The following is a 114,981-nucleotide window of genomic DNA, read 5'->3' as shown; positions in this document are numbered from 1 at the left end:
AAGAACCGGCGCCAGCTCGGCCAGAACGGCTGGAAGGTGGTGCTGCCCTCGGCGCAGCTCACGCTCGTGCAGATCCTGATCGGAGTGGTCGACCTCGGCTTCTGCGCGCTGGCGATGTACCTCCTCGTCCCCGCCGCTCCGCCGATCGATTTCCTGTCGCTGTCGGTGGTGTTCATCCTCGCCACCCTGCTCGGCTTCGCCAGCCACGCGCCCGGCAGCATCGGCGTGTTCGATGCCGCGATGCTCGTGGCGCTGCCGCAGTTCGGGCGCGAGCAGTTGCTGGCCACCCTGCTCGTTTTCCGCGTGCTGTATTTCGTGATCCCGTTCGCGACGGCGATCTCCATCATGGGCATCAGGGAACTCTGGCTGAACGTCGTGAAGCCGTGGCAGGAGCGGCGCCGGCTGAACTCAGCCTGCGAGGACGAGGTCGCCGCCAAGCGCGCCGCGGCCACGGCGCCCGCCGCGGTTCCCCAGCGCATCAAGCGCCACTCCCAGCGCTGAGCAGCAATCGTCTCGCGGATGACGCGACGGTTCGACCCTCGACCGGTTGAACTCGCGTGCGATCCTCTTATTTCCGCCCCATCCCTGACGTGAATCCTTGCGCATGACCCGAATGCCCCTTCGTCCGCTGCTCGCCGCCTGCGTCCTGGCCGGCCTGCTCGCCCCTCTCGCCGCCACCGAGGCGGCCGCGCAGTTCGGCGCAGCGCCGCTGCAGATCAGCTGGGAGGTGCGCAACCGCTTCCGCCTCTTCCGGGAGGAGCGCGACTTCCTGCTGCATACCGACAGCACGCGCGACCGCTCCATCCTCGCCGCCGAGCAGGCGTTGGCGGTGCAGAGCGACGGCCGCGGCTGGGCCCGGAACGTCGTCAACCGGCTCTGCATCGACCTCGCCGGCCGCATCAACGAGCCGTGCACGCGCGACAACGTCAAGGAAAGCTATCTCACGCCGATCGACCATCCGGTCACCGTGCGCCTGACCGGCCCGGTCCCGGTCGGCGCCACCTGCGCGTGGTCGTTCGACGACGGCGACGGGCCGCAGACCTCGACATTCGACTGCGCCGAACCGGTCAATTTGCGCGTCCGCTACGGCCGCCAGACCGTCGCATCCGTCGATGTCGCCAGCCCGGAAGGCACGCAGCAGGTGTCGACCGGAATCCAGGTCCGCGACGTCCTGATCGCCGGCCTCGGCGACAGCATCGCCTCCGGCGAGGGCAACCCGGACCGCCCGATCGCGCTCGCCGACGACGGCTTCTGCTTCCGCTCCTATCTCGGCGGTCCGACGGCGCAATATTATCGGCCGAGCCGGGCCGGCTTCAAAGGCGGCCGCGCCTGCGAGGCGCCGGACACGCTGCAGAACTGGCAGAAGCACAGCGCGGTCTGGCTCAACGCGGCCTGCCACCGCTCGCTCTACAGCTACCAGACCCGCACGGCGCTGGCGCTCGCGGTGCGCTATCCGCACGTCGCGGTCACCTACCTGCCGCTCGCCTGCACCGGCGCCACCATCGCCGACGGCCTGTTCGGCAGCCAGCGCGCGCGCGAATGCACGCCGGGCCGCGCCGCGACCACCTGCGCCGGCAGCGTCAACGGCCAGCTCGGCGAGCTGCGCGAGGCGCTGACCGCGGCCAAGCGTCGCCAGCCGGACCGCAAGCTCGATCTGATTCTGCTGTCGATCGGCGCCAACGACATCAACTTCTCCGGTCTCGTCGCCGACGTCATCGTCGATACGCCGACCGAACGCACGCTGTTCAAGCGCTCAGGCGTGATCGGCTCGGTGGAGGAATCGCGCAGCGAGCTGGCACGCGACCTGCCGCAGGGTTTTGCCAAGCTGCGCGAGGCGCTGAAGCCGCTGGTCGGCGACCTCTCGCACGTCATCTACACCTCCTACGGCAACCCGGCGCTGAGCGGCCCCGGCACGCCCTGCCCGGGTGGTCCGGCCGGTTTCGAGGTCCACCCATCGTTCAATGCCAATCCGCAGCGGCTCGCCAAGGTCGCGGGCTTCGTCGAGAACGAGTTCCTGCCGTCACTGCGCGGGCTGGCGCAATGTACCGCGGGAGTCCTGTGCCGCGATCCGCAGGCCGACCGCATGACCTTCGTTGACGCGCATCAGGCCGCGTTTGCCGATCACGGCTTCTGCGCCCGCTCGACGCAGGATCCGCCGTTCGACCGCGAATGTTTTTCGGCCGACGGCGCCAGCTTCGATCCGAACATCGTCAGCGCCGCCAACGAGCCGCTGCTGTGCGGCCGCGGCGCCAGCGAGTATCGTCCCTATCTGCCGCGCGCGCGCTGGATCCGCGATGCCAACGACAGCTACTTCTCGGCGATGACCTATCCGCAAGGGCTGCCGGCGGCGATGCAGCCCTCCGACATCCACGATGCGAGCTGGGGCGTGCTGTCCGCGGTCTATGGCGGCGCCGTGCATCCGACGGCGGAGGGCCATGCCGCGATGGCCGACGCCGCCTTTCCGGCCGCGGCGCAAGTGCTCAACCTCGATGCGGCCGAGCCCAACGTCACCAGCCAGCCGCTGCCGCCGGCGGGCATGGTGAGGCAGTAGTCGGCCATTCGGGTAGGGATCGCAGAGGAAGAACAGCCTGAAGCGCTCCGCTCCGCACACCGTCTTTCGGGACGCCCTCCGTGAGCGGGCGCTCAGGAACAAAGGCTGTGGAGCGGCGAGATTGCAGAGCCTCATGGGGAGTTGGGAGCGGATGGAGAGCCGGGCCGCCTCGAAAGAACGTGTCGGCCTCGACGTCCCAACGCTCAGCGCGCAAATCGACGGCGACCACCGCCAAGCGATCCTGATTGTCCTTGTGCCCAATATGGGTTGTTCACGCACATGGCCGCGAGGCCCCGGCCTGCCCTTCGACACTGATCCCAGGACGTATAGGTGCATTCGACATAGGTGCTACCACCCCATTCCCACCTTTGTAGGCAGACAGGATAATTGGACTCATAGGTCTGAGCAGCGGCGATCGGGATCATGGAGATGGCCGCGCTCCCCGCGATTATCCAACGCAGCATCAGCATCGCTCCCTCGTCGAATTCCGACCGCTGCGGCCAATGGCCTGCACGATCACCGGCAAGCAACGCTCGAATGATCATGGAGACCTTGTCCTCGACCACGCGGTTGGTGCGGTTGGTCTGGATCAAGCTCTTCGCCGACGCGGTGTCCGAGATCGCGATCCCTTGTCGGCCAGGAGCGAGGACGGTCGCAGTTCGGAAGCAGTCTACTTGACTGCAGCCGGCTTCTTCATCATCGGAGGCGCCTGCTTGGTGGCGGGGCCGGTTGCCGTCGTCGCCTGCGAGGGCAGATATTTGGCGAGGATCGCAGGATCGATCTGCGCCATGTTGCTATCCGGCAGGCGGGTCCAGGTCTCGTCCTTGCCAAACAGCGAGATGCCGAGATAGCCGTGCAGGATCAGCGTCTGCCCGTCCGGACTGACCCGCATATTGGCCTTCCAGATGTTGCCGTCGCGCGGATTGAGCACGTTGCCGCCTTCGTATTTCAGGCCCTCGCGCTTCATGTCGCGCACGAAGGAGATGCCGAGCACAGGCGCATTCTTGCGGTCATCGCTGCACTTCGAACAGACCTCGTTCGGATTGTCGCCGGGACGCGGAAACGTCTTGGCGATCACGCCCTCGAACACGCCGTCGTGGTCGATGAAGAGAAACCAGCCGACGGGCCTGCCATCCTCGACCTTCTGCCACAGACCGGCCGCGGTCGGCTCAGCCGCGAGCGCAGGCCGCGTCAGCAGAGCACCGGCAACGACGAGCGCGCCGATCGCGAGCTTCGTCACACCAGGCACCAGCCGAAGTCGGGGAAACGCATTGCGCATCATCATCTCACCTTGACCAAGTCACAAAATGAATGGCCGCACAGTACGGCCGTTTCATGCATCGTTCCAGCCCCATAACAGGTCTGGCGCGCCGGTGAAACCGGCACGCGCAGGAAACATTTCTTCACATTTGAGTTGGTCCGGCGGCGGAAGGTTCCATACCGCCGACAAATTAGTTGACGCCGAGCTTCTTCTGCAGGCTCGACGACGACGTCGTGTACTGGAACACCAGCCGCTTCTCCGGATACACGTAGCGGTGCGCCTTCTGCGCCATCAGCGCGCCCTCGTGGAAGCCGCACAGGATCAGCTTGATCTTGCCGGGATAGGTGTTGATGTCGCCGATCGCGAAGATGCCGGGCACGGAGGTCTCGAAGGCAGAGGTCTCGACCGGAATGAGATTGTGCTCGAGCGCGAGGCCCCACTCGGCAACCGGACCGAGTTTCATCGTCAGTCCGAAGAATGGCAGCATCATCTCGCAGGGGACGGTCTCGACCGCGTTGTCGTTGCCCTTGATCGTCGCAGCCGACAGCTGGCCATTGGCGCCTTCGAGCGCCGTCACCTGGCCGATGCGCAGATCCATCTTGCCGCCGGCGACGAGCGCGCGCATCTGCTCGACGCTGTGGGGCGCGGCACGGAAGTCGTCGCGGCGATGAACGAGCGTGATGCGCTTCGCGATGGGGTGCAGGTTGAGCGTCCAGTCGAGCGCGGAGTCGCCGCCGCCGACGATGACGACATTCTTGTCGCGGAACAGCTCCATCTTGCGCACGGCATAGAATACCGAGGTGCCTTCATAGGCCTCGATGCCCGGCACCGGCGGGCGCTTGGGCTGGAACGAGCCGCCCCCGGCCGCGATCACCACGACCTTGCACTCGAACACCTTGCCGGCATCGGTGGTGACGCGAAAACCGGGATCGCCGATCTTTTCGACCTTCTCGACCATCTCGCCGAGATGGAAGGTCGGACTGAACGGCTTGATCTGCTCCATCAATTGATCGGTGAGGCCCTGCCCCGTCACCATCGGCACGCCGGGAATGTCGTAGATCGGCTTCTCCGGATACAGCTCGGCGCATTGGCCGCCGACCTTGTCGAGGATGTCGATCAGATGCGCCTTGATGTCGAGCAGCCCCAGTTCAAAAACGGCAAACAGTCCGCAAGGGCCCGCGCCAATGATCAGCACATCGGTCTTGATCGCTTCGCTCATGTCGCTCTTCTCGTTGGAGGCGCCGCTCGACGGATGGCGGCAGATGGCGGTTCCGAATTTGTAGCCATTGGTGTGGTCGCAGGGAAGGTACAAAAGCCGCCCCTGGCTCGCGCGCGGCTTGCAGCGGTGGCCTTAGCCGGGTTTGAAGGGGACATGAATGATGGAGATCAATCGGTGACAGAGACGGCCCGCCGCGACCACGCGCCACGCCTGGAGGACTTTCCCTACCGCCTCGCGGACAATGTCCGCTTCGGCGACCTCGATCCCAACCAGCACGTCAACAATGCGGTCTACGCGACCTACTTCGAGACCGGCCGGGTGACCTTGATGAAAGACCCGCGCCATGGCCTGACCCAGGACGGGCTGGCCTGGATCATGGTGCGGCTGGACATGCATTTCCGGGCCGAGCTGCGCTGGCCGGGCACGATCGAACTGGGACTGGGGGTCGTGAGGCTGGGGCGCACGTCGGTGACCTGCGAGCAGGTCGTGTTCTCGGACGGGCGCTGCGTGGCGTCGGCCACCGCGGTCATGGTCCTGATCGACGAGGTGACGCGCAAACCGGCGCCGCTGACGCCGAATCTCGTTGCTGCGCTACAGCCCTGGGTCCGCCGCGGCATGGCGATCGCGCCGCCGGCATAGGCCTGGCGGCGATCAGCCGAAGCGCGGCGATGAGGGCGCGAGGCGAACGGTCAGGCCTGACGCTCGGGGGTGGCGACGACGAGGCCGTCGAGTTCGTCGGAGACCTTGATCTGGCAGGAAAGACGGGAATTCGGCCGGACATCGTAGCCGAAATCGAGCATGTCCTCTTCCATCGGGGTCGGCGGGCCGACCTTCTCGCGCCAGGCTTCGTCGACATAGACATGGCAAGTCGCGCAGGCGCACGCGCCGCCACATTCGGCCTCGATGCCGGGAATGGCGTTGCGGATCGCCGCTTCCATCACGGTCGCGCCGTTTTCGATGTCAACGGTTCGGGATTCGCCGGTATGGTCGACAAAGGTGATCTTGGCCATGTGTGCTCGTGCTGCGCAGGAAATGAGGTCGGGCTGTCCTATAACGGACCGCTCCGCTCCGCGCTAGTGCTGCCGCCGGCCGCTCAGGCCGCGCCGAGCATCTCCGAAATCGCCGCGCGGGCCTGCGCGATCGCCGTGCCGAGCCAGGCCAGCGCATCGGCCGGATCGCCCGCCCGCAGCGCCGCTTCGAGCCCTTCCGCCGCGTCGGCGACGTCGAGCGCGCCGACGGCGCGGGCCGAGCCCTTCAGCGTGTGGGCGACGGTGGCGGCATCCTCGGGCATCACCTGCAACCGCTCCAGCAGGCGGACGGCCTGGCTGGAGAACATGGCGAGCACCTCGCGCTCGAGCGCGCTGTCGCCGAGCGTCATCCGGCGCAGCAGGTCCAGGCTGATCGGCCCGTCATCGGGAACCAGCGGGGGCGAGGGCATCCATTCGATCCGTGAAAGGTCGGGAATCATGGCGGCAATCCGGTCCGGGCGCGCCGCGCGCGCCTGTGGTAAGCCAAGCACGACAATGGTTAATGCATTGTTACCGGCCCAATTGCCGCGGGTTTGCCGCGATTTGGGCCCGGCTCTGCCCCAATCACGGCAGAAACGGGAATTCGCAGAACTTCTAGAGTGTTAACGGCGGCTGCTGTTAACGATGATTAAGAATCTCTTAACCACGGCCATTTCTTTCAACAGGCACAGCCAATAGGATGATGCCCGGATGGAGTGGGTCACCTGGCGGAATTTGCCACCCCTGGTGCCTGCGAGGGATGACGTCCGGTTCGAGCGTTGCGAGAGGGCACTCGTACGCGGCTCGCCGGATCGAAATTAAGACGAGGGCTCGGACTCAACATGGCGAACACTCCGAAAAAGGTCAAAGACCCGACTGAAGTTGCGCTGTCCGCCATTCAGGAGGCTTTGAACATCAGCGATTCGTCCGCGCCCACGGACTCGCAGGGCTCGGTCCACGCTGACGGGGCTCCGCCCGTCATGCCGAACGGCGTGTCCAGTCTGGATTCGTTCGACTCGCGTCCGGGCATCGACCGCAGCAGCCTTGACGAGATCGAGCCGCCGCCGCTCGCCGCGCGCCGCCCGGCCAATGACGACCGCGAGACTATCGGCCAATTGCTGCAGGCGATCCAGAAGGGCCGCCCGTCACGCGGCGTCTACACGCTGGCAACCGCCTTTGCAGGCATCTGGATCGTCGGCTGCGTCCTGCTGACCATCGGCTTCCTGCCCGCTTTGCAGACCTTGATCGGCCAGAGCGGCGGCGTGCTGGTCATGGCAGGCCTCGCCGCAGTGTTCTTTGCCCCGGTTCTGCTGTTCTATTTCCTCGCGAGCCTCGCTTGGCGCGGCCAGGAGCTGCGCATGATCGCGCAGTCGATGGCGCAGGTCGCGATCCGCTTCTCCGAGCCGGAAGGCGCCGTCAGCGATTCGATCGTGACCGTCGGCCAGGCCATCCGCCGCGAGGTCGCGGCGATGGGCGACGGCGTCGAGCGCGCGATCGCGCGCGCAGGCGAGCTCGAGATGCTGGTCGCCAACGAGGTTGCGGCGCTCGAGCGCGCCTACAGCGACAACGAGGTCCGCATCCGCGCCCTGCTCCAGGACATCGCCCATCAGCGCGACAACCTCGTGGGCCAGGCCGAGCAGGTCCGCAGCGCCATCTCGGGCGTCCAGATCGACCTTCGCCACGACATCGCGCTGATCTCGGACGCGATCGCCTCGCGGGTCGACGAGGTCGCCAAGAGCATCACCGGCGCGCTGGAAGAGCGCGGCGCCCACATCACGGCCGCGCTCGGCAACGCCGGCGACAACATGATCCTCGCGCTCGGCGAGCGCGGCGGCGATCTGCTCGACCGGCTCGAAGAGGCCAGCGCCGAGACCACCCGCGCCGTGCTCGACGCCTCGGAGCGGCTCACCACCAGCCTCAATTTCAAGACCGGCCACGTCCACGACGAGTTCGCCGACCTGTCGGACCGAGTCCACGAGATGCTCAACGAGCGCATCGACCGCATCACCAGCGAGTTCGAGCAGCGCACGGCGGCCATCGTCGACGGCATCTCGGTGCGAACCGAGCAGGTTCACGACCAGCTCAAGGCGTCCGGCGAGTCCCTCCTGCTGGAGCTCGAGCTGCGCAGCGGCGATCTCGTCACCAAGATCGACGAGGCGAGCCAGCGCATGTCCGGCCACATCGTCACGTCAGGCGAGAAGGCGAGCGAGTCGCTCGATGCGACCGTCAATTCACTGGTCGCCAAGGTCGTGAGCCAGACCGAGAGCACCCACGACACGCTGTCGATCCAGATCAGCGCCTTCGACGAGCTGGTGAAGAACCAGGGCACCGAGCTCGCCGAGCGCTTCGCACGCGACAGCTCGACGCTGGGCGCGCTGATCACCCGGCACATCACCGAATTCGACCGCACGGTGAAGACCTATGGCGGCGAGATCGTCGAGCGCATGGGCCAGCGGACCCAGGAAATCTCCGACAATCTCAAGTCCTATGTCGATACGTTCGATACGCGGCTGTCGTCCAACAGCGGTGAGATCACGGCGACGCTGGATCAGCGGCTGAACCAGTTCGAGACCAATCTGCAGGCCCGCATCACCACCCTCGACACCTCGCTCGATGCGAAGATCAAGACCTTCGACGACAGCGTCGAGGGCCGCCTCAAGTCGCTCGAGGAGAACTTCGACAACCGCGCGACCTCGGTCACCTCGACGATCGAAGGCCGCCTCGGCACTCTGTCCAACTCGCTGACCGACGGCGCTGCCCAGGTGCTGCACGCGATCGACTCGCGGCTGACCGTGCTGACCTCCTCGCTGACCGATGGCTCGGCGCAGGCGATCCAGTCGATCGATTCCCGCCTCAACATACTGACCTCCTCGCTGACTGACGGCACCGACAAGGCGCTCGAAGCGATCGATCAGCGCATCCACAGCCTGTCGAACATCATCGACGGCCGCAGCTACGAGCTGACCGAAGCCGTCACCGCGCGCTTCCAGGACATCCATCAGGGCATCGAGACCCGCGTCGGCTCGATCGCCAAGGACATCGACCATCGCGTGTCGCAGTTCGAGGACCTGCTCGGCTCGCGCGTCGAGGCCGTGGCCGGCCGCATCGAGAGCAGCGGCCGCCAGGCGAGCGACGAACTGATGACCCGCGCCGAGCTGCTGTCCGCCAGCATCAAGTCGCATGTGGAAGATGCGGAGCGGGCGCTGACCAACCTCGTGGTCAACACCAGCGAGACCATCCAGACCGGGGCCCGCTCGGCACAGCAGGCGCTGCTCAACGTCTCGACCGACGTCGGATCGCAGTTGAAGAACACCTCCGCCGAGGTCGAGCGTGCCCTGTCGAACGCAGGCAGCAGCGCGGCCGAGGCCGTGCTGACCAGTGCACGCGAGGCCCAGGCCACGCTGGTCGCGGCCTCCGGCGAGACCGCCGACCAGATCAAGTCGCTGTCGGCCGACGTCGAGCGCACGCTCACGGCGGCAGGCTCGACCACCGCAGCCTCGATCCTCGCCGGTGCGCGCGAGGCCCAGAACACGCTGGTGTCCGCCTCCTCCGATGCCGCCACCCACGTCAAGTCGCTCGCCGTTGACGTCGAGCAGGCGCTGACGGCCGCCGGCTCGGCCACGGCAGCCTCGATCCTCGCCGGTGCACGCGAGGTCCAGAACACGCTGGTGTCCGCCTCCTCCAACGCGGCCGAGCACGTGAAGTCGCTCGCAGCCGACGTGCAGCGCTCGCTGACCAGTGCCGGGACCGAAACCGCCGAAGCCATCACGGCGGGCGCCCGTGATGCCCAGCATGCCCTGCTCGCGGCATCGAGCGAAGCGGCCGAACAGGTCAAGGCGCTGACCGTCGACGTCCAGCGCTCGCTGTCGATCGCGGGGACGACCACCGCGGAAACGATCACCGGCGGCGCCCGGGAAGCGCAGAGCACGCTGATCAGCGCTTCGTCCGAAGCGGCCAATCACGTCAAGTCGCTGGCGGCCGACGTCGAGCGCACGCTCGCCGCGGTCGGAACCAGCACGGCCGCAGCGATCGTCGACAGCGCCCGCGACGTCCAGTCGAAGCTCGTCACCGCCTCGACGGAAGCAACCGAGCACGTCAAGTCGCTGGCCGTCGACGTCGAGCGGACGCTGTCGTCCGTCGGCGCCGATACCGCGACCTCGATCCTCAACAGCGCGCGCCAGGCGCAGATGTCGCTGACCGCCACGTCGGCCGACACCGCGGCCACCCTGGTCGGCAGCGCACGCGAAGCCCAGGCGGTGCTGACGACGACCACGACCGAGACGGTCGCGGTGATCGTCGGCGGCGCGCGCGAGGCGCAGAACCTGCTGACCGCCACCTCCACCGACACCGCGGGCCAGCTCAAGGCGATGTCGTCGGAGATCGAGCGCGTCATCAATTCCGTCGCGGCGAACACCACCGATGCGATCCAGAGCAGCGCGCTCAATGCACAGAGCGCGCTCGTTGCCGCCTCCAACGAGGTCTCCACGCGGGTCAAGTCGACCTCGACCGAGATCGAGCGCTCGGTGCTCGCCGCCGGCAACTCGTTCGGCTCGGCCATGACCGGCAAGACCGACGAGATCGTCACCTATGTGCAGCAGCAGAGCGAGCGGCTGTCGCAGATGCTCGACGGCAAGCGCGGCACCCTTGTGGAGGCACTCAACTCGAAGACCAACCAGCTCACGATCGAGATCGATCGCGTCACCACCGACGCGCTGAAGGCGATCGAGGTCCGCGGCCAGAACTTCGCCCAGAGCGTCAATGGCAACGGCTCCGAGGTCGCCCGCACCATCACCTCGGCGGGAGAGCTCGCGACCACCGCGATCACCAAGTCGCTCAAGGAGCTGGAGCAGGCCTCGCGCGCGGCGATCGAGCAGTCGCGCCAGGTCTCGGTGGCTGCGGTCACCGAGATGCAGGAGACGAGCAAGATCCTGCGCACCGATACGGTCGCCCTGTTCGAACGTCTGCGCGAGGGCAACATCCTGCTGCAGGAGGTTCTGACCGGCGCCCACGACAACCTCAACTCGCTGGAGCGGGCGCTGGTCACCCGGGTGGCCGACTTCGTCACCGCGATGAACGACGTCACCGCACGCAACGGCACCGCGACGCAGACGCTCGAGGACCAGCTCAACGTGTTCAACTCCAAGACGTCGCGGGCGCTGGAGGATCTCAACTCGCTGTCCGGCCAGTTCGACGCGCATGGCAAGGCGCTGATCGAGGCGGCGGCCATCGTCGAGCAGAGCAACCGCGATGCGACCGTCTCGATCTCGGATCGCAAGACGACGCTGGAATCGCTGGTCACCACCATCGATCTGCGCACCGCCGATCTCGACCAGCGTCTGACGCGCTTCACCACCCTGCTCGACGAGTCCTTGGCGGCCGCCGAGGAGCGCGCCCGCGACATCGCCCGGGTCGTGGCGGAAACGGCGGGGGCCGGCTCGACCGCGCTCAGCCGCCAGTTCGAGGCCATCCGCGCCAACGCGGAGGAGGAACGCCGCCTCACCACGTCGCAGATGCAGGAGATCTACCAGCAGAGCACGCAGGAAGCCGATGCGATGTTCAAGCAGTCGGCGGAGAAGTTCGCCACGCTGGTGTCGAGCATGAAGCAGATGACCGCCGAGATGCATCGCGAGCTCGAGGCGACGCGCAACGAGCTGCGCCGCGGCGTGCTGGAGATGCCGCAGGAGGCCGCCGAGAGCACGGCGCAGATGCGCAAGGTCATCGTCGACCAGATCGAGGCGCTGGCCGAACTCAACCGGATCGTCGCGCATCACGGCCGCGGTCTCGACGTGGTCAGCGCGTCGCGTCCCGCCGCGGTCGCGGCGCCAGCGGCCGTGATCCGTCAGGAAGAGCCGATCGTCGCCGCAGCCGTCGGCGGCCGGCCGGACATGCGCCTGCGCGAGCCGGCTGCGACGAGCGTCGCCAACCTGCCGCCGCCGGATCTCGGCATGCAGCCGCCGGCCCCGCCGCCGCAGCCACGCCGGGTCGAGGCGCCGCCGATGGGTCCGGTCGCCGATCAGCGCAGCGACAACTGGCTGTCCGACCTGCTCAACCGGGCCGACAACAGCACCGCCGGCCAGCCCCAGCCGCCGCGTGGCCGCGGTCCGGCGCAGCAGTCGGGCAATCCGCTGGAGTCGCTGTCGCTCGACATCGCACGGCTGATGGACCGCAATCTCGCGGCCGAGATGTGGGACCGCTACCAGCGGGGCGAGACCAAGGCGTTCTCCAAGCGTCTCTACACCCCGGCCGGCCAGAAGGCGTTCGACGAGGTCGCCCGCAAGTACCGCGCCGACCGCACCTTCAAGCAGACGGTGGACCGCTACATCACCGAGTTCGAGCGGCTGCTCGACGAGGTCGCACGCGACGACCGCAATCCGCAGGCGCTGCGTGCCCAGCTCACCTCGGAGACCGGGCTGGTCTACACCTTGCTCGCCCACGCCGCCGGAAGGCTGGCGTGACGGGAGCAGCGAACAGCGACTAGCGGATGGCGAGGAGCCGACCGCGATGAGAATAGACAACGGAGGCCGCGAGGCCTCCGTTTCGCTTATCGGGGTCCAGTGAAGCGTTTTCGGATTTGCCCGTCGCCGGCCCGACCGGCACGGCAGCCGTCGTTGCAGGCGCCCGGGATGCCAGTCAGCATGAGACGGGACAATGCCAAGCCGAGCGTGGAGCAATCGGTGCATCGCCGCGGAGGGCACCGAGGCGCTGCCTCTCGCTACGCCCTGCGCCCGCCCGCCTCCCTCACCGCCGCCCGCTGGTGGGCGCCGCGGGCGCGGGCTGCGAGGCCTGGGCGTTGCTCGGGCTGGCGTTGCTGGCCCCGAATAGGACCCGGGTCGGATTGCGGTCGAAATTGTTCACGGCGCGGCTGATGTCGGACAGCGTGCGCCGTCCATCGGCCATCAGCGCGCCGGAGCGTTTGTCCAGATCCTCGGCGAGCTCCCGGATCGATTTCACCGTCAGGAACAGCTCGCCGCCATCCTTGCCGCCGGCCAGCGTGTTGAGACCGAGCATCAGGGTATCGGCCTTGCCCATGATGCCGTCGACACGGCTCATGACGCCATCGATGCGCTCGGAATTGCGGGCCAGCGACTGGGTGAACACCTCGAGATTCTTGATCGAGTTCTTCACGGCGTCCTGGTTGTCCGCGACCACCTTGTTGATGTTCTGCAAGGTGGCTCGGATCGCTTCGGTCACGTCCTGCAGCCGGGTCGGATCGGCACGCAGCACCGGCACGCCATCCTCGTCGAGCGGCGGCGGCGGCGCAGCCTCCTCGCCGCCCTTCAGCGAGATCGCGGCGACGCCGGTCAGGCCCTGGAACTCGAGCCCGACCAGGGTGTCCTTGCGGATCGGTGCGTTGTTCTCGACCATCGCCAGCGCGACGACGCGGCGCGGATTGTCGAGCTTGACCGAGATGACCTCACCGACCCGGATACCATTGAAGTTGACGCTGCCGCCGTTGCGCAGACCCGCGGCCGGCCCCTCGAACACGACCCGCAGCGGGCTGCGCTGCTTGGTCGTGTGCAGGCTCTGAAACCAGAGGACAAACCCGATCGCCGCGGCAATCACTGCCAGCGTGAACGACCCGATCAGGACGTAATTCGCCCGCGTTTCCATTACCAACTCCGGTACCGGCACGTCGCGGCGGTCATCCGGCCCCCGCTTCCGTGCACTGTCGGTTGGCGCCGGACAGCGGCACCCACCCCATCAACTTTGTCGCGGCAGTCCCCACTCCCGCTCACAAAAATCGTCCCTGGGGCGCGTCGCGCTACCCCATCACGGCTCGGGCACGCTTGCCGTGGAAATACTGTCGGAGCCACGGATGTTCCGAGGCCTGCATGTCGGCCATCGATCCCGCGGCGATAATCTTGCCGTCGCCCAGCACGGCGATGCGGTCGCACGCCGTATACAGGCTGTCGAGATCATGGGTTACCATGAAAACCGTCAGTCCCAAAGTGCGCTGCAGGGTCCGGACGAGCTCGTCGAAATCGCCGGCGCCGATCGGGTCGAGCCCCGAGGTCGGCTCATCGAGGAACACCAGCTCCGGATCGAGCGCGAGCGCGCGTGCCAGCGCCACGCGCTTGATCATGCCCCCCGACAGCTCGCTCGGGAAACGATCAGCAACATCGGGCCGCAATCCGACCATCACCAGCTTTGCGATCATGATCTCGTCGAGCAGACGCTGCGAGACCTTGAGATACTCCCGGACCGGGAACTGGATGTTCTGCCGCACGGTGAGCGAGGAGAACAACGCGCCCTGCTGGAACAGCACGCCCCAGCGCCGCTCGACAGCGCGGCGGCCGGCACGATCGGCGGCGTCGAGATCGACGCCGAACACCTCGATGTTGCCCGACAGCTTCGGCACGAGGCCGATGATGGTGCGCGTCAGCACCGACTTGCCGGCGCCGGATGGACCGACGAAGCCCAGGATCTCGCCGCGCTTGACGTCGAGGTCGAGCCCGTCGAGCACGCGCGTCTTGCCGAACTGCACGGTGACGTCACGCACGCGGATGATCGGATCGGAGACCTCCTGCATCATCTCAGTTCACATCCCGACCGCGGCGAAGAAGATCGCGAACACGCCGTCCATCACGATGACGAAGAAGATGCCCTTCACCACCGACGAAGTGGTGTGGCGCCCCAGCGACTCGGCACTGCCCTGCACTGCCAGTCCTTCGACGCAGGCGACGATCCCGATCACCGCCGCCATCACCGGCGCCTTGAGCAGCCCGACCTTGAAATGATCGATCGAGATCGCATCGCGCAGGCGCAGCAGGAAGGCCTCGGGATCGACGCCGCCATAGAACCAGGCCACCAGCCCACCGCCATAGAGCGCGGCGATGTCGCCGAGGAAGGCCAGGATCGGCAGTGCGATCACCAGCGCGAGCATGCGCGGCAGGATCAGGACCTCGATCGGATCGAAGCCCATTGTGCGCAGCGCGTCGATCTCCTCGCGCATCTTCATCGAGCCGAGCTCGGCCGTGTAGGCGCTACCCGACCGGCCCGCGATCATGATCGCCACCAGCAGCACGCCGATCTCGCGCAGCACCAGCACGCCGAGCATGTCGACGACGAAGATGTCGGCGCCGAACCTTCGGAAATGGAAGATGCCCTGCTGAGCGATGATGCAGCCGATCAGGAAGGTGATCAGCACGATGATCGGCACCGCGCGCCAGCACACCTGCTCGAGATGATGGATGGTCGAGGTCAATCGGAAGCTGCGGGGATGAATGAGGACCCGGCCGCTGGCGACGATCACGGCGCCGAGCATGTCGATCAGAGCGGCGATCGTGCCGAAGATGCCGGCGACACTGAGGCCGATCTGGCCGAGCATGCCGGTGATGGTCACCATCGTCGCGTCGCCATTGGGCGCGGTGCTGACGCGTCGAACCTCGTCGACCAGGCTGGCGTAGTTCGCAGAGAGCCCATCGATCCGGACCTCGACGGTTCCGGTCGTGAAGCTGCGGCGCAGCCGCTCGATCAGCCAGGCGCCGAACGTGTCGAGCTTGGAGACTTGGGAGACGTCGATCGAAACATCGATCTTCTTGCCGGCGAGTTTTTCGGCATCGGCGACGAGCCGTTCGAGCGACGGCGCAAAGGGCGCAGTCCAGGCGCCGGTCGCGCGCAGCGACAGCGCGTTGCCATCGCCACTGCGCTGCAAATCAGGGCCGCCCTTCACGACGGCCATCCTCGGAGCCTTGGACGTCCGCTCCTTGACGAGAAAAATCCCACCGCGTCGCTACCACCTTGCCGGAGACCGCTATCAACAGCCATAGTCGGTCAGATCGCGCAAGTCCCAAGCGCCTCATTCCGGTTCACAAAGCGCCAGACTTTCAAATGACTTCCAACGGTTTTCCAATACTGGACGCCCGGATCGGCCACTGGCCGATCGCCGGCAGCTTCACGATCAGCCGCGGCGCCAAGACCGAAGCCGTGACAGTGATCGCGGAGCTGCGACACGGGACGATGGTTGGCCGCGGCGAATGCGTGCCCTATCCGCGTTATGGCGAAACGCCCGATGCGGCGCTGAGCGCCCTGCTCGCGATGCGCGATGCGGTCGCCTCTGGTCTCGACCGCAACGCCCTGCAGACGGCGTTGCCGCCGGGCGCGGCGCGCAATGCGCTCGACTGCGCGCTGCTCGACCTCGAAGCCAAGCGGAGCGGCCGGCGCATCTGGGACCTGCTCGGACGTCGCGCACCGGCACCGTGCGTCACGGCCTACACGATTTCGCTCGGGAGCCCCGATGTGATGGCCAAAGCTGCGGCCAAGGCCGCGCATCGCCCGCTGCTCAAGATCAAGCTCGGCGGCGACGGCGATCCTGCGCGGATTGCAGCCGTGCGAGCGGCGGCGCCGCAGTCACAACTGATCGTCGACGCCAACGAGGCCTGGACCGAAGCGAATTTGGAATCCAATCTCGCAGCCTGCGCCATCGCCGGCGTCACGCTGGTCGAGCAGCCGCTGCCCGCAGGGAAAGACGAAGCGCTCGGAAAGATCGCGCGCCCGCTCACCGTCTGCGCCGACGAGAGCGTGCATGACCGCGACTCGCTCGAAGCGCTGCGCGGACGCTATGACGCCGTCAACATCAAGCTCGACAAGACCGGAGGACTGACCGAGGCGCTTGCGATGGCCGAAGCCGCGCGCGCGCTCGGCTTCGACATCATGGTCGGCTGCATGGTGGCGACATCGCTGTCGATGGCACCGGCCATGCTGCTGACGCCTTTCGCCCGTTTCGTCGATCTGGACGGTCCGCTGCTGCTCGCCGAGGATTGCGAGCACGGCCTGCACTACGAGGACAGCCTGGTCTATCCGCCCGATCAGGCGTTGTGGGGCTGAAACGACAGGCTTCGGTGCGCGATCCACATCAGGACGCCGCCCGCTCCGGCCATCGCGGCCATCACGTAGTAGACACCGGGTCCATAGGCCGCATAGACCGGCCCAGAGAGGGCCGATGCCGCCGAGCCGACCACGCCGCTCGCAGCCGCATAATAGCCCTGCCCGCGCGCCGTCAGCTGCGCCGGCACTTGGCGGACCAACAGCCCCATGGTTCCAACCAGGGTCAGCCCGAAGGTGAAGCCGTGACTGATCTGGACCGCGGCGAGCCCACCCGCATGGGGCTCCTGGGCCGTGAGGCTCCAGCGCAGCACGGCCGCCATCGCGCCGATCATGACCAGGCTCGCGGGCGCCAGCGTGAACCGGGGCGACAGGGCGAACACGACGATCTCGGCCAGCACGCCCATGGTCCAGAGCCAAGCGATGGTCAGCCCGCTGAAGCCCTGCGCCTTCCACTCGATGGCGGAGAACGTGTAGTAGGCCGCATGGCTTGCCTGGATCAGCGCCGAAGCGGCGATGATGCAGAGGAAGCTCGGATTGCCCAGCAGACTGCGCCCGTCCCGGGCCAGGCCGGCGCCATGCGGCAGCGGCGGCAGCGCCTGCAGCAGCAGGCTGCTTGCCGCACCGCACAGCGCGACCGAGACGATGATCCAGATCAGCTCGGACGACGGCGCGAAGTCGACCAGCCCGCCGCACAGCAGCGTTCCGGCGATGAATGCGGCCGATCCCCACAGCCGCAGGCGACCGTAGTTCAGGCCATAGCTCATCACGCCACGGAGCGCATAAGCGTCCGTCAGCGGGACAACGGGTGTCCAGAGACAGCAGGTTGCCACGTAGACCAGGAATACCAGCCAGGGTTCGCGCTGGAAGGCAAGAGCCACAAAGCCCGATGCCGTTGCGAAGGTGGTCAGCCGCATCGCGGCGCGCAGGGCCTGCCGGCGCTCGGCAACCGCGGTGATCAGCGGCAGGACGGTGAAGCGGGTTACGGCGGGAACCGCAACGATGACCCCAATCCATGCGGCATCCAGGCCGATCGCCCGTAGCCATACGGGAAAGAACGGCAGATGCGTGCCCGAGAGCACGAACACAGCGCCATAGAACAGCCCCAACCTGTCCGCGAATCGGCGCGACAATACCGGCGATGTGGTGGAGATTTGTCGGGACAGTGGCATCAATTCAATTGCGATTCGATCAATATCATGGTGATCGTTATGCCAACGCGCAGCAATGTGCGCGATAGGTTTGCCATGGTCGATGAAGTCTTCGCCCTCTCGCCGATATCCGCCCGTGCGGCTCAGCCGAACGAGGCCGATTACGAGGCGATCCGCGACGCCTTCATGGAGACGTCCCGAGGCCGCTGGTTCCTTGGCGAATACGCCAAGCGCAACCGCAATGCCGACACCAGCATGGTGCTCGACGCGGTGGCCCGCATCGAGCATGCGCTGGCCTCACAGCGTCAGCAGCAGCAGGAGTTCGAGCAGGCCGACAGCAAGGCACTGCCCGAAGCGCTGGCCGCGATCCGCGCCACGGTCGAAGACGCCGCACTCGCCGCCGCCACTGCGGTCGACAGCATGGCCCTCGAGCAGAACCTGGCGCCGGTGCGCAAGGGCATCCGAATCATCAAGGAAATTTCCTGGCGCTGGCGCGAGATCGGTGCGGACTCGCGGATCTGCGACCTGATCGATTCACAGGTCACGTCGATCGAGGCCGCCTGCGACCAGCTTGCGTGCGCCGACCCCAAGGTCGCGCTGCTTGCGGCCTTCGAGATCATCAAGACGCGGCTGAAGGAGTTCGACGCGGAGAAAGCAAGCATTCCGCCCGCGGCTGACGAGATCGAACCGGCGACCGAAGCTGCGGCCCCGCCGACACCCGATGTCGCATCGGGTCCGACTGCGGCGGCGACGGTCTCGGCTGAGCCACAGGTGGCTCCGGAGCCGCAGCCCGTGCCGGAACAGATGGAGGCGGCCCAAGCCGGGCTTGAGATGACCATTCCGCTCGTTGCCGCAGTGGCCGCGATCGAATCGGTCGAGACATCCTCCGGCGCTGATGCTGTGATCATGGCGGCTGCAGCGGTTGAGGCCAGGATGGTCGACACCGCCGCTTCGGCGGTGGTGCAGCCCCCGGAAGCTGCGACCGAGCCGTCGGTGGACGAAGCCCTGCTCGAGATCGAGCAGCACGCCGCGGCGGCCCTGGATGACGCCGTCGCCGCAGAAGCCCACGACGAAGCCATCCTGGAATTGGTCGCGGCGGAGATGGGTGCCCCCGATCCGATCGACGATGAGGAGTTCAGCCGGGCCAGGACGCTCGGCTTCGACATTGAGGAGCCGACCTCGGTCGACGACGACATCGTCGCGAGCTTCAGCGAGACAGCGCCGTCGGAGCCGGATCTCGTGCTGACCACGGCAGAAGCCCCGGTTGCCAGCGCGGCGCCGGCTCCCGCTGCGCCCACGATGTCGGCTCCGCCGATGCCGGCCCCGCCCGCGGCGGCCCCGCGCATGGCCTCGCCTGCAGCCCCGGCGCCGGTCCCCAGCGTGCCCGTATCGCCACCGCTTCCGGAGGCGATCACCATCGAGACCCTGGCCGCCGTGGCGGCTGCGGTCGCAGCTCAATCTCCCGCAGCGGCCCCGAAGGCTGACGTTGCGCCGATCCAGCAGGTCCGCCCGACCGCCGCCGCGGCTCACAGCACCAGCGCGTCCGCGATGCCCAAGCCTGCCTACGAGCCGTCGCTGGGATCGACGCTGCTGTCGAACGGCCTTCTGCAGCGGCCGCAGGCACCCGCCAACGACTCGTTGGCGCCGATCCGTCGCATGACCCAGCCTGAGAAGATCGCATTCTTCTCGTAGGGCGAGTGCATCTCGGCCGCCTCCTGTTGAACCTCGATCGCTGAGCACCGAAAGGTGCCGCGTTGATGGGTGACGCGGATCACGTACGCTGCTGCGTGATCTGCGTAGCCTGATCCTCAAGCCATTCGCTTTGCGCATGCTCGAGGAGAACGCCGTGTCCGTTCCGAAATTTCGCGCTGTAACATCCGCCTGGAAATCCCTGCTCATGTCCGCGCTGCTGGGCCTGATGGCCTGGGTCGGCCCGGACTCGGCGTTCGCCGCCGGCAGTGAGCTCGACAACCTTCACACACCACCGCGCGCGCTGGCAGCTCCCTCACCGGCCAAGGAGAGCAACACGCCCGCCGCGATCCCTCAAGGAGCCGAGCCACGCGTCGCGCTCGTGATCGGCAATGCGAGCTATCAGAACGCGCCGCCGCTGGAGAACCCGGACAACGACGCCCATGCTGTTGCCAAGCTGTTGAACTCGGCCGGCTTCGAGGTGATCACGGCGACCGACCTGACGCAGAACGAGATGCTCAAGGTCGTCGAGGATTTCTCGAGCCGGGTGGCAGCACACGGCCCGAACACCGTGGCAATGGTCTACTACGCCGGCCACGGGGTTCAGCTCGCGGGCGAGAACTATCTGATCCCGATCGATGCCCGTATCTCAGCGCCCTCCGACCTGACGACGGGGACCATCCGTCTGGTGGACCTGATGGCAACGCTCGACGCCATCCCGAGCCGCATGCGGATCGTCGTGCTGGACGCCTGCCGCAACAATCCATTCCCTGCCATCAACGATGCCGGACGCGGACTTGCCATCGTCGACGCGCCGAACGGCTCCATCCTCGGATACTCGACCTCGCCCGGCGCCGAGGCGCTCGACGGGCGTGGCGAGCACAGCCCGTACGCGCAGGCGTTCCTGAACCTGGCGCGGCAGCCGAACCTGCCGATCGAGCAATTGTTCAAGCGCATTCGCCTACAGGTGAACCAGAGCACCGACGGACGACAGACGCCATGGGAAAGCTCCTCGTTGACCAGTGATTTCACCTTCTTCGGGGATACGCTGGTCGCGGCGGCGCGCCCTGCCGAGAATACGCCGGTGATCCAGATGGCGGCCAACCTGCCGAGCCGTTCCGTGCGGCAGGCCTATGACTACGTGCTGTCGGAGAACCGTCCGCAATATTATCGCGAGTTCATCGAGCTGTATCCGCGCGATCCGCTCGCCGACCGCATCCGCGCACTGCTCGCCGGCCTCGTGCAGGCCACGGCCTGGCACCAGGCCGTGCTGGCGAATTCGCCGGCCGCCTATCAGAGCTTCCGTGAATCCTATGCCGACAGCCCATATGCGCCGGTCGCACTGCGGCTGCAGGGACAGCCTCGGCCCATCCCCGTGCTGCAACCGAGCCGTCTCATGATGCCACCGCAACTGGCACCGATCGCGCGACCGTTCAATCCTGGTCCGCAGATCCAGAGCCATCCAGCCCCGCAACCGACGCTGCCGGCCGCCACCGTGCCGCACGGACCGCTGCCGCCAACGGTGGTCACGAAAGGCAATGCCATCAACAACGCGGGTCCCAACAAGGTCGTCGATCCCAGGCCTATCGCTCAGAGCAGGTTGCGCGACAGGATCGTGCCGCCGACAAATGCGCCCGTGGCTACGAAAATCCAGCTCGATCCACTGAAGCGCAGTCCTGGGCGGCCATTCGACACCCGCGAGGTGCGGCGTCCCTTCCCCGGCAATTCCGGACCGTTCAAGCCGAACATCAACGCGTCGCATCCGTCGATGGCGCGTGGCCAAGGCGGGATGCAGGGCGGCCCGGCGCGGAGCACGCCGCACGTCGCGCAGTCCGGACTGCGGATGGGGGGCGGGGGATTTGCAAAAGGCGGCCTCAGCTTTCACTGAGGCTTGATCGTCAGGCAATCAGCCTGGCGTAGAGCTCAGCATCGACATTGCCGCCGGACAAAACGATCACCACCGTCTTGCCCGCCACATCCAGCCGGCCGGCCAGCAATGCCGCAAGCCCGACCGAACCACCGGGCTCGACGACGAGCTTCAGCTCCCGGAAGGCAAAGCCGACCGCGCGCCCCACCTCCTCGTCCGAGGCCTCGACCGCGGCCGACAGCAGTTGGCTGTTGATGGCGAAGGTGATCTCGCCTGGAATCGCCGCCATCAGCGCGTCACAGATGGTCCGGCCCTTTGCATCGTGCGCCTCGCGGTGGCCGGCCCGTAGCGAGCGCGCATGGTCGTCAAAGCCCTTTGGCTCGGCCACGACCATCCGGGTGCTGGGAAAGCGCGCCTTGACCGCGGTCGAGACGCCGGCAAGCAGTCCACCGCCCGAAGCCGGGACGATCACCAGATCCGGCGACAGGCCGAGCGCCGCAAGGTCCTCGGCGATTTCACGACCGACGGTGCCCTGCCCTGCGATGACGTAGGGATCGTCATAGGGCGGCACCACCGTCGAGCCGCGCTTTGCTGCGATGTCGCGCGCGATCGCTTCGCGGTCCTCGCGATCGCGATCATAGAGCACGACGTCGGCACCGAACGCCTTGGTGCGCTCGCGCTTGGCCGCTGGCGCATCCGAGGGCATCACGATCGTGGCGTCCATGCCCAGCAATGTGGCGGCATGGGCGACGCCCTGCGCATGATTGCCGGAGGAGAATGCGACGACGCCGTTGCCGCGCGCTGCTTGGGGGATCGACGCCAGCTTGTTGTAGGCACCGCGGAACTTGAACGAGCCGGTCCGCTGCAGCACCTCCGGCTTCACGAAGACGTTCGCTTTGAACCGCTCGTTGAGCACGGGAGCCGGCAGCAGCGGAGTCCGCACGGCCACGGGCGCGAGGACGCGCGCCGCCGCATCGATGTCGGCGGCGGTCACGGGCAGGATCGGGGAATGAGCTGTCATACCCCTATTTTACCGCGCCCGATTGCCGAGAGGCAAGGGAGCCGGTGTCAGGCGGCGCGGGCGGCCAGCTGCGGAACCGGCGCGGGTTGCCGCTGCGGATCGGTCCAGGTCAGGATCTCGAAACGGCCGTCCTCGTGCTCGACCAGCGCCGTGCAACTCTCGACCCAGTCGCCGCAATTCATGTAGCGAATGCCGTCCTGGTCGCGGATGACGGCGCAATGGATGTGGCCGCAGATCACGCCATCAGCGCCATGCCGCCGCGCCTCCGAGGCCAGCGCCGTCTCGAACGCGCCGATATAGTTGACGGCGTTCTTGACCTTCTGCTTGGCCCATTGCGACAGCGACCAATAGGGAACGCCGAACATGCGACGGAAGAAGTTGACCAGACGGTTCATCTGGATGGCGAAGTCATAGGCCTTGTCGCCGAGATGGGCGAGCCAGCGCGCATTCTGCACGACCAGATCGAAGATGTCGCCGTGGATCACCAGATAGCGTTTGCCGTCGGTGCCGGTGTGCAAGATGTTCTCGACGACGTCGATGCCGCCGAAATGCGTGCCGTAATAACCGCGCAGGAACTCGTCGTGATTGCCGGGGACATAGACGATCTTGGCGCCCTTGCGCGCCTTGCGCAGCATCTTCTGCACCAGGTCGTTATGCGACTGCGGCCAATGCCAGCTCGATTTGAGCGCCCAGCCGTCGATGATGTCGCCGACCAGATAGATCGTGTCGGCATCATGGTGACGCAGGAAATCGACGAGGAGATTGGCCTGCGAGCCGCGGGCTCCGAGATGAACGTCCGAGATGAACAACGTCCGAAAGCGCCGAGCCGGGCTTTCTTCACCAGCAGTCTCAAGTCCCATGCGCGCCCACCTAACAGTCCCTGATGACACCGCGATGACGAAACGCCGCACCGGCAGAACCCATCCTGCCGGACCGCGACCGGACACCGCTCGTTTGACGACTCGCGATGTCCCTCGTCACTGCCCCGCGATACCAGCGGGGTGCGACAATCAGGCGACAGGCGGGCAGCGCGAACAGGGAAAATCAGCCTCCTATCTCGGCACGGTGACGACGCGCAGATTGTTGGTGGTGCCGGTCTGCGCGAACGGAATGCCGGCGACGACGACGAGCAGGTCGCCGGCTTCAGCGAACTCCTCCTGCACGGCGAAGAAGGTCGCGCGCTCGACCATCTCCTCGTAGCTCTTCACGTCCTGCGACAACACGCTGTGCGCGCCCCACAACAGGCACATGCGCCGCGAGGTGTCCTCATTCGGCGTGATCGCCAGAATCGGCAGGCTCGGCCGCTTGCGCGCAACGCGCGAGGCCGAGGTGCCGCTCGACGTATAGGCCACGATCGCCTTGGCGTGGATCGCCGAGGCGAGATCGGCCGCCGCGGTCGCCACCGCATGCGGCGCCGTCTGCTCCTCGCCCGGCTGCGTCGCCTCGACGATGGAGCGATACATCTTGTGGCCTTCGGTGGCCTTGATGATGCTGTCCATCATCGCCACGGCCTCGCGCGGATATTGCCCGCTGGCCGATTCCGCCGACAGCATCACCGCGTCGGCGCCGTCATAGATCGCGGTCGCGACGTCGGAGACCTCGGCGCGCGTCGGCGTCGGCGTCGCCACCATCGAATCCAGCATCTGCGTCGCGACGATCACCGGCTTCACAGCGAGCCGGCAGGCGCGGACCAGTTCCTTCTGCTTGCCCGGCACGTCCTCGTTGGGAATCTCGACGCCGAGATCGCCGCGCGCGACCATGATCGCGTCCGACAGCTGGATGATGTCGTCGATGCGCTCCAGCGCCGCCGGCTTCTCGATTTTGGACATGATGCCGGCGCGGCCATCGATCAGGCCCCTCGCCTCCAGCACGTCGGACGGCTTCTGCACGAAGGACAGCGCCACCCAGTCGACGCCGAGATCGAGCCCGAAGGCGAGATCGGAGCGGTCCTTGGCCGTCAGCGGCGACAGCTCCAGAATTGTGCCGGGCAGATTGACGCCCTTGTGATTGGAGATCGCGCCGCTGACGATCACCTTGGCTTCGATCCAGTCGTCGCCGAGGCCTGTCACACGAACGCGGACGCGGCCATCATCGATCAGAAGATCGTGACCGGGCGTGACCGCCGCAAAGATCTCCGGATGCGGCAGCGGAATCGACGTCTTGTCGCCCTCGGTGCCGTTGAGGACGAACCGAATCGTCTCGCCGGCTTCGACCTGGATCTTCTTATCGCGCAGAGTGCCGACGCGAATCTTAGGTCCCTGCAGATCCATCAAGATGCCGATCGGCCGCCGCACTTCCTTCTCGAGCGCGCGGATCGCGGCATGGACCTTGGCGTGATCGGCCTGCGTCCCGTGACTGAAATTGAGACGAAAGGTGTCCACACCGGCGAGGAACAGCGCTTTCAGCATCTCCGGAGAATTGCTCGCGGGACCGACAGTCGCGACGATCTTGGCTCGACGGTGACGACGCATGATGTGTCCTTTCTCCTTAAGCCGTGTCTCGCGTCTCTATGACACGCATGTGATTGGCATGCGCGGACGCAGCGGAAGCGCTGATATACGCCCCGCAGCGTCCATTGCAAGCGCGACACGGAACACGCCAGAATTGTGCAAGAGAACAGCACGCCTCAGGCGTTGGAGCCGTGGATCGCGTCGATGACGGCGTCGGTCACCTGCTTGGTCGTCGCCGTGCCGCCAACATCGGGGGTCAGGATGCCGGCTGCACAGACTTTCTCGACCGCAGCCATCAGCCGCGCGGCCGCGTCCGTCTCGCCGAGATGCTCGAGCATCTGCGCGCCGGTCCAGAACGTCGCAACCGGGTTGGCGATGCCCTTTCCGGTGATATCGAACGCCGAACCATGGATCGGCTCGAACATCGACGGGAAGCGCCGCTCCGGATCGATGTTGCCAGTCGGCGCCACGCCGAGGCTGCCGGCCAGCGCGCCGGCGAGATCGGACAGAATGTCGGCATGCAGATTGGTCGCGACGATGGTGTCGAGGCTCTTCGGCTGCAGCGTCATGCGCACGGTCATCGCATCGACCAGCATCTTGTCCCAGGTCACGTCGGGGAATTCCCGCGCCACCTCGGCGGCGATCTCGTCCCACATCACCATGCCATGGCGCTGCGCATTCGACTTGGTGACGACGGTGAGGAACTTGCGCGGGCGCGACTGCGCCAGCTTGAACGCGTAGCGCATGATGCGGGTGACGCCGACGCGGGTGAAGACCGCGACCTCGGTGCCGACCTCCTCCGGCAGGCCGCGATGCGCCCGGCCGCCCATGCCGGCATATTCGCCCTCGGAATTCTCGCGCACGATCACCCAGTCGAGATCGCCGACGCCGACATTGCGCAAGGGCGAGGCCACACCGGGCAGGATCTTGGTCGGACGGACGTTGGCGTACTGATCAAATCCCTGGCAGATCGGCAGCCGCAGGCCCCACAGCGTGATGTGGTCGGGCACGTCGGGAGCGCCGACCGCGCCGAAATAGATCGCGTCGAACTTTTTCAGCTCCGCGAGTCCATCGGCCGGCATCATCACGCCGTGCTTCTTGTAGTAGTCCGAGCCCCAGTCGAAGGTCTTGACGTTGAAGCTGATGTCGCCCGCGCGCTTGGCGAGCGCCTCCAGCACGCGGACGCCTTCGGAGATGACCTCGGGGCCGATGCCGTCGGCGGGAATGGCGGCGATGGAATGGGTGCGCATGAAAGAGCTCCGTTGATGAGGTCAGGATGGCGTGGCTGCTTGGGCCTTCGCACTTTGTGAACGTGACAGCAACAGGGTCAGCACCGCCGATACCACCAGCAGGCCGGCGACAAAATAGAGCCCGCCATTGAAGCTGCCGGTCTGGTCCTTGATCCAGCCGATCATCGCGGGACCGACGAAGCCGCCGAGATTGCCGATCGAGTTGATGGTTGCAATGCCCGCCGCGGCGGCCGAGCCGGACAGGAACATGGTCGGCATGCTCCACAGCGGCGGCTTCGAGGAGGAGATGCCGACATTGACGAGCGTGAGCGCAGCGAGGACGGCGGCGACACTGGTCGACAGCCCGGCCAACCAGAGCCCGACGGCTGCGGCCACGCAGGCCAGCACGACGTGCCAGGTGCGCTCGGCGGTACGGTCGGAATGGCGCGCCCACAGGATCATGACGACCACGGCCACGGTCGGTGGCACCGCGTTGAGGAAGCCGACGGTGAAGGACGACAGGCCGAACTGCTTGATGATCTGCGGCGCCCAGACGCCGAGCGTGTAGAGGCCGGCCGAGGTGCCGAAATAGACCAGCGCGAGCGCCAGCACGCGGATGTCGGCCAGCCCGCGCCAGATGCTGTGGCTCGCGGTGGCGGCCTTGCTCGCCACCTCTGCATTCATGGTGCGCACCAGCCAGTCGCGCTCGTCGTCGGCGAGCCAGCGCGCCTGCTCCGGACGATCGGTCATGTAGGCGAGCACGACGAAGCCGAGCAGGACCGCCGGCAGCGCCTCGATCAGGAACAGCCACTGCCAGCCCTTGAAGCCGAGAATGCCGTCCATCTCCAGCAGCGCGCCGGAAACCGGAGAGCCGAGAACCGTGGAGAGCGGCGCGGCGGCCATGAACAGCGCGGTGACGGCTGCGCGCTGGCGCGCCGGGAACCAGTAGGAGAGATAGAGGATGATGCCGGGGAAGAAGCCTGCTTCCGCAGCACCAAGCAGGAAGCGCAGCACATAGAAGCTCGTCGGTCCCTGCACGAACGCCATCGCGCCGGAGACGATGCCCCAGGTGATCATGACCCGCGCGATCCAGATGCGCGCGCCGAACTTGTCCAGCGCGAGGTTGGAGGGGACCTCGAACAGGAAATAGCCCCAGAAGAAGATGCCGGCGCCGAACCCATAGGCCGAGGCTGACAGCCCGATGTCCTTGTTCATGGTCAGCGCTGCGAAGCCGACGTTGACGCGGTCGATGAAGGCTACGAAATAGAGCAGCATGATGAAGGGCACGATGCGCAACGTGATCCTGCGCAGCACGCGCGTTTCCAGCTCTCCGGCCATCGTCACCTCCCTGTCCCGTCTTGTCGTTGATCTGACAAGCGTAGGCGTCGAACCAGGCCGGCTTCAATGCTCGCATCATTATACAAAAAAATGATATAATCCGGCCCATCACCTCTTCAGGACCCCACCATGGAATTGCACCAGCTCCGCTGCTTCGTGGCCGCCGCCGAGGAACTGCATTTCGGCAAGGCGGCGCAGCGGCTGCAGATGCTGCCCTCGGCGCTCGGACGCCAGATCAAGCTGCTGGAGGAGGATCTCGCGACCCCGCTGTTCGCGAGGACCACGCGCGCGGTGTCGCTGACCGAGCACGGCACGACCTTGCTGCGCGATGCCCGGGCGATCCTGGCCCGTGTCGAGGCGGTCGAAACCGGCTTCCGCCGCCGTACCCGAAGCACGAAGGCGCAGCGGCTGCGCGTCGGCGCCATCGACAGCGCGGCCGCCGGGCTGCTGCCGCAATTGCTGCACGATTTTCGCGCGCGGCATCCCGACATCGCGGTGCAGCTCACGGAAGAGAAGACGATCCGGCTGCTGCCCAGGATCCTGTCCGGCGCGCTCGACCTCGCCTTTGTCAGGCCGCCCGAGCGCACCGATATGAGGCTCGAATTCCGCGCGCTGCTCAGCGAGAGCGCCGTGGTGGCCCTGCCGCAGCGGCACCGGCTGGCCTCGCGTGCTGTGGTCTCGCTCGCCGACATCGCCGACCAGCCGCTGATCGTCCCGGACCGCCGGTCGCGGCCGCACAGCCACGACCTCACCATGAAGCTGTTCGCACAGGCCGGGCTGTCGCCGGCTATCGCGCAGTTCGCCGATGAGAAGCAGACCATCGTGCATCTCGTCGCCGCGCGGCTCGGCATCGCCATCGTGCCGCGCTGGACCTCGCGGCTCGCGGTCTCCGGCGTCCGCTTCGTGCCGCTGCGGATGACACGCGGCAGCACCGCCGGACGGCTTCCGCTCGCGGCCGTCTGGCTGCGCGGCTCGCGCGATCCGGCGCGCGAGGCCATGCTCGGCGTGCTCGACGCGAGGCTTGCGAAATACGCCCGCGGTGCCTGACCGCAAGATCCGCCGAACATCCTACCCCAGCGGCGCCTCCGCGACGTCGAGCAGCGCGCCGAGGCCATGGCGCAGGCCGCGCATCGGCTGCTGCTCCGACGACAGGCCGAAGGCCAGCAGCGATCGCCCGGTCACCGCGTAGACGTGGCCGAACGGGAACGACTGCGGCTGAGCATCCGGCTGGTTGGTGTCGAGCAGCGCCAGCCAATTGTGGCCTTCGGGCACGGACGGAAGCGTGAAGTTCACCACGTCGAAATGCGCGTTGTAGACCAGCAGGAGCGTCGCATCCGAGCCACGCCGCTTGACGCCGGTCTCCTGGGCGCGGCCGTCGAGCAGCATGCCGAAGCAACGCGCGTGATCGTCGGTCCACTGCTCCGTCGTCATCTCCTCGCCCGACGGGTCGAGCCAGGTCACGTCGTTGACGCCGAGGTCCTCATTGTGCGAGCCGATCAGGAAGCGGCTGCGATAGAGGATCGGAAACGCCTTGCGCATGGCGATCAGCTTGCGCGTGAATTCGCGCAACGCCCGCCCCTGCGGCGTGATGCCCATCCAGTCGAGCCAGGTGGTCTCATTGTCCTGCGCATAGGCGTTGTTGGTGCCGTTCTGGGTATGGCCGAACTCGTCGCCGGCAAGCAGCATCGGCGTGCCGTGCGACAGCAGCATCGTGGCGAGGAGATTGCGCTTCTGCCGCTCCCGCAACGCGGTGATCTCGGGGTCGTCGGTCGGTCCTTCGACGCCGCAATTCCAGGAGTGGTTGTTGCTGTGGCCGTCGCGATTATCCTCGCCATTGGCCTCGTTGTGCTTGTCGTTGTAGGAGACGAGGTCGTTGAGGTTGAAGCCGTCATGCGCGGTGATGAAGTTCACGCTCGCCCAGGGCCGGCGGCCGCGCTTGTTGAACAGGTCGCCCGAGCCCGAGATGCGCTTGGCGAAATCGGCGAGCGTGCCGCCGTCGCCCTTCCAGAATGCCCGCGCGGTGTCGCGAAACTTGTCGTTCCACTCCGCCCAGCCCGGCGGAAACTGGCCGACCTGATAGCCGCCGGGACCGATGTCCCAGGGCTCGGCGATCAGCTTGACGCTCGACAGCACCGGGTCCTGACGACAGGCATCCAGGAAACTGCCGCCCTCGTCGAAGCCATAGGGCTCGCGCGCCAGGATGGTGGCGAGGTCGAAGCGGAAGCCGTCCACCCGCATCTCGGTCGCCCAATAGCGCAGCGAGTCCGCGACGAGCTGCAGCACGCGCTGGTGCGACAGGTTCACCGTATTGCCGGTGCCGGTGTCGTTGATGTAGTAGCGTTTCTGGTCCGGCATCAGCCGGTAGTAGCTGGCATTGTCGATGCCCTTGAACGACAAGGTCGGCCCGAGCTCGTTGCCTTCGGCGGTGTGGTTGTAGACAACGTCGAGGATGACCTCGATGCCGTTGGCGTGGAACTGGTTGACCATGGTCTTGAATTCGGTCGCGAACGGCGTCTTCAGATAGCGCGGCTCCGGCGCAAAGAATCCGATCGAATTGTAGCCCCAGTAGTTGCGCAGGCCCTTTTCGACCAGATAGCTGTCATCGATGAAGGCGTGGATCGGCAATAGCTCGGCCGAGGTGATGCCGAGCGAGCGCAGATACGCCGGAATGTCCTGGTGCGCGAGACCGGCGAAGGTGCCGCGGTCGGCTTCGGGCACCATTGGATGCAGCTTGGTGAACCCCTTGACGTGCATCTCGTAGAAGATCGTCCGCTCCCACGGAATTTCCGGCTTGCGCGAGCCTCCCCAGGTGAAGGCGGGATCGATGACCCGGCACTTCAGCATCAAGGGCGCACTGTCTCGGTCGTCGAACGACAGATCCTTGTCGGCATGATCGAGCCGATAGCCGAACAGCTCCGGCCCCCAGCGCAGGTTGCCGACGAGCTGCTTGGCATAGGGGTCGATCACGAGCTTGTTGGGATTGAACCTGTGACCGGCGTCCGGCTCGTAGGGTCCGTGCACGCGATAGCCATAGACGGTGCCGGGCCGCGCGGCCGGCAGGTAGCCGTGCCAGACCTCGTCGGTGTATTCGGGAAGCTCGATGAGTTCGAGCTCGGTCTCGCCGGTGTCGTCGAACAGGCACAGCTCGACCTTGGTCGCATGCGCGGAAAAGATCGCAAAGTTGACGCCGAGCCCGTCCCAGGTCGCGCCGAGAGGAAACGGACGGCCTTCGCTGATCCTGGTCTTGCGCAGATTGAACGCCGCCTGCGTCAAAGCGTCACCGAGGTCGGTGCGTTGGTCCATCCTTTGCCCCCTTCGTCCGACTCCCCATATCGATTGCCGGGGGTCTCGATGATCAGCATCGATTGCTAGGTTGCCGCTGGCGTCTCGTCCGGCACGATGACTTCCGCCTTGGTCTCGGTCACCGTCACCGAGGCGATCACGGCTCCTTCCGGCGCAGCCTTCGCGGCCCGCTGCTGCGCGACTTCCTTGGTGATGGCTGCGATGGAGTTGCCAATGCGTTCGACCATCTCGGTCAATTCCCCGGGCGACATCTTCAGCCGCTTGGTCACCACGCGGACCTGGGCCTGATCGGTCATGTCGAGCTTGTTGCGGGACGGCTGAATCTTCGGACGGCGCATCGGGAGTCCTCCTGCATGCCAGCTAACCTTGGCTGCGGAATTTGGTTCCCGCGACCGGCTCCCCCCCCTGGGCATCGCCATGAAGACGTGCGTCACTGCTCTCGCGGCGCCATGCGCCCGAGTGATGTCATCGGTGTTGCCCCCTGATCGGGCAGAGGGCGCAGGGAATGCCGGGAGCTGGCCGCCCCCATGGCCCGCCTGCAGAAAAAAAGCAGGCGGCAGTCACCACAGGTTCAGCCGAGACATCCCGGCATTCCCCGCGCGATGGTTTTCACGCTTACTTCGCGATCTCCCCGGTGTCCGGCTTGTGAGCCACCGTCGCCCTCGGGATCATCGCCCAAGGACTTGGCGCCAGCGTCGGGGCGCCAGGACCACGCGACTTCGCGTCCGCAAGCTGCCGTTCGTCCACGCGAGCATCCCCGCGCTGCGGCATCCTGCAGCCACCGCATCCCGCGCCCAACGTTCCGTGACGATCGCGAAGCGCCCCTCTCGAGGAGCACGGGATGGCGACAATCAAGCACGTATTCTGAAAAATAGCAATCGATTTATTTTTCTCAGAATGAAGACCGGATCCAATCAGCCCGAGCAAGCATCGGATGGCACGTGCCAGCTCCGTTGAAGCTTGGGGTGTTGTCAGACCGCAACCGGCGCCTATCGGGGAGGCCGACGGCGGCTTGGCTCCGGCGGGCGTTGTGCATAGGGGTTCGGCAAGCACATGGCCGAAAGGCCCGCAGCCCCCGCTCTACACGCCTCCCACGACCGATACTGGCACGAGATTGTGCTGGAACCGCCCCATTCCCATGTCTGGAGGCACACCGGATCATTGCCATCGAACCGTTGAGCTGCGGCTGGAGCGGTTGCAAGCACGATGATCGAAGTCATGAGGAGAAGCGCGCGCATCATCACCCATCATGGCATGAGGCTGACCAATCCGAAAGGGTGTGCCGGCGCGGCCACGTCCAGGCGGGCTTGATCTGCAGGCGCGGCGGGTTTCGGTATCCGCGTTGTCAGGTGACTATCTCTTGCTCCGGTGCATAAGCCCACCGATGGCCCGCAGCTGATCGGGGGGCTCCGCCGACCAGACTTCCTCGACAGCTAGAGGGCGGCTTTTTGACCCCAAGGCGACATCGTTAGCGTTCAGTAACGGCTGCGCGAAAAATGTTCTCCTTTGATTTCCGCTTCCTTGTTCAGAGCAGTGTAGAGTGCCGCGTGGGCAATATCGGCAACGACCAGGAAGATGAGAACAAAGCTCGTAATCGCAGCGCTTCTGATTTTCGGTGTGGTCGTTCTGGGCCAGGCGTACCTTCGTGGCTACCCACCCTTCACGTCACGATTTGTACAGACATGTGATAGAGCAATTAAGGAGCGGCTGATTGTTCCATCCACCTATGAACGGATTAGTGTAGACGAATCTCGGAAGACAATCACGTTCGACGAATTCTTCAAGGACCCGATACGGCCTGCGTCTGAAGCAGCCAGAAAAGCCATGGTCCAAGTCGCGCGAGCGTCGCCGGTTCAGTATGTCGCGCTCATCGATTACCAAGCTCAGGACCCCATCGGCGCCCTCATTCGCGAAAGGGCAACATGCACTTTCAACTCACTTGATGGGAGCGACATGCCTGAACGTACAGGTTGGGTGCAGATCGACGGCGAACATAATATGGCGTGGGCCGCGAAGCAGCCGAACGCGGCCGCGCTCCTATCGCGCCTGGGAAGGTGACTGGGGTTCGGTGGCCCAAGGCCGCCGCATCCTGGCCATGACGATCGGCTGTCTGGCCTAAACGCGCCTGCCCCAAACCGCTCCCTGGGGTTATGGGTCCCGGCGTTCGCCGCGACGACACCGTGCTCGTTGATCCAGCGTGCCACCGCTCTTGACGCTTGCGTCGAGATGGCACGCCCTGCCGTCAGGCCGCGCGCGCCCACCATTGCCACCGCCCGAATGTGGTGGGCCGCGATGCGACGCGGCGCTGTCGCCTATGCTTCCTCGTCCCCGATGGATTGACGATCTACGTGGAATGGTCCTGCACGCACGGATGCAAGTGCGCTTGGCAACTCTCCCCTCGTCGTCATTCCGGGGCGCGCGTCAGCGCGAGCCCGGAAGCCATACTCAGGATGCCCGTAGGGCCCGAGAAGCTCGTCGCCGCCGTCACGCACGCCACAGCAGTTCGTGGTTATGGATTCCGGGCTCATCGCTTCGCGATGCCCCGGAATGACGTGGGGAGATATCTCGGCTCTGGTGGGCAAAGTGACGTGCGGACGCGTTGCGCCGCATGGCAGGCGGAACCACTAAGACCCGTGACGGGCTAGCGAATGTCGCAGCCGCAATCCTGTCCCGCCTCACCCGAACAGATGCGCCAGCCAGAATGCGGCGCCGGCGGCGAGGCCGCCGACGAGGGCGGTCTGCAGCGCCGACTTGATCTTGTTGACGCCGGTGAAGTGGCCCTTGATGGCGCCGAAGATCAGGAGCGCGATGCCGGTGGCGACCACGGAGATCCGGAGCGCGGACGAGATGTCAGGCGCCAGCATGTAAGGGATCAGCGGGATCAGGCCGCCGATCACGTAGGAGCCGCCGATGGTCACGGCGCTGACCGGCGCGCGTTTGGGATCCGGGCGTTCGAGACCGAGCTCGAAGCGCATCATGAAGTCGACCCAACGCTTGCGATCGGACGCGATGGCGTCGACCACGGTGGTCAAGGCCTGGCCTTCGAGACCATAGCCGCGAAAGATCGCCGCGACCTCCTCGACCTCGCGACCGCGCAGCTTCTCGATCTCGTCGTGCTCCCGCTTCTCCTCGGCGGCATAATGCTCGGCGTCGGAGCGGGCGGCGAGATAGCCGCCGAGCCCCATCGCGATCGCGCCGGCGACGACCTCGGCGAGGCCGGCCGTGACGATCACGTCGGTCTTGGCGACCGCCGCCGAAAGACCGGCGGCGAGCGCGAACGGCACGGTGAGCCCGTCGGCCATGCCGATCACGACGTCGCGGACGACCTCCGACGAAGTGAAGTGCTTTTCGATGTGCGGCGTTGCCGGCATGGCGGCCTCCGATGGCGTGATCGACGGAGGCCTTTTAGCAGGCCCGGATGACAGGGCCTATCACCGCAGTCCCGGCACCATCCGCCGCAGGGTGCGATCGTGCAGCCAGTAATGGTGCAGCAAGGCAGCGCCTGCGTGCAGGCCGATCAGGATCATCAGGCCATTGGCCAGCGCCTCGTGCATCTCCTTCATGTCGTGGGCGAAGCCGCGGTCGCCGACCCAGGGTGAGGCGATCTCGAACAGGCCGAACACCGGCAAGCCGTAGCCGCGGGCAAACTGGGTGACGATGCCGAGGACCGGAATGGCGAACATGATGCCATAGATCAGCAGATGCGTGATCTCGCCGACATGAACCGTCCACGGGCCGAGTTTGGTCGCTGCAGGCGCCGGCGGCGGATCGGCCAGACGCCAGGCCAGGCGCGCCAGCGCGAAGCCCAGCATCGCCAGCCCGAGCGAGACGTGCATGAACAGGCCCGTGTCATGAGAGGGACGCGGCAGCATGTCGCCGAGATGGCCTGAAATCCAGGCCGCCGGCACCAGCACGGCGACGATCCAGTGCAGTGCGATCGCGACGGAGCCATACGTCTTGGCGGAGTTTCGAATACGCATGATCAGCTTCCTTCGGCCATTTGGCCCCGCTGCCGGCAAGCCGGAGCGCGGGGTGGTAGGACCGGAGGAGATAGCTGACCGGGGGCGTCGCGCCGCTGACGCGGGATGTCAGCCTGCTGTCAGAATGGACGGCGCCGGGGTGGCCTGGGACGTCGCAGGCTGCGGCCAGCGGAGTGCCGAGACGATGGCCGGCGCGATCGTGATCCTGGCGCCGCCGAGCTGGGAACGGCCGATCTGCAGCCGCCAGCCATAGGCTTCGAGCACGTCCTGCACGATCGCGAGCCCCAGCCCGCTGCCCGGCCCCTGCTCGTCGAGGCGGCCGCCGCGCTCGAGCACGCGGCCGATCTTCGCGTCCGGAATGCCCGGACCGTCGTCCTCGACAGTGACGATCAGAGGGGTCGCACTGGCGACGATGCGAACCGTGCTCGCCGCATGACGCGCGGCGTTCTCCAAGAGATTGCCGAGCACCTCGGCGAGATCCGTCCGATCCATGCCGACGCGCAGGCTTGGGGGCACCTGGCCATCGAAGCTGACATGGGCGGCCGCCGGCGTGCGGCCGAGCGTCCCGAGCAGCGCATTCACCAGGGGCGCCAGCTCGGTCGCGGCCTCCGGCCCGCCGCGGGCCTTGCCGCGCAGCCGCGCCAGCGCCAGCTCGCGATCGACCTGCCGGCTCATCGCCTCGGCGACATCCTCGACATTGCGCGCCAGCTCGAGCTGGCCGAGCTCCCTCAACCGCGCGGCGTCGGCCGCGAGTGCGGCGAGCGGCGTCTTGAAGCCGTGGGCGAGATCGGCCGCACGGCTGCGCGAGCGCATGATCTCGCGGCTCTGCGCATCAAGCAGCGCGTTGACCTCGTCGACCAGCGGCGCCACCTCGGTCGGCACGTCCACGGGAAGATGCTGGCGCCGACCGCTGCGGATCTCGGCGACGCCACGGCGCAGCACGCCGAGCGGACGCAGGCCAAGCGTGACCTGAACCGACGTGCCGACGGCGAGGATGACGGCCAGCACGGCGAGCGCGATCGATAGATCCTTGGCGAAGGTCCGCACCGCGCTGGTGGCGCCGTCGAGGTCGTAGGCCACGGCCGCGCGCACGCGGATCTGGCTTTCCGGATTCATCAGGATGCCGCGCTCGGCGACCAGCACGTGTTCGCCATCCGGCCCGGCGAGCTCATGCTGATGCACGTCGCTCGGTCCGGGCTCGTCGATCGGCAGCGGCAGGATGGTGTCCCACAGCGAGCGCGAGCGCAGCAACTGGCCGTGATCGTCCGAGATCTGCCAGTACAGCCCCGACAGCGGGACCACGAAGCGCGGATCGGCTGGCGGCCGCGCGACCACGATGCGCCCTTCCGCATCGACCTCGAGGCCGTTCAGCAATTGGCGCAGGTGAATGTCGAGATCGGAGGCGAGCGTCCGCGCGACGTGGCGCTTGAACAGCACGACCATGCCGAAGCCGGCGACGCCGAGCGCGACCAGCAGCGCGATGGTGCCCGCCGCCACCAGCCGCAGCCGCAGCGAGCCGAGTCTCATTCCGCCGTCTCCGGGATCATGTAGCCGAAGCCGCGGCGGGTCTCGATGATCTCGGCGCCGAGCTTCTTGCGGACGCGCCGGATCAGCACCTCGAGCGCGTTGGAGTCGTGCTCGTGGCCGAGGCCGTAGACGTTCTCCTCCAGCTCATGCTGCGGCACGACGCGGCCGCTCTGCCGCAGCAGATAGGCGATCAGCCGGTATTCGAGCTGCGACAGCGTCACCGGCACGCCGGACAGGCTGACCTTCATCTGGCGCTCGTCGAGCGCCAGATCGCCGGACGAGAGCACCGGCGCCGCATGGCCGGCGGAGCGCCTCACGATCGCGCGCAGCCGCGCCAACAGCTCTTCATTGCGAAACGGCTTCGGCAGGTAGTCATCGGCGCCGGCATCGATGCCATCGACCCGCTCCGCCCAGCTCGCACGCGCGGTCAGGATCAGCACCGGCACGTGCCGCCCGGCGCCGCGCCAGCGCTTCAGCACCGACAACCCGTCCATGCCGGGGAGGCCGAGATCGAGGATCACGGCGCCATAGTCCTCGGTGTCGCCGAGAAACCAGGCCTGCTCGCCGTTGTCGGACGTTTCGACCAGATAGCCCGCCGCCTGAAGCGTCCGGGCCAGGTCGGACGCCAGCCGCGGATCATCCTCGACCAGCAGCACTCGCATCTATTTTTCCTCGATCCGTTCGATCTCGCCGCTGCGCGCATCGACATAGACCTCGCGCACGCGGCCATCGCGGCCGATCACCCGAAACTCATAGCGCCAGCGGCCCCGCTGGCGGTCGACATCGATTCCCATCACGTCGCCGGCGACCCGGCCGCGCAATCGCGGCAGGATCTCCGATAGCGGCAGGACGTCGCCCGCCTCGACGGCGCGACGCACGGCGTCACGGCGCTCGCGATCGTCCTCGCGCGCCACCGTCGCCGCGGATGCCGCCGTCGAGATCAGCATCGCAAATACCGTGATGCGCATGAACCGTCCGATTTGAGGCAAATGCATGATCTTCCCGGGGCCTGACGCTCTGATCTTCAAAGCTCGTCGTGATTTGTTGCGCTCTCGCCACTGGGTTCGAATTGCGGAGGTCGACTTGCGGGGGTCGACTTGCGGAGCGTTCGCAAATGCTAAGGAGCTGGTGCGGATTTTAGTTTGAACTTCCGATGTCGGAATTGCGCTCAGGCCGATGCGGGGGTGGGAAATTCCAAGGGATCGGCATCCTGCCCGAGACAAGCTGACGTCTCGCTGACTCAACCTGACAGGATGCTGTCACGCTCGTTGCGACATCATCGCGTCCGGACGGAGCGAGCCGGGGGCGCGGTGAGTTCGGAGACGAGAATGCGTAAGACGATGACATTGGCAGCCGTGCTGGCGGGGCTGGGCGGCCTCTTGGCCATGTCACAAGCCAGCCGGAACGCAGCGCCCACGCTGGTGCCGGTGGCCCGTGCCGTTGACGGCGGTCTTGGAGCTGATCTTGGAGTTGGTCTTGGAGCTGGTCTTGGAGCCTACCCGCATCTTGCGGCGCTGCATGCGCGGGCCGAAGGCGAGCCGCTGAGCTACGAGCCGGCCCGCCGGGAGCGCGAAGGCGACGACGACGATCAGGACGAGTCGCGGCGGTGAGGCAAACCGGCTCTGCCGAAGCACTGACCGGAGCTAAGCCGGCAGTCCCGCTTCGTACCAGCGACGCGTCGCCCTGACGATGCGCACGACCGAGAGCATCACGGGGACTTCGACGAGAACCCCGACGACGGTCGCGAGCGCAGCCCCCGAGTCGAGCCCGAACAGGCTGATCGCGGCGGCAACCGCCAGTTCGAAGAAATTGCTGGCGCCGATCAAGGCGGCCGGAGCCGCGACGCACCAGGCCACGCCGAGCCGGCGGCTCAGCCAATAGGCGATCCCCGCGTTCAGATAGACCTGGATCAGGATCGGCACGGCCAGGATCGCGATGACGACCGGCTGCTTCAGGATCTGCTCGCCCTGGAAGCCGAACAGCAGCACGAGCGTACCGAGCAGCGCCACGAGCGAGACCGGTTGCAGTACCCGCAAGGTGCGCTCCAATGCCCCGTCCGTGCTACGCAGCAACGCCCGGCGCCAGAGTTGCGAGACGATGACCGGCACGACGATATAGAGCAGCACCGACAGCAGCAGGGTGGTCCAGGGCACCGAGATCGAGGCGACGCCGAGCAGCAGGCCCACCAGCGGCGCAAACAGGAACACCATGATGACGTCGTTGAGCGCGACCTGGCTCAGCGTGTAGTGCGGTTCGCCGTCGCACAGATTCGACCAGACGAACACCATCGCCGTGCACGGCGCCGCCGCGAGCAGGATCAGACCGGCCACGTAGGACGACAACTGGCCTGCGGGAAGCATCGGCGCGAACACGTGGCCGATGAAAACGCTGCCGAGCAGAGCCATCGAAAACGGCTTGATCGCCCAGTTCACGACCAGGGTGACGCCGATGCCCCGCCAATGCTCCTTCACGTTGCCGAGCGCGGCGAAATCGATCTTCAGCAGCATCGGAATGATCATCAGCCAGATCAGGGCTGCGACCGGCAGATTGACCCGCGCCACCTCCGCCGACGCGACAGCCGCGAACAGCCCCGGCATCAGATGGCCGAGACCGATGCCGACGATGATGCAGAGCAGGACCCAGACCGTCAGATAGCGCTCGAAGATCGTCATCGGATCAGGCCACGTCGGAGCGGAACGACGTTGCGCCCTCGCCCGTCCCGATCTCGCGCAGCCGCGTGCCCAGCGACATCGAATCGATGCGACCGAGCGGCAGATTGATGAAGGCGTCGATCCGGTTCTTCAGATAGCGGAAGGCGGTCGTGAACGCCGCAAGCTTCGCCAGCTCCGTGCCTGCGGCCGCCGCCGGATCCTCGATGCCCCAATGCGCAGTCATCGGCTGCCCCGGCCAGATCGGACACGCCTCGCCGGCGGCGTTGTCGCAGACCGTGAAGACGAAATCCATCGCCGGCGCGCCGGCGGCGGCGAACTCGCTCCAGCTCTTCGAGCGCAGATCGTCGGTCGGATAGTCCATGCGCGCGAGCGTCTCGAGCGCCAACGGATGCACCGCGCCCTTCGGCGTACTGCCGGCGGAAAAAGCGTGGAAGCGGCCCGCGCCGTCCTTGCGCAGGATCGACTCGGCCAGCACCGAGCGTGCCGAATTTCCGGTGCAGAGGAACAATACATTGTAGATGCGGTCAGACACGGCTCTTCTCCTTGCGCTTCGGCGGACAGCACGGGGTGAGACTTGCGATGACGGGCGCGCAGACCTCCGGCCGGCCGCCGCAGCAGTCCTGCAGCAGGAACAGCGCGACCTTCTGAAACTGCGTGAGATCGGCCCGGTAGACGATCGAGCGGCTGTGCCTGATCGAACTGACGAGGCCGGCGCGCGCCAGCACGGACAGATGCGCCGACAGCGTGTTCTGCGGCACCTCCAGCAGACGTGCGAGCTCGCCGGCCGGCAGACCGTCGGGCTCGTGCTGCACCAGGGTGCGAAAGGCCTGCAGGCGCGTCGGCTGCGCCAGCGCCGCCAAGGCCAGAACGGCTTGCTCGTTTTCCATATATCCAGAACTATCGATATGATGATCCGGCGTCAAGGCTGACGAGTTCGAATGGTCAGTGTCGACGATCGGGAGACGCGGCGCCCGAAGGCTCACCGCAAGCGCAGGCGGGTGCCATCGACGGTGAGCTCGCCGTCCCGTTCCATGCGTGCCAGCGCACGATAGAGCGCCTCATGGGTGACGCCGAGCTCGGCGGCCCAGTCCTTCTTCGACCGGCCGAGCTCGACCTCGCCGCCCTCCCCCTCGGTCTCGATGAAATGCACGATCCGCTCGCGCGCCGTCTTCAGGCTGAGCCGCTCCGACTGCGCCCGGACCTTGCGCAACTCGCGGGCGAGATGATCGCACCATCGGTCCCCGATCTCGGGACGACGCAACGCTTCGGCGAAGGCCTCGCGGTCGATCGCGAGCAGCGCTGAGTCCTGTGTCGCGACGGCGTCGCAATGATACGTTGACTGATCGAGGCTGGCCTCGGCGAGAAAGCCCCGTCGGGCCCGCTGCAGGACGATGTCGTCGCCGGCGCGCGAGCGGCGCACCAGCCTCACCTCGCCGGTCAGCACGAAGAACATCGCCCGCGGCCGATCCCCCCGGCAGAACACCGTGCCCTGGCGCGGCACCTGGATGCGCCGGGTCTGCAACCGCGCGGCCGCGGGCAGCGCGGCGAGCAACGGCGACAGCCGTGCAAGAGCGCGCCAGTCGAGCGACGGGCGCGTGCCCTCGGGCGAGAGATGGCAGGTCCTCGGCATATGATCAGGATCATATGCGCCGCCCGGCCGCGCGGTCTAGGGAAGACGCCACCGCGTTCGCTGAAATGGAGGTCCTCATGCGCCTGCGTCTCGCCGCCATCACGCTGGCCCTTGTTGCGTCCGCAGGCATCGCCACGGCGCAGCACCACGGCCATCACGACCACGGCAGCCATGGGGCGCTTCCGCCAGACCAGCGCGAGCGGGTGGCGTTTCCGCCCGATCTCGCCGAGCACACCCTCGCCAACATGCGCGACCATCTGCTGGCGCTGCAGCAGATCAACGACGCGCTTGCGGCGGGCGAGCCGGACAAAGCCGGCCAGATCGCCGAGCAACGCCTGGGCATGAGCTCACTGCGCCTGCACGGCGCCGCCGAGGTCGCCGGGTTCATGCCCCAGGGCATGCAGGAGGCCGGCACCGCCATGCACAAAGCGGCGAGCCGCTTCGCCATCGAAGCGCAGAATGCGGGTGTGACCGGCGACCTCAAGCCGGCGCTGAAGGCGCTCGGCGAGACGATGGCGGCCTGCGTCGGCTGCCATGCCGGCTACCGGCTGCGATAGCGCGCCGGACAACCGACCGCGCGCGGCGCGCACTCATGGATATTTCCAATATTCTAGAAATATCGTTTGACTCCGGCGGGCCGCATGCCGCATCCTCCACACCATGAAGCTCGATGACGCCGCTGCCCGCCTGGAAGCCCTCGGCAATACCACGCGCCTGAAGATCTACCGCGCGCTGGTGCGCGCCGGGCATGCCGGGATGCCGGTCGGCCGGCTGCAGGAGCGGCTGAAGGTCCCGGCCTCCACGCTGTCGCACCACGTCAAGACGCTGGTCGCGGTCGGGCTGATCTCGCAAATGCGCGAGGGCACGACGCTGGTCTGCCATGCCGAATACGACGTGATGCGCTCCCTGCTCGGCTTTCTCGTCTCAGAATGCTGCGTCGAGGAGCGCGACTGCGGCACCGCGAGGCCGGCGGCCTGATGATTTCGCCCTTTAATTCGATTATTCTAGAAGTATAGGAGGACGCACATGACGGACGCCAAGACGGTCGCTATCATCGGCGCCGGCCCGGTCGGGCTGGCGGCAGCGGCCCATGCGCTGGCGCGCGGCCTGACCCCGGTCGTGCTGGAAGCGGGTCCGGAAGCCGCGCACGCGGTGCGGCAATGGCAGCACGTCCAGTTGTTCTCGCCGTGGAAGTACAACATCGATAGCGCGGCGGCGCGGCTGCTCGCTGCGACGGGATGGAATTCGCCCGAGCCCGAGGTCTATCCGACCGGGCGCGAGCTGATCGAATCCTATCTCGCGCCGCTGGCGACGCGCACTGCGCTGCGCGACGTCGTCAGGACCTCGCATCGCGTCACCGCGATCAGCCGGGCCGGCTTCGACAAGGCCACGTCGAAGGGACGCGCCGATGCGCCGTTCGAGATCCGCATCCACAACGGCAAGGGCGAGGCGGCGCTGCAGGCCGACGCCGTTATCGATGTCTCCGGTGCCTGGTTCTCGCCCAACCCTGCCGGCCATAGCGGACTGCCCGCGCTCGGCGAAGCCGCGCATGCGGCGCGCATCGCCTACGCGATGCCGGACGTCCGCGGCGCGCAGCGCAGCCGTTATGCTGGCAGGACGGTCGCGGTGCTCGGCGCCGGCCACTCGGCGATCGGCACCCTGATCGACCTGGCCGCATTGGCCGAGGTCGCGCCGGGCACGCAGGCGATCTGGCTGTTGCGCGGCGACGATCCCGCGAAGGCGTTCGGCGGCGGCAGCGCCGACCAGCTCGCCGCGCGCGGCGAACTCGGCCTGGCCTTCGCCGCGCTGGTACGTTCGGGCCGCATCCGGCTCGAGCCCGGCTTCGGCGTCACGGGGATCACCGATGAGGACGGCCGGTTGCGGATCGCCGCGGACGGCGACCGCCGCATCACCGCCGACGAGCTTATCGTCGCCACCGGCTTCCGCCCCGATCTGTCGCTGCTCGCGGAGCTGCGCCTGCGGCTCGATCCCGCGATCGAGGCTCCTGTTGCGCTCGCGCCATTGATCGATCCGAACGAGCATTCCTGCGGCACGGTGCGGCCGCATGGCGCGCGCGAGCTGGCGCAGGCCGACGAGCCCGGGTTCTATCTCGCCGGCATGAAGAGCTATGGCCGCGCGCCGAACTTCCTGATGATGACGGGCTATGAGCAGGTCCGTTCGATCACCGCCGACATCGCCGGGGACAAGGCCGCCGCGCATCGTGTCGAGTTGAAACTGCCGGAGACCGGCGTCTGCACCCGCGGCGGAGTGGAGAGCATTGCAGCCCTGCCCGGCTGCTGTGGCGGACCGGCGCCATCGGGCGTAGACAGTTGCTGTGCCGATGACGCCAAAGCCAAGCTGGCTGGCCGCAGCGGCTGCGGCTGCTCATGACGCCGAGCCAAGGAGAGGTCGACGGGAATGCAGGCAAGACGGCTGGGCGTGGTCATCGCTCTCGGCACCGCCCAGACGCTGGCCTGGGGATCGAGCTACTATCTTCCCGCCATCCTCGCCGACCCCATCGCCAGGGATCTCGGCCTGTCCAACAACTGGTTCTTCGCCGCCTTTTCCGCCTCGCTGATCATCTCCGGCCTGTTGGGTCCGCGCATCGGCCGCCAGATCGACCGCGTCGGCGGCCGCCAGGTGCTGTGCGCCTCCAACATCGTGCTGGCGATCGGGCTCGCACTGCTCGGCCTGTCGCATTCGCTGTGGGTGATGGCGCTGGCGTGGCTGTGGCTCGGCGTCGGCATGGGGCTCGGCCTCTATGACGCCGCGTTCGGCGCGCTCGGGCGCATCTATGGCAAGGATGCACGCGGCGCGATCACCGGCATCACCCTGATCGCGGGCTTCGCCTCCACCGTCGGCTGGCCGCTGAGCACGCTGGGGCTCGCGACGATCGGCTGGCGCGAGACCTGCTTCGCCTGGGCGATCGCGCATCTCGTGATCGGCCTGCCGCTCAATTTGTCGCTGCCGCGGGCGACCGTGATGGCGCCCGGCGATATCCCGACGGGCAAGCCCAACATCCCGCTCGACCGCCCGATGGTGCTGATCGCGTTCGCGATGGCGGCGGCCTGGACCGTGACCGCGGCGATGGCGGTGCATCTGCCGCGGCTGATGCAGGCGTTCGGCGCGACGCCCGCGCAAGCCTTGTTCGCCGGCATGATGATCGGGCCGGCGCAGGTCGCGGCGCGCGTGTTCGAGGCCGGCTTCCTCAGCCGCTTCCATCCGCTCGCCTCGGCGCGGCTCGCCTGCATCACCCATCCGATCGGCGCCGTGACGATCGGGCTGTTCGGCGGGGGCGCCGCGGCGGCGTTCGCGCTGCTGCACGGCTCCGGCAACGGCATCCTGACGATCGCTCGCGGCACCCTGCCGCTCGCCATCTTCGGCCCCGTCAACTACGCCTACCGGCTCGGCCTGATCGGGGCCCCGTCGCGGATCTGCCAGGCCTTCGCGCCGCTGCTGTTCGGCCTGCTGATCGATGGGCTCGGCCGCGGCGTGCTGATCGTGTCAGCGAGCCTCAGCCTGTCGGCGCTCGCCGCCCTGATGCTGCTGCCGGCCGAGCGCGCCGAGACGGCGGTGCCGCTCGACACCACCGACAAGGCGGCTTGAGCCGGTAGCCCTTTCTTAACCAGCTTTCTGCGCCCACCGCTCACCGTGCCGCTGCGGACGGGCATCCATGAGCGCATATACGGAAAGTTGAAGGTTGGATTGAAGGATACCCGTGGTCATACGGGGGTCATTCACGACACGATGGCATTGCAGCGCAAACACATGCTTCGCGTCGGGGCGGTGGCCGCCTGCGTCGGGATCTTCCTGGCCGGCGCCGATTTCGCCGTGACCGCGCTGATCGGCAACCAGACCGCGCGGCAGCTCAGCGAGCTCAGCAAGGTGGCGCTGCGCCGCTCCGAGGCGGCCATCGACTCGGCCGGATCGATCCTGAACCGCCTGATCGCGAAAGGTCCGATGGACTGCAGCGCCGTCGCGCTGCAGGCGCTGCGCCTTCACGTCTATCAAGGCACCATCATCAAGGACATCCGCACCGTCGACCGCGACGGCGCGGTCGAGTGCGCGGCCTATTCCGAAACGCTCGAATTCGACAATGGCTGGGCGCGGCGCGACGAGATGTTCAAGTCCGCCGACGGCGAGCTGCGGCTGTTCCGCGTCGAGCAGTTCACCGGCGCCGCGTTCGGCGTGATGCGCGACATCGACGCGCAACGGTCTCTGGCTGCGATCCTGCGCATCGATGGCAACCTGCTGGACGTGATGCCGGTCGGCCTGCGCGCCGAGAGCAACGTCACCCTGACCCTGCCCGATGGCGAGCAGGTGGCCGGCTATCATCCCGATGCATCCGCCAAGTCTCCGGCGCAGACCGTCGCGTTCACCACCGTGTCCGACCGCTATCCGCTGCAGGCCACGATCCATGTGCGGCCGCAGAGCCTGAGCACCCGCGGCGACCTCGCTTATCTCCTGACCATGCTCGCCGCCGGCACGCTGGGCGGCATGTTCGGCCTGCTGCTGACGAGCTATCTCAGCCGGCCGATGGACCCGGTCGCCGAGCTCGACCGCGCGCTCGCGGCCAACGAGTTCAAGCCCTATGTGCAGCCGACCTTCCGACTGAAGACCGGCGACATCGTCGGCTGCGAGATCCTGGCACGCTGGGAGAAGCCGGACGGCCGGCTGATCCCGCCGATGAGCTTCATCCCGCTCGCCGAGACCACCGGCCGCATCGAGAAGCTGACCTGGCAGCTTCTCAAGACCGCCTTGCGCGAGCTGCAGCCGGAGATGAAGCAGGACAAGCTGTTCAAGCTGTCCGTCAACATCACCCCGCGCCATCTGCTCGGCGACCGCTTCATCGACGATCTGCGCAAGACGGTCGCGTCGTCATCGGTCTCCACCCGCCAGGTCGTGCTCGAGGTCACCGAGCGCGAGGAGCTCGCCGATCTCGCCAAGGCGACTGATGTCGTGAAGGAGCTCAGCGAACTCGGCTTCCGCGTCGCGCTCGACGACGTCGGCATCGGCCATAGTGGCCTGTCCTATATCCAGCGGCTCGGCGCGCGCATCCTGAAGATCGACAAGTTCTTCGTTGACGCGATCACCCGCGACCAGTCCGCCATCGTGGTGGTGCAGATGCTGGTGGCGCTGGCGCGCGAGCTCGACATGTCCGTGGTCGCCGAGGGCATCGAGCATCAGGAGCAGGTCGATGCGCTGATCGCCTGCGGCGTCGAGGAAGGCCAGGGCTACCTGGTCGCGCCGCCGCTGTCGCTCGGCCGGTTCAAGCAGTTCCTCGACGTGCGCCGGGCCTCGGCCGTTCCCGGCCAGGCCGGCGAGCCGGAACTGGCCGCGTGACGGCGAGCCCGCGCGCATCGGGCACGCGCCTCACTGCCGGGTCATCTGTCCGCGAATCTCGCCGCCCGGGTTCGCCTGGGTGTGGACGTTGGCATACCATTTGCCGGCCAGCAGATCGGCCGCCTGCGCATCGGTGATCACGGCGGAGCCCGTGATCGGCGGCTCCGGGCTCTTGAACGGCAGCACGATGCCGGCATTCTTGCCGGGCTCGCTGGGACCGTGGAAATGCGCGCCGATCGGCGGCCCGCTGAGGCCGGAGAAGGTGACCTTCCAGCTCAGCGTCTTGGTTGCGGTGTCGAAGCTCGCTTCGGCCGCGCCCGACGCGGCGGATGCGTTCGGCGGCACCTCGTTGGCGGCCTTGAGCTCAGACTTTAAGATGACGGTTTCGGCGCGAGCCATCGGCGCGGCCGCGACCCAGGCGACGGCGAGCAACGCCAAATGAACGAATGTCCGTCCCATGGTTTTCCTCCTAATTCCTTATGTGCAGTCTCAGTGTTCGAGACCCCACGGGCAAGCTGATATTCCGTGGAACGCATTAACACCCCAGGCATGAGCAGCGGCCCCGGCCGCGTTGATTGAACAATCCCGACCCCTGTGCCAAACAGGACGGGAACACAAAGGCCTCGAAAGAAAGCCATGGCGGATCGAATGGTTGCTTCCAGGACGGCGCGCGGCAAGGTGGGGCGGCCTCCGCTCGAACGTGCCGGCGAGGTTGAGGAGCGCATTCTCGACGCGGCAAAGACGGTGTTCCTCGCAAACGGCTTCGAAGGCGCGAGCGTCGACGAAATCGCGCAGACCGCGCGCGCCGGCAAGCCGACCATCTACGCGCGATTTCCCAGCAAGGCCGCGCTGTTCGCGGCCGTCATCGGCCGCCAGGCCGCGCGCAACACGCAGTATGAGAACCTGGTGCCGCAGGGCCGCACCTTCCGCGCCCGGCTGATCAGCCTCGGGCTCACCTTGATCGAGCGCGCCTTCGTCGAGGACACGATCGGCCTGATGCGCACCGCGATTGCGGAAAGTCCGCGCTTTCCCGAGCTGACGCTCGAGATCCAGGACACGGCGCGCAAGCGCGCCACCTGCAATGTGAGCCACGCGATCGGCGAGCTCGCGCGCGCCGAAGGTCTCGCCGGCAAGGGCGCGTTCTCGGCCGACCGCATCGAGGACAGCGCACGGATCTTCCTCGATCTCGTCGTGTTCGCCGTGTTGATCCGCAGCCTGCTCGGCGAGGACATGCGCGCCCTGAAGAAGGAAGCCCAGGCGCATGTCGAGAAGCGCGTCGACTTCTTCCTCGCCGCGACGACGTGATCCTAAATCTTTCTGTCCTTGCGCAGCTCCGGAAAGATCGTCTCGTCCTGCAGGATCACGTCCGCGGTGCGCTGATAGTGCGCGGTGAGCAGCGCAACCGCGCGTTCGGTGTCGGCGTCGAGCACGGCGTTCACGATGTCGGCGTGCTCGTCGCCGACGGGGCGTGACGGAAACGCCTTGCGGATCGACAGCCGGCGGTAGCGATAGAGCTGGTCGGCAAGCTGGCCGCAGAACGCGATCAGCGACTGCGAGCCGCAGTTCGAGATCAGGACCCGATGATAGATCCGGTGCAGCCTCTCCCACTCCGGATTGTCCTCGAACGTCGTCGCGCTGAGCGAGCGCGGCGCGCGGCTGAGCCGATGCTGCGCCAGCACCAGTTGCTCCTCCCAATCGGGCGTCGCCGCCGCCATCGACTCGCGCAGCGCCAGCGCCTCGACCCAGCAGCGCGTCTTGGTCAGTTCGGCGAGCTCGGCGCGGCTGATGTCCTTGACGTAAAAGCCGCGCTGCTCGCGCACCTCTACCAGTCCGTCGGCAGTCAGGCGGTTGAGCGCCTCGCGCAGCGGTGTCTGCCCGGTCTGATAGGTCTCGGTCAAAAACCGCATCTGCAGCTTGCGCGATGGCGCCAGCCGGCCGGACAGCAGGTCCTCGCGCAGCCGGTCATACACATGACTCGCCTGCGTCGACGGGCCTTGCCCCTCGGCCTCCAAAACCGCATCCACGCCCGATCTCCTCTGAATCAGACGACATGTATAGAGCGAGGCTGCAGAACATAAAATTTATAAATTCTGATTGATTTCGATTTTTTATGTAATAAAAGGGGCGAGCCGGTTTCGCCGGCCAGGAACAGAAACGTCGCGCGTCCTCACCCGGGCATCGCGCAGGAGGACACGCTCATGACCCGGTTTCCGGTCGCGGCTCTGCGCAGCGTCGATCTGGGCACGCCAGATCTCGCGCGTTCGGAAGCGTTCTATCGACAGACCTGGGGGCTGGAGCGCGTCGCGGAAGCCCCCGGCATCGTCTACCTCCGCGCGACCGGCAGCGACCATCATGTCGTGGCGCTGCACCAGAGCGAGCGCACCGAGCTGCAGGCGGTGACTTTCCGCCTCGCCGAGTCCAGTGATTTCGATGCCATCAGCCGCAACGCCATCCATGAAGGCGCGACGCTGATCGCAGCGCCGGCGCCGAACCCCGGCCCCGACGGCGGCGTGATCATGAGCCTGCGCGGCCCCGAGGGCGGCGTGCTGCGCTTCGTGCATGGTGACATCAGGCACGACGCCAGGCCGCCGCGGCCCGAGCTCCCGGAGCGGCTCGCCCACGTCAATCTCAACAGCACCGATGTCGATCGTTCGGCGGCCTTCTACGAGAAGGCGCTCGGCTTCCGCCTGACCGACCGCTCCGCGGCGATGGCCTTCGTTCGCTGCAATTCGGACCACCATGCCGTCGTGATCGCTGCGGCGAAGGTCAACGGGCTCAACCATGTCGCCTTCCTGATGCCGACCTGGGAAGGCGTGATGCGCGGTGCGGGCCGCATGATCGATGCCGGCCATCCGATCGCGTGGGGCGTCGGACGCCACGGCCCCGGCGACAATGTCTTCGCCTACTTCATCGATCCCGTCGGGACCGTGATCGAATACACCGCCGAGGTGCTGCAGGTCGACGACGACTACGTCGTGCGCGGCCCGGAGCATTGGGTCTGGCCGCCCGGCCGCACCGATCAATGGGGCATCGCTCCGCCCAAGGCCGAGCACGTCAAGTCCGCGCAGCTCGCGGTCGGCTACGCCGCCTGACTCGTTTTCCAACTCCAGAGTTTCCAGATCCATGTCCGCCACGTCAGATCACAAGCATTTCGAGGCCGTGATCGTCGGCTTCGGTCCGACCGGCGCCATCGCCGCGAGCCTGCTCGGCATGCAGGGCATCAAAACGCTCGCGATCGACCGCGCTGTCGAGATCTACGACAAGCCGCGCGCGATCGCGCTCGATCACGAGATCATGCGGCTGTTCGACAATCTCGGTATCGCCGAACAAGTCAGCCGGTACGTCGCGCCGTTCCCGGCGTCCGAGCATTTCGGCGCCCAAGGGCAGTTGATCCGCCGCATCGACATGGTCGGCGAGCCCTATCCCCTCGGCTACACGCCGAGCATGGTGTTCACCCAGCCGCCGGTCGAGCAGGTGATGCGCGATCGTGCTCGCCGCTGTCCTTCCGTCACGGTCGAGCTCGGCACGACCCTCGTCACGATCCGGCAGGATGCGACGGCGGCGACCGTTGTGCTGCAGCGGGCGGACGGTACAGTTCGCGAGGTCACCGCCGACTACGTGATCGGCTGTGACGGCGCCTCCAGCACCGTGCGCCAGCAGCTCGACATCAGCTTCGACGATCTCGACTTCGACGAGCCGTGGCTGGTGGTCGATCTTCTCGTAAATGACGGCGGTGTCGGCAAGCTTCCGGCCACCGCGGCCCAATTCTGCGATCCCGCGCGTCCGACCACCTACATTATCGGCCCCGGCAACCATCGCCGCTTCGAGATCATGCTGCGAGCGGGGGAAGACCGCCACGCGATGGAGCAGCCGGAGCAGGTCTGGCGTTTGCTCTCACCCTGGCTCAGGCCCGAGGACGCAACGCTGTGGCGCGCGGCCAGCTATCGCTTCCATGCGCTGGTCTCACGCCGCTGGCGCCAGGGGCGCGTCCTGCTCGCCGGCGACGCCGCGCATCAGCAGCCGCCCTTCATCGGCCAGGGCATGTGCCAGGGCCTGCGCGATGCAGCCAATCTGTGCTGGAAGCTCGCGCGCGTGTTGCGCGGCCAATCGACCGCGGCGCTGCTCGACAGCTACGAGATCGAGCGCAGCACGCATGTGCGCGAGCTGACCACGCGCATCAAGGCGATCGGCCGCGTCATCTGCGAGCAGGATCCGGAGGCCGCAGCGGCACGCGACGCGCGTATCCTTGCCGAAGGCGGCGGCGCGCCGCGCACCATCACCCGGCAGGAGATCGTGCCGCCGCTGACGCAGGGACTGCTCGCGACCAAGGCAAATGCGGCCAACGGCACGCTGTTTCCGCAGCCCTGGATCGTCGGTGATGGCGGGCGTGCCCTGCTCGATACCGTCGCCGGCACCGGATGGCGGCTGGTCATCGACGGGCGGGGCACGCTGAACTCGAGCGCGATCGACGCTGCCACCCGCGACGCCGGCATCAGTCTGATCGCCATCGGCGGTCACGGCCTGCACGAGGAGAGCGCCGTCGTCGCACGCTGGTTCGAACGCCACGGCTGCGGCGCCGCGCTGGTGCGACCCGACCATTATGTCTACGGCGTCGCGACGGACGAGCCAGGGCTCGCCGCGCTGCTGAGCGAGCTGAACCAACGACTGCACTCATCATAACAAGAGACTATCAAACGGGGAAACGCCATGACGACAACATCGGACACCGCCAGACCCAATGTGGGAGGACGCGCGATCGCCGTCCTCATCATGCTGTTCCTGTTCCAGACGCTGAACTTCTTCGACAAGCTGGTATTCGGCCTCTCGGCCGTGCCGATGATGAAGGAGCTGGGCTTGAGCCCGAAGGAGTTCGGGCTGATCGGCAGCAGCTTCTTCCTGCTGTTCTCGCTGTCGGGCATGGCGGTCGGCATGTTCGTCGTCGGCCGCTTCCCGGTGAAATGGCTGCTCCTGATCATGGCCGGCGTCTGGTCGGCGACGCAGATCCCGATCTTCTTCTCCGGCTCGATCGCCGTGCTGGTGATCTGCCGCATCATCCTCGGCGCCGGCGAAGGGCCTGGGCTGCCGACCGCGCTGCACGCCTGCTACAACTGGTTTCCCGCCGACCGGCGCAGCGTGCCGAGCGCCGTGGTGCTGCAGGGCATCAGCGTCGGCCTCTTGGCCGGCGGTCCGATCCTGACCTATGTCATCGTGAGCTATGGCTGGCGCACCGGCTTCCTGTTCTGCGGCCTGCTCGGGCTGGCCTGGATGCTCGGCTGGTTCTTCATCGGCGGCGAAGGACCCTACTCCGCCCATGCGCCGGAGGCTGCGGCGGCCAAGGACAAGGCGTTGCCGGCGCGCGTGCTGTGGGCCGATCCGACCGTGATCGGCGTCATCATCATGTCGACCGCGTCGTACTGGATCGTCGGCATGTCCGCGACCTGGCTGCCGCCCTATCTGCAGCTCGGGCTCGGCTACAAGCAGGTCGATGTCGGCTGGATCATCTCAGGGATCTATCTGTTCCAGTCGCCGCTGCTGCTCGGCGGCTCCTGGCTGACGCAAGTTCTGCAGCGCAAAGGCTTCAGCTTGCGTGCCTGCCTCGGCCACGCCTCCGGTCTCGCGCTGCTCGCCGCCGGCTGCGCACTGCTGTTGAGCATCGTCACCTCGGGCCCGCTGCAGCTCGCCTGTATCGCGATCGCCTTCGCCGCACCGAGCCTCACCACGATCTTCGGCCCCGTCGCGCTCGGCGCCGTGGCGCCGGCGATCCAGCGCGGCCGGCTCATCGTCGTGATCTATTCCGGCAACGCGGCATCCGCGCTGGTGTCGAATGCGCTCACCGGCTGGATCGTCGGCGAGGCCGGCGGCAACGCGCCGCTTGGTTACGCCCACGCCATGACCTTCACCGCCGGCGTGCTGATCGTTGGCGCCATCTCGGCCTTCGCGCTGATCTTCCCGGAGCGCACCATCGCGCGCTTCGCGAAATCGGCGCAAGAACCGGCTTCTCCCTCCGCCGTAGCGGCGGTTTCGACCTGAGGACATCGGATGAGATTTGCAAGCTTCACCATCGACAATGCGCCGACCTGGGGACTGGTCGAGGGCACTGACATCGCCGATCTCGGTGCTGTCCTGCGCGACCGCTTCCCGGATCTGAAATCGGCGATCGCAGCGGACGCGCTGAAGGAAGCGGCTGCAGCGGCCTCGGGCGCAAGGCGGTATCCGCTCTCGGCCATCAGCTTCCTGCCGGTGATTCCGAACCCGGACAAGATCCTCTGCATCGGCCTGAACTACGAGACGCACCGCAAGGAGACCGGCCGCTCCGAGGTCGAGAACCCCACGGTGTTCGGCCGCTTCGCCAACAGCCAGACCGGGCATCTCACCGACATCATCCGCCCGCGCGTCTCGACCGATCTCGATTTCGAGGGCGAGCTCGCCATCGTCATCGGCAAGCCCGGCCGCTACATCCCGCGCAGCGAGGCTTGGCAGCACATCGCCGGCTATGCCTGTTACAACGAGGGCAGCGTGCGCGACTTCCAGCGTCACACCCACCAGTTCACGCCGGGGAAGAATTTTCCCGCGACCGGCGCGTTCGGCCCGTGGCTGGTCACGCCGGACGAGATCGACGATCTCGGTCCGCTGCGGCTGCAGACCCGACTGAACGGCGAGGTGGTGCAGGACGCCACGATCAGCCAGATGATCTTCGATATCCCGCGCCAGATCGAATACTGCTCGTCGTTCACCCGGCTCGAGCCGGGCGACGTGATCGCCACGGGGACGCCGGGCGGCGTGGGGTCGCGCCGAACACCGCCGCTGTGGATGAAGCCGGGCGACGTGGTGGAGGTCGAGATCGACCGCATCGGGCTGTTGCGGAACGGCATCGCCGACGAGGCGGTGTAAGCGCCCCTGATGTTCTTGACCGTCATTCCGGGGCAGCCCGTCTGGGCTGAACCCGGAATCTCGAGATTCCGGGTTCGATGCTTGCCATCGCCCCGGAATGACAGCCGAACAACAGTGCCTACTCAATGCGCCATCGCCGGCCCGCCGCCGAGCTTGACCTTGCGGAGCGTCAGCGCCAGCGGAATCGCCGACAGCGAGATCAGCATCAGCGCCCAGTAGACGTCGACATAAGCGAGCAGCGACGACTGCATCTGCACGGTCTGGCCGATCCAGGCGAGCGCCTGCTGCTGCGCCTGGACCAGCGAGCTGCCATGCGCGGTGAAGTAATTGGTCACCTGGTGCAGCGTGTCCTGATAGGCCGGATTGGATGGAATCGCATTCTCCACCAGCCGGCTCTGGTGGAACTGCCCTCGATGCGCCAGGATGTTGGCGGCCAGCGACACGCCGATCGAGCCGCCGGTGTTGCGCGCGGCGTTGATCAGCGCCGAGGCCTGGTCGGTCTTCTCAGGCGGAATGCCGTTGTAGGACGCGGTCGTGATCGACAGGAAGATCAGCGGCAGGCCAATTCCGATCAGCATGCGGGATTCGGCGAAGAACCAGAAATCCACATTGGCGTAGACCCGGGTGAGGTCGTACATCGCGAACGCCACGACGGCCGCGCCCGTCATGATCATGTATTTCGGCTGCACCTTGCCCGAGAGGCGCCCGACGACGAACATCATCGCCATCGTGACGAGGCCGCCCGGCGACAGCACGAGGCCGGCCCAGGTGGCGGTGTAGCCGAAATCCTGCTGCACCATCTGCGGCAGCATCTGCGTGGTGCCGAGCAGGATCGCGCCGGTCGCCAGCATCACCAGGAAGCTGGCGCCGAACTGGCGCGACGCCAGCATGCGGACATCGACCGTCGGATTTTTCTGGTTCATCTCCCACGGGATCATCGCGATGAAGGCCGCGACGCAGACCGCGGCGGTCACCATGATGAAGCGCGAGTCGAACCAGTCGTCCTCCAGGCCACGGTCCAGCATCAGCTCGAGCGCGCCGAGAAATGTCGCGACCAGCACGAAGCCGACCACGTCAAAGCCATGCGCCTGCTTGCGCCGCTCGGCCGTGACCTCTTCTGGCTCCTTGAGGATGAGCCCGATCAGGATCATCGCGGCGACGCCGACGGGGCCGTTGATCAGGAAGCACCAGTGCCAGGAGACGTTGTCGGAGAGATAGCCGCCGAGCGTCGGACCGACGACGGGCGCGACCACGACGGCGACGCCGAACAGCGCGAACGCCTGGCCGCGCTTTTCCGGCGGGAAGGAGTCGGCGAGGATCGATTGCGCCACCGGCACCATGCCGCCGCCGCCGAGGCCCTGCATGATCCGGAACAGCAGCAGCACCTGCAGATTCCAGGCGAAGCCGCACAGCACCGAGCTCAAGGTGAACAGGCCGAGGCACAGCAGGAAGAAGGTCTTGCGGCCGAAGCGCTTGGCGAGATAGCTCGAGGCGGTCAGGATGATCGCGTTGGACACGAGATAGGTCGTCACCACCCAGGAGGATTCGTCCTGGCTGACGCCCATGCCGCCGGCGATATAGGGCAGTGCGACGTTGGCGATGGTGGTGTCCAGCACCTCCATGAAGGTCGCGAGCGCCACCAGCACCGCGATGATCCACGGACTGCCTGCGGATCGCGACGCGGCGAGAGGAGCAGCCTCACTCATGGCCGACCTCTCTCACAGCACGGCCTTCAGCCGCTCATAGAGCGACGGCTTGGGATCGACGCGAACGGTCGGCACCACCGACATGCCCGGGCCGAGCGCGACGTCCGTCGGCGGATCGTCCATGTCGATCTTGACCGGCACGCGCTGCACGATCTTGACGTAGTTGCCGGTCGCATTCTGCGGCGGCAGCAGCGAGAATGCCGGGCCCGAGCCGGACTGCACGCTCGCGACGTGGCCGCGGATCTCGCGCTCCGGATAGGCATCGATCTCGAGGGTCACGGGCTGGCCGGGTCGCATCTCGTCGAGCTGGGTTTCCTTGAAATTGGCGGTCACCCAGACGTCATCGGGCACGAACATCGAAAGCGCCGTCCCTTGTGCCGCGAACTGACCATCGGCGGCGCTGAGATTGACAATGCGGCCGGACTGCGCCGCGGTCACGGTCGTGTACGACAGATTGAGCTGGGCCTGGTCGCGCTGGGCCTGCGCCTGAGCGAGATTGGCGTCGGCGCTCTCGTGCTGCGCCTTCAGCGACTCCAACTGGCGTTGCGCGACCGAGAGGTTGGCCTGCGCCGAGGTCAGCGCCGCCTTCTGCTGCTGGAGCTGCGATGTGTATTGCTGCTCGCTCTGCACCGTGCCGGAGCCGGTGCGGGCGAGGTCCTGATAGCGCTTGGCCTGCTGCTCTGCGAAGGTCAGCCCGGCCTGGGCCTGCTCGACCTGGGCCTGGCCCGCGGTGATCTGCGCCTGCTGCACGTCGATCTGCGCATCGATGTTGCGGATCGCCGCCTGCGCCGACTTCACCTGCGCATCGGCCTGCGCCAGCGCGGTCTTGTAGTCGCGATCGTCGATGCGCGCGATCACGTCGCCGGCCTTGACGTGCTGGTTGTCGGTGACCGGGACGGCGGTGATGTAGCCGGAGACTTTCGGCGCAATGGAGAACTGGCGGGCCGCGATGAAGGCGTCGTCGGTGGTCTCATAGTGACCGGCCGCATCGTAGTAGACGTAGCCGCCGGCGCCGACGGCGAGCAGCAGCACGAGACCCAGCGCTGCCCCGAGCGGATGCCGCCGGATCAGGCTCCTCCGGGACCCCTCCTGGCGCTCCCCGTGCTCCGTCGGCGGCGGGCCGGGCTCCGCCGCCGGCATCTTGGCCTCGACCTGCTGCCGAGGCTCGCCGGAGGCCCGCCCGCGCCATTGCTGCACGGCCCGATCGCGGGCCGAGACCGCCGGATCGTCGTTGGCCGCCGATGGGACCTCGGCCGACGACAGAGCTTGCCGTGTCATCACGTCTCCTTGAATAGAACGGAACCGTTTCGTTTCTATAATTGGGCGTAAGGCAGGTGGGACGCAATGGCGAGCCGCGATGCGGACGGCTAAACTTTTCGTCATTGAAGGCCGCCGGCGCGCGTTCCGCTGCGCCTTCACCGCGGTCCGCCGTCAGCAACGTCAACTGCGTTCCGCCGCCGCGGTTGCAGTCTCACGTCATCGCGATGGCTCGATGAACTCGGGCAAATACAACACGCGCACACGGCTGCCGCCGGCGGCGCCGGCACCGCACGTCCGGCCGGCGCGCGGCACCGGCCCCTGACGGCGTTCTCAGCGCGCCGGCTCCGGCCCGGCGAGACGCACGGCGAGAGCCAGCGCGCCGATGACCGGCGGCACGACGAAGCACCAGCTGCCCAGCCGCACGAACAGCAGCGCGGCGGCGCCGCAGCCGAGCGCAAAGGCGAGCACGTTGATGGCCATCTGCATGAGCCGCGCCGGCGGCGACGCCTGGCCCTTGTCGCCGACATAGATCCTGTCGGCGAGGTCGATCATCACCTGCGTGGTGGTGCCGGTCATCAGGGTCGAGGGCGGCGAACTCGGCAGATGGATCCGGTGCACGGCATTCTGGATTGCCATCGCCGCGACCAGCACCATGCCGGTGATGATCGCCTCGCGGCTGTCGCCATTGTGGAACGGGCCGAAATGGATGGCGAGCACGGCGCCGAGGACGAGCAGCACCAGCTTGACGCCGATCAGGATCTCGAAGGCGCGTGACCACCGCCGCGACAGCAACGTGCCGGTCAGCCGCGTCGCGATCACGACCACGCAGAACACCGGCAGCGCCAGCAGCTTGGCTATCGCGCCCGAGGTCCCGAGCGCCAGCGCCGCGCCGAACGTCACGAAGTTGCCGGTAACATGCGCCGTGAACAGGCCCTGCAGCGCCAGGAACCCGGCGGTGTCGACATAGCCGGCATTGACGCTGAGCAGCAGCGGCACCACGTTGCGGGACTCGAATTGCGACATGTCGTCCTACTTTCGTTGCTCAGAGCGCGTATTTCAATTCGATGCCAATGTAGTCGGAGTCATGGCCGCCAGCGCGGCGCAGCGTCTGGCCGATCTCATAGTGCACGGCTTCCAACGCTCCGGTGAGGTTGGCGTTGAAGCGATAGTCGGCGCGCAACTGCGCATAGACGCCGGACCACGAGCTGCCCTGCCCCGCGGTGCCGGCGACCGCGACATTGGGCTGGACGTAGATCGCGTCCGCATCGGTCACGCGCCATTGCAGGCCGATCGCGGCCATGAATGACAGCGCGGCGGTCGGCTTCACCGTCAGCGACGGCTTGAGATGGATCAGGTTGGTGTAGCCGGTGAAGCCGGCCAGCGTGAAGTAATAGCCGTTCGGGAACAGCGGATTGAACGTCTCGATCCTGTTGTCGCCGGGATGGCGGTCGCCGGAGGCGCCGTCGACCTGAAGGCCGATGCGCGGCTGCCAGGCGAGGTCGGCGAAGGTGTAGCCGGCGCGGGCGCCGGCGCCCCAGGCGCGGATCTGCTTCGCCCCGACCGAGCCCGCCTGCCCCATCGCCTCGAGATCCCAGTCGAAGCCCGCGAGCTTGCCGGCGAAGCGGATATCCAGCACGTGGCGCTGCTCGAGGCCGGCTGCGTCGAGGAAGCGCGCATTGTCGCGCTGATAGTAGGAATAATACGACGACAGCTCGTTGGTGCCGAGCACCTGGCGCTCGACGCGGAAGGTGTGGAACAGGAACGATCCGTTCGACGTGTCGTCGAACGGACGCACCAGATTATATTGCACCGGCTGGCTGACGAAGCCGATGAAGCGCCATGGGCCGCTTTCCCAGTCGGCCCACAGCGCATCGAAGGACTGGCGCACGTTCGGTCCGTCGCGCGACGACACGAAGCGCTGCAGGTCGAAGTCGAAATCCTGCCGCCCGACCCGGGCCTTGAACGTGCCGCTGTCCGTCGCATTGACATAGGCGAGGAAGGCGAGCCGGAGGTCGAGCGGGTCCTGGTCGACGGACGTGATCTTGGCCTTGCCGAAGGCTCTGATGTCCTCGAGCTGGACGAACAGCTGCCAGTGCTCATTGAGATGTGCGTCGGCATGGATCTGCAGCCGTTGCAGGACATGCTGATCGGGTCTCGTTCCACCGATGCCGAAGCTCGCGGCATCCAGGCTCTCGAACCGCTCGCGCAGGTTCATGCCGAACGAGACATAGCTCTGCGGCACGCCGGTGTGCAGCGGGATGTACTTGATGGGATCGAACGGCCCTGTGCGCAGCGCCGGATCGGCCAGCACCGACCAATCCTCCTGCCAGCGGTTGGTGCGGATGGCGGGACGTGTGGCGGTGTCCTCCGCGAGTGCCGCGCCGCATGACGCAGCGACTATCACAACCGCTGCCGCCGTCCCCGTCAGTGCCCAACCGATTCGCACGCGCGTCCTCATCGTTGAGTGCGCCTACTTTACCAGCGCATGAATCTCCGCGACATAGCCGCCGGGAAACTGCACCACCGCCTGCTCGCGCCTGTCCGAGTTGAACGGCTCGACCAGCACAGTGGCGCCTACTGCTTTTGCCTTGTCCAGGGTCGCCTTGAGATCAGTCACCTCGTAGCCGGTCGTCTCGCGTCCGAACGGATACGGCAGATGGCCGTCGGTGACGAGCACGGTCATGCGGCCGAACACCGACGCGATGCGGATGCGCCGATAGTGATCATTCGGGCGGCCGATCTCGACGCCGGGCGCCTTGGCATCGTCGGAGACAACCTTGCCCTTCGAGAAACGCAGGAAGGCGCGGGTGAAGGCCTCGGCGCGATCGGGCGAGACATAGACGCGGTTGTCGGGAACGGTCTGGAACGCAGTGTAGGACGGCTTGGTCGTGTGCCAGTACAGCTGCATGTTGACGCCGCCCGGCCATTGGATCACGGCATCACGTCCGATCGGATCGGGGAATGGCGCGACCAGCACGTCGGCGCCGGCGGCCTTGGCCGCCTCGATCGCCGCGTCCAGATCGGTGACCAGATAGCCGGTGCGTTCGGCCCCGAACGGATACGGAATTCCGGTCTTGAAGCCGAACAGCGAGACCGTGCCGACTGGCGTCTGCAACAGCTGCGAGGTCGTGCTGCTCGGAGCAGGCGTCACCGTCGCAACCACCTGCTTGGTGCTCTGGCCGCCGAAGGTGGCGAGGAAGCTGGTGGCGAACTTCTCGACGTCGTCCGGCGCGACATAGACATGCGTGGTGTCGTATTGCGCGCCCACGCCGATCAGCGGCGCCGCGTCCTTGGCGAACGCGGGCGCGGCGAGCAGCGTGGTGGCGATGACGGCGCCGAGCAGATGACAGGAACGGACCATGACGACCTCGAATGAGCAGATGTGGATCAAGCGCGGTGCGTGCGCCAGGAGATGATCGAGACGAGCACGAGGCCGGCGATCAGGCCGAGATGCTCGAAGAAGGCGTTCAGCGCCATGAACCGGTCATGGCCGGACATGTGCCAGAAATCATTGGCGGCGAGCATCGCAACGAGCGTGAGCACGCCGAGCGCGCCGGCGCCGAGCCAGACGAACCGGTTCGCGATGACGAGCACCGAGCCGATCAGCTCGACGGCGATCGCGGCCGCCGCCCACGGCTCCGCTGGCTGCAGGCCGAAATGCGCCTGCTCGGCAATCGCGCTTGGGAAGTCCATGAACTTCTGGACGCCGCCGATCAGATAGGCTGAAACCAGCGCGACCCGCGCCGCGTGCCACAGCCAGCGCCAGTCGAGCACCACGGCGATCGGCCGTGGCGTGTCGGACATCCCCGCCATCTCAGACCGCCCAGCAGGCGCAGCCGAGCGCACCCCAGAAGCTCTTGAGATCGGAGACCGGCAGGCTGGAGGACCATGCCCGCGCGTGGTCATGGCCATGCACGCCGCATGCGCTGGCGCAGCCGCACATCTGCATCGCCTGGGCGCGGACGCCGCCGTGATCGTCCTTCTCCAGCCAGGCGCCGTAGCCGCCGAAGCGGCGCACCGGCGACCACTCCGGCATGGCCGGCGGCGGAGCGGCGTCGTCCAGCGGCTTGAACGCGGCGGCGGCGTAGACGATGCGGCCGCCGACCATGGTGAGGTCGCTGGTGATGTCGGCGATCTCGGCCTCCGCACAGGAGAAGAAGTCGCGATCCGGCACGATCAAATCGGCGAACTGCCCGACCGCAATGCGGCCCTTCCTGCCTTCTTCGTTGGAGAACCAGGTGACGTTCTCGGTCCACATCCTGAGCGCGGTCTCGCGATCGAGGCAGTTGCGCTGCGGATACAGCCGCAGGCCACCGACGGTGCGGCCGGTCACCAGCCACGACAGCGACACCCAGGGGTTATAGGAAGCGACGCGGGTCGCGTCGGTGCCGGCGGAAACCTTGACGCCCTTGTCGAGGATCTTCTTCACCGGCGGCGTCGCCTCGGCCGCGCCGAAGCCGTAGCGCTCGACGAAGTACTCGCCCTGATAGGCCATGCGGTGCTGCACGGCGATGCCGCCGCCGAGCGCCGCGATGCGGTCGATCGATTGGTCCGAGATCGTTTCGGCATGGTCGAAGAACCAGTGCAGACCCTCGAGCGGCGTATCCTGGTTGACTTTCTCGAACACGTCGAGCGCGCGCGAGATGGTCTCGTCATAGGTCGCGTGCAGCCGCCACGGCCACTTGTTCTGGACCAGGATGCGCACGACCTCCTCGAGCTCGCCTTCCATCTCGGCCGGCATGTCCGGCCGCGGTACGCGAAAATCCTCGAAATCGGCGGCCGAGAACACCAGCATCTCGCCGGCGCCGTTGTGGCGGAAATAGTCGTTGCCCTGCTTGTAGGTCGAGTTCTGCGTCCAGCGCAGGAAGTCGTCCTTCTCGCCCTTCGGTTTCTGCGTGAACAGATTGTAGGCGAGCCGGATCGTGAGCTGGCCGTCATCGGCCAGCTTCTGGATCACGGCGTAGTCATCCGGATAGTTCTGGAAGCCGCCGCCGGCATCGATCGCACCGGTGACGCCGAGCCGGTTCAGCTCGCGCATGAAGTGCCGCGTCGAGTTGAGCTGATAGTCGAACGGCAGCTTTGGACCCTTGGCCAGCGTCGCGTAGAGGATCGCGGCGTTCGGCTGGGCGAGCAGCAGGCCGGTCGGATTGCCCTGTGCGTCACGCGCGATCTCGCCGCCTGGCGGCTGCGGCGTATCCTTGTCGTAGCCGACGGCACGCAGCGCGGCGCCGTTCAGGATGGCGCGGTCGTACAGATGCAGCAGGAACACGGGCGTGTCGGGCGCGACGGCGTTGAGCTCGTCAATCGTCGGCAGGCGCTTTTCGGTGAACTGATGCTCGGTGAAGCCGCCGACCACGCGCACCCATTGCGGCGGCGGTGTGATGGCGACCTGGGCCTTGAGCATCGCCATCGCGTCCGCGAGCGAGCGCACGCCGTCCCAGCGCAGCTCCATGTTGAAGTTGAGCCCGCCGCGGATGATGTGCAGGTGATTGTCGATCAGCCCCGGCAGCACGCGACGGCCCTTGAGATCGATGATCTTCGTTCGGGGACCGGCGAGCTTCATCACGTCCTGCTCGTGGCCGACCGCGGTGAAGGCGCCGTCCTTGATCGCCACCGCGCTCGCCGTGGGATTGGACCGATCGAGCGTCGTGAACAGGCCGTGATGGAGGATGAGATCGGGGTAATCGCTCATGAGGCCTTCTCATTCTGCACAGTAGAATTGGTCGTCTCTGCCCGGCCGTGGTGGCCAGGCAGCAGGCCGAAGATGTGCGTGGCGCAGGCCGCCTTCTGCCACGCGGCAGCAAGCGTGGTCCCGTTCAGGAGCTGCTTGCCTACGGGGATCACCTGCTCTCCGACGAGGATGCCGAGAAGGCCGACCAGCGCCACCAATGGCGGCGCCGGCGAGCGGACCTGAAGCAGGCTGTAGATCACGCCGACCAGCAGCCCTGCCCCGAGCGAAAACAGATAGATCTTCATCGTTCGTCCCGGGACTACTTGGCCCCGCCCTCCGAGGCGTGCTCTCCAAGCGCCCATTTGGAGAAGCGGATCTGGATGCCGTAGGGCGAATGCGCCTTCAGGATCTCCATCATGCCGTCATAGGTCTCGGCACGCGCCCAGTCCTGCTGCAGCTCGAAGGCGAACTGGCACGAGGTGATCGGCACCGCGCCGGCCTGCACCGCGCGGTCCATCGCCCTGTTGTGCGCCTCGAGCGACAGGTCGCCGCAGGCATCGGCCGGGATGTAGATCTCATAGCCTTCGCGCAGCATGTCGAGCGTCGGGAACAGCACACAGGCCTCGGTCCAGAGTCCCGCGATGATGAACTTCTTGCGACCGGTGGCAGCGACCTGCTTGCGGAAGCCGGCATCGAGCCAGGAGTTCATCGCCGTGCGGTCGACGATGTCGTGCTCTGGAAACAGCTCGGTCACCTCTGGCATGAAGGGACCGGAGAACGAGTCCTTGGCGACTGTGGTGAGCACGGTCGGAATCTTGAACAGCTTGGCCGCCTTGGCGACGATCTGGATGTTGTTGAACACGCCGAGGCGGTCATGAGACTGCACGCCCTGATACATCGCGGGCTGATAGTCGATCAGCGCCACGGCGCAGTTCTGCGGGGTCAGCATTTCGAGCTTGGACACGAGGTTCTCCTTGAAGGGTCGAATCGATCAGGTGAGAGACGCTCGCGGCGCCAGCGTGGTTGGCGCGAAACGCCGCCACGAGAAGACACCGAAAGCAATGAACATAGCGAGCGTGACGAGCTGAGCTGCGGCGAACGGCGGCTCGCTCTGCGTCGGCGCCAGGACATTGAGCACGCCGATCTTCTGGAACGACTGCACGATCGCGACGAAGACGTTGAGATAGAGCGAGAGCAGCGCGGTGACGACGTAGACCCGTCGCCACCATCCCGACAGCGCGAACGCATAGAGTGCGGCGCTGGCCGCAATCAACAGCGCGAGCAGGATGATGCCGATGATGCGCGGCGGGTCGAGACCGAACGGCGGCAGCGGAAAGCCGGTCACGCCGGTGAGGAAGGTCGTGACCAGGAACAGCGCCGCCCAGGCCGCCAGATGGCGGCCTGCCAGCATGCCGGCGAGCATGACGAGCCCGGTCGCGATTCCGATCAGGCTCAGCACCACGTGGATCTGAAGAAACAGGGCCGTCGGAATTCCCCAGGTCATGCAAGCCTCCTCTGATCAGCCCTTGATGAAGGTCAGTAGGTCGGCGTTGATGGTCTCCGCCTCCGTGGTCGGCATGCCGTGCGGAAAGCCCTTGTAGGTCTTCAGCACGCCGTTCTTCAGCAGCCTGGCCGACAGCGGCGCGGAATCCGCGTAAGGCACGATCTGGTCGTCCTCGCTGTGCATGACCAGCACCGGCAAGGTGATCTTCTTGAGATCCTCGGTGAAATCGGTCTGCGAGAAGGCGACGACGCCGTCGTAGTGCGCCTTGGCGCTGCCCATCATGCCCTGCCGCCACCAGTTCTGGATCACGGCCTCGGACGGCTTGGCGCCAGGCTTGTTGTAGCCGTAGAACGGCCCAGCGGCGACGTCGCGATAGAATTCCGCGCGGCGCGTGGCGACCTGGGTCTGAAAGTCGTCGAACACCGACTTCGGCAGCCCGCCCGGATTGGCCGCGGTCTGCAGCATCAGCGGCGGCACCGCGGCGATGATGGCAGCCTTGGCCGCGCGGCTCTCGCCATGGCGCGCGAGGTAATGCACCACCTCGCCGCCGCCCGTGGAATGGCCGACATGGATCGCGCGCTTGAGATCGAGATGCGCGGTCAAGGCCGCGAGATCGTCGGCATAGTGGTCCATGTCGTGACCGTCGGCGACCTGGGCCGAACGACCATGGCCGCGGCGATCATGGGCGATGACGCGAAAGCCGTGATTGAGGAAAAACAGCATCTGCGCATCCCAATCATCCGCTGACAGCGGCCAGCCATGGCTGAACACGATCGGCTGGCCGGAGCCCCAATCCTTGTAGTAAATCTCTGTGCCGTCATTGGTTTTCAGAACGGGCATGATTTTCTCCTGCGCGCCAGCCATGCGGTCGCACCAACGAATTTCGTGTCGCGATCGCCAATACCCGGTGCTATGCAATCTCATGTGCATCTGCACAATGACCCGAGGAGGCCAAAGCACTGGCCCCAGAAGGCCAAGGGATGGCTCAGCAGATTCGAACCACATCGTCGTCCTGGATGCGCGGCGTCGCGACGACGCTGAACGAGCAAGGTCTGGATGCGGCCGCGCTGTTCGCCGACGTAGGCCTCTCGATCGACGATCTCGACGATTGCGATCGCCGCTGGCCGACCGAGGCGCTGAGCCGGTTGTGGATGCTGGCGGCCGAGCGTTCGGGCAATCCGGACATCGGGCTGGCAAAGCTCGATGCGCCGCGACCTGACAACTATGGCGTCGCCGGCTATGCCATGATGTCGAGCCCCACGCTGCTCGCCGGGCTGACGCGACTGATCCGCTACATGTGCCTGGTGAGCGACGCGGTGACCATCACGCTCGAGCAGGGCAATGGCGGCCGTTGGGTGCGGACCGACGTGTTCGGCGGTGAATGCCCGATTCCGCGGCAGCGCTATGACTACGGCGTCGTCAATCTGCTCAATCTATGCCGGTGGATGCTGGATCGTCCGCTGACGCCGCTCGCCACGCGTTTCTCGCATGCGGTGCCGCTGTCGATCGCGTGCTACAACAGGGCGTTCCAATCCCCACTCGAATTCGATGCGCCATTCAACGGCTTCCTGGTGTCGGATCAGGATCTCGCCTGCAAGCTGACGACCTCGGCGCCCGAGCTTTCGGCAATCCACGATCGGATCGCCGACGAGGCGCTGGAGCGTCTGGTCAAGGCCGACACTGCGTATCGCGCCCGCGCCGCGATCGTCAGGCTGCTGCCCGACGGCAGCCCGCTGCGCTCGGCCATCGCAGCCGAGCTGGGCTTGAGCGACCGAACCTTCCAGCGCCGGCTGGCGGACGAAGGCCTCTCCTTCAGCGATCTCGTCGACGATGTCAGGCGCGAGCTCGCCCAGCGCCATCTCGCCGATTTCCGCATGACGCTCACCGACATCGGCTATCTGCTCGGCTATGCCGACCAGAGCACCTTCTTCCGCGCATCCAATCGCTGGTTCGGCGAATCACCGGGCGAATACCGCTCGCGGCTGATGGAGGGCGTGCGGCGGGAAGTCGCTGTCGCGCGCGGACCATGATCCGCCGGCGGGAGACGCCTTCAGACGCGTTCTTCAGAACATCCCGTTGGGATTGGCCGACTGCTCGGGAACGGGCTGCACCGAATCCCAATGCTCCTCGATCTTGCCGTCCTTGAGACGGAAGATGTCGACGATGGCGTTGCCGCGTGTGCCGGGCTCGCGGACGGCGTGAACGCGCAGCACGACGAAGTCGCCGTCGACATGCACCTGCGTGATCCTGCTGTGCGACTGTGGAAATTTGGCCTTCAGAAATTCGATGAACTTGCGAAATCCCTCCGGGCCGTCCTCGGCATTCGGATTGTGCTGGATGTAGGTGCCGAGATATTTCGACGCCGCCTCGAAATCCTTGCGATTGAGGCCCTGCTCATAGAAGTCGAGCACGATCGCCTTGTTGCGCTCCTCCTGGGCCGAATAGGCCCGCTGAGCCAGCACCGGTGTTACGACCGTGGCGAACAGCACCGCGGCCACCGCGGCGAAACGCGTCATCATTCCGTCATCTCCCCCGGGGCGCAGACATGATGCCCACTCCAGCTATTTCGGCTGTCGCCAGCTAAGCGGACTTCCCACGGGAAGTGACCTCAAAGATGAGTGACCTCAATAATAGCGGTGGAGATGATGCACCGGGCCGTGGCCGTGTCCGACCGTGAAGCGATCGGCAGCCGCGATCGCGCCGGAGATGAAGGCCTTGGCGTTGCCTACGGCCGCCTCGAGGCTCTCCCCCTTCGCCAGCCCTGCGGCCACGGCCGACGACAGCGAACACCCCGTGCCGTGGGTGTTCTTCGTGTCGATGCGCGGCGACGGCAATGGGATGCTGGTTGCTGATGTGATCAGGTAATCGGTGCTGTCGGCGCCCTGCCCGTGGCCGCCCTTGATCAGCACGGCCGGACAGCCGAGCGCGAGCAGCCGGCGGCCTTGCGCCGCGATCGCCTCGTCCGAGGTCGCGACCGGCTCGTCCAGCAGCGCGGCCGCCTCGGGCAGGTTCGGCGTGATCAGCGACGCCCGCGGGATCAGCCCGCGGCGCAACGCGTCGATCGCATCCTCCGGCAACAGCCGCGCGCCCGAGGTTGCGACCATCACCGGATCGAGCACCACGTGCCGCGGCCGCCAGCGCGCGAGGCTTGCCGCAATGGCGTCGGCAATCGGCGCCTGCGCCACCATGCCGATCTTGACCGCGCCGACGGCGAGGTCATCGAACACCGCATCGATCTGCGCGGCGACGAAATCGGGCGGCACCAGATGCACGCCGGTCACGCCCCTGGTGTTCTGGGCGGTCAGCGCCGTCAGCACCGAGGCGCCATAGACGCCGAGCGCCGCGAAGGTCTTGAGGTCGGCCTGGATACCGGCTCCCCCGGAGGAATCCGAACCGGCGATGGTGAGTGCGACGGGGGTGCTCATGCCCCCTTCCTAGCGCGGGCCGGCCGCGCCCGGCAAGCAGGCCGGCCCACCGGAGAAAGCGTATCGACTTCGTCGGAAAACGCTATATTGAGGCGAAAGATGCCTTCCGGAGACAGCCCGCAATGGTTCCCTTCTTCGTCCAGATCAAGTGCAAGCTTGGCCAGTCCTACACGGTCGCCAATGCGCTGGCGGAAGCCGAGATCGCCTCCGAGATCTACTCGACGGCGGGAAATTACGACCTGCTGGTGAAGTTCTACGTCGACAATGCCACCGACATCGGCCACTTCGTGAATGAGAAGGTCCAGATCCTGCCCGGCATTCAGGACACCCACACCATCATCACGTTCAAGGCCTTCGGCGCCACCTGACGAGGCGCTTTCTCACCACCCGGCGCGGCCTGCCCGTCGGGCGCCTGCCTCAACACCTGCCTCACGACAAAGGCGCCCGTCGTGACCGACGGGCGCCGAGGTCCTGAAAATGGGTCAAGCATGGTTTCGTCATGAAAGACGGTGGCGGCCGGAGACCGTTGTCCGCCAATTCGCACCAGTGGGCCGGAAAGCCGGACCTTTCGATCGTGAGGGGCAATGGGGGGACCGTCGAACGGCCCGGCTTTCCCTTCGGCAACTTGGCGACAGGCGTTCTATAGCGGGTACGCGGAGCACCGGGTCAAGGCGGGCGGCCGATCCGATACGGTCGATCAAGAAGTTGAGACGAAAACTCAAGAATGACTGCGGCGCCGCGTGAAGAGTGAGATCAAAGCCGTTTCGTCCCTGCTGCCGAGCTACGGCTTTTGCGCCGAGCAGATGGACACCGAGGCGAACATTGCGGCGTGGCGCGAGGCCACGTCGACGTTCTTCGAGGTCGACCAGCTCGCGGCCGGCGAGGCCGCTCCGTTCAGAGCGGACGTGCTGTCCTATGCGCTGGGCTCCGTGCTGCTGGGATCGGCCCGTGCGAGCGGCCAGCGGTTCCGGCGATCGGCCGAAACCGTCGCCCGCAGCGGCGTGGATCACATCATCCTGCAGCTCTACGTGAACGGCAGCTATGAGGGCGTCGCGGGCGCCTCGCCGATCCGGGTCGAGGCCGGCGACCTCTGCGTGCTCGATCTCGCCCAGACACTCGAAACGCGCGCGACACCGTTCGAGAACGTCACGTTGGTGGTGCCGCGTCCGATGTTCGATGCGCGCCTGCTGCAGGTCGACGACCTGCACGGCCTGGTGCTGCCGCGCAGCGGCGCGCTGGCGCCGCTGTTGGCGCGGCATTTCGGCGCGCTGCTCGACTGTGCGCCGCGCATGAGCTTCGACGAGTGCCAGGCCGCGGTCGAGGGCACGATCGCGCTGATCTCGGCGTGCCTGCGCGGCGAGCTCGAACGCCGCGATGCCGACCGCAGCGTGACGCCGGACGCCTCGCTGCTCCGCGTCCGCCAATATATCGAAGCGCGGCTGTCGAGCCCTGAACTCAGCGCCGACGCGGTGGCGCTGCATTTCGGGATGTCTCGCGCGTCGCTCTATCGCCTGTTCGCGCCGATCGGCGGCATCGCCGACTACATCCGCAGCCGCCGCCTGCACCGCGCGTTCTTCGATCTCGCCGGGACGGGATCGCGGACGCAGCGCATCAGCGAGGTCGCGCGGCGCTGGCAGCTCGGGACCGATGCGCATTTCACGCGGCTGTTCAAGGCCGCCTACGGCATCACGCCGAGCGCCGCGCGCGAGGCCGCCATGCTGGGCTCGCCACGCCTGCCGGTCGACGCGGACGCCGAAACCGCCTCGCCGCTCAGCCGTTGGATGCGAGGGATAGCAGCGCCCCGGACCGGGGAATGAGCGCGACGACGGCCGCCGAGTGCGGGTCGTCGTCCTCGGATGCGTCGTCCTCAGATGCGTCTTCGGCCGGCTGCGGCTCGTCGGCATCGGACGCAGCGCGCGCGATCTCCAGATGCTGCTCGAGCTGCTCGACCGGCATCGGCCGGCCAAGCAGATAACCTTGCGCGAAGTTGACGCCGAGCGCGCGCAGTTGCACCAGCTGCTCTTCGGTCTCGACGCCTTCGGCGGTGATCTGGATGCCAAGCCCCCGCGCCAGCGTCACGACCGAGGAGATGACGGCGGCACTTTCGTCGCGCACGCTCAGATTGGCGACGAAGGACTTGTCGATCTTGATCTTGTTGAACGGGAACGCCGTCAGCGAACGCAGCGACGAATAGCCGGTGCCGAAATCGTCGAGCGCCAGCGAGATGCCGAGGCCCTTCAGCCGGTCGATGAAGCTCTCGTTCTCGGCCGCGCGCTCCAGCAGCACCGACTCCGTGATCTCGATCTCGAGACGCTTCGGATCGAGGCCGGACCTCGCGAGCGCCGACTGGATGACGTCGAACAGTTCGGCCTGCTTGAACTGGACGGGCGACAGATTGACGGCGATCTTGACGTCGTCCGGCCATGCGGTGGCGTCGTCGCAGGCGCGCCCGATGATCCATTCGCCGAGCGGCACGATCAGGCCGGTCGACTCCGCAAGCGGGATGAACTTGTCCGGCGGCACCAGCCCCTTGACCGGATGACGCCAGCGCACCAGCGCCTCGACACCGCGGCGCTCGCGCGTCTCGGCGTCGTAGAACGGCTGATAGTGCACCTCGAACTGGCACTGCGCGATGGCGTCGCGCAGATCACCCTCGAGCGTGTTGCGCGCCTCGAGCTCGGCCGACATCGCATCGTCATAGAGCGTGTAGCAGCTGCGGCCGGCGGATTTCGAGCGATAGAGCGCGAGGTCGGCCTTCTTGAGCAGGTGCTCCTGGTCGCGGCCGTGCTGGGGCGCGAGCGAGATGCCGATGCTGGTGCCGATCTCGACCCGTTGCCCGCCGAGCTGGAACGGCTCGGCGATCAGCTTGGTGATGCGCTGCGCAAGCTCGATCGCGGCGGCGCGCTGGTCGGCGGACCCGGCCTGGATCAGGGCGAACTCGTCGCCGCCGAGCCGGGCCAGCACGTCCTCGTCGCGCAGCTGCGATCTCAGCCGCTGAGCGACCTGCACCAGCAGCTCGTCGCCGGCGCCATGGCCGAGCGAGTCGTTGACGTTCTTGAAGCGGTCGAGGTCGAGCAGGAAGACCGTGAAGCGGCCACTCTTCTCGTCGTTGATGCGCTCCATCTCCTCGAGGAAGAAGGCGCGGTTCGCAAGGCCCGTCAGCGCGTCGGTCTGCGCCAGCTCGAGCACGCGGCGATTGGCGAGCGCGAGCTGCAGGGCGTTGCGGCTCGACAGCGCGAGATACACGGCGAGGAAGATCGTCGTCGCCATGCCGGCCGCATACAGCGCCAGCGCGCGGTTGTGGCTCGCCATCAGGCTGCCACCGGCGGGCGCCGCCTGGAACACCCAGTCGGCATCGCCGATGCGCAAGGTCGTCGACCAGATGCTGGGGTCCGCGGGCCAGCGCTGCGGGTCCACGCCGGAGGCGTTGATCACGCGCTCGGGCGGCAGAAGGTTGATCGCGAGCGCCGGGCTGTTGGGATTGTTCGCGCGCACCGACTGCAACAGCGTCGGCAGGTCGAATACGCCGATGATGAAGCCGCTGAGATTGCGGCGGCGGTCGGCGACCGTCGTGCGCGACGTCCCCTTGGCGTAGACGGGGATGCCGATCATCACGGCGTTGTTGCGCTCGTTCTGATTGATCAGGTTCTGACGCGTGCGCAATGCGCCGATCACGTCGTAGTCGCGCGACTGTTCCAGCACGGCGCGATGGTCGGGAATGCTCCAATAATCGAGACCGTAGACCGGCGAGGTCTTCGCCTCGGTGGAGAAGTAGACCGGATAATATTCGTCGCTCTCCGGCGCCACGGTGCCGTCGGGGTAGGACTTGATGCGAAAGGCGGGAACACCATCGGTGATCGCCGCCGCCTCGTATTCGCCGCGCTCCTTGCGCTTGATCCGCGGCAGCCACGCCAGGCGCAGCATGCCGCGATGCGCCTCGAACAGGCGCGCGCTGAAGGTCTGGTACTCGCTGCGGGTGATGTCGTCGTTGGCGGATTCGAAGCGGGTGCGCAGCGCGGTCAGCCGGCTGACATATTCGTTGACGCCGTTCTGGACCAGGATCGCCTGAGCTTCGGCCACGCCTTCGAAATCGGTGCGCGCCAGCCGGTTTTCCCAGCGTCCCACGGCAACCGTCCCGACGACCGACAGCACGACGCCGACGCATGCCGCGATGATCGCAGGGCGATAAAGCCGGTATCGCGATAGCGACGCGCGCAGCCTCTCGCGCCCGCTACCGCTGCGAGCATCATCCTTTTCCTGCAGCGTCGGTGCGCTGTACTCTTCAACCTGCAATATGGCCCCCGCCAAACGGCTGCCCCTCACCACGATGCGGCCGATGCTGGCCGCGGTAAGTTAAGGACGGTCAAAGATGATCCGTCGTGGCGTACCAGAAACCGGGCTTGGTTAACGGCTGACTGTTGAGGGCCGCCCAAAACGCGATCAAGCGCGGGCCACGTCTTTAGCGAGGTCTTCATTCAACACGCCTAGACTGAGTTGTCATCAAGCGTACTCGTGCATCGAAGATCGCAATGAACTGGTTTTCAAGCCTTCGGATCTCCATCGTTCTCGCCCTGATCGCCGGCGTGCTCCCGCCCGGGTCTGCGCGCGCCGACGAGCTCGGCGTCACCAACGACTCCATCATGTTCGGCCAGGTGGCGGCGCTGGAGGGCCCGTCGGCCGCGCTGGGCCAGGCGGCGCGCCAGGGATTGCTGGCGGCCTTCAACGAGCTCAACGCCAAGGGCGGCGTCTACGGCCGCAGGCTGAAGCTGGCGAGCCGCAATGACGGCTACGACCCCGATCGCTCGGTGGTCGAGACCATCAAGCTGATCTACGAGGACAAGGTGTTCGCGCTGATCGGCGCCGTCGGCACCCCGACCGCGATGGCCACCGCGCCGATCGCGGCGTCGAACGACGTCCCCTTCATCGGGCCGATCTCGGGCGCCGAATTCCTGCGGGCGCCCGAATTCCAGAACGTCGTGAACATCCGCGCAAGCTACGCGGCCGAGGCCGAAGCCACGATCAAGCATCTCACCGAAGAGCTTCACCTCACCCGCATCGCCATCTTCTATCAGGATGACTCGTTCGGCCGCGACGTGCTGGCCGGCGTGAAGACGCATCTCGATCGCCGCGGCCTCGAGCTCGCGGCCGAAGGCACGTTCGAGCGCAACACGCGCGCGGTCGGCGCGGCGCTCAAGGTCATCCGGCGCGCGGAGCCGGAAGCGGTGATCCTGGTCGGCACCTACGGCCCGTGCGCCGAGTTCATCAAGATGGCGCATCGCAGCGGCTTCAACCCGACGTTCTCGGCGGTGTCCTTTGTCGGTGGCAATGCCCTTGCAAAGGAGCTCGGTCCGGAGGGACGCGGCGTCATCGTCTCCGAGGTGGTCCCGTTTCCGTGGGACACCGACCTCCGCGTCGTCGCCGACTACCAGGCCGCGATGAAGACGCTCGATCCGAGCCAGACGCCGGATTTCATCGGGCTCGAGGGCTACATCACCGGCCGCCTGGTGGCCCGCGCCCTGGCGATGACCGGGCCGAACCCGACCCGCGCCGAGCTGCTCCGCATCATCAACGAGGTCGGCCAGTTCGACATCGGCGGACTGGTGGTCAGCTTCGGCAACGCGCGCAAGGAGAATCCACCGCCGGTATCGCTGACGGTGATCCAGAGCGACGGCAGCTTCAAGCCGATCTGACCTGCGTGCGCGCGCTCGCCGAACTGATCAGCTTGCCGGCTTCTTCGGCTTCGGCGGGCCTTCCGCCGGCGGCAGCGATTTCAGATAGACCGCCATCGCCTTGCGATCCTCGGGCGTGAGCTGCGAGGTGTTGCGGATCACCCGCGCCATCGAGCCGCCGGCGCTGTCGCCGTCGGGCAGCTGTCCGGTCTCGAGGAAATAGCTGATGTCGCTCTCGCTCCAGTCCGCCAGGCCCTTCTGGGTGATGTTCGGCACGAAGCCCTGACCTTCCGGATCCGGCCCACCCGCCAGACGCTGCGCCGAAACGATGCCGCCGAGCGCGTTGCGCGGGCTGTGGCACTCGGCGCAATGGCCGAGCGTATTGACCAGATAGGCGCCGCGATTCCACTCCGCCGGGCGCGCGGCGTTGGCGGCAAACGGCCTGTCGTCGAAGAACAGCAGCTTCCAGACCCCAACGGTGCGACGGATGTTGAACGGGAATGGCATGTCGTGCGCGCGCGAGGCGCCGGCGACCGGCGGCAGCGTCTTCATGTAGGCGAAGAGATCGCGGACGTCGTCGATCTTCGCCGCCGCGTAGGAGGGATAGGGAAAGGCCGGGTAGTAGTGGCTGCCGTCCGGCGACACGCCGCTCACCACCGCATTGACGAACTCGGCCTCGCTCCAGCGCCCGATACCGTCAGTGGGGTCGGGCGAGATGTTGGGCGCATAGAAGGTGCCGAACGGCGAGCTCAGCGGCAGACCGCCGCCGAGCTTCAGTCGATCCGGCTGGTTCGGCACCGCGTGACAGGACGCGCAGCCACCGATGTTGAACATCTCCTGCCCGTTGGCGAGATCCGGCGCGCGCGTCGCCGCTGCGAGCGTGATCGTCGACGGCTGGGTCAGCCACCAGAACACCGCCATGCCGGCGGCGCCGAGCACGCAGAGAGCAAGCAGGAGGCGGCGTAGCATGGTGGCTCCGTCACAGCAGGAGGATATCGTCGGCCCGGCGATCATCACCGGAGCTCGGCGGCGCCGTGATACGTCAGGACGCCCGCGCGGCGCAAACAAACGGGGGCGGACGCCATGTCGCGTCCGCCCCCGTTGATGGCTGGTCAGATCAACTGTTCTTGAGACGGAAGGTCTCGTGACAACCGCCACATTCCTTGCCGATGCCCGGCGCGGTCGCCTTCAGGCTGTCGAGATCCTTGATCTTGGCCTTGGCCTCGGTGACGACCTTGCCGAAGGTCTCGATCTTGGCCTTGAAGCCGGCCTGGTCTTCCCAGATCTTCGGCGACGGACCGTAGTCGCCTTCGAACTTGGCGCCCTTCAGGCTCGCCGGATACATCGTCGGCAGCTTCTTGGCGGTCTCCTCGAGCTGCGCCAGAGCGGCATTGACGGCGGCCTGATCATACGGCTTCTCGCCCTTGACCATCGCGATCAGGACACCGCCGAGGTTCTTGGCGTTGGCCTTCATCGTGTCCTGGCTATGCTTGACCAGATCCTGCTGTGCCATCACGGCGCCGGCCCCTAGCAGCAAAGCTGCGACAGCCACGACAGTCCGCTTCATCAATTCGCTCCTTTGTTGTCACAATCCCGTCCAGCCCACCTGGACGGGTCGCTTGGTTGGTCAACCCCTCAGCCGGCGGGTTATTCCGGAATTGAGGCGGATATCGGAGGAGATCCGGAGGGAGAGTACTCAGAGACTATGACGGCGATGCTGCTCCCGGATCGCGATCCAGACGCGCTCCGGGGTCGCCGGCATGTCGATGTGATCGATCTTGTACTCGCGCCAGAGGGCTTCGACGATCGCATTGACGACGGCCGGACAGGAGCCAATCGCGCCCGCTTCGCCGGCGCCCTTGACGCCCATCGGATTGGTCTTGCAGGGCACGTTGTGGGTCTCGAAGGTGAAGGACGGCGCGTCGGCGGCGCGCGGCAGCGCGTAGTCCATGAAGCTGCCGGTGACGAGCTGAGCGTCGGAGTTGCTGTAGACCACCTGCTCCATCAGCGCCTGACCGATGCCCTGCACCGCACCGCCATGCACCTGGCCGGCCAGCAGCAGCGGATTCAGCGTCACGCCGAAATCGTCGACGATGACGTAGTTGACGATCTTGATGATGCCGGTCGCCGGATCGATCTCGACCTCGGCCACATGCGTGCCGTTCGGATAGGTGCCATCGGCGCTGGCGAAGGTGGCGCTGCCGTTGAGCTTGGCGGGATCTGTGCCCGGACGCTTGGCGAGATCGGCGAACGAGATCGCGCGGTCGGTGCCGGCGACGCGGATCACGCCGTCGGCGATCTCGAGATCGCCGAGGCCGGCCTCGAGTGCTTCCGCCGCGATCTGCTTGAGCTTGTCGCCGAGCTCATGGGTGGCGCGCTGCACGCTGACGCCGCCGGAGGGAATCGAGGCCGAGCCACCGGTGCCGAGGCCGGTCGCGATTTCGGCCGTGTCGCCCTGGTGGATGTGCACGCGCTCCGGCGGCAGGCCGAACTGCTCGGCGACGATCTGGGCGTAGGCGGTCTGGTGGCCCTGCCCGCTCGACTGCGTGCCGATCAGGATGGTGACGTCGCCGTTGGGATCGAGCCGCACGTTCGCGGTCTCCTCGCCCATGGTGCCGCAGACCTCGACATAGCTCGCGAGCCCGATGCCGCGGATCAGCCCGTGCTTCTTCGCAGCCTTGGCGCGCTTCGGAAACTCCTTCCACTGCGCGATCTCCATCGCGCGCTTGAGATGCGCGTTGAAGTCGCCGGAATCGTAGACCTTGCCGGTCGCGGTCTTGTAGGGCAGCGCGCGCGGCGGAATGAAGTTCTTGCGCCTGATCGCATCGACTGACATGTCGAGCTTGCGTGCGCAGGCATCGACCAGGCGCTCGATGACATACGCCGCCTCGGGGCGTCCCGCGCCGCGATAGGCGTCGACCGGAACGGTGTGAGTGAAGATCGTGCGCACCCGGCAGTGGAACGCCTGGATGTCGTAGAGCCCCGGCAGCATGCCGGCGCCGCCATGCGGAATGTACGGCGCGAAGGTCGAGAGATAGGCGCCCATGTCGCCCATCAGGTCGACGTCCATGGCGAGGAACTTGCCGTCCTCGGCCAGCGCCATCTTCGCGGTGGTGACGTTGTCGCGGCCCTGCGCGTCGCCCATGAAATGCTCCGAGCGGTCGGCGGCCCAGCGCACCGACTTGCGCAGCCGCTGCGCGGCGACCGCGAGCAGCGCATACTCCCGGTAGGGAAACAATTTTGTGCCGAAGCCGCCGCCGACGTCGGGGCAGATCACCCGCATCTTCTCGGTCGGGATCTTCAGCACGTTCTGGCAGAGGATGTCGCGCAGCCGGTGGCTGCCCTGGCTGCCCGCCGTCAGGGTCAGATGATCGCGCTTGGTGTCGTATTCGCAGACCGCGGCGCGCGTCTCCATGAAGCTCGCGACCACGCGCGGATTGACGATGCGGATCTCGGCCACCGCATGCGCTTTCGCGAAGGCCGCCTCGGTCGCGGACTTGTCGCCGATCGAAACGTCGAACAGCACATTGCCCTTGTGTTCGGCCCACACCTGCGGCGCATCCGGCTTGATCGCGTTCACGACGCCGGTCACGGCCGGCAAGGTCGTCCACTCGACCTTGATCGCCTCCAGCGCGTCGCGCGCGTGATCCAGCGTATCGGCGACGACGAAGGCGATGGCGTCACCGACGTGGCGCACCTCGTCCTTGGCGAGGATCGGATAAGGCGGCGCGGTGAAGGGATCGGTCTCGAGATTGAACAGGCAGGGCAGTCCACCGAGCTCCGCGGTGTCGGCGGCGGTCAGGATCAGCGCCACGCCCGGCAAGAGCCGCGCCTGGGTGACATCGAGGGTGAATTTGGCATGGGCATGCGGCGAGCGCAGCACCAGCGCATGCAAGGCGGCAGCCGGCGCCAGATCATCGGTATAGCGGCCCTTGCCGCGAATCAGCGCGTCGTCCTCTTTCCGGAGAACGCTTTGTCCGACGCCGAACTTGATTGGAGCTGCCATCTGGTTTCACTTCCCGCTTGCATTGTCGCGACTATTGGACGGCATATTGCAGCGGAACGAAGACTCGCGCAAACGCCATATGGCCGCCCCTGGACCCACGCGCGGTCAACTCTCGGCAGGCATGCCACCAGCTCGATGCTGCAGCGCAAACGTCAGCGCCGCACCAGGGCCTTGAGCCAGCGCGGGCCGAACAGCACCAGGATGGCGCCGGCATAAATGACGGCCCCCACCACGATCAACAGGCCGAGAACGGCTTCGTCCTGCAAGCGGCCGAGCGATGCGAGACGGGCCGATGCCACCAACGCCGTCGCCCACAATGCAGCCGCCAGCACCACGCCCGTGCCGGCAAATTTCAGCAGCGACGAGGTGAGCCGCCGATCGAAGCGCAGATAGCCCTTGTGCACGGCGAAGCCGAGCACGAGCAGCAGGTTGATCCAGGCGCCGACGGCCGTCGCCAGCGCGAGGCCGACCTGGGCGAGCGAGCCCATCAGCAGGACTTTCAGCACGACGTTGGCGGTCAGCCCGGTGAGCGAGGCCTTCACCGGCGTGGCGGTGTCCTTGCGCGCGTAGAAGGTCGAGACCGCGCTGCGGATCATCACGAACGGAATGAGGCCAACGGCATAGGCGGCGAGCGTCGCGCCGGCCGCCGCCGCATCGCCCTTGGTGAAGGCGCCGCGGGCGAACATCGCCCGCGTGATCACGTCGGGCACCGCGAGAAAGGCGGCGACGAACGGCACCGAGAACAGCAAGGTGAACTCGAAGGCGCGGCGCTGCTGCTCCATGGCCCCTTCATGATCGTTCGCCGTCAGCCGCCGCGACATTTCCGGCAGCAGCACGGTGCCGATGGCGATGCCGATCACGCCGATCGGCAGCTGGTTGAGACGATCGGCATAATACAGCGCCGAGATCGCGCCTGCGGGGAGGAAGGTCGCGATGATGGTGTCGGCGAACATCGCCACCTGCGTGCCCATCGAGCCGAGCGTGGCCGGCCCCAGCGCCTTGAAGAAGGCGCGGATGTCGTCGTCGAGCTTGAGCGGCGCAAAGCGCGGCAGCCCGCCATGGCGCGCGAGGTCGCCGGCGAGCAGGAAATATTGCAGGAAGCCCGAGATCAGCACGCTCCAGGCCGCGGCATGACCGACGCCGGGAAAGAAGGCGGCCAGCGCCAAGGTCGCCATCATCGCGAGATTGAGGAAGATCGACGCCGCCGCCGCGCTGGCGAAACGCTGCATCACGTTGAGCATGCCGCCATACAGCGTCACCAGCGTGATCAGCAGCAGATAGGGAAAGGTGATCCGCGTCAGCGTGATCGCCAGGTCCCGCTGCGCCGGATCGTCGGTGAAGCCGGGCGCCAGGATCGTCATCGCCTGCGGCATGAACACCCAGGCGAGGATCAGCAGCACGATCTGCGAGGCCAGCAGCAGGGTGAAGATGCGGTCGGCAAACAGGCTCGCCGAGGCCGGCCCCTTCTCGCCATGGACATGCGCATAGGCCGGCACGAAGGCCGCGTTGAACGCCCCCTCGGCGAAGATCGCCCGGAAATGATTCGGCAGCCGGAACGCAATGAAGAAGGCGTCCGCGACCGGCCCGGCGCCGAGAATCGCCGCCAGCATGATGTCGCGGGCAAAGCCGGTGAGGCGCGACAGCAGCGTATAGCCGCCGACGGTGAAGATACGTCCGAGCATGGGGGGCTTCTAGAGCATTGCGGGGGGAGTTTGAAGCGGGGAACGTGCTGACTTGCCGCTTGCGGCCAAAATACGGCAGCCTGGTCGCGCCCCTTCCCCGCTGGAGGAAACGAATGCACGGATTTCTTGGGCAAGGACAGCGCCAGCTCAAACCCATCCCCGCCTACGGCAGAGCACTTGCACAGGCCGCTCGACATTTCGCGCCCGTCTGCGTCCCCGTCGTCGTGGCCGGGCTTGTCCCAGCCATGACGGGATAACTAATTAAGCACTACATGCGACGAACGAGCGAAGTGTCATCCGTCGCGCCCGGCGCGAACACCGACAGATGCCGCATCTCCAAACCGGCGCTGGTTGGCTTTAACGAACGTCCGCAACCACGGCACAAGCCCTCGCGCCTCGTTCTCGGCTGTCTCTGCCGTGTCATAGATTCCGCAATCGGGACCTGGCGGTCCCCATTCGCCTTCGAGTTGCTCGCCTGCAAGGATGATGGGGCAGTCCGGATCGTCGTTAGGCAAGCTCGCCGACAACCACTGCCTTTGATACGTATAAGCTCCATCTGGTCGGCGCAAAATTAGCACGCGCTCGCGGCCATTGATGCTTTCAAGCGTCTTGATCGTCGAATACATTGCGCGTTGCGCTCACTCTGAAATTATGATGCGGATGGCAGCCGGTGGAAGGATCAGCACGGCCTAATCCGCCGCGCGCGGTCACCAATCCAGATTGACCGCCATGCACCGACTGCAAAGCAAGGCCCCTCTTGGTATCTCTTGCTTGCAGTTGTGACACCGTGACTCGGCGTCCCGTATATGAAGAACGTTGGCCTTCGCCTGATGAACATCACACCCCGACACGCGCGTGAGCATCTTGATCGCCTCGATTGAATCTGAATGCCGCAAGCGCGCGATCTCGCTCCTGTCCACCGACGACAGGCCCTCGAACAGCAGAACGATCGCGCGACAATGCGGGCAGACCAGATGCCGTCGGCCGTCGGGCGAGAAGGCCTCATAGGACCATGATTGATCTGCGAACGCATCGAGCAGCTTCTGCGTCATTCTCTTTGGCATGATCGTCCCCAAATCTGGCTGCAGACGATAGACTGGATCTGCTCAGCAAAAATGGCCCTGGCTCATTCGACTTTGTTGGACCGACCTCGCTATGGCCGCGACAGCGCAAGGCACGAGAAACCGCGACAAGCGACCCCCCTTGTCGTGCAACTCAGGAATGGCGCGATGAGGCCATTCTCGCGGCAGCTGCTGTCCGGCGTGCTTCGCGCCGTCAGTATTGCCTGCTCCAAGAAACCTATTTCGCGAGCCGCTTCAAGCGTATCCCTCCATCCAGCCCGCCTCGGAAAAATATTCCTATTTCTTTTTATCAGAAATCATGATTGTATGTCGCCGTCCCGTCTCGATCAGAGGGGCGCTTCGCGGTCGTCACGGACGTTGAGGCGGGATGCGGTGGGCGTGTCGATGTTGCAGCGTGGTTCGCCATGCCGACGAACGACGTCGATGCGCACGGTCAAGTCGCGTAGTCCTGGCATCCCGACGCTGATGCCAAGTTGGTGCTGATGCGCAAAGCGCAGTGCCGATGACGGTGGCCAAAAAGCCCGGAGCACCGGGGAGAACGCGAAGCAGCCGTTCCATCCATCGCGCGGGGAATGCCGGGATGTCTCGGCTGAACCTGTGGTTCCTGCCGCCTGCATTTTTTTCGCAGGCGGGCCATGGGTGCGGCCAGCGCCCGGCATTCCCCGTGCCCTCTTCGAGGAGAGGGCAGGACGAACAGCAAAGCTCGGACGCGATCAGCGCCGCGAGAGAGCGGAGTTATGTCTCACCGCCGTCATTGCGAGGAGCGAAGCGACGAAGCAATCCAGAGTCGCACCCGGGGCTCTGGATTGCTTCCGCCGTCGCCCTTCGGGCTATGGCGGACAAGTCGCTTCGCTCGCAATGACGATGAGTGTGTCGATGCGGCGTCAGCACGAACAACACCGGAGACGGAGCGAGATGCGTGCCAAGCACTCCGCTGTCATCCCGGACAAGCCGGCCGACGCAAAGCGGCGGCGGGCGCTGATCCGGGATCCATACGCCGTGCGGCCGATGGGGCGCGTGGATCGGGCCGCCTGCCCGTTTCAGAGATCACGCGGTATGGGTCCCGGCGTTCGCCGGGACGACAGTGTGATTTGGGGCTGCCAACGGGGCAGATCGCCCGCCGGCGCTGTGAGCCGCGCCGCAGCAAGCGGCGTGACGTCAAGGATGCGTAAGGCCTCAGGCGCGGACGGCGCCGCGGACGACGTCGATGATGCGCCCTTGCGTCGGCTCGTCGAGATAGGCGTGCATCGGCAGGCTGATGACATCGCTGGACAGCTGCTCGCTGACCGGCAGGCCGCCATCGGCGCTCGGGAAGATGCGGTAGGCGGTCTGCTGATGCATCGATTTCGGATAGTAGATCGCGGTCGGAATGCCCTGCGCCTTCAGCGCGGCAGCGAAGGTGTCGCGGTCGACGCCCTTGGGCAGGCGGATGGTGTATTGCGCCCAGACCGAGGTGCAGCCCTCGGCGAGGCGCGGCACCTTCACGACGTCGGCCAGCGCCGCGGTGTAGCGCTCGGCCACCGCGTTGCGCGCGGCGATCTCGTCCTCGAAGATCCTGAGCTTCTCGATCAGCACCGCAGCCTGGATGGTGTCGAGCCGCGCGGTGAGGCCGAGGCGGACATTGTCGTATTTGTCGCTGCCGCCACCATGGGCGCGCACGCTGCGCAGGCGCTCCAAGAGGCCGGCATCGTCGGTGAGGATGGCGCCGCCGTCGCCGAAGCAGCCGAGCGGCTTGGCCGGATAGAAGCTGGTGGCGGTGGCGAGGCCGAAGGTGCCGATGCGGCGGCCCTTGTAGCTGGCGCCAAAACCTTGGGCTGCGTCGTCGAGCACGAACAGGCCTTCGTCCCCCGCGATCGCGGCGACCGCATCGTGGTCGGCGCTCTGCCCGAACAGGTCGACTGGGATGACGGCCTTCGGCTTCAGGCCAAGCCGCTTCGCGGTGGCGATGCCGCGGCGGAGCGAGGCCGGATCGATGTTGAAGGTGTCCTCCAGCACGTCGACGAACACCGGCGTGGCGCCGGTCAGCGCCACCGCTTCGCCGGTGGCGCAGAAGGTGAAGGACGGGCACAGCACCGCGTCGCCGGGGCCAATGCCCTGGGCCATCAGCACCATCAGCAGCGCGTCGGTGCCGCTGGAGCAGCTCACGGCGTATTTGGCGCCGCAGAATTCAGCCAGCTCCTTCTCGAGCTGGATGATTTCGGGGCCGCCGAGAAACTGGCAATGCGCCAGCACGCGGGCGACGGCGTCATCGAGCGACTTGCCGAGCCGCTGGCGCTGCGCGGCGGTGTCGATGAACGGAATAGGCTGATGACGCAGGTGCTGGTTCATGAGCTCTGACACATGTTCGCAAACGGAAATGAGGATGAAGCGAAGGCCGGGCCGGCTAGCCGGCCGCGCGCAGCTTGGTGGCGGCGGCCTCGGCCGGACGATGGCTCGAGGTTTCCAGGCACTGCGTGGCGATCGCCAGACTCGCGACGCCCTCGTCGCCGGTGACGGCGGGCGACGTGCCCGAGCGCACCGCATGCAGGAACGCGATCAGCTCGGCGCGCAGAGGCTCGTCATGGCCGACCGGGAGATGCCGCATCGAGTAGCTGCCGTCCGGCTTGAAGCCGAAGCATTCGGTGACCTGGCGCGTCAGCAGGTCGCCCATGATGTACTTGCCGCGCGTCGCCACGGTGACGTTGCGCGCCTTGAACGGCGTCAACCAGTTGGTGTTGATGTGGGCCAACACGCCCGATGCGGTGCGGAACTGCAGAAGCGCGATGTCCTCGCGCTCGGCGACCGCGCTGGAGAGCTGTGGCTGCACCTCGATGATGTCGGATTCGGTGAACCAGCGGATCAGGTCGATGTCGTGCACGGCGAGGTCGATGACGACGCCGACATTGGACATGCGCGGCGGGAACGGGCCGACGCGGGTGATCGCGATCGACAGGATGTCCTCGCCAGCGATCGCCTTCTTGATCGCGGCAACCGCCGGATTGAAGCGCTCGACATGGCCGATCATCAGGGTGACGCCGGCGCGGTGCGCGGCCGAGACGATCTCCTTGCCTTCCTCGACCGTGGAGGCGATCGGCTTCTCGACGAGCAGATGCACCTTGCGGGCGATGCAGGCGAGCGCGAGCTCGTGATGCAGATGGGTCGGCGCGGCGATCGTCACGGCGTCGACGCCCTCGGCGACGAGCTCATCGAGCGTCTCGAAGGTCGGGCAGTTAGCAAGCTCGGTGACGCGGCTGCGATGCGCCGGCAGCGGATCGACGACGCCGACGAGGTGCACGTCGGGCAGACCGGCGAGCACGCGGGCATGATTGCTGCCCATCACGCCGGCTCCGATCACGCCGACTCGCAGCGCCTGCCTCAGCTCGGCCTTGTGGCCCGCCCCCTTGGAACTCATGTCATCGACCCCATCAATGTCCCCGGATTGCGACGTCACGGATTGGCCGCAACGGTTAACGAACGGCAAATCACCGGTCGAAGCTCTCCTAGCATGCCGCTTGAAGCGAGGCGAATGCGGAAACCTTTTTCAGGACACGATTTGATTCAGAAAGTTACATCGGGTGCGGACGAAAAGCGCTGTCTTTTGAACGGCGTGCACGATGCCCTTCACGTGTGGCGAGCGCCCTGCTCACGCGTCACGACAGGCCGCGAAGGTCACGGTCGATGCGTCTTCACGCCTGCGTGTTGGCTACGGCGGGAGGTAACACGGTGGATCCCGCCGGCGAAGGAGATCACGTCACATCGCGGGAGAACACCCATGACCCTCAGCCTTGCCTCGCTCCGCTACGCCTCATCCTTCGCCGTGCTGCTCGCCTCGCTTGCTCCGTGGTCGCCGTCGGTGGCCGCGGTGGATCGGCCTGTCGTCATCGAGCTCTTCACCTCGCAGGGCTGCTCCTCCTGCCCGCCTGCAAATGCCTATCTGAACGAGCTGGTGCGGCAGCGCCGCGACGTGCTGCCGCTCGCCTTTCACGTCACCTATTGGGACCGGCTGGGCTGGAAGGATCCGTTCTCGTTGCCGGCCGCCACCGACCGCCAGGCCCGCTACGGCAGCCGCTTCGGCGACGGCTCCTACACGCCGGAGATCGTCGTCGACGGGGTGACGGGTCATGTCGGCTCCAACAGGGCCGAGGTGGGAGCCGCGATCGATCGCGCCAGGGGCGCGAGCGCGACGGCGGCGCGGCTCAAGCTCGCGCGCGATGGCGACAGGCTCACGGTCGAGGTCGACGGCGGCGAAGGACGCGGACGCCTCCTCCTGGTCGGCTTCGATCATCGGCATGAAACGGCGATCCGCCGCGGCGAGAATGGCGGCCGCACGCTGGAGGAGCTCAACGTGGTGCGCTCGGTGCGTCCGCTCGGGGATTGGAGCGGCACCGCGCTGCGCCTCACCGAACCCATGCCGGAGGGCGAGGATGCCGCCGTGATTCTCGAAGCGGCGGACGGGCGCATCGTCGGCGCGGCGCGGCTGTAGTATGCGGTCAGGAGGAGGCGCAGTACCGGTGCCAGAACTGGCGGTAGCCCTCCTCCACCTTGCGCGTGTAGGTCTCGACATTGCCGGCGGCCGAGTTGGCAACCATGGCCGGCAGTTCAGCACGCAGCTTCGCCAGCGTCGCGGGTGCGGCAGCATATTTCAGCGCGATGGCGATGTAGCCGTCATCGTCGGAGGCCACGAAGTCGCCGAGCCCGACCGCCGTGTTGATCGCCGCCGCCGCGCGCGCCGCGGCGCTCTGCCCGAGCTTGGCGATGACGGGGACGCCGGCCTGCAGCGACTCCCAGGTGCTGACGCCGCCATTCTGCGGGAACGGGTCGAGCGACATGTCGATGCCTGCGAACTGCGCGATGTGCTGGTCGCGCGTCGACAGGCCGAGGCAGGTGATGCGCTCCTGCGCGATGCCATGCGCCACGAACCGCGCGACGAGGCCGTCGCGCAGCAAGGGGGCATCGAGCGCGCCGTTCTTGATGACGATCCGCGAGCCCGGCAGCGCGCCCATCAGGCGGGACCAGAGCGCGAGCGCAGGCTCGGAGATCTTGTCGATCCGGTTGAAGACGCCGAACGTGACGATGCCGTTGCGCAGCATCGGCAGCGGTGTCGGCTGCCATCCCGGCAAGGGATCGGTGGTGATCACGGCCGGCAGATCATAGACCTGCTCGGCAAACAGCGGACGCACAGCCTCCGGCACGGTCACCGGATCGGCGAAGAAGTAGTCGATGGTCGGAAGCCCCGTGCCGGTGCCGCTGCCCCACGCCGTGACCTGCACCGGCGCCGGCTTGCGCGCGAACACCGGCAGCCGGTTGCCGGCGGAATGGCCGGAGAGGTCGACGAGGATATCGACCTGATCGGCCTCGATGCGATCGCTCAGCTCCTCATCGGACATCTGCCAGGCGTCGACCCAGAGGTCGGCGGCGGAACGGCATCGCTCGGTCATGCCATCCTGCAGCGGCGAGCAGGAATAGCAGACGACCCTGAACGCCTGATGGTCGTGGTGGCGCAGGACCGGCAGGAACACCAGGGCAGCCGAGTGATTCCTGAAATCGGACGAGACGTAGCCGATGGTGAGCCGCCGCTCCGGATCGCGGTCGCGGACCGGCGGCGGCCGGCGCGTGATCTTGCTGCCGATCCTGGTCCACCATTCCCGGCGTACCGCCTGGTGCTGAGCGAAATCGGTATCCGGCATGAAGTCGAGCAGGAATATCTTCGCGGTGATCGCATCACCGAAATCCGGCTTGATCTCGAGCGCACGCTCGAAGTGCTGCAAGGCCGTCGCGAGATCGCCCTGCTTGCAGAAGCATTCTCCGAGCCAGGTCCAGGCAACCTCCGACTGCGGGTTCTGCTCCAGCACCTTGCGGCAGGCATCCATCGCCGGCGCGATATTGTCCTTGATGGCGCTGAGCTGCGCGAAGCCCAGAAGCGCGACGTCCAGCCGCGGATCGAGCGCCAGCGCGGCCTCGAAATCGGGCATCGCCTTGTCGAAACGTCCGGCCTGCTGATGCAGCCGGCCGCGCTGGGCGAGCACCTGCGGTGCACCGGGCTTGATGGCGAGCGCGGCGTCGAAGGCCGCGAGCGCCTCGTCGGAATGGCGCAGATTGATGCTGGCGAGTCCCTTGCCGAACATCGCCTCCATGTGACGCGGGTTGAGCGACAACGCGCGATCGAAGCTCGCATTGGCCTCTGCATTGCGGGCGAGCGGAAGCAGCGCCATGCCGCGATTGCAATAGGCGTCGGCATAGTCGGGCTTGAGCGCGATCGCCCGGTCATGCGCGGCGATCGCCTCCTCGGGCCGGCCCAGGCGCATCAGCGTGTTGCCGAGGCCCGTGAGCGCCACGAGCAGATTCGGCTTCAGTGCGATCGCCCGTTCCTGGCATTTGCGCGCCTCGTCGAAGCGCTTGCGGTTGAACAGCGCGAGACCGAGATTGGAGAGCGCCTCGGCATGCCGCGGCTCGATCTCCACGGCCCTGGTCAGGGCCTGCTCGGCGAGGTCGAGCTGGCCGCCGTCGAGCGCCGTGACGCCGAGCAGGTGCAGCGCATCGAAATGGTCGGGAAGCAGCGCCAGAATCTGGCCGCAGATCGCCTGCGTCTCGGCGTGACGGCCGGCACGATACGCCGCCACGGCGCGCGGCATGAGCTCATCGGCCTGCTTGCGATGCTTCTTCTGCAATCTCGCATTCTGGAAGGCGCGAGAGCCGACATTGCTTGCCAAGAGACTTGCCTCCACGAGGAGCGTGCAGATCGCGGGAACGCGGTGAACTCACACGCGGCACGAGCGGATGCCGCGACACCAGGACTAGCCGGCGCCGGCGCAATGGCGGCGCCAGAACAGGCGGTAGCCCTCCTCGACCTTGCGCGCGTAGGTCTCGACATTGCCCGCGGCCGAGCTTGCCACCATCGCCGGCAGAGCAGCCCGCAGCTTGGCGAGCTCCGCCGGCTGAGAGGCCCACTTCGCGGCGAGCGCAACATACCCCTCGTCGTCCTCGGCGACGAACTCGCCGAGCCCGACCGCCGTGACGATCGCGGCGGCGGCGCGCGACGCCGCGCTGTGGCCGAGCTTGGCGATGACCGGCACGCCGGCCTGCAGCGATTCCCAGGTGCTGACGCCGCCATTCTGCGGAAACGGATCGAGCGAGATATCGACCTGGGCAAACTGCGCGATCTGCTGCTCGCGCGTCGACCAGCCGAGACAGACGACCCGCTCCGGCGCGACACCATGGGCGGCGAAGCGCGCCAGGAGACGGTCGCGCAACAAGCGATCATCGAGCGAGCTGCTCTTGATCACGATGCGCGAGTCCGGCAGCTGCTGCATGATGCGGGTCCAGACGATCAGCGCAGCGTCGGAGATCTTGTCGAGCCGATTGAACACGCCGAAGCTGACAAAGCCGTTATTGAGCATCGGCAGCGGTGTCGGCGCGATGTCCGGCAACGCTTCGGTGGTGATCACCGCCGGCAGGTCGTAGACCTGCTCGGCGAACAGATGACGCACGGCGTCGGGCACCGTCACCGGATCGGCCAGGAAGTAGTCGATGGTCGGCAGGCCGGTGCCAGTGCCGCTGCCCCAGGCCGTGACCTGGATAGGTGCGGGCTTGCGGGCAAACAGCGGCAGCCGGTTGCCGGCGGAGTGGCCGGAGAGATCGACCAGGATATCGACGCCATCGGCCGTGATGCGGTCGGCGAGTTCGTCGTCCGACATCTGCACGGCGTCGACCCAGAGATCGGCGCAGGCACGGAACTGCGCGGTCACACTGTCCTGCACCGGCGAGCAGGCGTAGCAGACGATCGCGAAATTCTGCGGGTCGCGATGCCTGAGTACCGGCAGAAATGTCAGCGCGGCCGAATGATTGCGGAAGTCGGACGAGACGTACCCGATCGTCAGGTGTCGTTCCGGGTCGAGATCGCGCTTGGCCGCCGGCCGGCGCGGGATGTGGGCGCCGATCCGCTGCCACCATTCGCGCCGCGCCGCCTGCTGGAGCGCGAAATCGGCCTCCGGCATGAACTCGAGCGTGAAGATCTTGGCGGTCATCGCCTCGGCGAAATCGGGCCTGATCTCGAGGGCGCGATCGAAATGTGCGACGGCCGAGGCGACCTCGCCCTGCTTGCCATAGCAGACGCCGAGCCACAGCCAGGCCTCCTCGGAGCGCGGATTCTGCTCCAGCACCTTGCGGCAGGCGTCGACGGATTGGGCGACGTCCTTGAAATGGCCGAGCTGGGCCTTGCCGAGCAACGCCATCTCCAGCATCGGATCACGCGCCAGCGCCGCCTCGTAGTCCGCCTTCGCCTGGTCGAAACGCCCGGCCATCTGATGCAGCCGGCCGCGCTGGGCGAGCACTTGCGGTGCACCGGGCTTGATGGCGAGCGCCGCATCGAAGGCCGCGAGCGCATCGGTCACGTGACGCAGATTGATGCTGGCCAGCCCCTTGCCGAACATCGCCTCCATGTGACGCGGGTTGAGCGACAACGCGCGATCGAAGCTCGCATTGGCCTCTGCATTGCGGGCGAGCGGAAGCAGCGCCATGCCGCGATTGCAATAGGCGTCGGCATAGTCGGGCTTGAGCGCGATCGCCCGGTCATGCGCGGTGATCGCCTCCTCCGGCCGGCCCAGGCGCATCAGCGTGTTGCCGAGGCCCGTGAGCGCCACGAGCAGATTCGGTTTCAGCGCGACGGCGCGCTCCTGGCATTTGCGCGCCTCCTCGAAGCGCTTGCGGTTGAACAGCGCGAGACCGAGATTGGAGAGCGCCTCGGCATGCCGCGGCTCGATTTCCACGGCCCTGGTCAGGGCCTGCTCGGCGAGATCGATCTGGCCACCGTCGAGCGCCGTCACACCGAGCAGATGCAGGGCATCGAAATGGTCCGGCAGCAACGCCAGGATCTCGCCGCAGATCGCCTGGGCCTCGGCCCGCCGACCACCGCGATAGGCGGCGACGGCCGTGGGCATCATCGCGTCGGCCTGCTTGCGGTGTTTCTTCTGCAGTCTCGCATTCTGAAACGCACGGGAACCGACATCGCTTGCCAAAGACGGCCTCCGAATAACGCGTGGATCTACATATCGGGCTTGTTCACGCGCGACCTTGCTTCAGGCCGCGACGGATGGGCCTCAGCCGCCAGTAGCGCAATAGCGGCGCCAGAACTGGCGATACCCCTCCTCGACCTTGCGCGTGTAGGTCTCGACGTTGCCGGCGGCCGAGTTGGCCACCCGCATCGGCAGCTCCGCACGGAGCTGAGCGAGCTCGGCCGGCCGCGCCGCGTGCTTCAGGGCGATCGCAATGTACCCCTCGTCGTCCTCGGCCACCCAGTCGTCGAGCCCGATCGCCTTGACGATCGCGCCGCCGGCCCGCGACGCTGCACTGTTGCCGAGCTTGGCAACCACGGGAACGCCGGCCTGCAGCGATTCCCAGGTGCTGACGCCGCCATTCTGCGGGAACGGATCGAGCGAGATGTCGATGTTGGCGAACGCCGCGATGTGCTCATGGCGCATCGAAGCGCCGAGACAGGTGAGGCGGCTCTCGCCGACGCCGTGCGCGGCGAAGCGGGCGATCAGCGTGTCGCGCAGGAATGCATCCTCCAGCGCGCCGTTCTTGATGACGACGCGGGCGTCCGGCAACGCTTGGAGCAGCGCCGACCACACCCTCAGCACCTCGTCGGAGATCTTGTCGACGCGGTTGAAGACACCGAAGGTGACGTAGCCGTTGCGCAGCATCGGCAGCGGCGTCGGCTGCGCGTCCGGCAGCGGATCCGTGGTGATCAGCGCCGGAAGATCGTAGACCTGCTCGGCGAACAGCGGCCGCACCGCCGATGGCACAGTCACCGGATCGGCAAAGAAGTAGTCCATCGTGGGCAATCCCGTGCCGGTCGCATTGCCCCATGCGGTGACCTGGATCGGCGCGGGCTTGCGGGCGAACACGGTGAGCCGGTTGCCGGCCGAATGACCGGAGAGGTCGACGAGAATGTCGACCTGGTCGGCCTGGATGCGATCGGCCAACTCATCGTCGGAGAGCTGAGATCCGTCGACCCAGCCGTCGGCCGCCGCCTTGCACTGCTCGGTGACCGAATCGACCAGCGGCGAGCACGAGTAGCAGATGACCTTGAACGCCGCGTGGTCGTGATGGCGCAGCACCGGAAGGAAGGTCAGCGCGGCCGAATGGCTGCGGAAGTCGGACGACACGTAACCGACCGTGATGCGGCGATCCGGATCGCGGTCGATGGCGGCGAGCTGGCGCTGCGGGATGTGCGCGCCGATCCGCTCCCACCATTCGCGGCGGACGGCCTGATGCACGGCGACGTCGGCGCCGGGATAGAAATCGAGCGCGAAGATCTTCTTCATCATTGCATCCTCGAAATCCGGCTTGATCTCGAGGGCGCGGTCGAAGTGCTGGATGGCGCCGGCCGTGTCGCCCTGCTTCGCCAGGCACGTGCCGAGCCAGATCAGCGCGACCTCCGACGCCGGATTCTGCTCCAGCACCCGCTTGCAGGCGAGCATCGCCGGAGCGATCCGCTCGGTGAGCACGCAGACATGCGCCTTGCCGAGCAGCGCCGCCTCGAGCCCGGGGTCGGTCGCCAGCGCGGCATCGAAATCGGCCTCGGCCTCGGCGAACCGTCCCATCTGCACATAGAGACGGCCACGCTGCGCGATGACGGCCGCCGTGCCCGGCTTCATGGCAAGGGCGGCGTTGAAGGCGGCGAGCGCCTGCTCAAGGTGCCGCAGATTGATGCTGACCAACCCCTTGCCGAAGGTCGCCTGCATGTGCCGCGGCGCCAGTGCCAAGGCGCGGTCGAAGCTCTGTCTGGCCTCCTCGTTGCGCAGCAGGAGCAGTTGCGCCATGCCGCGATTGCAGTAGGCGTCGGCGAAGTCGGGCTTCAGCGCGATGGCGCGGTCATGCACCTCGATCGCCTGCGCGAACAGCTGCATGTTCATCAGGGTGTTGCCGAGGCTCGTCAGCGCGGTGGCGAAATTGGGCTTGAGCGCGACGGCGCGCTCCTGCACCGCGCGCGCCTCCTCGTAGCGCTTCATGCTGAACAGCACGAGGCCGAGATTGGCCAGGGCCTCGGCATTGCGCGGCTCCACCGCGACGGCGCGGGTCAGGGCCTGCTCGGCGAGGTCGAGCCGACCGCTGTCGAGCGCGGAGGCGCCGAGAAGGTGAAGGGCGTCGAAATGATCGGGCACGAGGGCCAGCGCCTGACCGCAGATGGCCTGGGCGTCGGCATGCCGGCCCGACCGGTAGGCCTCGACGGCCTTCGGCAGCAGGCCGTCGGCCTGCTTGCGGTTCTTCTTCTGCAGGCGCGCGTTCTGGAACGCGCGCGATCCGATCGTGCTTTGCAAGGAAGCTCTCCGGCGGACGACGTCCGGGGCTATCTAGCACGGCTCGCGTGATTCGCGGCGAGACCCCGCCCTACTCGCGACGGTAATCGTCCTCGATGCGGATGATGTCGTCCTCGCCGAGATAGGACCCGGTCTGGACCTCGATCAGTTCCAGCAGGATCTTGCCCGGGTTCTCCAGCCGGTGCACCGCGCCCATCGGAATGTAGATCGATTCGTTCTCGTGCACGGTCTTGACCGTCTCGTTGATGGTGACCCGCGCCGCGCCGCGCACTACGATCCAGTGCTCGGAGCGGTGATAGTGCTTCTGCAGCGACAGCCGCTGGCCGGGCTTGACGATGATGCGCTTGACCTGGTGACGCTCGCCATTGTCGACCGACTGATAGCTGCCCCAGGGCCGATGCACCTTGATGTGCGCCTCGGTCACTTCGGGCGCGACGGTCTTGAGCTTGGCGACCAGCCGCTTCAACCCGTTGGCATCGCGCTGGCGCGACACCAGCACGGCATCCTGCGCCGCCACCACGACGAGGTCGTCGACGCCCTCGAGCGCGACCAGCGCCTTGTCGGTGACCACGTTGCAGTTGCGGGAATCCTCGAACACGGCGGTGCCGCGCGCGGCATTGCCCTGCCCGTCCTTGTCGGACAGTTCCCAGACCGCATGCCAGGAGCCGACATCAGACCAACCGCACGACACCGCCACCACGGCGGCACGTTCGGTCTTTTCCATCACGGCATAGTCGATCGAGATCGGCTTGGCCGCCGCGAAGGCATCGGAGTCCAGGATGATGAAGCCGAGGTCGCGGCCGGCCTTGGAGACAGCGTCGATCACCGTCTGCACGCTGCCCGCATCGAACTTGCGGTATTCATCGAGCAGGACCGATGCGCGGAACATGAAGTTGCCGCTGTTCCAGAGATAGCCTTCGCGAATGTAGCGCTCAGCGGTCGGCTGATCCGGCTTCTCGACGAATTTCGCGACGGCCCGCACTTCCCCGGATACCGATGCACCCGGGCTGATATAGCCATATTCGGTGGCCGCGCGCTCCGGATTGACGCCGAAGGTGACGATGCGGCCGGCCTCGGCGGCCGCGAGCCCCTGCCGGCACGCCGCGAGAAAAGCGGGGGTGTCACGGACGACGTGATCGGCCGCGAGTGCCAGCACGACAGCGTCCTGATGGCGCGACTGGGCGAACGCCGCTCCGGCGGCGATGGCCGGGCCCGAATCGCGCCGCATCGGCTCCAGCAGCACGTCCGCCTCGATGCCGATCTCGGCCAGTTGCTCCAGCACCATGAAGCGATAGGCCAGATTGGTGATGATGATCGGCCGTTCGAACAAGTCGGCATCGGATACGCGCAGCAGCGTGTCCTGGAACGTGGAACGGGCGCCGAACAGCGGCAGGAACTGCTTCGGGCGAACCTCCCGCGAGGCCGGCCAGAGCCGGGTCCCGGCGCCGCCGCACATGATGAGAGGAATGATGCGTCCGGTCATGAATCAACCCGTTAAATTCGGTGATAGTCGCGGTACCATTTCGCAAAACGTCCGATGCCGTCGGCGATCGACGTCGCCGGCCGGAAGCCGATGTCGCGTTCGAGGTCACTGACATCAGCATAGGTCGCCTCGACGTCGCCGGGCTGCATCGGCAGCATTTCCCTGATGGCCGGCCGCCCAAATTCCTTCTCCAACAACGTTATCACGTCCATCAGCTGTTCGGGATGATTGTTGCCGATATTGTAAATCCGCCATGGCGCCCGGCTGCTCGACGGATCGGGCCTGTTTCCATCCCAATCCGGGTTTCCCTGGGGCGGGCGGCCGATCAGGCGGACGATGGCCTGCACGATGTCGTCGACATAGGTAAAATCACGCCGCATCCGGCCTTGATTGAACAGCTTGACCGGCTGCCCGGCGAGGATGGCCTTGGCAAAGATGAACATCGCCATGTCGGGACGGCCCCAGGGGCCGTAGACGGTGAAGAAGCGCAGGCCGGTTGACGGCAGCCGGTACAGATGGCTGTAGGAATGCGCCATCAGCTCGTTGGCCTTCTTGCTCGCCGCATAGAGGCTGATCGGATGATCGACATTGTCCTTGACCGAGAACGGCAGCTTGGTGTTGGCGCCATAGACCGATGAGGACGAGGCGAACAGCAGGTGCTCGCAGCCGTGATGGCGGCATCCTTCGAGGACGTTGATGAAGCCTTCGAGATTGGCGTCGACATAGGCGTGCGGATTTTCTAGCGAGTAGCGCACGCCGGCCTGAGCGGCGAGATGCACCACGACGGGAAAGCGATGCTGGGCGAACAGCGCCTTGATGCCGGCGCGGTCGACCAGATCGAGCTTATGAAAAACGAAACCCGGCTGCGCCTTCAGGATCTCGAGGCGCGCCTCCTTCAGCTTTGGATCGTAATAGGCGTTGACGTTGTCGATGCCGATGACCCGGCGCCCCTCCGCAAGCAGCCGCTGCGACAGGTGGAATCCGATGAAGCCGGCGGCGCCGGTCACGAGGATGGGATGATCTGCCATGGTCGCTCCATCAGGGTCGCCACAGTTCGATGGCGGCGGGTTTGCTCGCGCGGTCGAGCTTCATCTTCACGTCGAGCACGAGGCCGCTCTCCTCGCGCAGCAGGCCCTGCACGAGAGCCCAGCCTCCGGCGAGATACTGATCGTGCGACACGGCCAACACCACCGCGTCGGCTGGGCGCAGCGCCTCGATCGCCGTCAGGCCGATGCCATACTCCTCGTGCACCGCCGCTGCATCGGCGAGGGGATCGGCGATCTGCACCTCGACGCCGAACGACTGCAATTCGCTGATGATGTCGATCACCCGCGAATTGCGGATGTCCGGCACGTTCTCCTTGAACGTCATGCCGAGAATGGTGACGACGCCCCCCCGGCCCTTCCGCCGCAGCAATCCGCGGATGCATTCGCGCGCGATGCGCCGGCCCATCTCGTCATTGATGCGGCGGCCCGCCAGGATCACCTCGGGATGGTAGCCCGCCTTCTCGGCGCGGTAGGTGAGGTAATAGGGATCGACGCCGATGCAGTGGCCGCCGACCAGGCCGGGGGTGAACGGCAGGAAGTTCCACTTGGTCGCGGCAGCCGCGAGCACGTCGCCGGTATCGATCTCCAGTGCCTGGAAGATCAGCGACAACTCGTTCATGAAGGCGATGTTGAGATCGCGCTGGGTGTTCTCGATCACCTTGGCCGCCTCGGCGACCTTGATCGATGGCGCGCGATGGATGCCAGCGGTGACGACCGAGCCGTAGACGGCGGCGACGATCGCGAGCGTCTGCGGATTCTGTGCCGAGACCACCTTGGTGATGGTCTCGAAGCGATGCGTCTTGTCGCCAGGATTGATGCGCTCCGGCGAATAGCCGACGTTGAAATCCGTCCCCGCCTTCAGCCCCGAGCAGCTCTCCAGCAACGGGACGCAGTCTTCTTCGACGGCGCCCGGGTACACGGTCGACTCATAGACGACGATGTCGCCGCGTTTCAGAACGGCTCCCACCATGCGCGTCGCGGCCAGCATGGCGCCGAGATCGGGCCGCCGCGCGCTATCGATCGGGGTCGGAACGGTGACGATGAAAAAATCGGCAGTCGCGATATCATCCGGCTCGCTGGTGAAGCGCAGGCTTGGCCGGCGCAGGTCGGCCGCATCGACCTCGCAGGTCCGGTCCCTTGCATCCTTCAGCTCCGCGACCCGGACCGCATCGATATCGAACCCGATCGTCGGGCAGCCTGTCCGCGCGAACGCAGCCGCGACCGGCAGGCCGACATAGCCAAGGCCTATCACCGCAATCTTCCGGCCATGAGACATAAATTGATATTCCGGTCGTTTCGGAGGCCATTGACGCCACCCCTGCGACTGTTTAGCCACCGGGGCATCAGGACCGCAAGGGGCGGCTAAGGCTCCCCCTCGACCGGGGTCCGGCCTTGCCAGGACGGGAGTTGCGCGTATCGCACTCGGCTTGGACCGTTTCAACCAAGAGCGAAGCCAGCCTGGCATGCGTGCGTTTTTGATTCTTCTCCTCCGGATCGTGGTGTCGCTGGCCCTGCTGTATCTCGCTCTGCGCGGGATCAACTTTGCGGCGATCCGCGAGCGGCTCAGCCAGATCAACATCGGCTGGATCGGGCTGGCGGTAGCCATCACGCTGGTGCAGATCTTCATCGGCGCCCTGCGGTGGCGCGAGATCTCCGCGCTGTGCGGCGCGCCGCTGACGGACCTGCAGGCGTTCCGCTACAACATGATCGGCGCCTTCTTCAACCAGACCCTGCCGTCCTCGATCGGCGGCGATGCCGTGCGTCTCTGGCTGATCGGGCGCACCGGCGCCGGCTGGCGCGCGGCCAGCTACTCGATCCTGACCGACCGCGCCGTCGGCTTCATTGCGCTGGCGCTGATCATCGTCTCGAGCCTGCCGTGGAGCTATGGCATGATCGCCGACGAGCACGGGCGGCTGGCCCTGGTGCTGGTCGACGCCGCCGCGCTGGCGGCCGGCGTCGGCTTCCTCACCATCGGCCATCTGCCGGCGGCGTGGATGAAGGCGTGGTGGCCGACGCGTCACGTCTATGCCTGCTCGGTGATCGCGAACAAGGTGATCTTCGGCCGAACCACGGCTGCGAAGATCGCCGCGCTGTCACTGTCAATTCACGTGCTGGCCGTCGTCATTGCCTGGTGCGCGGTGCGCTCCATCGCGGCGCCAGCCGCATTCGAACAACTGTTCCTGCTGACCCCGCCGATCATGCTGATCACGATGCTGCCGATCTCGATCGCCGGCTGGGGCGTGCGCGAGGCGACGATGATGGTGGCTTTCGGCTATGCCGGCCTGGCGCCGGCGGACGGCACCGTGGTCTCGATCCTGTTCGGCGCGGTCTACTTCATCGTCGGCGGCATGGGCGGGCTGGTGTGGATTCTCAGCGCCGAAAAAGGCGCCGGCCGCCTCGCCGTTCCCGCGACGGTCGAAGACTGACCTGGATCATGATGCGATTCCACGGAATCGCATCATGATCTCATCTCTTTGTTTGAGCATGATCTTTTCGGAAAACCGGTTTCCACTTTTCCGGATCATGCTCTAAGCGGCGCGCGCCCATTCGTCGTGCCAGGCCTGCGCCATCAGCACGTTCCACAGCCAGTAGGAATGATTGTGGCGGCGGCTGAGATGCTCGTCGAACATGCGCGTCACCCGCACCGGATCGAACAGGCCCTGCCGCCTCAGCCGCTCCGGCGACAGCAGGTCCGAGGCCCAGGATTTCAACGGCCCACGCAGCCACGCGTCGAGCGGAATGCTGAAGCCCGTCTTCGGCCGATCGATCATCTCGGCCGGCACGTGGCGATACAGCACCTGCCGCACCAGCCATTTGCCGCGGCCGTCCCGCACCTTCATGCCGGCGGGCACCTTGGCGGAGAACTCGACGACGTCCTTGTCGAGGAACGGCACACGCGTCTCCAACGCAACCGCCATCGCCGCGCGATCGACCTTCTGAAGGATGTCGTCGCTGAGATAGCTGAGGGAATCCGCCAGGGTCATGCGGTCGAGCGGATCGAGCCGCGCCGCGAGCTGCCGCATCTCGCTCCCCGCCCAACTCTCCTGCTCCGTGCCACCCACCACCGTGCCGGCCGGATCCTGATCGATCGAGCACAGCGCCCGGTAGAGGCCATCAAAGCCGTCGGCGGCAATGACGCGGCCGAGCTTGGCCACCTGATCGCCGGCATGCCGAACCTTCAATCGGGCCGGCAACACCGGCTGCAGCGCCCTGAGAACCGTCTCGGCCGGCTCTGGGGCGATCGCGCCGAGAACGGCGCCAATGGCACGCCGCAGCGGCATCGGCACGCGACCAAGACGCGCCTGCAGCGCGCCGCCCCAGACATGCCTGTTGTAGCCGCCGAACAGCTCGTCGCCTGCGTCACCTGACAATGCGACGGTCACATGCCGGCGCGCGAGCTGCGCGACCAGATGCGTGGGGATCTGCGAGGAGTCGGCGAACGGTTCGTCATAGATCCGCGGCAGCTTCGGCACCACGTCCATCGCGGTCCGCGCATCGACGTACAGCTCGGTATGATCCGTGCCGAGATGCTGGGCAACCCTGCGGGCGTCCTCGGCCTCGTTGTAGCCACCTTCGGCAAAGCCGATGCTGAAGGTGCGGACCGGCTGGCTCGCCCCCGCCTGCATCAAGGCCACGATGGTCGATGAATCGACGCCCCCGGACAGGAACGCGCCGAGCGGCACGTCCGACAGGCACTGCCGCTTCACGGCGACCGACAGCAACTGCTCCAGCCGATCGACGGCCTCGCGCTCGTCGGCGATGCGATCCTCCTGGGCGGCAGCGACGCGATCGCGCAGCGACCAATAGGGTTGCGGCAGTGGCCAGCCGCCGGGAGCCGCATCCGAGGCGAAGCTCACGAACGACGCCGGTGGCAGCTTGCGGATGCCGGTCCAGATCGTGGCGGGCGCAGGCACGTAGGAATAGCGCATGAACGCCGTGAGCGCCGCGCGGTCGAGCGACGGCGCCCAGGAGGGATGCGCCGCCAGCGCCTTGAGCTCGGAGCCGAACACCAGATCGGCGCCGCTCCAGCCGTAGAACAGCGGCTTTTCGCCGAAGCGGTCGCGCGCCAGGATCAACTGCCGAGTTTCGGCGTCCCAGAGCCCGAAGACGAACATGCCGATCAGGCGCTGAAGCGCCGGCTCAACGCCCCATCGGCTGATCGCGGCGAGCAGCGTTTCGGTGTCGGAATGACCGCGCCAATTCGGCGCGGCGCCGGCGGCCTCCAGCTCTGCACGGACATCGAGATGGTTGTAGATCTCGCCGTTGAAGGTGACGGTGTAGCGTCCGCAGGCACTGTGCATCGGCTGCGCCCCGGCCTCGGAGAGATCGAGGATCGCCAGACGGCGATGTCCGAAGGCAAGCCCCTTCGCAGCACTGATCCAACTGCCGGACGCATCGGGGCCGCGATGCGCCAGCGCTGCCGTCATCCGTTCGACGATCCCGGCCAGTTGGGCCTGGTCGGCTCCGCCGGGGCGAAACAGGCCGGCTATGCCGCACATGGTCCCCTCTCCGCCGCTTCGTCCCCCATCTGCATGGCTCAGTGACCCTCACCAGCGTCGTGCAGCAATTCCGTCTCATGATTGGCCAGGAAACCGAGGCTCGGACGGCTGGTGCCGTAGTAATAGGGCAGCCCCAGCGCACGCCTCCAGCGCGACAGCAGTCGTGCGCCATCGTGATCGCCTTCGAATTCAGCCAACCGACCGTCGGCGATGGCCAGGACCTCATCCGCCGTGTGGCGGATGTCGTCCGCCGAGTTGGTCTCCGGATGCGCGCCGCTCCGGCCCAGCACGGCCGCATCGAACACGCGCCAGCGCCAGGGCGACGTCGTCAGTTGGTGCTGCGTCAGCACGGTGCCGTCTGCCAGTCTGACGGGCTTGAGGGCAAAACGGACGTTGCTGTTCCATAGCTGGGCGTCGGTCGTGATCGCATTCACGATCGCACAAGGAATGCCGAAACTGACAGCGACATTCGTCAACCCGGACGTCGTCCCGATGAAGGCGCGGGCGTGTCGGATCAGGTGGATGTCCATCGGCTCCGATCTGAATTCGCTCAGCGCGTAATCGATCGTGCGAGCCATCGGCGGAAGCCTCGGCGAGTTCGGACCACCGAGCTTGATGACCCATCCGCCACGGGAGGCGATCAGACGAATGGCGTCCAAAGACGTCTCGATCGGCGCATTGCGGTGGGTCTGCCCTGTGCCCATGAACTCGAAATAATGCGCTGCGTCCCGGGTGTGCAGGCACACATACCAGTCGTCGGGCTTCATGCCGTACCTGGAACGGAACGCATCGAAGCGAGCCGCAGCGGCGGCCGCACTCCGGTCGTAGGCGTCACGCAACGGATGCCCTCTGCCCTCACGCTCCCATTGCTCGATGGCGATGGCACCCGCATCCTGCCAGGGCACGACCCGCCCATCCGGCAGCCTGAACGCGTTGAAGTTCAACCCGCACCAGCGCTGCAAGGACAGCAGCTCCTCACCCAATCGCTCCGATACGGTTTCGCCGATCACTACGACCTTGCCGAAACCTTCAAACAGCTTGAAGAAGACCGCGTTGGCGATGCTATCGGGACGGACGACGATCACGGCTTCGCCTGACCACCAGCCCAGCTCTCGCATCCGAAACAGAATGTCGAGCATGCCGAGATGGCCGATCTGCGTCGCCCATTCCTCAGGAACGAGCCGCAGCGTATCGAAGGTGACGCCGAGCCGGTCGAGCAGACGCTTCAACTCATCAGAAAGCGGTGGCGGCGATGCCCGCAGTTCCCGCTGCGCATCCAAGGCGCGCTCATATAACCGAATTGCAATCTCGCCGCGACCGACATGCATCACGCGCTGGCCCGTGAAGTTGCACAGGTCGAACAGCCGGCCGGGAGCGCCGCAGAGGAAATCGAGGCTGTTGGGAACATAGCGCGGTGAATTCCGAGCTGCGATGTTCTGGTGGGGACGGAAAAAATGCAGGCTGCTCCGGCCCGCCCAGAACATCGCGTCGAGCGCCGCAGCCTCATCCCCTTCGATCACGTCAACCATGGCCTTGTAGAAGGCGAGATCGACCGTCGCTTCGAGCTGTTCGGGCTTCGCTCCCGCCGCGGCATCGCGCGCTTCCGAAAACTCGCCCAGTTCGAACAAGGATCGAACCAGCGCGTATCTGGTGTCCGCATCATCGAACGCCAAGGTTTCGCGGCCGACAGTCCTGGCCGCCTCGCGATAGGCGCCGATGCTGCTCAGGGCTTGAATCGAAGCGCCGGGGAAATATCGGCTGAGAGCCGTCGAAAAACGAAACTCCGGCCGAGCTGCAAGATGCGACGTCGCATAGGGAAAATAGGCCTGAGCAAGGCGCCGCCGGAGTGGAAGTCTCGCGGCGAAAGCGATGACCAGACCAAGGAACACCGCGCGTCGCGGCAGCAGATTGAGGGTCGCTCCGACTATGACGAAGACCTGGTAGACAAACCGTCGGCGGCCGCCGCGCATCGGCCTTTGCTTTTGCAGTTTCATACGACCAAGTTCCACACAACCTTGAAATCCCGGACTCCGCGCGTTCGGATCAAGGCGGAGCCTGGACGACCGGCCGTTCGAGTCGCCTGCGCGCCAAGGATCACGTCTCGGGATAAGGACAGTACGCTCGCCGGGTCCAATGCGAGAAGTCCCCGTGGAGACATCGCCGCCGCAAATGCCAACCAAGGATTGAGCCGATTGGATGGCAGCTATAACAGAGGTGCCGGGAATTTTCCAAGCCGAACATGGGGATGAACGCGAGCAAAACTGGATGAAATGAGAATTCAGAATCTTAAGCCCGGCGCCGATTGGTCTCGGGGAGCCCCACCTGATAAGCGAGGGCTCGGACGAAGCGTGTCGGACGAACCCGCGTGGAGCCGGCGGCTCCTCCTTGGTTGGAATTCAGCAAGATCGGCATCATTTGCCGTCGCCAGCTCCAACGGGAAATGCCCGTTTGAAAGCCGCCGTCTTGACGATCTCGCGAGCGAGATAGCTCGTAAAGATCTGCGCCCCGTGCCTGTCCAAATGGCCGCCGCCGTCGATCGTCGTCAGGCCATCGAATGGCGGCGCGATCAGTTCGATGTTCAATTCCTTCGCCAGTTCTGCGGCCTGCTGGACGCAGGACTGGCTATGCGGGACCAATGTGAGCACGGCCTCTCCGCCCACTTCATGGAGAAATCTCTTCGCATAGTCGACAATCGCGGGGGTCGTATGGCAGTCGGGATCGCGGGCCGACAGCATCGGCTTGTTGCCCAAGGCGACATAGCCCGGGTTGTCATCCAGCCCCATGTCACCATCAGCGATGTTGCGATAGAGGCCGGTGGGCGAGAAATGGCCGTTCTGATACGCCGCAATCAAGTCCTCGATACGCCAGTGCAGATTGCGGCCGACCACCGTCAGGTACCCCCGTAGTCGGTTGCGCTGGACGGCGGCAATGGGCTGCTTCTGCGGACCAAGAGTGACGTTGAGGTCGTTGCTGAAGAAGTGCACGAACTGATCGTCGGCATTGATGATCCACAGACGCGGACGGATCTTCCAGCGTTGGATCACGAGCCGCGAGAACTCACCGCCGCGAATGCCCACGAAGGCCATGTTGTAGATCCCCAATCGACCGAGCACCGGCGATTGCGCGAGCGTCTGCCGGTCTACGGCATAGCTGACGAAGGACGGACCGAGAAAGACAATGTCAGCCTGCTCGGCGGCTCCGACCGATCCTCCCAGATTGCTGTAGAAGATATCCTGGTCCTGGATCTGCGGAATGCTGCGGCCTCCGAAATTACGATACCAGTTGGTGTCGCTTTGGCGCGGAATCTGCAACAGCCCATCGCGCAACGTCCACGCGTCGAACGAGAAGAGCGACAAGCCGAGCGAAAACGCGAACGCGGCCGCCAGGCCGACAATTCCGACTGCGATGAGATAGCGCCCGAATCCGGCCGGTTCAGCTGACTTTTCCGGTGCAGACCGGCCGACTGTCGACATGACGCAATTTCCGCTCGATAGGTTGTCTCGGTGGGTGTCGTGGCAGCTGCTTTCGGCTCCGACGACGAGAGTCTAGACACGACGTCAGCCGGTGGAACAGAGGGCTTCCCACTCCTCCCAAGTTTGCTTTGCGCGGGAGCGCAGACCTATCGGGATGTCATCTGCATGATCCATCGAGGGGTTTCTTCGCCGCTGCGGTCGTCGGCGAGAGTGATTGCGCGCCCCCCATCATGGCGGCGTTGGATTGGCGTCGTTGGGTCGAATTTTGAGCTGCCATAGCAGAAGAATCATTGATCGAAAAGGGTCCGCCCTGTTCGAGAGGCCGGCCGCACGTCGCTGCCGTCAGCAGGCGGCATCCCCCGAAATTCGCAGTTGGACAGGCGCACGCAACTTGGCAGCGTCCTCAATCATTGATAAAGCAGCGCAATATGCAGCAACATCAAGAAACTTGTTATGCTCTTCACGCAGTTTGAGTTTCTGTTCCTGTTCCTGCCGGTGACCCTGGTCGGTTATTTTCTGCTGGCTCGCTTTTTCGCCGCCCCTGTCGTGCGCCTCAGCTGGCTCGCCGCGGCGTCGCTCACCTTCTACAGCTATTGGGACATCCACTTCGTCCCGATCATCCTAATCTCCATCGTCTTCAATTATACGATGGGCCTGCTGATTGCCGGACAGACCGGAAAGCTCCGCACCGGCCTGTTTTCCGCTGCCATCACGCTCAACCTGGCCGCGCTCGCGTTCTACAAATATACGAATTTCGGCATCCAGATCCTCAATGCGATCACCGCGTCGAAGCACCCCTCGCTTGCGATCGTTCTCCCGCTTGGCATTTCGTTTTTCACCTTCACCCAGATCGCCTACCTCGCCGACGCCTATGGCGGGTATTCCGATGAACGAAGCTTTGTGAAGTACGGCCTGTTCGTCACGTATTTTCCGCATCTGGTCGCCGGCCCGATTCTCCATCACCGCGAGATGATGCCGCAATTCGGCTCGGAGGAGAGCCGACGAATTTCCATCGAGAAGGTCGCGGTCGGCCTTACGATTCTGACCATCGGACTTTTCAAGAAGTCGTTCATCGCGGACGGGTTCGGCCTGATCGCGAATCCCGTGTTCCACGCCGCCAATTCGAGCCACCTTCACCTGATGGACGCCTGGGGCGGCGCGCTCGCCTACTCGCTGCAGATCTACTTCGATTTCTCGGGCTACTCCGACATGGCGATCGGCATTTCGATCATGTTCGGGATCCGGCTGCCCTTCAACTTCGATTCCCCCTACAAGTCGCTGAGCATCGTCGAGTTCTGGCGCCGTTGGCACATCTCGCTATCGCGCTTCCTCCGCGACTATCTCTACATCCCGCTTGGCGGCAATCGCTACGGCGAGCACCGGAGAAACGCCAACCTCTTTGCCACCATGCTGCTCGGCGGTCTCTGGCACGGAGCAGGCTTCACCTTCATCATCTGGGGAGCGCTGCACGGGCTGTTTCTGATCGTCAATCATCGCTGGAGCAAATTCGTCGCACAGCGACCGGCCCTCACCCGCCTGTCGACGACCGCCTGGTATGCGGTGGCGGCGCTCTTGTTGACACAGTTCGTCGTGGTTCTGGCATGGGTTTTCTTCCGGGCCGACAATCCGAATGCCGCGGTCAGGCTCATCAAGGGGATGCTCGCCCTGTCCAACCCGGAGAAGATCACGGCAACGAACCTCGTCGATCCGCGCCTCATGATCGCAATCCTGGCAGGCTATGTCGCCTGTTTCACCCTGCCCAACGTGAACACGATGTTCGAGCGTTGGAAGGTCGGGCTGGACACCTACCACAACCCTCGTCCCTGGAGCATTCTGAACCTGAAGTGGCGACCGTCCCTGCCGTGGGCCATCGGAACTTCGATCGCGCTCGTGGCGGCGGTTCTGATGAACATCATCGCCGGAGACACCTCCCAGTTCCTCTACTTCCAGTTCTGAACGCGCAGGAGATGGCGAGCGACGGGCCTCGGACCCTCCCACCGACATTCGGCCTTATGAAGGCGGATATGTTCTTGTCGAAGCTGTCCAGGCGGGCGGCGTGCCGACGGCGCATCGTCCGCTTGCAGCGGCTACGCCCAGCCATTAGCCTGATTCTGGCGCAATCAACTTCCAGCACGACGCGGATTGCGAGCCAAACTCGCTTACTCCCGAAGCACAATCACCAAGGCGGGCTCGAACTTTGGCGCGGTATCTTGCGATCGTAGTGGCTCTGTTCGCCATCGTCTTCCTGCCGCTGCTGGCTGTTTTCGAATGGCTCGGCTGGCGATTGGGCGCGACCGTCCCGCTCTCGGTGCTCGCAGCCGAGCAATCGCACACCGAACGGATGGTCTGGCTCGGCACCTTCAAGGACTACGCTCCCTACAAGCTCGAACGAATCAAACAGGTCCAGCCCGAGGTTCTGCTGGTGGGAAGCTCGCGCTGCGGTCAGGCGCGCGAGCAGATGTTCCGTCCCTATGTGGCCTACAATGCGTGCCTGACGGCCTGGCCTCTCACGCACGTTGTGGACTTCGTCGATCGCGCGACCACGGTGGCGAAGCCGCGCGTGGTCGTCGTGGCGCTGGACTACTTCCTCTTTGGCGATTTCCTCGCTGACGTCTGGCGGAAAGAGCGCACGATGGACTTCGCCCAAGGCATCGATTCGCATCGGCGGAAGCTGCACGACGTCGCGGACTTCGTCATGCGGAATCACGGAGATCTCGATGCGATCCGTTCGGCCATGATGACGCCGCAACTCGAGCCCGTTGACAACAACAGGCTCGTCGGCACCGAGGCAATCCGCGGCAAGTTCGGATTCCGCAAGGATGGTTCCGTCATGGTCGCACCACCCTATCGAAATGCGGCGGCCGAAACCTTGGCGCGCGGCGCTCAGTACGTCACCTCCTCGTTTCCGGGCGCCCCTCATCTCAGCGAACGCGAATTTGGCGAGATCGAGCGACTTTCCAGGCTTTCCCGCGAGCGCGGGTTCTCGGTGGTTGCGATCCAATATCCGTTCCTGGAGAGCGCTGGCGCCTTTCTCGACACCGACGAGGCCTATTGGCCCTATTCCGGGCTCTGGCGCGAGATCAGGAGTCCACAGACCGTCGAAAGATTTGCGCAGCTTGGCATCCAGTTCTTCGATATGAGCCGCACCGAGATATCGCGCGATTCCGGCAACTTCTTCGATCCCGCGCATCCCTCGGAAAGGGGCATGCTCAAGACCTACCTCGCCCTGCTGGACCGGACCGAGTTCAGCAAGCTGTTTCCGCGGATCGACCGCAGCGCCTTGGCAGCCGATCTCGAAAAGGGACAGGGTGAACAGTTCGATCTCTATCACTGAGGCATGCTGCGAGAGACTTGCGTCCTCCGAGGCTTTTCCGATTGGCCCGCCCACCAGCGAAGCAGTTCGTCTCTCGTCGGAGCATCCTCGGATCCATCCTCCGCCTGATTCGTCAGCAAAGATGCTGAGCATCGCGGAGAAAGGATGATGAGCTCTCCGGAAGCCGCATTCCAACGCGACCACACAACCGTAAGCTAACAGGACTGTTTGTGCTGCTGCGCACACCTGATAAAGAGACCGCTGGAAATGACCGCCGCCGGCCCCTCCATCGCTCCGATCGGGGGACCGTGCTTGTTTTTTCGCAACGAAATCAATGTCGAGCATGAAAGATGCAGATCGGAACGGGATTCGCGGTGCAGATGTGCCGGGCGACAGCGACGCTTTGCATCGGAGTTCCTCGGCCCGCGAATGACACGGTGGCCGATTATCCGACCTCAGCCCGATCGAACCGGAGGCGAATTCCTTGGATCAGGTGATCGATATGAGTGAGATGGATCTGGCCTGTCAGACTGTTCGCGCCTCCTGCGACTCCGGGCAGACGATTGCGTTCGTGTCCGGCAACTTCAACGTCGTGCACCCCGGACATTTACGGCTCTTGAAGTTCGCCGCCGAGCAGGCCGACGTGCTGGTCGTGGGCGTCAATCCCGATTCGACGCCTGGCGTGACCCTGGCGCAGGACATGCGCCTCGAAAATGTGCGTTCCATCGCCTTTGTGCACCATGTCGTGCGCTTGGAAACGTCGGCGTCCGACTTCATCGCGCATCTGAAGCCAACCGTCGTCGTCAAGGGCAAGGAGTTCGAGGATCGCGCCAATCCCGAGCAGGAGGCCGTGGACGCCTATGGCGGACGGCTGATCTTCTCGTCCGGTGAGTTGCGCTTTGCGTCGCTGTCGCTGCTGGAACGCGACGCCAACATCGACATCTCCACGGTCCGCAAGCCGCAGGAATTTCCCAGGCGCCACGGCTTCGAGATCACGAATCTGAAGGATCTGCTCCGCAAGCTGTCCGGCATGCGGGTCGCCGTCATCGGCGACCTGATCGTCGACGAATATGTCACCTGCGATGCGGTCGGCATGTCCCAGGAGGACCCGACCATCGTCGTGACGCCGCTGATGACCCGCACCTTCGTCGGCGGCGCGGGTGCGGTTGCGGCGCATGCGCACGGGCTTGGCGCCGACGTGAAATTCTTCACCCTGGTCGGCGACGACGAAGCGGCGCGGTTCGCCCGCAACACGCTCGAACAGCATGGCGTCAACTTCAACGCCTTCACCGACCAGAGCCGGCCGACCACGCGCAAGCAGCGTTTTCGCGCGCTCAACAAGACGCTGTTGCGCGTCAATCATCTGCGCCAGCACGCGTCGGATGCCGACCTGCAGCGGCAGATGCTGACCTCGGTCGAGCGCGCCTTGAAGACCTGCGATCTCCTGCTGTTCTCCTGCTTCAACTACGGCTGCCTGCCGCAGGATCTGGTCGACGCGATCGCCGATCGCGCCCGCGCCCAGGGCGTGATGATGGCGGCCGACAGCCAGGTGTCGTCGCAGACCGGCGACGTCTCCCGCTTCAAGGGCATGACCCTGCTGACGCCGACCGAGCGCGAGGCGCGCGTCGCACTGAACGACTTCATTTCGGGTCTCGCCGTGATCAGCGAGCGGCTGGTCGAACGGGCCCGCACCAAGAACCTGGTGATCACGCTCGGCGCCGAGGGCGCGCTGATCAACACCATGGCGGACGGCACCTTCACCTCGGACCGCCTGCCGGCGTTCAATCCATCCCCGAAGGACGTGTCCGGTGCCGGCGACAGCTTCTTCATGGCCTGCTCGATGGGCCTGCGCGCGGGCGCCGATATCTGGCAGGCCTCCTATCTCGGATCGCTGGCGGCCGCCCTCCAGGTTTCCCGCGTCGGCAATCTGCCGTTGACGACGGCGGAATTGGTGCGGGAAATCGACGAGACCGGATTCAGCCAGGAGTAGGATGTCGTCATGCGTGCCCTCCTGCTCGCGGCGGGGATCGGAAGCCGGCTGCGCCCGCTGACCAATACGACGCCGAAATGCCTGGTGCGTGTGCACGACCGTCCATTGCTGGACTACTGGCTCGATCTCGTGTTCGAAGGCGGCATCGAGCGCGCGCTGCTCAACACACACTGGCTCGCCGAACAGGTGCGCGCCCACGTGGCGCAATCGCGCTGGCGGGACCGCATCGATCTCGTTCACGAAGATGAACTGCTCGGGACGGGCGGCACCGTGCTTGCCAACCGCGCCTGGTTCGGCGACCAGCCCTTCCTCGTGGCTCACGCCGACAATCTGACGGATTTCGACGTCGCGGGGCTGCTCGCCGCCCATCGCAACCGCCCGCCCGGCTGCATCATGACGATGCTCGCGTTCCGCACCGATGATCCGAGCTCGTGCGGGATTCTCGAGCTGGACGATCAGCACAGGGTCATCGCCTTCCACGAGAAGGTCAAGAATCCGCCCGGGAACCTCGCCAATGGCGCGGTCTATGTATTCGATCCCGCCGTCATCGCCGACATCGCCGCGCTGGGAAAGCCGATCGTCGATCTCTCCACGGAAATCATCCCCAACTATTTGGGACGCATTTTCTGCGTGGAAACCAGCGGTTATCATCGGGACATCGGCAACCCGGAAAGCTTGCGCCGGGCCCATTTGGAGTTTAATCACGAACCACGCCGTGGCGGGGACGCTTGACGGGCGGGTTTTGCCGCCGGGCTGGTCACCTTCTTCTGCCAATTTGTATAAAGGTGCGCGCGACGCGCCAGCCGGCGACACGACAGGCGAGCCACGGGGATTGCTCAGATGAAGATATTCGTGACCGGAGCGTGCGGCTACAAGGGCAGCGTGCTTGTGCCGAAGCTCTTGAAGGCCGGCCACAAGGTCGTTGCATTCGACATCATGTGGTTCGGCAACTTCCTCGAGCCGCATCCGGATCTCACCGTCGTCCAGGGCGACGTCCGCAATCCCGACGCCATCGACCTGACCGGGGTCGACGCCATCATTCATCTCTCCAGCGTCGCCAATGATCCCTGCGGCGATCTCGACCCGAAGCTGACCTGGGAGATCTCCTGCCTCGCCACGATGCAGCTCGCCGATCGCGCCTATCGCCACGGCATCAAGCGCTTCATCTACGCCTCCTCCGGCAGCGTCTACGGCGTCAAGGAAGAGGAGCAGGTCACCGAGGATCTCGAGCTGCTGCCGATCTCCGAGTACAACAAGACCAAGATGTGCGGCGAGCGCATCGTGCTGTCCTACAAGGACGACATGGTGGTGCAGATCGTGCGCCCCGCGACCGTCTGCGGCTACTCTCCGCGCCAGCGGCTCGACGTCTCCGTCAACATGCTGACGATGCAGGCGCTGATGAACGGCCGCATCACCGTGTTCGGCGGCGACCAGACTCGCCCGAACATTCACATCGACGACATCACCGATCTGTATCTCTTCCTGCTCGATCATCCTGAGCACACCGGGATCTACAATGCCGGCTTCGAGAACATCTCGATCCTCGACATCGCCAGGCTCGTCACCAAGCACGTGCCGGCCGAGGTCATCGTGACGCCCTCGAACGACCCGCGCAGCTATCGTGTCAACTCCGATCGCCTGCTTGCGACCGGCTTCCGGCCGAAGAAGACGGTGGAGGACGCGATCAAGGAAATCATCGGCATGTACTCGCAAGGCCAGCTCAAGAACGACGACCGCTGGTACAATCTGAAATGGATGGAGAAGGAGGTCGTGAAATGAACGTCCTGGCCTTCAAGACCCCCGGCAGCCTGTTCGCCGACTACACCAGCCGCTTCAGCACCGTGCTGAAGGATTTCGACTGGAGCCCGGTCGAGAAGCTCGCCTATGATCTGCGCGATTGCTGGCAGACCGGCCGGCAGGTGTTCTTCTGCGGCAATGGCGGCAGCGGCGGCAACGCCAACCACCTCGCCAACGATTTCCTCTACGCGCTGTCGAAGACGCCCGGCTCCGGCCTGCGCGTGCATTCGCTGTCGTCGAACCCGTCCGTGATCACCTGCCTTGCCAATGACGAAGGCTATGACCAGGTGTTCTCGCTGCAGCTCGCGGTGCTCGCGCGCAAGGGCGACGTGCTGATCACCTTCTCCGGCTCCGGCAACTCGCCGAACATCCTGAAGGCGCTCGAAGAAGGCAAGAAGATCGGCATGACCAGCTATGCCGTGCTGGGCTTCTCCGGCGGCAAGGCCAAGGCGCTCGCCGACGTGCCGATCCACTTCGCGGTCGACGACATGCAGATCGCCGAGGACGCGCAGATGGTGATCGGCCACATGATCATGCAGTGGCTGTACGCCCAGCGCGGCGACATCATCACGACGCGCGAGGTCTGACGGGCAAGGACGATGGCTGCGAACGAAAAGTACCTGATCCTCGGCTCGAACTCGTTTTCGGGCGCAACCTTCGTCGACTTCCTGGCTGCGGCCGGTCACGACGTGATCGCGACCAGCCGCTCGGACGAGCCGCATGACGCGTTCCTGCCGTACAAATGGCAGAAGCGGGCCGGCAAGGTCCGCTTCCAGCGCGTCGACCTCAACCACGATCTCGATGCGCTGAAGGCGCTGCTGGCAGCCGAGCGGCCGACCCACGTCGTGAACTTCGCTGCGCAGAGCATGGTCGGCGAGAGCTGGCTGTACCCGGACCACTGGATGATGACCAACGTCGTCTCCGCCGTCCGCCTGCACGACATCCTGCGCAACTATGACGGCCTCGACCGCTACGTCCACGTCACGACGCCGGAGGTCTACGGTTCGACCGAGGGCTGGGTCCGCGAGGACGCACCGTTCAATCCGTCGACGCCCTATGCGGTGTCGCGCGCCGCCGGCGACATGAGCCTGCGGACCTATTTCGCCAACTACCAGTTCCCGGTGGTCTTCACGCGCGCCGCCAACGTGTACGGTCCGGGTCAGCAGCTCTACCGCATCGTGCCGCGCACCATCGTGGCCGCGATGACCGGGCAGAAGCTCCGGCTCGACGGCGGCGGCAAGTCGATCCGCGTCTTCATCCACATGACCGACGTCTCGGACGCGACGGTGAAGATCGGGCGCAGCGGCAAGCTCGGCGAAACCTATCACATCTCCGGCTACGAGCTGGTCTCGATCCGCACCCTGGTCGAGATGATCCTGGCCCGTCTCGGCAAGTCGTTCGAGGATTGCGTCGAGATCGGCCCGGAGCGGCCGGGCAAGGACACCGCCTACACGCTCGACAGCTTCAAGCTGCGCACCGAGCTCGGTTGGCGCGACACGCTCTCGCTGGAACAGGGCATCGACGACGTCATCGCCTGGGCGCGACGCTTCGAGGATGTCATGGCCAAGCTGCCGACCAAGTACGAACATAAACCCTGATCGACCCCTGCGCTTCCCGGTGAAGCGCGACTGGAGAGCACGATGAACGTGGCAGTCCGGAGCACAGCGGCCAAGCCTGACGCAGCCGCCCTGAAGGCGCAGGCGGCGAAGCTGCGCGGCAAGATCATCGAGATGTCGCACAAGGCCCAGGCCGCGCATCTGGCCTCGTCGCTGTCCTGCGCCGATGCGATGACAGCGGCCTATTGGCATGTGCTCAACATCGACCCGAAAAACCCGACCGATCCGCTGCGCGACCGCTTCATCCTCTCCAAGGGCCACGCCGCCGCGGCGCTGTTCGCGACCTTGGCGATGAAGGGCTACTTCCCGATCGAGGAGCTCGACACCTACTGCCAGGACGGCGGCCGGCTCGCCGAGCATCCGCCGGCGAACCTGCTGCCCGGCGTCGAGGCCGCGACCGGCTCGCTCGGCCACGGGCTGCCGCTCGGCTGCGGCATGGCGCTCGCCGGTCGAATCAAGGGCGAGAGTTTTCGCGTGTTCGCCCTGCTCTCGGACGGCGAGAACAATGAGGGCTCGGTTTGGGAGGCCGCGATGTTCGCCGCCGCCCAGAAGCTGGAGAACGTCTGCGTCGTCGTCGACTACAACAAGTGGCAGGCGACCGCGCGCTCCAACGAAACCCTGATGCTGGCACCGCTGCGCGACAAATGGGCCGCCTTCGGCTGGGACGCGCACGAGATCGACGGCCATGACGTCGGCGCGCTGGCGGAAGCCATGCAGAACATCCCGAACGGCTCGGGCAAGCCGGTGGCGCTGATCGCCCACACCGTAAAGGGCAAGGGCGTGTCGTTCATGGAAGACGACAACAACTGGCATTATCGCGCCCCCACCGCAGACGAAGTGACGAAGGCGTTCAAGGAGCTCGGCCTGTCATGAGAAACGCTTTCGCTGACGAACTGACCAAGCTCGGTAACGAGGACAGCCGCGTCGTCATGCTCTCGGGCGACATCGGCAACCGCCTGTTCGACAAGTTCAAGGACAAGCACCCCAGCCGCTTCTTCAACTGCGGCGTCGCCGAGGCCAACATGATGGGCGTCGCCGCCGGCATGGCCATGAACGGCCTTCGCCCGGTCGCCTACACGATCACGCCGTTCGTGACGACACGCTGCCTGGAGCAGATCCGCACCGACGTCTGCTATCACGAAGTCCCCGTGACCATCGTCGCGGTCGGCGCCGGCCTCGCCTATTCCGGCCTCGGCCCGACCCACCACGCCTGCGAGGACATCTCGTTCCTGCGCTCGATCCCGAACATGGTCGTGATCTGCCCGGGCGATGCCTTCGAGGTGCGCGGCGCGCTGCGCGCAGCGATGCAGCAGGACCGTCCGGTCTACATCCGCATGGGCAAGAAGGGTGAGCCTGTCGTTCACAAAGGCCCCCTCGCGGATTTCAAGATCGGCAAGGCGATCACGATCGAGGAAGGCTCCGACGTCTGCCTGCTCTCGACCGGCAACATGCTGCCGGAAGTCATTGAAGCCGCACACAGATTGAAGGAGAAGGGCATCTCCGCCGAGATCGTCAGCTTCCACACCGTGAAGCCGCTGGATGAGGACAAGCTCAAGCAGGCCTTCAGCCGCTTCAAGCTGGTCGCGACCATCGAGGAGCATTCGCTGATCGGCGGCTTCGGCTCCGCCGTGTCCGAATGGCTCGCCGATACCGAGACGAAGCACCAGAAGTTCCTGCGCTTCGGCACGCCGGATGCGTTCTTCAAGAAATCAGGCGAACAGGAATATGCCCGCGAGGTGCTGGGACTGACCGGCCACCAGATCGCGGACAAGATCATCCACGCGTTGAGCTGAGACATCACATGAAGACCCAAGCTGCCCTCCTGGTCCAGACCGGCCAGCCGCTCGTGCTGGCCGAGATCGAGACCCCCGCCCTCAAGCCGGGCCAGGTGCTGGTCGAGATCGCCTATTCCGGCGCCTGCGGCACCCAGGTCATGGAGTGGCGCGGCGACAAGGGCGAGGACAAATGGGTGCCGCATTGCCTCGGCCACGAGGGCACCGGCACGGTGATCGAGGCCGGCAGCGCCGTCACCAAGGTCAAGGTCGGCGACAAGGTCGTGCTGTCCTGGATCAAGGGCACGGGCATCGAGGCTGGCGGCGCCGTCTATGACTGGGATGGCAAGAAGGTCAACGCCGGCGGCGTCACCACCTTCCAGCGCCATGCCGTCGTCAGCGAGAACCGCCTGACCCTGCTGCCGCCCGACCTGCCGATGGACGTCGCGGTGCTGCTCGGCTGCGCCGCGCCGACCGGCATGGGCGCGGTCTACAACGTGCTCAAGGTGCAGCCGGGCGACGCGGTCGCCGTGTTCGGCACCGGTGGCATCGGCCTGAACGCGCTGATGGCCGCCGCGCTGGCCGGCGCGATGCCGGTGATCGGCATCGACCCGAACCCGACCCGCCGTGCGCTTGCCCAGATCTACGGCGCAACGCATGTCATCGATGCATCGGGCGACGTGCTGGCCGAGATCAAGAAGATCGTGCCGCAGGGCGTTGATCTCGCGGTCGAATCCTCCGGCATTCCGGCCGTGATGGAGCAGGTGATCAATTCCACCCGTCAGCAGGGCGGCCGCGCGGTCGTGATCGGCAACGCCAAGCATGGCGCGGCGCTCACGCTGAATCCCGGCGTCTTCAACCAGGGCAAGAGCCTGCTCGGCACCTGGGGCGGCGACAGCGTTCCGGATCGCGACTACGGCCGCTACGGCCGGCTGCTGAGCTCCGGCCGCTTCCCGGTGCGAGATCTCTTGTCGAAGCCCTACAGCCTCGCCCAGGCCGACCAGGCGCTGCAGGATCTGGCCGCCGGCAAGGTCGGCCGTCCGCTGATCGACATGTCGCTGCGTTAAGTCCAGGCCATGCGGATCGGGATCGACTTCGACAACACGATCGCCTGCTATGACGGCGTGTTTCATGCGGCCGCGCTCGAGCGCGGCCTGATCCCGGCCGATCTCGGCCGCGACAAGAACAGCGTCCGCGACCATCTCAACGGCAGCGGGCGCAAGGACGACTTCACCGAGCTGCAGGGCTATGTCTACGGCGCCCGGATGGACCTGGTGTCGCCCTACCCTGGCTTCGCGGAGTTCGTCGCCGCGGCCCGCCGCGCCGGCCATGACCTGTTCATCGTCAGTCATAAGACCAGACACCCCATTCTCGGTCCGAAGCACGACATGCATGCCGCGGCGCGCGGCTTCCTGACCGACCGCGGACTGATGGGCTCGGCCGCCAGCCAGATCGCGCCGGACCGGGTGTTCTTCGAGCTGACCAAGGACGAGAAGGTCGCCCGTGCGCATGCGCTGGCCTGCGAGGTCTTTGTCGACGACCTGCCGGAGATCCTGGGCATGACCGGATTCCCGCAAGGGATGCGCAAGGTGCTGTTCGACCCGGAGAACCAGTTCGCGACCACGGCCGTCCCTTACGAGCGCCGCGCCTCGTGGGCCGAGATCGCGGCGGATGTCGTCCGTGACCGCGGCTGAGGCCAACGCCGACGCCGCCCTGCTGGCGCTCGCCCAGCGCCTCGCCGTGCAGGCCGGCAAGGCCAGCCCGACGGCGCTGACCCGGCTGGCGGGGGGCCGCAACAACCAGGTCTTTCGCGTCGATACCGAGGCCGGTCCCCTCGTGCTCAAGCGTTACTTCACCGATGCCCGTGATACCCGCGACCGGCTCGGCGCTGAATGGAGCTTCATCAGCCATGCCTGGTCGCGCGGCGTCCGCGTCGTGCCGGAACCGCTGGCCTGCGACCGCGCCGAGCAGGCTGGCCTCTACAGCTTCGTCGAAGGACGCAAGCTGACGGCTGCCGAGCTGGCGCCGGCTCATGTCGATGCCGCCATCGACTTCGTACTCGCTGTGAACGCCCCGCCCCGCCCCGCTCTCGCGCCGGGATCGGAAGCCTGCTTCTCGCTCGCCGAGCACCTTGCGACCGTCGAGCGCCGGGTGGCACGGCTCGCGACGCTCGATGCCGACGTGCCTGACGTGGCCGAAGCCCGGCAGTTCGTGGCGGCGCGGCTGCAGCCGGCCTGGGCAGACGTGAAGGCGACCATTCTGAGTGGCTCCGGGGCCGAAGGGCTTGCCTTGGATGCAGCCATTCCCGCCGATCAGGTCTGCCTGTCGCCGTCCGATTTCGGCTTCCACAACGCGCTCATCGACAATGCCGGCAAGCTCACCTTCCTCGATTTCGAATATGCCGGCCGCGACGACCCGGCCAAGCTGGTGTCGGACTTCTTCTGCCAGCCGGAGGTGCCGGTGCCGTTGGCCGTGCACGAGCATTTCATCGACCGGCTGACGGAAGGCCTTGGGCTGGACGTGGCCAGCGTCGCGCGCTGCCGCCTGCTGCTCGACGCCTATCAGGTCAAGTGGACCTGCATCATCCTGAACGACTTCCTGCCGCTTGGCGCCACCCGACGCGCCTTCGCCGACACCGGCGCCTGGGCACAGCGCTGTGCCGAACAGCTAGCCAAGGCCGACGCCAAGCTCGACCTCATCGGCGCCACATCCGACTAACCGACATCGTAACGCCCGGAGATCTTCATGGCCTATCGCGAGTTCGTCAGTCTCGTCCACAAATCGACCAAGCGCGACTATCTCGCGCGCGTTACCCAGCGCGACAAGGCCGATGTCGCGGAGATGGCGATCAAGTACGACTACGACTACTGGGACGGCAGCCGCGAGACCGGCTATGGCGGCTACAAATATGACGGCCGCTGGCGCAAGGTCGCCGATGCGATGATCGCGACCTACGGCATCAAGCCCGGCATGCGCGTGCTCGACGTCGGTTCCGGCAAGGGCTTCATCCTGCACGATTTCCGCGAAGCCATCCCGGATCTCGAGGTCGCCGGCATCGACGTCTCCTCCTACGGCATCGAGCACACGATGGAGAGCGTGAAGCCGTTCTGCCAAGTCGGCACCGCGGCCAAGCTGCCCTACCCCGACAAGCACTTCGATCTGGTCATCTCGATCAACACGCTGCACAACCTCTACAACTACGATCTCGATGCCGCCCTGCGCGAGATGGAGCGCGTCAGCCGCGGCGCCAAGTATCTCTGCGTCGAGGGCTACCGCAACGAGCGCGAGAAGGTGAACCTGATGTACTGGCAGCTCACCTGCCGCATCTTCCACACCCCAGAGGAATGGGCCTTCGAATTCAAGCGCTCCGGCTACACCGGCGACCACGAATTCATCTTCTTCGAATGAGTGTGAGCTGAGAGCGTCGACAGGCGCTCTCGCGACGCATTGGCATCCGAGCTATCAGTCGACGATCGCTCTCTCGAACGAGAGGGCGCGGGGAAGGCCGGGAGCCTGCCGCCCCCATGGCCCGCCTGCAGAAAGAAGTGCAGGCGGCAGGTACCACAGGTTCGGCTGGGACATCCCGGCGGATTCAATTGGTCGTCGCAACACTCGATGAGGAGGTTGCGATGGGCATTCGAAAGAAACGGTCAACGCGGAGCAAGCTGGGATCATTGGGGCGCCCACCAGTTGCGGGGCGTGCGGAACAGCAGAAATTTTGGCGTGGGATTGCCGCT

The 114,981-nt window shown here is 66.1% G+C and carries 99 protein-coding genes (1 of these 99 only partly in view); 40 read left to right on the top strand and 59 right to left on the bottom strand.

Annotated features, from left to right (window positions below; all coding sequences use genetic code 11):
• Together ACQR0U_RS30590 and ACQR0U_RS30585 are read left to right on the top strand one after the other, a co-directional pair.
• A protein-coding gene (locus ACQR0U_RS30590) for a lysylphosphatidylglycerol synthase transmembrane domain-containing protein (protein WP_315712684.1) crosses the window boundary here: on the top strand, window positions 1-501 show its final stretch. Its footprint begins 591 nt before the window's first position; the window shows 501 of its 1,092 coding nt (coding positions 592-1,092); the start codon falls outside the window, past its left edge; the stop codon is at window positions 499-501.
• 103 nt (window positions 502-604) lie between these two features.
• Entirely contained in the window at window positions 605-2,551 is a 1,947-nt protein-coding gene (locus ACQR0U_RS30585; protein WP_434844071.1) for a hypothetical protein, read from the top strand.
• A 203-nt stretch (window positions 2,552-2,754) separates the two neighbouring features.
• Here the strand turns inward: ACQR0U_RS30585 and ACQR0U_RS30580 are convergent, their stop codons facing one another.
• The 3 genes from ACQR0U_RS30580 to ACQR0U_RS30570 form a co-directional block, all read right to left on the bottom strand.
• Window positions 2,755-3,144: a DUF3551 domain-containing protein gene (locus ACQR0U_RS30580; RefSeq protein ID WP_434844070.1), complete on the bottom strand. Its 390-nt coding sequence runs from the start codon at window positions 3,142-3,144 to the stop codon at window positions 2,755-2,757.
• A gap of 77 nt (window positions 3,145-3,221) precedes the next feature.
• Window positions 3,222-3,830, bottom strand: coding sequence for a DUF2147 domain-containing protein (locus ACQR0U_RS30575; protein WP_315713622.1), 609 nt, complete (start codon window positions 3,828-3,830; stop codon window positions 3,222-3,224).
• 172 nt (window positions 3,831-4,002) lie between these two features.
• Window positions 4,003-5,031, bottom strand: a complete 1,029-nt coding sequence (locus ACQR0U_RS30570) for an NAD(P)/FAD-dependent oxidoreductase (protein WP_316167125.1) — start codon at window positions 5,029-5,031, stop codon at window positions 4,003-4,005.
• 174 nt (window positions 5,032-5,205) lie between these two features.
• Here ACQR0U_RS30570 and ACQR0U_RS30565 point away from each other — a divergent pair, with 174 nt between their 5' ends.
• The gene (locus ACQR0U_RS30565; protein ID WP_316186962.1) at window positions 5,206-5,670 is read left to right on the top strand and encodes an acyl-CoA thioesterase; all 465 of its coding nucleotides are present in this window, start codon (window positions 5,206-5,208) and stop codon (window positions 5,668-5,670) included.
• Window positions 5,671-5,720: 50 nt separating this feature from the next.
• Here ACQR0U_RS30565 and ACQR0U_RS30560 read toward each other — a convergent pair whose 3' ends face one another.
• A complete protein-coding gene (locus ACQR0U_RS30560; protein ID WP_172115065.1) occupies window positions 5,721-6,041 on the bottom strand; it encodes a 2Fe-2S iron-sulfur cluster-binding protein in 321 nt (106 codons plus the stop codon).
• Between the two features lie 83 nt (window positions 6,042-6,124).
• Window positions 6,125-6,469 carry an Hpt domain-containing protein gene (locus ACQR0U_RS30555; protein ID WP_315804330.1) on the bottom strand — a complete coding sequence of 115 codons (345 nt, stop codon included), beginning with the start codon at window positions 6,467-6,469 and terminating at the stop codon, window positions 6,125-6,127.
• A gap of 411 nt (window positions 6,470-6,880) precedes the next feature.
• Between ACQR0U_RS30555 and ACQR0U_RS30550 the strand changes: the two genes are divergently transcribed.
• Window positions 6,881-12,493, top strand: a complete 5,613-nt coding sequence (locus ACQR0U_RS30550; RefSeq protein WP_315753166.1) for a methyl-accepting chemotaxis protein — start codon at window positions 6,881-6,883, stop codon at window positions 12,491-12,493.
• Window positions 12,494-12,776: 283 nt separating this feature from the next.
• Here the strand turns inward: ACQR0U_RS30550 and ACQR0U_RS30545 are convergent, their stop codons facing one another.
• The 3 genes from ACQR0U_RS30545 to ACQR0U_RS30535 all read right to left on the bottom strand — a co-directional run bounded on the left by ACQR0U_RS30545 (window position 12,777) and on the right by ACQR0U_RS30535 (window position 15,711).
• Window positions 12,777-13,649, bottom strand: a complete 873-nt coding sequence (locus ACQR0U_RS30545; protein ID WP_315753167.1) for an MlaD family protein — start codon at window positions 13,647-13,649, stop codon at window positions 12,777-12,779.
• 151 nt (window positions 13,650-13,800) lie between these two features.
• Window positions 13,801-14,571: an ABC transporter ATP-binding protein gene (locus tag ACQR0U_RS30540; protein WP_315712692.1), complete on the bottom strand. Its 771-nt coding sequence runs from the start codon at window positions 14,569-14,571 to the stop codon at window positions 13,801-13,803.
• A gap of 6 nt (window positions 14,572-14,577) precedes the next feature.
• The gene (locus ACQR0U_RS30535; protein ID WP_315713623.1) at window positions 14,578-15,711 is read right to left on the bottom strand and encodes an ABC transporter permease; all 1,134 of its coding nucleotides are present in this window, start codon (window positions 15,709-15,711) and stop codon (window positions 14,578-14,580) included.
• A gap of 158 nt (window positions 15,712-15,869) precedes the next feature.
• On the opposite strand from ACQR0U_RS30535, the gene dgcA reads away from it, so the two are divergent.
• Window positions 15,870-16,865 carry an N-acetyl-D-Glu racemase DgcA gene (gene dgcA / locus ACQR0U_RS30530; protein ID WP_316167129.1) on the top strand — a complete coding sequence of 332 codons (996 nt, stop codon included), beginning with the start codon at window positions 15,870-15,872 and terminating at the stop codon, window positions 16,863-16,865.
• Here dgcA and ACQR0U_RS30525 read toward each other — a convergent pair.
• The gene (locus ACQR0U_RS30525; protein ID WP_315753169.1) at window positions 16,847-18,034 is read right to left on the bottom strand and encodes an MFS transporter; all 1,188 of its coding nucleotides are present in this window, start codon (window positions 18,032-18,034) and stop codon (window positions 16,847-16,849) included. The genes dgcA and ACQR0U_RS30525 overlap by 19 nt on opposite strands.
• Before the next feature lie 75 nt (window positions 18,035-18,109).
• Between ACQR0U_RS30525 and ACQR0U_RS30520 the strand changes: the two genes are divergently transcribed.
• A complete protein-coding gene (locus ACQR0U_RS30520; RefSeq protein WP_315753170.1) occupies window positions 18,110-19,705 on the top strand; it encodes a hypothetical protein in 1,596 nt (531 codons plus the stop codon).
• 205 nt (window positions 19,706-19,910) lie between these two features.
• Window positions 19,911-21,590, top strand: a complete 1,680-nt coding sequence (locus ACQR0U_RS30515) for a caspase family protein (RefSeq protein WP_434844069.1) — start codon at window positions 19,911-19,913, stop codon at window positions 21,588-21,590.
• 10 nt (window positions 21,591-21,600) lie between these two features.
• Here ACQR0U_RS30515 and ACQR0U_RS30510 read toward each other — a convergent pair whose 3' ends face one another.
• The 5 genes from ACQR0U_RS30510 to ACQR0U_RS30490 form a co-directional block, all read right to left on the bottom strand.
• Entirely contained in the window at window positions 21,601-22,590 is a 990-nt protein-coding gene (locus tag ACQR0U_RS30510) for a threonine ammonia-lyase (protein ID WP_434844068.1), read from the bottom strand.
• 47 nt (window positions 22,591-22,637) lie between these two features.
• Entirely contained in the window at window positions 22,638-23,450 is an 813-nt protein-coding gene (locus ACQR0U_RS30505) for a UDP-2,3-diacylglucosamine diphosphatase (protein WP_315828168.1), read from the bottom strand.
• 192 nt (window positions 23,451-23,642) lie between these two features.
• Window positions 23,643-25,061 (bottom strand): pyruvate kinase, encoded by a 1,419-nt coding sequence (gene pyk / locus ACQR0U_RS30500; RefSeq protein WP_316169659.1) that lies wholly within the window; start codon window positions 25,059-25,061, stop codon window positions 23,643-23,645.
• Window positions 25,062-25,216: 155 nt separating this feature from the next.
• Window positions 25,217-26,290 carry a tartrate dehydrogenase gene (locus tag ACQR0U_RS30495; protein ID WP_315753175.1) on the bottom strand — a complete coding sequence of 358 codons (1,074 nt, stop codon included), beginning with the start codon at window positions 26,288-26,290 and terminating at the stop codon, window positions 25,217-25,219.
• A gap of 21 nt (window positions 26,291-26,311) precedes the next feature.
• Window positions 26,312-27,607 (bottom strand): D-galactonate transporter, encoded by a 1,296-nt coding sequence (locus ACQR0U_RS30490; RefSeq protein WP_315712701.1) that lies wholly within the window; start codon window positions 27,605-27,607, stop codon window positions 26,312-26,314.
• Window positions 27,608-27,736: 129 nt separating this feature from the next.
• Between ACQR0U_RS30490 and ACQR0U_RS30485 the strand changes: the two genes are divergently transcribed.
• Entirely contained in the window at window positions 27,737-28,654 is a 918-nt protein-coding gene (locus ACQR0U_RS30485) for a LysR family transcriptional regulator (protein WP_315712703.1), read from the top strand.
• A 21-nt stretch (window positions 28,655-28,675) separates the two neighbouring features.
• Here the strand turns inward: ACQR0U_RS30485 and glgX are convergent, their stop codons facing one another.
• The 3 genes from glgX to ACQR0U_RS30470 all read right to left on the bottom strand — a co-directional run bounded on the left by glgX (window position 28,676) and on the right by ACQR0U_RS30470 (window position 32,148).
• Complete coding sequence (gene glgX / locus ACQR0U_RS30480; RefSeq protein ID WP_434872365.1) at window positions 28,676-30,910, bottom strand: glycogen debranching protein GlgX; 2,235 nt, start codon at window positions 30,908-30,910, stop codon at window positions 28,676-28,678.
• Window positions 30,911-30,975: 65 nt separating this feature from the next.
• Window positions 30,976-31,248, bottom strand: a complete 273-nt coding sequence (locus ACQR0U_RS30475) for a DUF3606 domain-containing protein (RefSeq protein ID WP_315712707.1) — start codon at window positions 31,246-31,248, stop codon at window positions 30,976-30,978.
• A gap of 651 nt (window positions 31,249-31,899) precedes the next feature.
• A complete protein-coding gene (locus ACQR0U_RS30470) occupies window positions 31,900-32,148 on the bottom strand; it encodes a DUF3551 domain-containing protein (protein WP_409998352.1) in 249 nt (82 codons plus the stop codon).
• Between the two features lie 337 nt (window positions 32,149-32,485).
• Here ACQR0U_RS30470 and ACQR0U_RS30465 point away from each other — a divergent pair, with 337 nt between their 5' ends.
• The gene (locus tag ACQR0U_RS30465) at window positions 32,486-32,968 is read left to right on the top strand and encodes a hypothetical protein (RefSeq protein WP_316187541.1); all 483 of its coding nucleotides are present in this window, start codon (window positions 32,486-32,488) and stop codon (window positions 32,966-32,968) included.
• 617 nt (window positions 32,969-33,585) lie between these two features.
• On the opposite strand, the gene ACQR0U_RS30460 is transcribed toward ACQR0U_RS30465, so the two are convergent.
• From ACQR0U_RS30460 to ACQR0U_RS30440, 5 genes are all read right to left on the bottom strand, one after another.
• Entirely contained in the window at window positions 33,586-34,281 is a 696-nt protein-coding gene (locus ACQR0U_RS30460; protein WP_434844067.1) for a VIT1/CCC1 transporter family protein, read from the bottom strand.
• A gap of 60 nt (window positions 34,282-34,341) precedes the next feature.
• Window positions 34,342-34,890 (bottom strand): cytochrome b, encoded by a 549-nt coding sequence (locus ACQR0U_RS30455; RefSeq protein WP_316167141.1) that lies wholly within the window; start codon window positions 34,888-34,890, stop codon window positions 34,342-34,344.
• 108 nt (window positions 34,891-34,998) lie between these two features.
• Complete coding sequence (locus tag ACQR0U_RS30450; protein ID WP_315712714.1) at window positions 34,999-36,417, bottom strand: sensor histidine kinase; 1,419 nt, start codon at window positions 36,415-36,417, stop codon at window positions 34,999-35,001.
• The gene (locus tag ACQR0U_RS30445; RefSeq protein ID WP_315712715.1) at window positions 36,414-37,079 is read right to left on the bottom strand and encodes a response regulator transcription factor; all 666 of its coding nucleotides are present in this window, start codon (window positions 37,077-37,079) and stop codon (window positions 36,414-36,416) included. The genes ACQR0U_RS30450 and ACQR0U_RS30445 overlap by 4 nt, the downstream gene beginning before the upstream one ends.
• A complete protein-coding gene (locus ACQR0U_RS30440) occupies window positions 37,080-37,385 on the bottom strand; it encodes a PepSY domain-containing protein (RefSeq protein WP_315712717.1) in 306 nt (101 codons plus the stop codon).
• Window positions 37,386-37,745: 360 nt separating this feature from the next.
• On the opposite strand from ACQR0U_RS30440, the gene ACQR0U_RS30435 reads away from it, so the two are divergent.
• Window positions 37,746-38,027, top strand: coding sequence for a hypothetical protein (locus tag ACQR0U_RS30435; protein ID WP_316167143.1), 282 nt, complete (start codon window positions 37,746-37,748; stop codon window positions 38,025-38,027).
• 33 nt (window positions 38,028-38,060) lie between these two features.
• On the opposite strand, the gene arsB is transcribed toward ACQR0U_RS30435, so the two are convergent.
• The 4 genes from arsB to ACQR0U_RS30415 form a co-directional block, all read right to left on the bottom strand.
• Window positions 38,061-39,089, bottom strand: a complete 1,029-nt coding sequence (gene arsB / locus ACQR0U_RS30430; protein WP_315712719.1) for an ACR3 family arsenite efflux transporter — start codon at window positions 39,087-39,089, stop codon at window positions 38,061-38,063.
• Window positions 39,090-39,093: 4 nt separating this feature from the next.
• Window positions 39,094-39,621, bottom strand: a complete 528-nt coding sequence (locus ACQR0U_RS30425; protein ID WP_316192934.1) for an arsenate reductase ArsC — start codon at window positions 39,619-39,621, stop codon at window positions 39,094-39,096.
• Window positions 39,614-39,976 (bottom strand): ArsR/SmtB family transcription factor, encoded by a 363-nt coding sequence (locus ACQR0U_RS30420; RefSeq protein WP_315712722.1) that lies wholly within the window; start codon window positions 39,974-39,976, stop codon window positions 39,614-39,616. Before ACQR0U_RS30420 ends, ACQR0U_RS30425 begins: the two co-directional genes overlap by 8 nt.
• A gap of 92 nt (window positions 39,977-40,068) precedes the next feature.
• Complete coding sequence (locus ACQR0U_RS30415) at window positions 40,069-40,719, bottom strand: Crp/Fnr family transcriptional regulator (protein ID WP_315828178.1); 651 nt, start codon at window positions 40,717-40,719, stop codon at window positions 40,069-40,071.
• Between the two features lie 77 nt (window positions 40,720-40,796).
• Between ACQR0U_RS30415 and ACQR0U_RS30410 the strand changes: the two genes are divergently transcribed.
• The 5 genes from ACQR0U_RS30410 (at window position 40,797) to ACQR0U_RS30390 (ending at window position 46,062) form a co-directional block, all read left to right on the top strand.
• Window positions 40,797-41,276 carry a hypothetical protein gene (locus ACQR0U_RS30410; protein WP_316169667.1) on the top strand — a complete coding sequence of 160 codons (480 nt, stop codon included), beginning with the start codon at window positions 40,797-40,799 and terminating at the stop codon, window positions 41,274-41,276.
• 103 nt (window positions 41,277-41,379) lie between these two features.
• A complete protein-coding gene (locus ACQR0U_RS30405) occupies window positions 41,380-41,697 on the top strand; it encodes an ArsR/SmtB family transcription factor (protein WP_315712726.1) in 318 nt (105 codons plus the stop codon).
• Window positions 41,698-41,745: 48 nt separating this feature from the next.
• Complete coding sequence (locus ACQR0U_RS30400) at window positions 41,746-43,110, top strand: NAD(P)-binding domain-containing protein (protein WP_315753187.1); 1,365 nt, start codon at window positions 41,746-41,748, stop codon at window positions 43,108-43,110.
• Between the two features lie 27 nt (window positions 43,111-43,137).
• A complete protein-coding gene (locus ACQR0U_RS30395) occupies window positions 43,138-44,325 on the top strand; it encodes an MFS transporter (RefSeq protein WP_315712730.1) in 1,188 nt (395 codons plus the stop codon).
• Between the two features lie 162 nt (window positions 44,326-44,487).
• Window positions 44,488-46,062: an EAL domain-containing protein gene (locus ACQR0U_RS30390; protein WP_434844066.1), complete on the top strand. Its 1,575-nt coding sequence runs from the start codon at window positions 44,488-44,490 to the stop codon at window positions 46,060-46,062.
• A gap of 30 nt (window positions 46,063-46,092) precedes the next feature.
• Here the strand turns inward: ACQR0U_RS30390 and ACQR0U_RS30385 are convergent, their stop codons facing one another.
• Complete coding sequence (locus tag ACQR0U_RS30385) at window positions 46,093-46,521, bottom strand: CHRD domain-containing protein (RefSeq protein ID WP_434841833.1); 429 nt, start codon at window positions 46,519-46,521, stop codon at window positions 46,093-46,095.
• Window positions 46,522-46,710: 189 nt separating this feature from the next.
• On the opposite strand from ACQR0U_RS30385, the gene ACQR0U_RS30380 reads away from it, so the two are divergent.
• Window positions 46,711-47,367 (top strand): TetR/AcrR family transcriptional regulator, encoded by a 657-nt coding sequence (locus ACQR0U_RS30380; protein WP_315753189.1) that lies wholly within the window; start codon window positions 46,711-46,713, stop codon window positions 47,365-47,367.
• Between the two features lie 2 nt (window positions 47,368-47,369).
• Here ACQR0U_RS30380 and ACQR0U_RS30375 read toward each other — a convergent pair whose 3' ends face one another.
• Window positions 47,370-48,086: a GntR family transcriptional regulator gene (locus ACQR0U_RS30375; RefSeq protein WP_315828184.1), complete on the bottom strand. Its 717-nt coding sequence runs from the start codon at window positions 48,084-48,086 to the stop codon at window positions 47,370-47,372.
• Window positions 48,087-48,260: 174 nt separating this feature from the next.
• Here ACQR0U_RS30375 and ACQR0U_RS30370 point away from each other — a divergent pair, with 174 nt between their 5' ends.
• Genes ACQR0U_RS30370 through ACQR0U_RS30355 form a run of 4 tightly spaced genes read left to right on the top strand, consistent with a single transcriptional unit; the run spans window position 48,261 to window position 52,953 of the window.
• Complete coding sequence (locus ACQR0U_RS30370; protein ID WP_434841832.1) at window positions 48,261-49,154, top strand: VOC family protein; 894 nt, start codon at window positions 48,261-48,263, stop codon at window positions 49,152-49,154.
• Between the two features lie 31 nt (window positions 49,155-49,185).
• Window positions 49,186-50,742, top strand: coding sequence for a bifunctional 3-(3-hydroxy-phenyl)propionate/3-hydroxycinnamic acid hydroxylase (locus tag ACQR0U_RS30365; protein WP_434844065.1), 1,557 nt, complete (start codon window positions 49,186-49,188; stop codon window positions 50,740-50,742).
• A gap of 27 nt (window positions 50,743-50,769) precedes the next feature.
• Window positions 50,770-52,092 carry an MFS transporter gene (locus ACQR0U_RS30360; protein ID WP_316167151.1) on the top strand — a complete coding sequence of 441 codons (1,323 nt, stop codon included), beginning with the start codon at window positions 50,770-50,772 and terminating at the stop codon, window positions 52,090-52,092.
• Between the two features lie 9 nt (window positions 52,093-52,101).
• Complete coding sequence (locus ACQR0U_RS30355; protein WP_315753194.1) at window positions 52,102-52,953, top strand: fumarylacetoacetate hydrolase family protein; 852 nt, start codon at window positions 52,102-52,104, stop codon at window positions 52,951-52,953.
• Window positions 52,954-53,075: 122 nt separating this feature from the next.
• On the opposite strand, the gene ACQR0U_RS30350 is transcribed toward ACQR0U_RS30355, so the two are convergent.
• The 11 genes from ACQR0U_RS30350 to ACQR0U_RS30300 all read right to left on the bottom strand — a co-directional run bounded on the left by ACQR0U_RS30350 (window position 53,076) and on the right by ACQR0U_RS30300 (window position 63,934).
• Window positions 53,076-54,659, bottom strand: a complete 1,584-nt coding sequence (locus tag ACQR0U_RS30350) for a DHA2 family efflux MFS transporter permease subunit (RefSeq protein ID WP_315753195.1) — start codon at window positions 54,657-54,659, stop codon at window positions 53,076-53,078.
• A 12-nt stretch (window positions 54,660-54,671) separates the two neighbouring features.
• Complete coding sequence (locus tag ACQR0U_RS30345) at window positions 54,672-55,937, bottom strand: HlyD family secretion protein (RefSeq protein ID WP_315753196.1); 1,266 nt, start codon at window positions 55,935-55,937, stop codon at window positions 54,672-54,674.
• Window positions 55,938-56,249: 312 nt separating this feature from the next.
• Window positions 56,250-56,942: a YoaK family protein gene (locus ACQR0U_RS30340; RefSeq protein ID WP_315753197.1), complete on the bottom strand. Its 693-nt coding sequence runs from the start codon at window positions 56,940-56,942 to the stop codon at window positions 56,250-56,252.
• 19 nt (window positions 56,943-56,961) lie between these two features.
• Entirely contained in the window at window positions 56,962-58,377 is a 1,416-nt protein-coding gene (locus ACQR0U_RS30335) for an alginate export family protein (protein WP_434844064.1), read from the bottom strand.
• A 12-nt stretch (window positions 58,378-58,389) separates the two neighbouring features.
• Window positions 58,390-59,280: a glyoxalase gene (locus ACQR0U_RS30330; RefSeq protein WP_434844063.1), complete on the bottom strand. Its 891-nt coding sequence runs from the start codon at window positions 59,278-59,280 to the stop codon at window positions 58,390-58,392.
• Window positions 59,281-59,306: 26 nt separating this feature from the next.
• Window positions 59,307-59,732 (bottom strand): DoxX family protein, encoded by a 426-nt coding sequence (locus ACQR0U_RS30325; RefSeq protein ID WP_434844062.1) that lies wholly within the window; start codon window positions 59,730-59,732, stop codon window positions 59,307-59,309.
• Between the two features lies 1 nt (window position 59,733).
• On the bottom strand, window positions 59,734-61,611 hold the full coding sequence (locus tag ACQR0U_RS30320; protein WP_434844061.1) for an amidohydrolase: 1,878 nt from the start codon (window positions 61,609-61,611) through the stop codon (window positions 59,734-59,736).
• Window positions 61,608-61,895, bottom strand: coding sequence for a XapX domain-containing protein (locus tag ACQR0U_RS30315; RefSeq protein ID WP_315712754.1), 288 nt, complete (start codon window positions 61,893-61,895; stop codon window positions 61,608-61,610). The genes ACQR0U_RS30320 and ACQR0U_RS30315 overlap by 4 nt, the downstream gene beginning before the upstream one ends.
• A gap of 14 nt (window positions 61,896-61,909) precedes the next feature.
• A complete protein-coding gene (locus ACQR0U_RS30310) occupies window positions 61,910-62,554 on the bottom strand; it encodes a hydrolase (protein ID WP_315712755.1) in 645 nt (214 codons plus the stop codon).
• Between the two features lie 27 nt (window positions 62,555-62,581).
• A complete protein-coding gene (locus ACQR0U_RS30305; protein ID WP_434844060.1) occupies window positions 62,582-63,094 on the bottom strand; it encodes a hypothetical protein in 513 nt (170 codons plus the stop codon).
• 15 nt (window positions 63,095-63,109) lie between these two features.
• Window positions 63,110-63,934 (bottom strand): alpha/beta fold hydrolase, encoded by an 825-nt coding sequence (locus ACQR0U_RS30300; protein ID WP_315753203.1) that lies wholly within the window; start codon window positions 63,932-63,934, stop codon window positions 63,110-63,112.
• Between the two features lie 140 nt (window positions 63,935-64,074).
• Between ACQR0U_RS30300 and ACQR0U_RS30295 the strand changes: the two genes are divergently transcribed.
• Window positions 64,075-65,124, top strand: coding sequence for an AraC family transcriptional regulator (locus ACQR0U_RS30295; RefSeq protein ID WP_315753204.1), 1,050 nt, complete (start codon window positions 64,075-64,077; stop codon window positions 65,122-65,124).
• Between the two features lie 33 nt (window positions 65,125-65,157).
• On the opposite strand, the gene ACQR0U_RS30290 is transcribed toward ACQR0U_RS30295, so the two are convergent.
• Together ACQR0U_RS30290 and thiD are read right to left on the bottom strand one after the other, a co-directional pair.
• Window positions 65,158-65,613: a nuclear transport factor 2 family protein gene (locus ACQR0U_RS30290; RefSeq protein WP_434844059.1), complete on the bottom strand. Its 456-nt coding sequence runs from the start codon at window positions 65,611-65,613 to the stop codon at window positions 65,158-65,160.
• Between the two features lie 105 nt (window positions 65,614-65,718).
• On the bottom strand, window positions 65,719-66,519 hold the full coding sequence (gene thiD / locus ACQR0U_RS30285) for a bifunctional hydroxymethylpyrimidine kinase/phosphomethylpyrimidine kinase (RefSeq protein ID WP_315753205.1): 801 nt from the start codon (window positions 66,517-66,519) through the stop codon (window positions 65,719-65,721).
• A gap of 122 nt (window positions 66,520-66,641) precedes the next feature.
• Here thiD and ACQR0U_RS30280 point away from each other — a divergent pair, with 122 nt between their 5' ends.
• On the top strand, window positions 66,642-66,887 hold the full coding sequence (locus tag ACQR0U_RS30280) for an Lrp/AsnC ligand binding domain-containing protein (protein ID WP_315712762.1): 246 nt from the start codon (window positions 66,642-66,644) through the stop codon (window positions 66,885-66,887).
• A 384-nt stretch (window positions 66,888-67,271) separates the two neighbouring features.
• On the top strand, window positions 67,272-68,336 hold the full coding sequence (locus ACQR0U_RS30275) for a helix-turn-helix domain-containing protein (protein ID WP_315753295.1): 1,065 nt from the start codon (window positions 67,272-67,274) through the stop codon (window positions 68,334-68,336).
• Here the strand turns inward: ACQR0U_RS30275 and ACQR0U_RS30270 are convergent.
• On the bottom strand, window positions 68,290-70,812 hold the full coding sequence (locus ACQR0U_RS30270) for a bifunctional diguanylate cyclase/phosphodiesterase (RefSeq protein ID WP_315712764.1): 2,523 nt from the start codon (window positions 70,810-70,812) through the stop codon (window positions 68,290-68,292). The genes ACQR0U_RS30275 and ACQR0U_RS30270 overlap by 47 nt on opposite strands.
• Window positions 70,813-71,048: 236 nt before the next feature.
• Here ACQR0U_RS30270 and ACQR0U_RS30265 point away from each other — a divergent pair, with 236 nt between their 5' ends.
• On the top strand, window positions 71,049-72,209 hold the full coding sequence (locus tag ACQR0U_RS30265) for an ABC transporter substrate-binding protein (protein WP_315753207.1): 1,161 nt from the start codon (window positions 71,049-71,051) through the stop codon (window positions 72,207-72,209).
• Window positions 72,210-72,236: 27 nt separating this feature from the next.
• On the opposite strand, the gene ACQR0U_RS30260 is transcribed toward ACQR0U_RS30265, so the two are convergent.
• The 8 genes from ACQR0U_RS30260 to ACQR0U_RS30225 all read right to left on the bottom strand — a co-directional run bounded on the left by ACQR0U_RS30260 (window position 72,237) and on the right by ACQR0U_RS30225 (window position 82,349).
• Entirely contained in the window at window positions 72,237-73,157 is a 921-nt protein-coding gene (locus ACQR0U_RS30260) for a cytochrome c (protein WP_316201843.1), read from the bottom strand.
• A 148-nt stretch (window positions 73,158-73,305) separates the two neighbouring features.
• On the bottom strand, window positions 73,306-73,755 hold the full coding sequence (locus ACQR0U_RS30255) for a c-type cytochrome (protein WP_315753208.1): 450 nt from the start codon (window positions 73,753-73,755) through the stop codon (window positions 73,306-73,308).
• Window positions 73,756-73,884: 129 nt separating this feature from the next.
• The gene (locus ACQR0U_RS30250; protein WP_434844058.1) at window positions 73,885-76,194 is read right to left on the bottom strand and encodes a xanthine dehydrogenase family protein molybdopterin-binding subunit; all 2,310 of its coding nucleotides are present in this window, start codon (window positions 76,192-76,194) and stop codon (window positions 73,885-73,887) included.
• 152 nt (window positions 76,195-76,346) lie between these two features.
• Entirely contained in the window at window positions 76,347-77,876 is a 1,530-nt protein-coding gene (murJ, locus tag ACQR0U_RS30245; protein WP_434844057.1) for a murein biosynthesis integral membrane protein MurJ, read from the bottom strand.
• Window positions 77,877-78,169: 293 nt separating this feature from the next.
• Window positions 78,170-78,502, bottom strand: coding sequence for a hypothetical protein (locus ACQR0U_RS30240; RefSeq protein ID WP_434844056.1), 333 nt, complete (start codon window positions 78,500-78,502; stop codon window positions 78,170-78,172).
• 81 nt (window positions 78,503-78,583) lie between these two features.
• Entirely contained in the window at window positions 78,584-78,928 is a 345-nt protein-coding gene (locus ACQR0U_RS30235; RefSeq protein ID WP_434844055.1) for a hypothetical protein, read from the bottom strand.
• A gap of 1,206 nt (window positions 78,929-80,134) precedes the next feature.
• A complete protein-coding gene (locus ACQR0U_RS30230; protein WP_315828195.1) occupies window positions 80,135-81,286 on the bottom strand; it encodes a DegT/DnrJ/EryC1/StrS family aminotransferase in 1,152 nt (383 codons plus the stop codon).
• Window positions 81,287-81,341: 55 nt separating this feature from the next.
• A complete protein-coding gene (locus ACQR0U_RS30225; protein WP_315712777.1) occupies window positions 81,342-82,349 on the bottom strand; it encodes a Gfo/Idh/MocA family protein in 1,008 nt (335 codons plus the stop codon).
• A 360-nt stretch (window positions 82,350-82,709) separates the two neighbouring features.
• Between ACQR0U_RS30225 and ACQR0U_RS30220 the strand changes: the two genes are divergently transcribed.
• On the top strand, window positions 82,710-83,420 hold the full coding sequence (locus tag ACQR0U_RS30220; RefSeq protein ID WP_315753213.1) for a DUF1223 domain-containing protein: 711 nt from the start codon (window positions 82,710-82,712) through the stop codon (window positions 83,418-83,420).
• Window positions 83,421-83,427: 7 nt separating this feature from the next.
• On the opposite strand, the gene ACQR0U_RS30215 is transcribed toward ACQR0U_RS30220, so the two are convergent.
• The 6 genes from ACQR0U_RS30215 to ACQR0U_RS30190 form a co-directional block, all read right to left on the bottom strand.
• Window positions 83,428-85,647: a tetratricopeptide repeat protein gene (locus ACQR0U_RS30215; protein WP_434844054.1), complete on the bottom strand. Its 2,220-nt coding sequence runs from the start codon at window positions 85,645-85,647 to the stop codon at window positions 83,428-83,430.
• Window positions 85,648-85,731: 84 nt separating this feature from the next.
• A complete protein-coding gene (locus ACQR0U_RS30210) occupies window positions 85,732-87,951 on the bottom strand; it encodes a tetratricopeptide repeat protein (protein ID WP_434872364.1) in 2,220 nt (739 codons plus the stop codon).
• An 81-nt stretch (window positions 87,952-88,032) separates the two neighbouring features.
• The gene (locus ACQR0U_RS30205; protein WP_316225682.1) at window positions 88,033-90,255 is read right to left on the bottom strand and encodes a tetratricopeptide repeat protein; all 2,223 of its coding nucleotides are present in this window, start codon (window positions 90,253-90,255) and stop codon (window positions 88,033-88,035) included.
• A 70-nt stretch (window positions 90,256-90,325) separates the two neighbouring features.
• A complete protein-coding gene (locus tag ACQR0U_RS30200; protein WP_315828200.1) occupies window positions 90,326-91,738 on the bottom strand; it encodes a mannose-1-phosphate guanylyltransferase/mannose-6-phosphate isomerase in 1,413 nt (470 codons plus the stop codon).
• Window positions 91,739-91,749: 11 nt separating this feature from the next.
• Window positions 91,750-92,766: an NAD-dependent epimerase gene (locus ACQR0U_RS30195; RefSeq protein WP_434844052.1), complete on the bottom strand. Its 1,017-nt coding sequence runs from the start codon at window positions 92,764-92,766 to the stop codon at window positions 91,750-91,752.
• Window positions 92,767-92,776: 10 nt separating this feature from the next.
• The gene (locus ACQR0U_RS30190) at window positions 92,777-94,060 is read right to left on the bottom strand and encodes a nucleotide sugar dehydrogenase (protein ID WP_316201833.1); all 1,284 of its coding nucleotides are present in this window, start codon (window positions 94,058-94,060) and stop codon (window positions 92,777-92,779) included.
• A gap of 187 nt (window positions 94,061-94,247) precedes the next feature.
• Here ACQR0U_RS30190 and ACQR0U_RS30185 point away from each other — a divergent pair, with 187 nt between their 5' ends.
• Window positions 94,248-95,210 carry a lysylphosphatidylglycerol synthase transmembrane domain-containing protein gene (locus ACQR0U_RS30185; protein WP_315712786.1) on the top strand — a complete coding sequence of 321 codons (963 nt, stop codon included), beginning with the start codon at window positions 94,248-94,250 and terminating at the stop codon, window positions 95,208-95,210.
• Between the two features lie 102 nt (window positions 95,211-95,312).
• On the opposite strand, the gene asnB is transcribed toward ACQR0U_RS30185, so the two are convergent.
• The 3 genes from asnB to ACQR0U_RS30170 form a co-directional block, all read right to left on the bottom strand.
• The gene (gene asnB, locus ACQR0U_RS30180; protein ID WP_315712788.1) at window positions 95,313-97,283 is read right to left on the bottom strand and encodes an asparagine synthase (glutamine-hydrolyzing); all 1,971 of its coding nucleotides are present in this window, start codon (window positions 97,281-97,283) and stop codon (window positions 95,313-95,315) included.
• Window positions 97,284-97,321: 38 nt separating this feature from the next.
• Window positions 97,322-99,277, bottom strand: coding sequence for a TIGR04372 family glycosyltransferase (locus ACQR0U_RS30175; protein WP_315712789.1), 1,956 nt, complete (start codon window positions 99,275-99,277; stop codon window positions 97,322-97,324).
• Between the two features lie 417 nt (window positions 99,278-99,694).
• The gene (locus tag ACQR0U_RS30170) at window positions 99,695-100,756 is read right to left on the bottom strand and encodes a hypothetical protein (protein WP_315828203.1); all 1,062 of its coding nucleotides are present in this window, start codon (window positions 100,754-100,756) and stop codon (window positions 99,695-99,697) included.
• Between the two features lie 453 nt (window positions 100,757-101,209).
• On the opposite strand from ACQR0U_RS30170, the gene ACQR0U_RS30165 reads away from it, so the two are divergent.
• The 14 genes from ACQR0U_RS30165 to ACQR0U_RS30100 form a co-directional block, all read left to right on the top strand.
• A complete protein-coding gene (locus tag ACQR0U_RS30165) occupies window positions 101,210-102,712 on the top strand; it encodes an MBOAT family O-acyltransferase (RefSeq protein ID WP_434844051.1) in 1,503 nt (500 codons plus the stop codon).
• Window positions 102,713-102,977: 265 nt separating this feature from the next.
• The gene (locus ACQR0U_RS30160; protein ID WP_434844050.1) at window positions 102,978-104,090 is read left to right on the top strand and encodes a hypothetical protein; all 1,113 of its coding nucleotides are present in this window, start codon (window positions 102,978-102,980) and stop codon (window positions 104,088-104,090) included.
• A 481-nt stretch (window positions 104,091-104,571) separates the two neighbouring features.
• Entirely contained in the window at window positions 104,572-106,059 is a 1,488-nt protein-coding gene (locus tag ACQR0U_RS30155; RefSeq protein ID WP_434844049.1) for a PfkB family carbohydrate kinase, read from the top strand.
• A 9-nt stretch (window positions 106,060-106,068) separates the two neighbouring features.
• Complete coding sequence (locus tag ACQR0U_RS30150) at window positions 106,069-106,791, top strand: nucleotidyltransferase family protein (RefSeq protein WP_315753226.1); 723 nt, start codon at window positions 106,069-106,071, stop codon at window positions 106,789-106,791.
• 108 nt (window positions 106,792-106,899) lie between these two features.
• Complete coding sequence (locus ACQR0U_RS30145) at window positions 106,900-107,838, top strand: NAD-dependent epimerase/dehydratase family protein (protein WP_315712796.1); 939 nt, start codon at window positions 106,900-106,902, stop codon at window positions 107,836-107,838.
• On the top strand, window positions 107,835-108,443 hold the full coding sequence (locus tag ACQR0U_RS30140) for an SIS domain-containing protein (protein ID WP_315712798.1): 609 nt from the start codon (window positions 107,835-107,837) through the stop codon (window positions 108,441-108,443). Before ACQR0U_RS30145 ends, ACQR0U_RS30140 begins: the two co-directional genes overlap by 4 nt.
• A gap of 12 nt (window positions 108,444-108,455) precedes the next feature.
• The gene (locus ACQR0U_RS30135; RefSeq protein WP_434844048.1) at window positions 108,456-109,454 is read left to right on the top strand and encodes an NAD-dependent epimerase/dehydratase family protein; all 999 of its coding nucleotides are present in this window, start codon (window positions 108,456-108,458) and stop codon (window positions 109,452-109,454) included.
• 42 nt (window positions 109,455-109,496) lie between these two features.
• Complete coding sequence (locus ACQR0U_RS30130; protein ID WP_315712801.1) at window positions 109,497-110,345, top strand: transketolase; 849 nt, start codon at window positions 109,497-109,499, stop codon at window positions 110,343-110,345.
• A complete protein-coding gene (locus tag ACQR0U_RS30125) occupies window positions 110,342-111,265 on the top strand; it encodes a transketolase family protein (RefSeq protein WP_434844047.1) in 924 nt (307 codons plus the stop codon). The genes ACQR0U_RS30130 and ACQR0U_RS30125 overlap by 4 nt, the downstream gene beginning before the upstream one ends.
• Window positions 111,266-111,273: 8 nt before the next feature.
• A complete protein-coding gene (locus ACQR0U_RS30120; RefSeq protein ID WP_434844046.1) occupies window positions 111,274-112,311 on the top strand; it encodes a zinc-binding dehydrogenase in 1,038 nt (345 codons plus the stop codon).
• Between the two features lie 9 nt (window positions 112,312-112,320).
• Window positions 112,321-112,938, top strand: a complete 618-nt coding sequence (locus tag ACQR0U_RS30115) for a hypothetical protein (RefSeq protein WP_315828210.1) — start codon at window positions 112,321-112,323, stop codon at window positions 112,936-112,938.
• Window positions 112,925-113,962 (top strand): aminoglycoside phosphotransferase family protein, encoded by a 1,038-nt coding sequence (locus ACQR0U_RS30110; protein WP_316200818.1) that lies wholly within the window; start codon window positions 112,925-112,927, stop codon window positions 113,960-113,962. Before ACQR0U_RS30115 ends, ACQR0U_RS30110 begins: the two co-directional genes overlap by 14 nt.
• Before the next feature lie 27 nt (window positions 113,963-113,989).
• Window positions 113,990-114,652: a class I SAM-dependent methyltransferase gene (locus tag ACQR0U_RS30105; RefSeq protein WP_315712807.1), complete on the top strand. Its 663-nt coding sequence runs from the start codon at window positions 113,990-113,992 to the stop codon at window positions 114,650-114,652.
• 116 nt (window positions 114,653-114,768) lie between these two features.
• Window positions 114,769-114,981: hypothetical protein (locus tag ACQR0U_RS30100; protein ID WP_315828212.1), on the top strand; the 213-nt coding region annotated here is incomplete at its 3' end.

Source organism: Bradyrhizobium sp. HKCCYLRH3097, from assembly GCF_051167875.1.
Taxonomy (GTDB): Bacteria; Pseudomonadota; Alphaproteobacteria; order Rhizobiales; family Xanthobacteraceae; genus Bradyrhizobium.
The sequence above is the reverse complement of the archived record's forward strand: the minus strand, read 5'-3'. Positions and strand labels throughout refer to the sequence as shown.

Excerpts from the sequence above, each read along its gene's own strand:
- ACQR0U_RS30585 (WP_434844071.1), top strand. The coding sequence starts at position 605 with ATGACCCGAATGCCCCTTCGTCCGCTGCTCGCCGCCTGCGTCCTGGCC.
- ACQR0U_RS30345 (WP_315753196.1), bottom strand. The coding sequence starts at position 55,937 with ATGACACGGCAAGCTCTGTCGTCGGCCGAGGTCCCATCGGCGGCCAAC.
- ACQR0U_RS30445 (WP_315712715.1), bottom strand. The coding sequence starts at position 37,079 with ATGCGAGTGCTGCTGGTCGAGGATGATCCGCGGCTGGCGTCCGACCTG.
- ACQR0U_RS30130 (WP_315712801.1), top strand. The coding sequence starts at position 109,497 with ATGAACGTGGCAGTCCGGAGCACAGCGGCCAAGCCTGACGCAGCCGCC.
- ACQR0U_RS30145 (WP_315712796.1), top strand. The coding sequence starts at position 106,900 with ATGAAGATATTCGTGACCGGAGCGTGCGGCTACAAGGGCAGCGTGCTT.
- ACQR0U_RS30450 (WP_315712714.1), bottom strand. The coding sequence starts at position 36,417 with ATGAGACTCGGCTCGCTGCGGCTGCGGCTGGTGGCGGCGGGCACCATC.
- glgX (WP_434872365.1), bottom strand. The coding sequence starts at position 30,910 with ATGGACCAACGCACCGACCTCGGTGACGCTTTGACGCAGGCGGCGTTC.
- ACQR0U_RS30460 (WP_434844067.1), bottom strand. The coding sequence starts at position 34,281 with ATGCCGGCAACGCCGCACATCGAAAAGCACTTCACTTCGTCGGAGGTC.
- ACQR0U_RS30140 (WP_315712798.1), top strand. The coding sequence starts at position 107,835 with ATGAACGTCCTGGCCTTCAAGACCCCCGGCAGCCTGTTCGCCGACTAC.
- ACQR0U_RS30455 (WP_316167141.1), bottom strand. The coding sequence starts at position 34,890 with ATGCGTATTCGAAACTCCGCCAAGACGTATGGCTCCGTCGCGATCGCA.
- ACQR0U_RS30520 (WP_315753170.1), top strand. The coding sequence starts at position 18,110 with ATGGTCGATGAAGTCTTCGCCCTCTCGCCGATATCCGCCCGTGCGGCT.
- ACQR0U_RS30235 (WP_434844055.1), bottom strand. The coding sequence starts at position 78,928 with ATGACGCAGAAGCTGCTCGATGCGTTCGCAGATCAATCATGGTCCTAT.
- ACQR0U_RS30135 (WP_434844048.1), top strand. The coding sequence starts at position 108,456 with ATGGCTGCGAACGAAAAGTACCTGATCCTCGGCTCGAACTCGTTTTCG.
- ACQR0U_RS30120 (WP_434844046.1), top strand. The coding sequence starts at position 111,274 with ATGAAGACCCAAGCTGCCCTCCTGGTCCAGACCGGCCAGCCGCTCGTG.
- ACQR0U_RS30105 (WP_315712807.1), top strand. The coding sequence starts at position 113,990 with ATGGCCTATCGCGAGTTCGTCAGTCTCGTCCACAAATCGACCAAGCGC.
- ACQR0U_RS30385 (WP_434841833.1), bottom strand. The coding sequence starts at position 46,521 with ATGGGACGGACATTCGTTCATTTGGCGTTGCTCGCCGTCGCCTGGGTC.
- ACQR0U_RS30165 (WP_434844051.1), top strand. The coding sequence starts at position 101,210 with ATGCTCTTCACGCAGTTTGAGTTTCTGTTCCTGTTCCTGCCGGTGACC.
- ACQR0U_RS30485 (WP_315712703.1), top strand. The coding sequence starts at position 27,737 with ATGGAATTGCACCAGCTCCGCTGCTTCGTGGCCGCCGCCGAGGAACTG.
- ACQR0U_RS30420 (WP_315712722.1), bottom strand. The coding sequence starts at position 39,976 with ATGGAAAACGAGCAAGCCGTTCTGGCCTTGGCGGCGCTGGCGCAGCCG.
- ACQR0U_RS30325 (WP_434844062.1), bottom strand. The coding sequence starts at position 59,732 with ATGGCGGGGATGTCCGACACGCCACGGCCGATCGCCGTGGTGCTCGAC.
- ACQR0U_RS30290 (WP_434844059.1), bottom strand. The coding sequence starts at position 65,613 with ATGATGACGCGTTTCGCCGCGGTGGCCGCGGTGCTGTTCGCCACGGTC.
- ACQR0U_RS30395 (WP_315712730.1), top strand. The coding sequence starts at position 43,138 with ATGCAGGCAAGACGGCTGGGCGTGGTCATCGCTCTCGGCACCGCCCAG.
- ACQR0U_RS30525 (WP_315753169.1), bottom strand. The coding sequence starts at position 18,034 with ATGCCACTGTCCCGACAAATCTCCACCACATCGCCGGTATTGTCGCGC.
- murJ (WP_434844057.1), bottom strand. The coding sequence starts at position 77,876 with ATGCTCGGACGTATCTTCACCGTCGGCGGCTATACGCTGCTGTCGCGC.
- ACQR0U_RS30265 (WP_315753207.1), top strand. The coding sequence starts at position 71,049 with ATGAACTGGTTTTCAAGCCTTCGGATCTCCATCGTTCTCGCCCTGATC.
- ACQR0U_RS30335 (WP_434844064.1), bottom strand. The coding sequence starts at position 58,377 with ATGAGGACGCGCGTGCGAATCGGTTGGGCACTGACGGGGACGGCGGCA.
- ACQR0U_RS30315 (WP_315712754.1), bottom strand. The coding sequence starts at position 61,895 with ATGAAGATCTATCTGTTTTCGCTCGGGGCAGGGCTGCTGGTCGGCGTG.
- ACQR0U_RS30495 (WP_315753175.1), bottom strand. The coding sequence starts at position 26,290 with ATGCGCACCCATTCCATCGCCGCCATTCCCGCCGACGGCATCGGCCCC.
- ACQR0U_RS30355 (WP_315753194.1), top strand. The coding sequence starts at position 52,102 with ATGAGATTTGCAAGCTTCACCATCGACAATGCGCCGACCTGGGGACTG.
- ACQR0U_RS30175 (WP_315712789.1), bottom strand. The coding sequence starts at position 99,277 with ATGAAACTGCAAAAGCAAAGGCCGATGCGCGGCGGCCGCCGACGGTTT.
- ACQR0U_RS30550 (WP_315753166.1), top strand. The coding sequence starts at position 6,881 with ATGGCGAACACTCCGAAAAAGGTCAAAGACCCGACTGAAGTTGCGCTG.
- ACQR0U_RS30515 (WP_434844069.1), top strand. The coding sequence starts at position 19,911 with ATGTCCGCGCTGCTGGGCCTGATGGCCTGGGTCGGCCCGGACTCGGCG.
- ACQR0U_RS30155 (WP_434844049.1), top strand. The coding sequence starts at position 104,572 with ATGAGTGAGATGGATCTGGCCTGTCAGACTGTTCGCGCCTCCTGCGAC.
- ACQR0U_RS30560 (WP_172115065.1), bottom strand. The coding sequence starts at position 6,041 with ATGGCCAAGATCACCTTTGTCGACCATACCGGCGAATCCCGAACCGTT.
- thiD (WP_315753205.1), bottom strand. The coding sequence starts at position 66,519 with ATGAGCACCCCCGTCGCACTCACCATCGCCGGTTCGGATTCCTCCGGG.
- ACQR0U_RS30380 (WP_315753189.1), top strand. The coding sequence starts at position 46,711 with ATGGTTGCTTCCAGGACGGCGCGCGGCAAGGTGGGGCGGCCTCCGCTC.
- ACQR0U_RS30540 (WP_315712692.1), bottom strand. The coding sequence starts at position 14,571 with ATGATGCAGGAGGTCTCCGATCCGATCATCCGCGTGCGTGACGTCACC.
- ACQR0U_RS30490 (WP_315712701.1), bottom strand. The coding sequence starts at position 27,607 with ATGGCCGGAGAGCTGGAAACGCGCGTGCTGCGCAGGATCACGTTGCGC.
- ACQR0U_RS30260 (WP_316201843.1), bottom strand. The coding sequence starts at position 73,157 with ATGCTACGCCGCCTCCTGCTTGCTCTCTGCGTGCTCGGCGCCGCCGGC.
- ACQR0U_RS30115 (WP_315828210.1), top strand. The coding sequence starts at position 112,321 with ATGCGGATCGGGATCGACTTCGACAACACGATCGCCTGCTATGACGGC.
- ACQR0U_RS30440 (WP_315712717.1), bottom strand. The coding sequence starts at position 37,385 with ATGCGCATCACGGTATTTGCGATGCTGATCTCGACGGCGGCATCCGCG.
- ACQR0U_RS30150 (WP_315753226.1), top strand. The coding sequence starts at position 106,069 with ATGCGTGCCCTCCTGCTCGCGGCGGGGATCGGAAGCCGGCTGCGCCCG.
- ACQR0U_RS30555 (WP_315804330.1), bottom strand. The coding sequence starts at position 6,469 with ATGCCCTCGCCCCCGCTGGTTCCCGATGACGGGCCGATCAGCCTGGAC.
- ACQR0U_RS30250 (WP_434844058.1), bottom strand. The coding sequence starts at position 76,194 with ATGGCAGCTCCAATCAAGTTCGGCGTCGGACAAAGCGTTCTCCGGAAA.
- ACQR0U_RS30435 (WP_316167143.1), top strand. The coding sequence starts at position 37,746 with ATGCGTAAGACGATGACATTGGCAGCCGTGCTGGCGGGGCTGGGCGGC.
- ACQR0U_RS30255 (WP_315753208.1), bottom strand. The coding sequence starts at position 73,755 with ATGAAGCGGACTGTCGTGGCTGTCGCAGCTTTGCTGCTAGGGGCCGGC.
- ACQR0U_RS30510 (WP_434844068.1), bottom strand. The coding sequence starts at position 22,590 with ATGACAGCTCATTCCCCGATCCTGCCCGTGACCGCCGCCGACATCGAT.
- ACQR0U_RS30190 (WP_316201833.1), bottom strand. The coding sequence starts at position 94,060 with ATGTCTCATGGCCGGAAGATTGCGGTGATAGGCCTTGGCTATGTCGGC.
- ACQR0U_RS30170 (WP_315828203.1), bottom strand. The coding sequence starts at position 100,756 with ATGTCGACAGTCGGCCGGTCTGCACCGGAAAAGTCAGCTGAACCGGCC.
- ACQR0U_RS30240 (WP_434844056.1), bottom strand. The coding sequence starts at position 78,502 with ATGTATTCGACGATCAAGACGCTTGAAAGCATCAATGGCCGCGAGCGC.
- ACQR0U_RS30365 (WP_434844065.1), top strand. The coding sequence starts at position 49,186 with ATGTCCGCCACGTCAGATCACAAGCATTTCGAGGCCGTGATCGTCGGC.
- ACQR0U_RS30280 (WP_315712762.1), top strand. The coding sequence starts at position 66,642 with ATGGTTCCCTTCTTCGTCCAGATCAAGTGCAAGCTTGGCCAGTCCTAC.
- ACQR0U_RS30230 (WP_315828195.1), bottom strand. The coding sequence starts at position 81,286 with ATGAACCAGCACCTGCGTCATCAGCCTATTCCGTTCATCGACACCGCC.
- ACQR0U_RS30400 (WP_315753187.1), top strand. The coding sequence starts at position 41,746 with ATGACGGACGCCAAGACGGTCGCTATCATCGGCGCCGGCCCGGTCGGG.
- ACQR0U_RS30350 (WP_315753195.1), bottom strand. The coding sequence starts at position 54,659 with ATGAGTGAGGCTGCTCCTCTCGCCGCGTCGCGATCCGCAGGCAGTCCG.
- ACQR0U_RS30415 (WP_315828178.1), bottom strand. The coding sequence starts at position 40,719 with ATGCCGAGGACCTGCCATCTCTCGCCCGAGGGCACGCGCCCGTCGCTC.
- ACQR0U_RS30370 (WP_434841832.1), top strand. The coding sequence starts at position 48,261 with ATGACCCGGTTTCCGGTCGCGGCTCTGCGCAGCGTCGATCTGGGCACG.
- ACQR0U_RS30470 (WP_409998352.1), bottom strand. The coding sequence starts at position 32,148 with ATGCGCGCGCTTCTCCTCATGACTTCGATCATCGTGCTTGCAACCGCT.
- ACQR0U_RS30300 (WP_315753203.1), bottom strand. The coding sequence starts at position 63,934 with ATGCCCGTTCTGAAAACCAATGACGGCACAGAGATTTACTACAAGGAT.
- ACQR0U_RS30125 (WP_434844047.1), top strand. The coding sequence starts at position 110,342 with ATGAGAAACGCTTTCGCTGACGAACTGACCAAGCTCGGTAACGAGGAC.
- ACQR0U_RS30200 (WP_315828200.1), bottom strand. The coding sequence starts at position 91,738 with ATGACCGGACGCATCATTCCTCTCATCATGTGCGGCGGCGCCGGGACC.
- ACQR0U_RS30475 (WP_315712707.1), bottom strand. The coding sequence starts at position 31,248 with ATGCGCCGTCCGAAGATTCAGCCGTCCCGCAACAAGCTCGACATGACC.
- ACQR0U_RS30360 (WP_316167151.1), top strand. The coding sequence starts at position 50,770 with ATGACGACAACATCGGACACCGCCAGACCCAATGTGGGAGGACGCGCG.
- ACQR0U_RS30410 (WP_316169667.1), top strand. The coding sequence starts at position 40,797 with ATGCGCCTGCGTCTCGCCGCCATCACGCTGGCCCTTGTTGCGTCCGCA.
- pyk (WP_316169659.1), bottom strand. The coding sequence starts at position 25,061 with ATGCGTCGTCACCGTCGAGCCAAGATCGTCGCGACTGTCGGTCCCGCG.
- ACQR0U_RS30340 (WP_315753197.1), bottom strand. The coding sequence starts at position 56,942 with ATGTCGCAATTCGAGTCCCGCAACGTGGTGCCGCTGCTGCTCAGCGTC.
- ACQR0U_RS30185 (WP_315712786.1), top strand. The coding sequence starts at position 94,248 with ATGCGTGCGTTTTTGATTCTTCTCCTCCGGATCGTGGTGTCGCTGGCC.
- ACQR0U_RS30320 (WP_434844061.1), bottom strand. The coding sequence starts at position 61,611 with ATGAGCGATTACCCCGATCTCATCCTCCATCACGGCCTGTTCACGACG.
- ACQR0U_RS30570 (WP_316167125.1), bottom strand. The coding sequence starts at position 5,031 with ATGAGCGAAGCGATCAAGACCGATGTGCTGATCATTGGCGCGGGCCCT.
- ACQR0U_RS30225 (WP_315712777.1), bottom strand. The coding sequence starts at position 82,349 with ATGAGTTCCAAGGGGGCGGGCCACAAGGCCGAGCTGAGGCAGGCGCTG.
- ACQR0U_RS30575 (WP_315713622.1), bottom strand. The coding sequence starts at position 3,830 with ATGCGCAATGCGTTTCCCCGACTTCGGCTGGTGCCTGGTGTGACGAAG.
- asnB (WP_315712788.1), bottom strand. The coding sequence starts at position 97,283 with ATGTGCGGCATAGCCGGCCTGTTTCGCCCCGGCGGAGCCGACCAGGCC.
- ACQR0U_RS30545 (WP_315753167.1), bottom strand. The coding sequence starts at position 13,649 with ATGGAAACGCGGGCGAATTACGTCCTGATCGGGTCGTTCACGCTGGCA.
- ACQR0U_RS30295 (WP_315753204.1), top strand. The coding sequence starts at position 64,075 with ATGGCTCAGCAGATTCGAACCACATCGTCGTCCTGGATGCGCGGCGTC.
- arsB (WP_315712719.1), bottom strand. The coding sequence starts at position 39,089 with ATGACGATCTTCGAGCGCTATCTGACGGTCTGGGTCCTGCTCTGCATC.
- ACQR0U_RS30505 (WP_315828168.1), bottom strand. The coding sequence starts at position 23,450 with ATGGGACTTGAGACTGCTGGTGAAGAAAGCCCGGCTCGGCGCTTTCGG.
- ACQR0U_RS30220 (WP_315753213.1), top strand. The coding sequence starts at position 82,710 with ATGACCCTCAGCCTTGCCTCGCTCCGCTACGCCTCATCCTTCGCCGTG.
- ACQR0U_RS30195 (WP_434844052.1), bottom strand. The coding sequence starts at position 92,766 with ATGGCAGATCATCCCATCCTCGTGACCGGCGCCGCCGGCTTCATCGGA.
- ACQR0U_RS30465 (WP_316187541.1), top strand. The coding sequence starts at position 32,486 with ATGAGAACAAAGCTCGTAATCGCAGCGCTTCTGATTTTCGGTGTGGTC.
- ACQR0U_RS30405 (WP_315712726.1), top strand. The coding sequence starts at position 41,380 with ATGAAGCTCGATGACGCCGCTGCCCGCCTGGAAGCCCTCGGCAATACC.
- ACQR0U_RS30390 (WP_434844066.1), top strand. The coding sequence starts at position 44,488 with ATGCTTCGCGTCGGGGCGGTGGCCGCCTGCGTCGGGATCTTCCTGGCC.
- dgcA (WP_316167129.1), top strand. The coding sequence starts at position 15,870 with ATGACTTCCAACGGTTTTCCAATACTGGACGCCCGGATCGGCCACTGG.
- ACQR0U_RS30330 (WP_434844063.1), bottom strand. The coding sequence starts at position 59,280 with ATGGTCCGTTCCTGTCATCTGCTCGGCGCCGTCATCGCCACCACGCTG.
- ACQR0U_RS30305 (WP_434844060.1), bottom strand. The coding sequence starts at position 63,094 with ATGACCTGGGGAATTCCGACGGCCCTGTTTCTTCAGATCCACGTGGTG.